We start from the raw sequence: 112,196 nt of genomic DNA, 5'->3' as shown, positions 1-112,196 counted from the left end.
TGAACGCCCGCGGCTTGCCGTGTGTCATTCGCCTGCGGCGCAGGCGTCACCACGACCGGAACCGCCTGACGCGAACCCGGCACGACGTTGACTCTGGCGACACCGTCCACGGCATTGCCACTGCCCGGCGCGGGAATCGTCACGACACCGCTGGCGTCGGGCTTGAAGCTGGTGCGAATCATTTGCGGCGCGGCCGGCGGTTCGCCCGCGCCCGGAATGACGATCGAGCCGCTCGCATTGGCGGCGCGCGTGAATGAATCGGCGTCGCGAGCCGTGGAATTCGGCGTCAGCGACTGCGCGGTGGCGGCGGCCAACGTTGCAGCGGAGCCAGTGCGCTTTGCAGGCGTGGCTTGCATGTGCTCGGCCAGATCCGCGAGCGCAGCCGGATTCTTTTCTCCCGGACCCGGAATCACGATCGGGCCGCCGGCTTCCTGAGCCTGCGCGTTGACCGGCAGCAGCACGATGCCACCGGCGACCCACACCGTCAGGCTCACCACAAGGCGAATCAGGAGACGCGAGGCCGTGCGCGCGGCACGCCGCGCGACGCCAGCGCCCGCACCCACGCGATGCGCCGCCGCGCAATTCGCGTGGTGCGTCGGATCGAAGGCGGGCTGGTCCATCTTGTTTCTCCATCGAATGCATCGGTACGCCTTGCATTCTAGTGAGCGCCCCCATTGCGCAAACGTTGAATAGAAGCCCCCTTTCCCGGTTATTCGTCCGATTGCCGCTTGCGTTCGGCCCATAAGATGCACCTCATGCAAAAAGGTCTTCCCGCCTGGTGCAGTCCTCACGCGAGGCATGCACGGGAAGCCTCGGGAACGTTCTCCGGAGATTCTTATGCTGGACAAACTCGATGCCGAATTCGCCTTTGGCCGTGAGGCGCTCGATGTACGCGCCTATCGGCAGGAGCTGCTGTCGTCGAATATCGCCAACGCCGATACCCCCGGGTACAAGGCGCGCGACGTCGACTTCGCCTCGTCGCTCGCCGGCGCGCTGAAGAAGAGCGGCGGCGCTACTGGAACCGCTGCGTCGAACAACGCGACGCTGGCGATGACTCAGCCCGCGGGTGTGACGAGCGGCATGTCGATGGTGTCGACCGCGCCGGGCCACATGGCCGGCAAGTCGACGCTGACGCCGACCGGCGGCACGTCCGACGACTACGGCAACCTGCAATACCGCGTGCCGACGCAACCCGCACTCGACGGCAACACGGTCGACATCGATACCGAGCGGGTGCAGTTCGCGGACAACACGTTGCACTTCGAATCGGGCATGACGGTGCTATCCGGCCAGATCAAATCGATGCTGTCGGCAATCCAGTCGGGCTCGTAAGAAGCCACGGCGACAGACTCAGCAGTACGCAAGAACAATCGCTACGGGATTAACACTTGAGCCGGTTCGAACCGGCAGGAGAAGTCAGGAAACATGCCATCCCTGATGAACATTTTTGGTGTTGCAGGCTCCGCGATGTCGGCGCAGTCGCAGCGACTCAACGTGACGGCGTCGAATCTCGCCAACGCGGACAGCACGACCGGCCCGGACGGCCAGCCGTACAAGGCCAAGCAGGTCGTGTTCGCGGTCAGCCCGCTCGGCGGCGCGCGCACGGCTTCCGGCCAGCAGGTCGGCGGCGTGCAGGTTACCGGCGTGGTCGACGACCCGACGCCGATGAAGACCGCCTACGACCCCGGCAATCCGGCCGCGAACTCGGACGGCTACGTCACGTTGCCGAACGTCGATCCGGTGCAGGAGATGGTCAACATGATCTCGGCCTCGCGCTCATACCAGGCCAACGTCGAGACCCTGAACACCGCCAAGACACTGATGCTGAAAACGCTCACGATCGGAACCTGAGGAGAGCTCCTTGACCACCAACACCACCATTGGCGGCAGCGGCACGACTGTGTCGCAAACGCTGCTCGATACGATGAACGGCACGAACAGTGCCTCGAGTTCGACGGGCAGCACGTCCGGCACCTCGGCGACCGATCTGCAGAACACCTTCCTGCAACTGCTCGTCGCGCAGTTGAAGAACCAGGACCCGACCAATCCGATGGACAGCTCGCAGATGACCTCGCAGCTGGCGCAGATCAACACGGTCTCGGGCATCAGCCAGTTGAACACCACGCTCAGCTCGCTCGCCACGCAGATGTCGGCGGGCCAGCAGTCGCAAGCCGCGTTGCTGATCGGCTCGACCGTGCTCGCCCCGGGCAGCTCGGTGGCGGTCGCGAGCGGCAAGGCCGCCGCGTTCGGCGTGCAGCTCGCCAACTCGGTGGGCGATCTGCAGGTCGTCGTGAAGAACTCGGCAGGTCAGATCGTCAACACGATCGACCTCGGCAAGCAGTCGGCCGGCACGATTCCGGTGGGCTGGACGCCGACCGACACGGCCGGCAATGCGCTGCCGGACGGCACCTACACGATCAGCGCGGTCGGCACGATCAACGGTCAACAGGCCACGGCCACCACGCTCACGGGCTCCACGGTGCAAAGCGTCGTCATGCAGCCCAACGGTACGCCGGGCCTCGTGCTGTCGAACGGCTCGACGGTCGGCTTGACCAGCGTCGCCGCCATCCTCTGATTCAGATTCTGTCAGTTACGACTTTCCAGATACGGAGACCGTCATGGGTTACCAACAAGGTTTGAGTGGTTTGTCAGCATCGTCGAGCGACCTCGACGTGATCGGCAACAACATTGCCAACGCGAATACGGTTGGCTTCAAGAGCGGCGCTGCGCAATTCGCCGACATGTACGCCAATTCCGTGGCGACCGCAGTGGGCAACCAGGTCGGCATCGGCACCAAGCTCGCCGAAGTGCAGCAGCAGTTCTCGCAAGGCACGATCACCAGCACCAACCAGGCGCTCGACGTCGCGATCAACGGCAACGGCTTCTTCCAGTTGTCGAATAACGGCTCGCTGGTGTACTCGCGCAACGGGGTGTTCCAGCTCGACAAGAACGGCTTCATCACCAACGCGCAAGGCCTGCAGCTGATGGGCTATGCCGCGAACAGCTCGGGCATCATCAACACCGCGCAGACCGTGCCGCTCACCGTGCCGACCGCGAACATCGCGCCGCAAGCGACCACCAAGATCACGGCCGGTCTGAACCTGAACGCGCAGGATCCTTTGATGCTCGGCACCCCGGCCGTCACGCCGACGCTCGTCGCGGGCAGCACGCTGACGACGCCGGGCGCGACCATCACGAACACCGCTTCGGGCACGAACAACGACAGCTACACCGTCAACTTCACGAGCCCGACGACCTACACGGTCACCGACACCACGCTCGGCACGACGTCCGCCGCCGCGACCTACACGGCGGGCACGGCGATCTCGCTCGGCAACGGCCAGACCATCACGTTCAACGGCGTGCCGGCGACCGGCGACAGCGTCGCGATCGCGCCGACCCCGGTGGCGTTCAACCAGAACAGCTCGTCGACGTACAACTACTCGACCAGCACGACGGTCTACGACTCGCTCGGCGGCTCGCAGACGGTCAACATGTACTTCGCCAAGACGTCGGCCGGTACGTGGAACGTGTACGCCGGCACCTCGACGGGCACGGCGCAACTGGTCGGCCACGCGAACTTCAACTCGTCGGGCACGCTGCTCGGCACGACGGACGCGTCGGGTGTCGCCACCACCACGCCGTTTGCCTACAACTTCTCGATCCCGACTACCGACGGTTCGTCGACGCCGCAGAAGCTGACGCTGAACATCGCCGGCACGACGCAGTTCGGCGGCAAGGACGGCGTGAACTCGCTGCAGCCCGACGGCTTCGCCGCGGGCACGCTGACGAGCTTCACGATCGGCGCCGACGGCACGCTGACCGGCAACTATTCGAACCAGCAAACCGCGGCTCTCGGCCAGATCGTGCTGGCGAACTTCTCGAACCAGAACGGTCTCGTGAACCTCGGCAACAACGAGTTCCAGCAAACCTCGGCTTCGGGCGTCGCGCAGATTTCGGCGCCGGGCTCGACCAACCACGGCGTGCTGCAAGGCGGCGCGGTGGAAAACTCCAACGTCGATCTGACGAGCGAACTGGTGAACCTGATCACCGCGCAACGCAACTATCAAGCGAACGCGCAGACGATCAAGACTCAGCAGACCGTCGACCAGACCCTGATCAACCTGTAAGCGACCGGGACTAACCCATCATGGATCGGCTGATCTACACCGCGATGTCGGGCAGTACGCAGGCGCTCGAACAGCAGGCAATCGTCGCGAACAACCTGGCCAACGCATCGACCACCGGTTTTCGCGCGCAACTGGCGACTTTCCGCGCCGTGCCGATGTCGTTCGGCGACGGCAGTTCGATCAACGACAACACCACGCGCACCTTCGTGCTGTCGTCGACGCCGGGCGCGGACTACACGCCCGGGCCGATCCAGCAGACGGGCAACCCGCTCGACGTGGCGATTCAGGGGCCGGGCTGGCTGGCGGTGCAAACCGCCGACGGCGGCGAAGCCTACACGCGCGCCGGCAATCTGCATGTCGACGAAAACGGCCAAATTGTGAACGCCACCAATCAGGTGGTGCTCGGCAACGGCGGCCCGGTGTCGGTGCCGCCGGGCGCGGAAATCACCATCGGCAAGGACGGCACGGTGTCCGCGCTGACGCCGGGCGATCCGCCGACGGCGGTGGTGACGGTCGATCAGTTGAAGCTGGTGAATCCGGATCCGCAAACCATGACGCGCGGCGACGACGGCCTCTTTCGCACCGCCGACGGCAATGCCGCCGACGCCGATCCGGCTGTCACGCTCGCGCCGGCCTCGCTTGAAGGCAGCAACGTGAATCCGGTCAGCGCGATGGTCTCGATGATCACCAACGCGCGCCAGTTCCAGATGCAGACGAAGCTGCTGGAAAGCGCCGACAAGAACGACCAGTCCGCCAACCAGCTGCTCAGCTTTAGCTAACGGGCGCGTAGGCGCAGCAAACAAGTTGCATGAGATCGGAGCAGGCGCTAAAGCGCCAACACCGATCGACACCGGAGAAGAACCATGAATCGCTCACTCTACATCGCCGCGACCGGCATGAATGCGCAACAGGCGCAGATGGACGTGATCTCGAACAACCTCGCGAACGTCAGCACCAACGGCTTCAAGGGCTCGCGCGCGGTGTTCGAGGACCTGCTGTATCAGACCGTCCGCCAACCGGGCGCGAACTCGACGCAGAACACCGAACTGCCGTCCGGCATCCAGCTCGGCACGGGCGTGCAGCAAGTTGCTACCGAACGTCTGTACACGCAGGGCAACCTGCAACAGACCGGCAACTCGAAAGACGTCGCCATCAACGGTCAGGGCTTTTTCCAGGTGCAGATGCCCGACGGCACGACCGCCTATACCCGCGACGGTTCGTTCCAGACCAACGCGCAAGGCCAGCTCGTGACCTCGAGCGGCTATCAGGTGATCCCGGCGATCACGATCCCGAACAACGCGACCTCGCTCACCATCGGCAGCGACGGCGTGGTGTCGATCACCGTGGCCGGCTCGACCAACAGCCAGCAGCTCGGCTCGATGCAGATCGCGACTTTCATCAACCCGGCCGGTCTGGATGCGAAGGGTGAAAACCTGTTTGCGGAAACTGCTTCGTCGGGCGCGCCGAACGTCGCGCAGCCGGGTCTGAACGGCGCCGGCACGCTGAATCAGGGCTACGTGGAAGCATCGAACGTGAACGTGGTGCAGGAACTGGTGAACATGATCCAGACGCAACGCGCTTACGAAATCAACAGCAAGGCCGTGACGACCTCCGACCAGATGCTGCAGACCCTGAGCCAGATGCAGGTTTAAGGCTCGAGGGACTGGGAATTAACAGGCGGTAATGATGATGTCGCACTTCACTCGCAATCCGGTTCATTCGCGCACCGCTCAGGCGCTCGTGCAGCTCACGCTGCTCGCGGCCCTGGGTGGCTGCGGCCTCGTGCCGAAGCAGCCGATCACGCAGCAACCGATGACTGCGCTGCCACCGATGCCGCCGTCGGCGCAGTCGCCGGGCTCGATCTACAACCCGGGTTACGCGGGCCGTCCGCTGTTCGAAGACCAGCGGCCGCGCAATGTCGGCGACATCCTGACGATCGTGATCCAGGAAAACGTCAACGCGACCAAGTCCTCGGGCGCGGGCGTCAACCGCAGCGGCAACACCAACTTCGACGTGCCCACCTCCGGCTTTCTCAGCGGCCTGTTCGGCAAGGTCAACCTGAGCGCGAACGGCGCCAACAAGTTCGCCGCGACGGGCGGCGCGAATGCGTCGAACACGTTCAGCGGCGTGATCACCGTCACGGTGACCGGCGTGCTGCCGAACGGCAACCTGATGGTCAGCGGCGAAAAGCAGATGCTGATCAACCAGGGCAATGAATTCGTGCGCTTTTCGGGCGTGGTGAATCCCAACACGATCTCCAACCTGAACGCCGTGTACTCGACCCAGGTGGCCGACGCGAAGATCGAATATTCCGCGAAGGGCTATATCGACGAATCCGAGAACATGGGCTTCCTGCAGCGCTTCTTCCTCAACGTGTCGCCGTGGTGATCATGCGTACCGTCCTCTTCCGTATACGCATCCGCACCCGCCTCGCGCGATTCGCCGGTTTCGGCCGCGCGCTGGCCTTCGTCGCGCTCGCCTGCGCGGCGCTGCCGGCCGCCACGCCTGCTCATGCCGAACGGCTGAAGGACCTCGTGCAGATCCAGGGCGTGCGCGACAATCCGCTGATCGGCTATGGCCTCGTCGTCGGCCTCGACGGTACGGGCGACCAGACCACGCAAACGCCGTTCACCACGCAGACGCTCGCCAACATGCTGGCGAACCTCGGCATCTCGATCAACAACCAGGCGGCGGGTTCGAGCAATTCGCAGTCGTCGCTGTCGAACATCCAGCTGAAGAACGTCGCCGCGGTGATGGTGACGGCGGTGCTGCCGCCGTTCGCGCGTCCCGGCGAAGCGATCGACGTGACCGTGTCGTCGCTCGGCAATGCGAAGAGCCTGCGCGGCGGCACGCTGCTGCTTACGCCGCTGAAGGGCGCCGACGGCCAGGTGTATGCGCTCGGCCAGGGCAATCTCGCGGTCGGCGGCGCCGGCGCGAGCGCCAACGGCAGCAAGGTGCAGGTGAACACGCTGGCCGCGGGCCGCATCGCCGGCGGCGCGATTGTCGAACGCGCGGTGCCGACTTCAGTGTCGCAAGCGGGCACGATGCAGCTCGACCTGAACGAAATGGACTACGACACCACGCAGCGCGTGGTGGCCGCGGTGAACAACGCGTTCGGCGGCGGCACGGCAACCGCGCTCGACGGCCGCACGATTCAACTGCGCGCGCCGAGCGATCCGGAGCAGCAGGTCGCCTTCATGGCGCAGTTGCAGAACCTCGACGTCAAGCCGGCGCAAGCCGCCGCGAAGGTGATCCTGAACGCGCGCACCGGCTCGATCGTGATGAATCAGATGGTCACGCTGCAGAACTGCGCGGTGGCGCATGGCAACCTCTCGGTCGTGATCAATACGCAGCCGGTGGTGAGCCAACCTGGCGCGTTCTCGAACGGCCAGACGGTGGTGGCCAAGCAGTCGCAGATTCAGATGAAGCAGGACAACGGCGCACTGAAGCTGGTGACCGCCGGCGCCAATCTCGCCGAAGTGGTGAAGGCGCTCAACGCATTGGGTGCGACGCCCGCGGATCTGATGTCGATCCTGCAGGCGATGAAAGCGGCGGGCGCTCTGCGCGCCGACCTGGAAATCATCTAAGGAAGACACGGGATGAATTCGGATACGACCAATTCCGCCGCTTCGGCGAACGACCTGACCCAGCGCTTCGCGCTTGACGTGCAGGGTTTCGCGAAGCTGAGCGCGCAAGCCAAGGCATCGCCGCAAGCCGGCATGAAGATGGCCGCGCAGCAGTTCGACGCGGTGTTCACGCAGATGATGTTGAAGAGCATGCGCGACGCGACCCCGCAAGACGGTCCGTTCGATTCGCACGACAGCGCCACCTTCACGTCGATGATGGATCAGCAGTTGTCGCAACAGATGTCGCAAAAGGGCATTGGCGTGGCTGACGCAATGCTCAAGCAACTGATGCGCAATCAGGGCATGCAGGTGGGCGGCGGTGCGGGTGGTTTGACCGGCATGGCTAACTCATTGGGCGGCGGCAGCGGCGGCGGCGACGAAGGCCAGACCGCGGCGCTGAACGCGCTCGCCAAGGCGTACGGCAATGCGCAGGCCAACGGCCAACTGGCGATGGGCAAGGGCTACTCGGCCAACAGCGCGCTCACTCCGCCGCTGAAAGGCGACGGCAGCTCGCCGAAGGTCGACGCTTTCGTCGACAAGCTCGCCCAACCTGCGCAAGCCGCCAGCGCTGCGACCGGCATTCCGGCGCGCTTCATCATCGGCCAGGCCGCGCTCGAATCGGGCTGGGGCAAGAGCGAGATCAAGAAGGCGGACGGCTCGACCAGCCACAACGTGTTCGGCATCAAGGCGAGCAAGGACTGGACCGGCAAGACCGTGTCGACGGTCACGACCGAATATGTGAACGGCAAGCCGCAGCGCGTTGTCGAAAAATTCCGCGCGTACGACTCGTATCAGGAAGCCATGACCGATTACGCGAGTCTGCTCAAGGGCAATCCGCGTTACGCGCAGGTGATCAATTCGGCGCATGACGTGAACGGCTTCGCCAATGGCATGCAGCGCGCCGGTTACGCAACCGATCCGCACTACGCGAAAAAACTGATGTCCATCATGCAGAAGATGGGCTGAGCTGCCGTGACCGCAGTTCGAATCAACCGATCACTTAACCGAATCAAAACCATGCACGCGACGGGGCCAGGTGCATAGCAAGACGGACGAGGCCGGCCGCCCACGGGCGGCCGGTCCACCCGCGAGTGGCATGGCGCGGTTTAACGTTTGCGGCAAATAATTCATTACAGGCCCCTAAATTTTGGCCGGATGCTGCCGCTAATCAGTTAGACCCAATACCGGAAAGCGTTGTAATGTCCGGTTGGGATGCGCGTGCTGCGGCTTCGATGAAGACCGCGCGAAAGCCCCGGCAGGAGCCCTGGCACGCGCCCGCAAGAACATGCATACCGGCAAGCCCATGGATACTACCCAGTCGAACGGCCAGACCGACACACACGGCCAGCTGCACGCTCCGACCGACGACGGCGGCAACGATTTTGGCCGTCGCAATCCGCTGGAGATCGGCGTCCAGTTACGCAATCTCGTCAATCGCGGCGATTTCCTCACCGTTCAATATGCAGGCGGACAGCTCGTCACGCGTCTACTCGACGTCGACGTGCGCGGCCGCAGCTTCACGTTCGACTGGGGCGCGTTGTCCGATCAGAACAAAGGCTTGCTGAGCGCACCGCGCTGCCAGTTCCACGCGCAGCCGGACGGCGTGCGTGTCGAATTCGCCACCGGCACGCCGCGCGAGACCCGTTTCGAAGGACTGCCCGCATTCGAGGCCGATTTCCCCGAGGTGCTGTTTTACGTGCAGCGCCGCGAGTACTTCCGCGTCGATGCGCCGATTCTCGATCCGTACGTATGCTCCGGCCGTTTGCCCGAAGGCGATTCGTTTCGCTTTGAAGTGCACGACCTGTCGCTCGGCGGCGTCGGCATGCGCACCACGGACGAACGCGTGGCCGAATTGCCGATGGGCACGCGCCTGCTCGATTGCGAACTGTCGCTTGGCGCGCTCGGCCGGCTCTCGCTCGATCTGCAACTCGTGTCGCATCGCTCCACCGCGTTGCCGAATGGCACGCAGCGTTTTCAGCTCGGCTTCCGCTTTCTGACGCTGCCGGGCAGCGCGGAAAACACGCTGCAACGTCTGATCACGCAGCTCGAGATGAAGCGCCGTTCGCTGGTGCGCTGATTGAAATGTCGGATCTGTGGTGCGTGAGAGGGGTTGCTTGCGCATCGTGTTCGCTTGCCGGCTCATCGTCACTTCCTTGTCACCTGTTTTCCGTACCGGCGCGCGTCTCTGCGCGATGGGTGACAAGCCCGGCAGGCAAGCCTCGCAAACGTTGAAACAAACGTCGAACACGCATCGGAATGACCTCAATTTTTCCTTGTTGAGGCCGTTAAACAAGATGTTCAAGTAACGCGGCGGCATGTGTACGGTGTCGCTCTTCAGGATGACGCATGTCCAATCTCATCAATATCGGCCTCAGTGGACTGAACGCAGCCCAGTGGGGACTCACGACGACCGGCCAGAACATCAGCAACGCGTCGACGCCTGGCTACACCATTGAAACGCCGGTGTATGCGGAAAGCGGCGGTCAGTACACGGGCTCGGGCTATCTGCCGCAAGGCGTCTCGACCACGACCGTGACGCGCCAGTACAGCCAGTATCTGACCACTGAGCTGAACAATGCGCAGAGCTCGGGCAGCGCGCTGTCGACGTACAACACGCTGATCTCGCAACTGAACAATCTGATCGGCAGCCCGACCGCCGGGATTGCGAGCGCGATCACCGGCTACTTCACCGGCTTGCAGAACGTCTCGAACAACGCGTCGAGCCTGGCTACACGCCAGACCGCGATGAGCGGCGCGCAGACGCTGGTGAACCAGATCAACGCCGCGGGTCAGCAATACGACGCGCTGCGCCAGAGCGTCAACACGCAGCTCACCAACACCGTTTCGCAGATCAACAGCTTCACGCAGCAGATCGCGCAGTTGAACGGTCAGATCGCCCAGGCCAGCACGCAAGGCCAGCCGCCGAACCAGTTGATGGATCAGCGCGATCTCGCCGTGTCCAACCTGTCGCAACTGATCGGCGTGAACGTCGTGAACAGCAACGGCAGCTACAGCGTCTTCATGAGCAACGGCCAGCCGCTGGTGTCCTCCAACAACAGCTACAACCTGGGTACAGCGCCTTCGACCGGCGACACCAGCGAGTTGTCCGTCCAGTATCTCGGCCAGGCGGGTGCGAACCCGGCAGCCGCGCCGCAGAACCTGCCCGACAGCAAGATCGACGGCGGCACGCTCGGCGGCCTGCTCGCGTTCCGCAGCCAGACGCTCGATCCGGGCGAGGCGCAACTCGGCGCGATCGCCGTGAGCTTCTCCGCGCAGGTCAACGCGCAAAACGGGCTGGGCATTACGCTCGCCGGCGCCAAGGGTGGCGCGCTGTTCTCAGTGGGCGGCCCGACGGTCTATGCGAATACGCAGAACACCGGCAATGCGTCGCTGAACGTGTCGTTCGCGAATCCCACGCAACCGACCACCGGTGACTACACGCTCGCCTACAACGGCACCACCTACACGTTGACCGACAATTCGACGGGCAGCGTGGTGGGTTCGGCGACCAACCTGAGCCAGCCGATCAACGGCCTGAATTTCTCGACCACCGGGACGATGAACCCTGGCGACTCGTTCACGGTCGAGCCGACCCGCGGCGCGCTGAACAGCTTCGCGACCGCCACCACCGACGCATCGGCGATCGCCGCCGCCGCGCCCGTGCTGGGCGCGGCCGCGTCGAGCAACACCGGCACCGGCACGATCACGCAGGGCACCGTCACGGCCGGCTACACCATGCCGAACTCGACCACCACGCTCTCGTACGACGGCACGGGCCTGTCCGGTTTCCCGGTCGGTTCGACGGTGACGGTGGCCGGTTCCCCCGCTACCACGTATTCGATCACCAGCGCGACGACCGTGGTGCCGTATTCGTCGGCCACCGGCGCCTCGCTGACGATCAATAACGCGACCGCCGGCCAGATGAACAACGTCTCGGTGACGATCAGCGGCGCACCGGCGGCCGGCGACAAGTTCACCATCGGCCCGAACACCGGCGCGAACAACGACGGCCGCAACGCACTGGCGCTGTCGAATCTGTCCACCGCGAAATCGCTGTCGGGCGGCACGGTCACGCTGACGGGCGCGTATGCGAACTACGTCAACAATATCGGCAACCAGACCAACCAGATTCAGACGTCGAGCACCGCGCAAAGCTCGCTGGTGACGCAGATCACCACCGCGCAGCAGTCGGTTTCCGGCGTGAACATCAACGAAGAAGCAGCCAACCTGCTTCAGTATCAGCAGCTGTATCAGGCGAACAGCAAGGTCATCCAGACCGCGCAGACCCTGTTCCAGACGATACTCGGCATCTTCCAGTGAGGCGTTGACAATGCGCATCTCCAGCACGCAGTACTTCAACATGAACGTCGCGACGATGAGCGATCAGCAAGCTCAGTTGTCGCAGTTGTATGCCGAAATTTCGAGCGGCGTGAGCCTCTCCACGCCATCGGACAATCCGCTCGGCGCGGCGCAGGCCGTGCAGTTGAGCTCGACGGCGACGACCCTGTCGCAATACACGACCAATCAGGGCACCGCGCTGGCTTCGCTGCAGCAGGAAGACACCACGCTCGGCAGCGTCAACACGGTGCTGCAGACCATTCATACGCTGGTGCTGCGCGCCGGCGACGGTTCGCTGAACGATGGCGACCGGGGTTCGATCGCGACGCAACTGCAAAGCTTGCGCAGCCAGTTGATGACGCTCGCCAATTCGACCGACCCGCAAGGCAACTACCTGTTCGCCGGTTATCAAAGCAGCGCGCAGCCGTACACCACGAATTCGGCCGGCGTCGTGACCTATTCCGGCGACACCGGCACGCCCGGCGTGCAGATCACCGATTCGCACGTGGTGCAGACCGGCGACAACGGCATTGCGATCTTCGGCAGCGTTGCGCCGATCGGCACCAGTTCCGTGCCGGCCGCCAAAACCGGCAACACCGGCACGGGCGTGATCAGTACGGTGAGCCTGAACAACCCGACCGATCCGACCAACGCGGACAAGTATTCGATCGACTTCTCGTCGGCGACCACCTATACCGTGAGCCAGACCGATCCGGCGACCGGCGCCGTGACCACGAGCGCGCCGCAAGCGTTCACGGCCGGTTCGGCGATCACGCTCGGCGGCCAGTCGGTGTCGATCACCGGCGCGCCGAACGCGGGCGACAGCTTCACGGTGACGCCGGCCACGCAAGGCAGCATGGACGTGTTCGCTAATCTGAGCCAGTTGATCACCACATTGCAAACGCCAGTGTCGGGCGGCGCTTCGACGGCCAGCTTCCAGAGCGCGCTGACCACCAGCATGACCCAGCTCGAGAACACGATGAACAACGTCGTGACGGCGCAAGCAGCAGTGGGTGGCCGCGAGCAGGAAGTGCAGGCATTGCAGACGGTCACGCAGACCAACACGCTGCAGACGTCGAGCAATCTCGCGGATCTGACGCAGACCGACATGGTCAAGACGATCGGCAAGTACACGATGACGCAGGCCGCACTGCAAGCTGCGCAGCAGGCGTTCGCGAAGATTCAGAATATCTCGCTGTTCCAGTACTTGAACTGATAGCACGAGCAGTCTGAAACGGGGAAGGGCGGAAGCCGGTGTGAACGGCTCCGCCCTTCTTTTTTTTCATTGCACTGCGCGGCGAGCGAAGCGTGCTATTTGAACCCCGCCGCTACGCGCCCCATCTGATCGAGGCCGACGTCGAAGAGCCGTATGAAGAACGGAATCATGTTCGGGGTCATCAACTGCAGAAGCAGCATGCCGATCAGCATGGTCAGCGGAAAGCCGATCTGGAACACGCCGATTTGCGGCGCGGCGCGGTTCAGTATGCCGAGCGAGAGATTGGTGATGAGGAGCGCGGCGACCACCGGCAGCGACAACAGCAGGCCCGCCGAAAACACCGTGCTGCCGAAGTTCGCCAGCGTGCGCCAGCCGGGCGCGCCGAGAATGTTCGCCGACACCGGCACCGACTGAAACGTGGCGAGCAGCGCGCTGATCATCTGCAAATGGCCGTCGATCACCAGAAACACCAGCATGGCGATCGTGTTCATGTAGCTCGACAGCACCTGGCTCGAACTGGCTGCCTGCGAGTCAAAGAAAGTCGCGAAGCCGAGCCCCATGCCGAGACCGACGAAATCGCCCGTCGCGCTGATCGCCTGAAACACGATCTGCATGGTCATGCCGAGCGCGATGCCGATCAGGAACTGGTTGACGATGATCCACACGCCTTCGGCGGAAAACACCGTGACTTGCGGCAGCGCGCCGAGCGTGGGCGCGACGATGATCGTGACGAATGCCGCGAGGCCGATCTTCACGCGGATTGGCAGCGAGCGGTTGCCGAGCACCGGTGCGGTGGCGACCAGCGCGAGGATGCGTACGAACGGCCACAGGAACGCGGTGAGCCAGGCGTTCAGTTGCGCGTAGGTGACGGAGAACATCGCGGGTCGGAAGGGAAGGTGAGAGCCGGCGCCGCGCTCAGTTGACGAGCGTCGGAATGTTGGTGAGCGTCTGGCGCAGATAGTCGAGCATGGTCGTGAGCATCCACGGGCCGGCGACCACCATCGTGACGGCGATCGCGAGCAGTTTCGGGATGAACGACAGCGTGCTTTCGTTGATCTGCGTGGCGGCCTGGAACAGGCTCACCACCAGACCGACCACCAGCGCGACCAGCAGCAGCGGCGCGGCGAGCAGCAGGCCGACATACATGGCCTGGTGCGCGAGCGTCATGACGGATTCTTGATTCATGGCGATGGGACCGGAAGCGTGAAGGGCGCGGGCGCGGTTAAAAAGCGCGGTTAAACGAAGCTCTGTGCAAGCGAGCCGAGCAGCAATTGCCAGCCATCGACCAGCACGAACAGCATCAGCTTGAACGGCAGCGAAATGGTCGCGGGTGACACCATCATCATACCCATCGACATCAGCACGCTCGCCACCACCATGTCGATGATGAGGAACGGGATGAAAATCGTGAAGCCGATCTGGAAGCCGGTTTTCAGTTCACTCGTCACGAACGAGGGCACCAGCAGCGACAGCGGCACGTCTTCCGGACCTTGCATCGGCGCGGCGTGCGAGATGCGGGCGAACAACGCGAGATCGCTTTCGCGGGTCTGGCGCAGCATGAACGTCTTGAACGGGGCGAGGCCGCGGTTCACCGCGGTCTCCATCGGAATCGTGCCGTCGGAGAACGGCTTGTAGCCATCAGTGTAGGCCTTGTCGAGCACCGGCGACATGACGAACAACGTGAGGAACAGCGCGAGTCCGACGAGCACCTGGTTAGGCGGCGTCGTGGTCGTGCCGAGCGCCTGGCGCAGCAGCGAGAGCACGATGATGATGCGCGTGAAGCTAGTCATCATCAGCACCATCGCCGGCAGGAACGACAGCATCGTGAGCAGCAGCATCGTCTGCACGCTCAGCGAGTAGGTCGTGCCGCCGTTCGGGCCGGGGCTCGTGTTGAAGGCCGGCAAGCCGGCGGTTTGCGCGAACGACAGTGTCGGCAGCACGAGCATCAGCGCCGGCAAGGCGACAGGTGCAACGCGGCGCACGCCTGAAATCACTTTCGAGGAGGTGCTGGACATGCGAGCGGATTGCGCGTGACGCGCCGAAGGAAGACTGAACTGCATTACCGAACCCCGCCGCCTTGCCCGTTGAAACGTTTGCCCACTTCGCCTTTCAAAGCGTCGCGAAAGCGTTGGCCGAAGGTGCCTGGGAGTGCCGTGCCCGTCGCCCGCGTGCTTGCCGGGCCGGGCTGCGTGGCGCCGAGCGGATCGATGGCGGCCGAACCGGCCGGCATCGTGTGAAGCAGACGGACATTGCCGGGCGCCGTGCCGAGCACGAGCCACGTATCGCCGATCTCGACCACCGCGACCCGTTCCTTGCCGCCGAGCGAGGCGCCGCCGACCGTCTTCACGAGACCGCCGCGGTTTGCCGGCTGCAAGCCGAAGCGGCGAGCGAGCCATGCGCAACCGAACACCAGACCGATCACGACCAGCAGGCCGACGATGGTTTGCAATACCGCGCCGACGCCGAGCGCCGGAACAGCCGTGCCCGCGCCGACGCCCGAGGCGATTTTCGCGGCGTTGTTGACCGCGTTCATGTCCGCCGCGTGAGCGGCCGACGGTGCGAGCAGCGCGAAGATCGACGCCGAGGCGCATAGCGCCGCCACGACGTTCGCAGCCTGTGCAGCGCGATTCAGAACAGTGCGCAACACGGCGCGACCGGCAACGCGTTTCATCGATTCAATTTCCGGATACGTTCGGACGGCGTGATGATGTCGGTCAGACGGATACCGAACTTGTCGTTCACCACCACCACTTCGCCCTGCGCGATCAGACAGCCGTTGACCAGCACGTCCATCGGTTCGCCGGCCATGCCGTCCAGTTCCACCACCGAACCCTGCGCGAGTTGCAGTAGATTGCGGATCGCGATCTTGGTGCGGCCGAGCTCGACGGTCATCTGAACAGGAATGTCCAGGATCATGTCGATGTCGTTGCGCGTCGAGGTCGGCTCGACTTTCGACAGCGGCTGGAACACGCCCGCCGTCGTTGCGCTGACTTCCGTATTGTCGTTCTGCTCGGCCAGCGCGCTGGCCCAGTCCGCCATGGCCGCGTCGTCTTCGGCTGCGGCTGCGTCGGCGGCAAATTGCGGCTCGCCAGCGGCCAGTTCGGCCTCAGTTTTTGCGTTCAGGTCACTCATATCCACCTTCCTTCATCGTTTCGGCTGCGCTGATCATCTTCTGGACCCGCAACGCATACTGACCATTGAAAATTCCGTAGCCGCATTCCATCACCGGCACGCCATCGACTTTCGCCGTGATGTGTTCGGGGATGTTGATCGGCAAAACATCGCCCTTGCGCATGTTCAGGATCTGTTCGAACGTGACCGGCACCTGAGCCAGGTCGGCGGTCAGTTCCACTTCCGCTGCCTGCACCTGCTGCGACAGCACGCGGACCCAGCGGCGGTCGACTTCGAGCGCCTCGCCCTGGATCGGCGACGAGAGGATGTCGCGGATCGGTTCGATCATCGAGTACGGCATGCAGATGTGCAGCGTGCCGCCGGTCGTGCCGAACTCGATCGAGAACTGCGTGACGATGACGATTTCGTTCGGCGTCGCCACGTTGGCGAATTGCGTGTGCATTTCCGAGCGCACATATTCGAACTGCAGCGGACGCACGCTCTTCCACGAGGCCGTGTAGTTGTCGAAGACCAGGTTCAGCAACTTGTTGATAATGCGCTGCTCCGTCTGCGTGAAATCGCGGCCTTCGACGCGGGTATGGAAACGCCCGTCGCCGCCGAACAGGTTGTCGACCACGAAGAACACCAGGTTCGGATCGAACACGAACAGCGACGTGCCGCGCAGCGGCTTCACGTGGACCAGGTTCAGGTTGGTCGGGATCGGCAGATTGCGGGTGAATTCGCTGTACTTCTGCACCTTCACCGGACCGACGGAGATTTCCGCCGAGCGCCGCATGAAGTTGAAAATGCCGACGCGCAACAGACGCGCGAACCGGTCGTTGATGATTTCAAGGCCGGGCATCCGGCCGCGGACGATGCGTTCCTGCGTCGCGATGTTGTAAGGCCGTACGCCCGCACGGTCGCTTTGCTCGGCTTCCGAGTCGGTTTCACCGGTTACGCCCTTGAGGAGGGCATCGACCTCCTCCTGGGACATGAACTCTTCGTGGCCCATTCCTTATTCCTCGTGCGTCCCGTGGCGGTTGATGATGGCAGCGCTGATTAACGTCACGACCGGCGTCACTGCACGACGAATTCGGTGAACAGCACGTCCTGGACATGGATCGGCGCGGCGCCCTTGTCGGTCGGCTGCTCGATCAACGTGCGCAATTCCGTGGCGAGCGCGCGCTTGCCTTCGAGCGGCGCGAGTTCGTCAGGGTGCTTGTTCGAGAGTGCGAGCAGGATGTGGCTGCGCACTTCGGGCATGTGGTCGGTCAGCTCTTGCTGGGTCTTGGCGTCGGTGAGTTTTAGCGTCAGGCCGATGCGCAGGAAATGCTGCTGGCCGTCGTCTGATTGCAGATTCACGGTCATGGATTCGAGCGGGAAGAACAGCGGAGCGGCGAGTGGCGCTGGCGCGCTGGCGGTTTCAGCCGATGCGGCGGCGGGGGCGCGCTTCGACATGAAGAACCACACGCCTGCGCCGGCTGTGCCCGCGGCAATGATCGCTATGAGGACGATCAGGATGATGCGCTTCATCGGGCCCGGAGAGGCGGGCGCGGCTTGCTGGGGTGCGGTTGTGGTTGCCATGAGGTTTGCTTTGCTTGCCTTTAGTGCTGGTGATGGTGATTGTTGTTGATTTGCCTGCGGCGCGATGGGTCGAAAAGAAGGGGGATTGAGGGTTATCTCTGGTTTTTGCTTTTTTGTTGGGCTTTTCTTTTGGTCCGCTGTGGGGTGTTGACCTTTCCTTGAGGTCGCTGTGGTCTATTGGCGTTGCCCCTGTGCGGGGCGGCACCTACTTTCTTTGCCGCGGCAAAGAAAGTAGGCAAAGAAAGCCGCTTCACACAGCCAGCTCATAAGCGGGCCCCTCGCGCAGTCGCAGTAGTGGTGCATCTGGAATCAGTGTTCTCGCGCATTCCGCGTGAGTGACAAGGCGCTCATTCTTCCGGCGACGCTGCGCGCGCCGTGGCGGTACTTCACTTAACCACCCGACGCAAATCGGCGCCCTTTGGTGGGCGCCGCTGATCAACTGTCTGCAAAATCAATGTTCGGCAAATGCTTTGGCGCACGGCGAATGCCGGCGCTCAAGGCATCAACCTCAAGCGAATGTGTCGACCAGGCCTGCCGTGCGGCGCACGGGTACGTTGACCGCCGTGTCGATCGCGTCCGTGCCGCTATTGCCGCCAAACGATCCGCTCCCGCTCGAGCGGCCGCCGGAACGGCCGGAGTCGGCGCTTTGCTGTTGGCCGCTCTGGCGCGCAAAGCCGTCGCTGACGCTTGCGCTTCCCAAGCCGATGCCGTTGGATTCCATCGCCTCGCGCAGCTTCGGCAGCGCGGCTTCGACGGCTTCGCGCACGGACTGGTGCTGCGACACGAACAACGCATGTGCATGGTTATCGGCAACCTGCAAGACAACCTGTAGCGGCCCGAGATCCTTCGGGTTCAAGGTGAGCTCGGCGCTCTGCGAATGTGCGTTCGACAGGAACACCACCTTCTGGCTCAACGCATCCTCCCAGTCAGTCGTGCCGACCTGCGGTGACAGCGCGTTCGCCGCTTCCGCCGCGCCGGCGTTGCCAGTGGTCTGGACGGCTGCCGTCGTGCTCGCTGCGCTCGCCGCGGCTTGCGAAGCGGCTAGCGCCGCTGTTGCTGCATCCGTCGCGCTCTTGAAGGAGGCAAGATCGTCGGCTTGCGTGCCTCCGGCTGCCGTCGCCGTCATTGCGTCAGCCGCCGCTTTTACGGCTGCCGATGGGTCGGCCACGGTCGTCACCGCCGTCGTCATCGCGGCTTTCGATGCAGTCGATCCCTTGCCGTCGCCGAACAGGCCAGCCGCCAGGTTCTTGCCGCCGGTGGCGCCATTCAGCCCAGCGTTCGTACCAGCCAGGCCGTTTGCCGAGGTCGCGGCGCTCGCGGCTGCGCCGCTCGCCAGCGCTTGCGCGGGAACGCCCTGGCCGTTCGCCAATGCGGCCAACGCTGCCTGCAGCGCGTCTTGCAATGACTTCGGATCGGTGGCGGTGGCTTTCTTGCCCGGCGTGCCGCCGGTCGTAGCGTCCGATGCCGTGCCCGGTAGCGTGGTCGCGGCATCGGTCAAGGCTGCTGCGGGGTCGGCGGTTGTCGGCGTATTGGCGCTGTTCGCGTCGGCCTGAGCTTGTGCCTGGGCCTGAGCGGCAGCGGCTGCCGCCGCGGTGCCCGCGTCGGTCTGGTTCGCCGTGTTGCCGGTTTTCGCCGGCGTGGCGTTCGTCTTGTCGGTCGAAGCCTGTTGCGTATCGCCCGACGAAGCCGTGGACGAAGCCGAGCTCGTCGGCTTGCTGGTGTCCTTGCTGTTGCTCGCGTCGTCGGCGCTTTTCGGTGCGGGATCGGCCGGCGGCGGCGCGTCGTGCACGCTCGACGAAGACGGCGACGATCCTGACGACGCCGCGGCCGCAGCCGCAGCCTGCTGCTGGCTCGCGCTCAGCGCAGCCGCGCTGTTCTGCTGGTCGATGCTCTGCTGCAGGGTTTGCGAGAACGGTTTTGCGTTCGCCGCAGCGGCGATGGCCGCGCTGGTTGACGTGCTGCTGGCGGAGCCGAGCAGCGAGCCGATCTGTGAAAGAAGCGACATAGGGAATCCTGTCAATCGGTCAAACGGTGTTCAGTCAATCGAGGTGGCGCTCATGCGCGTCATGCGCCTTCTGCGCGCATCCTCAGAATCCGGGCGGCGTGTTCGTCGGCGTCGCGCTGATCGCGCCGCGCCGTGGTCTTGGCTTCGGCTGCCTCGCCGCGCGCCTGCAGCACTTCGTACGAACCGAGCTTCTGCTTCTGACGCTGCCAATCGGGCTTGGCTGCCTCGACGCGCGCGTTGGCCGTCACCAGCAGGTTGCGCTGCTGTTCAATGGCGGAGTCGAGCGTGTCGATGAATGCCTGGAAATTGCGCATGTTCCCTGCGGGCATGCCCGTCTGGGCCGTCGCGGTGAAGCGTGCGTGGTATTCGTCGCGGTACTGCACGAGGGCGTCGAGCTGCGACTGCACGTCGTTGCGCTCGCGCTGCGCGCGGCCCAGACGTTGCGCGGCGGCGTCCACATCGTCCTGGGCGAGGCCGATGAGGGTCTTGATCGGAAAGTGTTTCGCCATCGTCAGCCTCCTTGGGCAAACAGCGCGTCCAGCATCTCGAGACTCGGTTCAAAGTTCGCGCACTCGCGAAAACCTTGCTGCAAAAATGCTTCCATCCGCGGATACAGCGCAATCGCGCGGTCGAGCAGCGCGTCGCGCCCGCTCGAATACGCGCCGACGTTGATCAGATCGCGGTTGCGCTGATAGCGCGACAGCATCTGCTTGAACATACGCGTCTTGTCCAGATGGTTATCGTCGATCAGCGCGGTCATTGCCCGGCTAATCGACGCTTCGATGTCGATCGCGGGATAGTGGCCGGCTTCAGCCAGCGAGCGCGACAGCACGATGTGGCCGTCCAGAATCGCCCGCGCCGAGTCGGCGATCGGATCCTGCTGGTCGTCGCCCTCGGTCAGCACCGTGTAGAACGCGGTGATCGAGCCGCCGCCCGCCGGGCCGTTGCCGGTCCGCTCGACGAGCGCCGGCAGCTTGGCGAACACCGAAGGCGGATAGCCCTTGGTGGCGGGCGGCTCGCCCACGGCCAGCGCGATCTCGCGCTGCGCCATCGCGTAACGGGTCAGCGAGTCCATCAGCAGCAGCACGTGCTTGCCCTGGTCGCGGAAATACTCAGCGAGCGACGTCGAATACGATGCGGCCTGCATACGCAGAAGCGGCGAAACGTCGGCCGGCGCGGCGATCACCACTGAGCGCGCCAATCCTTCCTCGCCGAGAATCTGCTCGATGAATTCCTTCACTTCGCGGCCGCGCTCGCCGATCAGGCCGATCACGATCACTTCGGCGCTGGTGTAGCGCGCCATCGTACCGAGCAGCACCGATTTACCGACGCCCGAACCGGCGAACAATCCCATGCGCTGGCCACGGCCGACGGTCAAGAGCGCGTTGATCGCGCGCACGCCGACGTCGAGCACCTTGTGGATCGGCTCGCGGTTCAGCGGATTGATGACCGGCGAGGACAGCGGGGCGTCGGCATGCGCGCCGAGCGGACCGAGTCCGTCGAGCGGACGGCCGGAGGCGTCCAGCACGCGGCCAAGCAATTCCCAGCCGACCGGCAGACGCTTCGCGCCCGCCATCGGGTCGGCGATCGGCGCACTTTCGAGCGGGAAGACGCGTGCGCCGGGCAGGAGGCCGATCACTTCAGTGGTCGGCATCAGAAACAGTTTGTCGCCGGAGAAGCCGACCACTTCGGCTTCGGCCATCGGCAGCGAACTGCCTTGCGGCAGTTCGATCATCACTTCGGCGCCTACGGAGAGGCGCAGGCCCACGGCTTCGAGCACGAGACCAGCGGCGCGTGTGAGGCGTCCGCAGGCGCGCATCGGCTTGGCGATTGCGTTGCGCGCGCGCAGTGCGTCGAGGCGGCCGCGCCAGGCTTGCATGTGCGGATTGCTGTCGAGCGCGGGATCGTACGGGGCGTGGGCGACAGCGGCGGAAGCGGAGCTCGCAGGCGCGGCAACCCGGCTCGCGGCGGCGCCCGTCGCCGGATGGGCATGCGCCGGATCGCGCAAGGCGGCTTCGATCGCCGCGACCGCGGCCGCGGCGGGTGTCACCGCAGCCGGTACTTCCGCGAGCGCCTCGGCGCCGAACGACGCCAGCGCCAGTTCGCGTTCGAGCGGCGTCAGGTCGCTGGCGCGGATCTCTTCGAGCGTCGGCTTCACCATGTGCTCACCTTGCCGAGTGCGGCAGCCACACGCTCCCAGCGCGTGTCGATGCCGGCGTCCACTTCGCCGGTGCCGGCTTGCGCGCGGCAGCCGCCGCGTTCCACCGCCGGATCGGTGCGCACGGTCCAGCCGCGCGTCTGCAATTCTTCCATCAGATAGGCTTCGACGACCGGCAGATCGGCGGGACTCACGATCAAAGCCGGCGCGCCGACCAGCGTGGGCTCGGCGGCCAGCACCTCGCGCGCGGCGGCGATCAGCGCGGTCGGGTCATGCTGCACATGCTGGCGCACTACCTGCTGCGCGATGTCGAGCGCGAGTGCGACGAGCGTCTCGGAGATCGCGCCTTGCGCGCCATCGAGCGCGGCCTTGAAGGTTTCGGCCAGCGCGGCGAGCCGCGCGGCTTCTTCGCGCGCTTCGCTCTGGCCTTGCTCGAAACCCTGCGCATGGCCTTGGTCGTAACCGGCTTGATAACCGAGCGCCTGGCCGGCCACGTGGCCGGACGCGATGCCCTGTGCATGAGCGGCGTCGCGCAGACGTTCGAGTTCGGCTTCGAAAGCGCCGTCGTCGACTTCGGGCTCGGGCGGCGCCGGCGGCACCGGATCGAACGAGGCCATCTCCCAGCGCTGGTAGGCCGAGAGGCTTTCCTTCGCCGCGGAGTTCTGATCAGACATATGCATCTTCGGCCTTGCCGCCTAGAACGATCTGGCCGCCTTCGGCCAGGTTGCGCACGATCTGCAGGATGCGGCGCTGCTGCGTCTCGACTTCGGAGACGCGCACCGGACCGCGCGCGTCGAGGTCTTCGGCGAGCAGTTCGGCGGCACGCTGCGACATGTTCGACAGGAACTTCTGGCGCAGCGCGGGCGGCGCGCCCTTCAGCGAGATGATCAACGCCTCGGACTCGACTTCCTTCAGCAACAGCTGGATCGCGCGGTCTTCCAGATCGAGCAGGTTCTCGAACACAAACATCTGATCAATAATCTTCTGCGCGAGTTCCGCATCGTATTGGCGAACATTCTCGATGACGCCTTCTTCATGATTGCTCGACATGAAGTTGAGAATTTCGGCCGCCGTGCGGATGCCGCCCATCGGGCTGCGCTTGAGGTTGTCGCTGCCGGACAGGAGGCCTGTCAGCACGTCGTCGAGTTCGCGCAGCGCGGCCGGCTGGATGCCGTCGAGCGTCGCGATGCGCAGCAGCACGTCGTTGCGCAGCCGTTCCGTGAAGCAGGCGACGATTTCCGACGCCTGATCGCGGTCCAGGTGAACGAGGATGGTCGCGATGATCTGCGGATGCTCGTTCTTGATGAGTTCGGCGACCGCTGCGGAATCCATCCACTTCAGGCCTTCGATACCGCTCGTATCGCTGCCCTGCAGAATCCGGTCGATGATCGCGCCGGCCTTGTCGTCGCCGAGCGCCTTGGTCAGCACGGAACGGATGTATTCGTTCGAATCCAGCGACATGCCGGTGTGCTGCTCGGCCTCACGCACGAACTCCTGCAGGACTTCGTCGACCTGCTCGCGGGTCACGCTCTTCAGTGCGGCCATCGCGACGCCGATCTTCTGGACTTCGCGCGGCCCGAGGAACTTGAACACCTGCGCGGCTTCTTCCTCGCCGATCGACATCAGCAGGAGCGCGCTCTTCATTACGCCTTCAGCGCTCATCGGACACCCAATTTTTCACGACGGTTGCAACGATCTTCGGATCCTGGCGCGCGATGTTGCGCGCGAATTCCAGGTTCCGTTCGTATTTGTGCTTGGAGCTTTCGAGGGCGAGCAGTTCGCTGTCGGTTTCCAGTTCGGCGACCGTGTTCGCGCCCGCGCGCTCGGCGGCGGGAATGCCGTCCAGCAGGATCGGCTCGTCCGGCGAGGGCAGCGCCGCGGCGGCGGCCGACTCCGGCGGCGGGAAAGCGCGGCGCAGCGCCGGCTTCACCATCACGAAGTAGAGGAACAGGGCGACCGCGCCGATGCCGAGGTAAGTAGCGATCTGCTTGGCGAGCGCGATCATGTCCGGCGTGCGCCACCACGGCAGGTCGGCGTTCGGATCGACTTCGGTGGTGAACGGGCTGTTGACCACGTTGACCGAGTCGCCGCGCGCCTGGTCGAAGCCCATCGCGTCCTTCACCAGCTGGTTGACCTGCGCGAGCTTGTCGGCGGTGACCGGCTGCATCGTGGCGTGACCCTTGCCGTCGACCACGCGCAGGTAGTTCACCACCACCGCCACCGACAGGCGCTTGATGCCGCCCATCGGCTGTTCGAGATGGCGCACCGTCTTGTCGAGTTCGTAGTTGGTGGTCGAGTCCTTGCGGTCGCTGACCGGCGTGGTCGTCACGCCGCTCGCGCCATTCGGTGCATTGATCGGCGCCGAAGCCGGTTGCGGCGGCTGGTTCGACAGCGCGCCCGGCACGCCCGAGGCGCCGCCTTGCGACATTTCGGTGGCACTGCTCGATTGCTGGCTGCGGATCGCCGCCTGTTGCGGGGTGCCGTTCGGGCCGTAGTTTTCCGACGTCTGCTCGCTATGCGAGAAGTCGATATCGGCGCTGACCTGCGAGTGCGCGTTGCCCGAGCCGAACAGCGGCGCGAGGATCGCGTCGATGCGCTGCTGGGTGCTGCGCTCGATCTGCTGGCGGTACTTCAGTTGCGAGGCGTCGAGTCCGCTGCCGGTGGACGGCTGCGTCAGCAGATTGCCGTCCTGGTCGAGGATGGTCACGCCCTTCACCGGCATATCCGGCACCGCCGACGACACCATATGGGTGATCGCCAGCACCTGGCCTTCGTCGAGCGCGCGGCCCGGGTAGAGGTTGACCAGCACGGAGGCGGACGGCGCTTCCTTGTCGCGCACGAATACGGACGGCTTCGGAATCGCCAGATGCACGCGCGCCGACTTCACCGACGAAATCGACTCGACCGTGCGCTCCAGTTCGCCTTCCAGTGCACGCTGATAGTTGATCTGTTCGGCGAACTGGCTGATGCCGAACTTCTGGTTGTCCATCAGCTCGAAGCCGACCGAGCCGCTCTTGGGCAAGCCCTGCGACGCGAGGCGCAGACGCATTTCGTGCACCTGTTCGGCCGGCACGAGGATCGCGCCGCCGGCGTCGGAGAATTTATAGGGAATGTTGGCTGCCTGGAGCGCGGTGATGATGGCGCCGCCGTCGCGGTCCGACAGGTTGCTGTAGAGCACCTTGTAGTCCGGCGCCCGCGACCACAGGAACAGCCCCGCCACCACGGCGACCAGCAGCGCCACCGCGAAAATCAGCGGAGCGCGCGGGTTGCCGCGCATTTGCGCGAGGCCGGACAGGCGCTGACCGAAGTTGCCACCGAGGTTGCTCCCCAGGCCGCCGAGGTCTGCTGCTCCACCGGCCTGGCCGGCACCGGCCGCACCGACGCCTGGCTGCGCGCCGGCGAGGCCCATGCGGGCGTCGGGGTTGATCAAAGAGTTGGCTGACGAATCCATGCGTCGGGTTTCTCCGGGATGCCTTTTGCGTTCTGCCCGCTGCCGCACCGAGGGTCGGCGGGCGCACGGACAGAGACTTTCACCATCGAAATTATCCGCAGCGCGGCTCAACCCGATTGCTTGAATAGAGCCGGGTTTCCCCCCTAGTTTCGGGGCTTTCCCGTATGGCCCGCTGCTATGCTTTCGTCCAGATCGGTACGGTTTGGCATGCCGGTCGTCCTTTCCTGGAGAAAACATGACTTTCCCCGTGAACGCGCTTTCGTCGGCGCTGCAACAGATTCAGTCGATGGCGGCGCAAGCGGCCGGCGGCAGTAATGCCGCGGCCGACACGTCCGGCGCGGCTACGCCCACCGGTTTTGCCTCGGCGCTGAAAGCTTCGCTGGACAAGATCAGCGGCGATCAGACCAAGGCGGTCGGCGAATCGCAGGCGTTCGAACTCGGCTCGTCGAACGTGTCGCTGAACGACGTGATGGTCGATATGCAAAAGGCCAACGTGGGCTTCCAGTTCGGCCTGCAGGTGCGCAACAAGCTGGTGTCCGCCTATAACGACATCATGCAGATGTCGGTGTGAACGCGGCTCGGGTGGTAAGGCTGTTCCGCCCGCCCGAACGCGTGCGCGCCGTGTGGCCCACGAGGGCCGCGCCATCTGGCCCCTTAATCCTCCTTACACTGGCCTAAAGCTTTCCCGCTGCCTATCCGATAACCAGGTACAGGCAGAGATCGGGGCGCGGCAACGTGCCCGGATGGGGTGCCATGACCAACCGCAGTGCAAGAGAGGAGGAGCGCCGATGTTTTCCCCAGGACACTCTGGAGCCAATGCGTACGCACGCGTCGGCGTCGAGACAGGGGTGATGGGCGCGAGTCCGCATCGTCTGATCGTGATGTTGTATCAGGGCGCCCGGCAGGCGATCGCGCAAGCGCGCATGCACCTGCAGCAGGGCAATGTGCCGGCGCGCGGAGATGCGATCGGCAAGGCGATTCAGATCGTCGAAAGCGGGCTGCAGCAGTCGCTCAACCTCGAGGTGGGCGGTGAGATTGCGGAGCGGTTGAACGCGCTATATAGCTATATGTCGCGCCGGTTGCTCGAAGCCAACATAAAACAAAGCGAGGCGATGCTGGTCGAGGTGGATGGTCTTCTGGCCACACTCGAAGAGGCATGGATCGGGATTGCCCCGGAGATCGCGCGGATGGCAGCCCAGCCCGCCGCGGAAAGCATGAGATGACATCGAACGCAGAATACTTCGCCCGTTATGAGGCGATTGCAGCGATTTCCTGCCGCATGCTGATGGCTGCCCGGCGCGCACTGTGGAACGATCTGGTCCACTTGCAAGACGAATACCGCCATCTGGTGGACGGGTTGAAAGACGCCGAAACAGGGGTGAAGCTCGACGAATCGGAGCGTCTGCGCAAATACGCGCTGATCCGCCAGATTCTCGCCGACGACGCTGCGATCCGCGATCTGGCGAATCCGCGCATGGCCAATCTGTCCGCGCTGTTCGCCGGACGGCCGACACGCGTGCTCAAGGAGCTGTACGGGGCGCGCTGAGATTTGCCGCGCGCGCCGGCGGCGCCTCTATCCATCCGGCCGACTGACTTTATTTGAGCGCGACGCCGCCAATGTGACCAAGGAATCGGCATGAACGGAATCGACACGGCTGTCGCTTCGGTGCTCGCGAGCCGGATCGACAGTCTGCTCAACATCGCGCCAGGCAGTGCGGCCGCTTCGCAGGCCGGCACGGCGGGCGTCGAAACCGCGCCGACCATGCCGGCGCTCATTGAGACGCCCGCGCCGCAGCCTTCCGCCCAGACCGCGCTGTCCGCTGTCGCGCTGACGCTCAATGCGATCGTGCGCTCGGGCGGCGAGGCGACGCCCGCCGTGATCGGCCAGACGCCAATCTGGCCGGCCGCGCCGGCGCTCGACGTCGAAGTCGGTGCGTTGCCGTTGTTCGATACGTCCGCGGCTGCGACGGGTTCCGCTGCTCCCGCCACCAATCCCAATGCCGCTGGAACCGCGGCCACCGCCAATGTGGCGGCGGCCCAAGTGCCGGTCGCGGCGCTCGCGGCCGCGCTCGAACAGACCGTCGGCGACAGTGGTCTCTTCTACGAAGCGCATCTCGCGCAATGGCTGGCGGGCCAGCGTTCGCCCGCTTCGCTCGCGGGCGAAGCGCAAAACAAACTCGTGGCCGCTGCCGCCCAACTGCCGCTCGACTGGGCGAACGACGGCGGCGAGGCGGCCCCCGCCAATCCGTCCGGCCGCCAAGGCACGGGCGCGGCGCCGAATGGTTCATCGAACAGCGGCGCGCCGGACGCCGGCGCCGCCGCGCGCGGGGCGCCCTCGATTCCTAACGCGCAAGCCGCGCGTTTCGTGGCCGGCGAGGTGCTGGCCAGTTCCCTGTCCGACCTGAACGGCCAACCCACGCGTGCGAGCCTGCATAGCGCGGCGGCACAAACCGTCGACGGCGGCGCCTCGCAGAATTCGCAGTCGATGGCCGCCGCGGTTCATCCCGCGACCGTGCCGTTGGTGCGTCAGCAGCTCGATCTGCTCGCGACCGGGCAGTTTCGCTGGACCGGCGAAGCGTGGCCGGGCGCCAAACTCGACTGGACCATCGAACAGGACGGCGATGAATGGGACCGCAGCGGCGGCGGTACGGCGAGCGAAGACGACCAGCCGTGGCGCACCCGCCTGACGCTGTCGCTGCCGACGCTCGGCACCGTCGACGCGGAACTGACACTGACCGGCACGCGGCTCGTCGCGCGCGTGCAGGCGAGTCCCAACGGCGCCGCGCGCCTTGCGATGCAGGGCGAAAGTTTCCGTCAGCGGCTCGCGGCGGCGGGCATCCAATTGAATGGGTTGACGATTCGCGAGATCGGCGGCGGCGCACCCGCCAGCGCCGCGAATGCAGCGGGTGCGGCGGCCGCTCAGGCGGCAGCGTCGGCGTATGCGCGGTCGGCTTCGGCGGGCAGTTCGGCAGAGGCGGGCGGTGCGGCCGGTTCGGCAACGAACCGAACCACGGGCGTGCGCCGCACGGCGCGAACCAGCCGCACGGAACCCGCGCCGCTCGACGATTTTGATTGGGACATGTGAGATGAGTCGCAAACATCGCCGCAGCGCGGCCGCGCTCGTCTACGACGCCCAAGGCGGCGATCCCGCGCCGCGCGTGATCGCCAAAGGCTACGGCATGTTGGCCGAGATGATCGTGCAACGGGCCAAGGAAGCCGGCCTATACGTGCACGAGGCGCCCGAAATGGTTTCCCTGCTGATGCAGGTGGATCTCGACGCGCGGATTCCGCCCCAGCTCTATCAGGCGGTGGCGGAAATGCTCGCGTGGCTGCATCGGCTGGAGAGCGGCGCGGAGAACGAGCCGCCGCAAGCCGCGAGTGTCGACGCGCAAGACGTCATCGACGTGGAGGCCACCGAAATCGAAGGCGGCCCGGCGGCGCGCTGAACGTTAGAACCGCATCATCAGTTTCAGCAGCGCGTTCACCCGTTTGCCGTACGGTGGCGAAATCCAGCCGCGGGCGTTCAGGCGCGCTTGCGTCAGCACCGGCTTCATCTTCGAGAAAGTCACGAAGCCTTCGTAGCCGTGATACGCGCCCATTCCACTCGCGCCGACGCCGCCGAACGGCAGGCTCTCGCACGCCAGATGCATCAGCGTTTCGTTGATCGCCATGCCGCCGGCGATGGTTTCGTGCGTCACGCGGTCGATCGTGGCGGCGTCGTCGGCGTAAAGATACAGCGCGAGCGGGCGCGGCCGGGCGTTGATCCAGGCGATCGCGTCATCGAGCGTGTCGTAGGGCACGACCGGCAGCAGCGGCCCGAAGATTTCCTCCTGCATCAGCGCGCATTCGTCGGGCGCGTGGGTGACGGCGATGAGCGGGAAGCGGCGGCTTGTTGCATCGGGTGAACTGTCGGTGAGCGCGTGCAGTTGCGCCCCGGCGGCGTGGGCTTCGTCGGCAAGACGTTCGAGGCGTGCAAAGTGGCGCTCTGAAATGATCGAGGTGTAGTCCGGATTGTTGCCGAAGTTCGGGTACATCTTCGTCATCCGCGCACGCGCCCGTTCGATGAACGCCTGCTCCTTGCCGCGCGGTACCAGTACGTAATCCGGCGCGACGCAGGTTTGTCCCGCGTTGAGTGTCTTGCCGGCGATGAGGTTGTCCACCGCGTTGTCGAAGCGCGCGTGCGCGCCGATGATGGCCGGCGACTTGCCGCCCAGTTCGAGCGTGACCGGCGTCAGATGCTCGGCGGCGGCGCGCATCACTTCGTGGCCGACCTTGGTCGAGCCGGTGAACAGCAAGTGGTCGAAGGGCTGCGCGCTGAACGCGGCGGCGAGCGCGGCGTCGCCGTTCACGACCGCGACGTGATCGCGCGCGAAGGTTTGTCCGATGAACTGCTCGAACAGCGCCGAGGTGCGTGGCGTCAGCTCGGACATTTTGATGATCGCGCGATTGCCGGCGGTCAACGCGCTGATGAGCGGCCCGACGGCGAGCAACACCGGATAATTCCACGGCACGATGACGCCGACCACACCGAGCGGCTGCGGCACGACCTTCGCGCGCGCCGGCAGCAGCCATTTGTTGGTGCTGCGGCGCTGCGGTTTCATCCAGCGCTTGCCGTGTCTCAGCGCGCCGTTGATCTCTTCTTTCACCAGCAGGAATTCGGCGAGCAGCACTTCCTGTTTCGCGCGATTGCCGAAGTCGAGGTTCATCGCGTCGGCGAGCGCGTCGCGATTGTCGAGCATGACTTTGCGCAGCGCTTTCAGATGCGCGGCGCGTGTCTCCCACGACGGATACGGCGTACGCAGATAAGCGTGGCGCTGATCGCGCAGCAGCGCTTCGAGCGCGACGACCTCTGGTAGATCGTTCTTCATGTGTCCACTCCCTGACGGATATCGTTGCGCGTCGAGCCGCGCTTTTATTGGATGTGCTCGTGCTGCTTCGCGGCGTGCCGAACGTCAGGCGGGAAAAGCCCGTTCGATGATCGCCGCGTGATCGAACGTGGCCGGCAGCGTGCCGTACACACGGCCGCTCTCACCGCAGCCGTCGGCAAGACGCGTGGCGATGAATGCTTCTGCGACTTCGCCAGGCGCATGTTTGAGAAGCAAGGTCGCCTGCGCGATCAGCACGACCTGCTGCGCGATCCGCCGCGCCGAGGCTTCGCGATGTTCGGCCGGTCCGTTGAGCGTAGCGGCGAGTTTGCCGAGCGCGGCGCTCAATGCCGGATGCGCTTGCGCGTCCGCTTGCCATGCGGCGAACAACGCCTGAGCCGCTTCCGGTTCGCGCTCCATCGCGCGCAGTACATCGAGGCACATCACGTTGCCGGAGCCTTCCCAGATCGAATTCACCGGCGCTTCACGATAGAAGCGCGCCATCGGACCGGTTTCGACATAGCCGTTGCCGCCCCAGACTTCCATCGCCTCGCCAGTGAATTCCAGTGCGCGTTTGCAGACCCAGTACTTCGCCGCGGGCGTGACGATGCGGCGCCACGCGCGCTCGGCAAGCGAGGTGGAGGCGGCGTCGGTGGACTCTTCGAAAGCGCGCGCGAGCCGCATGAACAGCACCGTCGCCGCTTCCGATTCCAAAGCCAGGTCGGCGAGCACGTTGCGCATCAGCGGCTGATCGGCGAGATGCCGGCCGAACGCGCTGCGATGGCGCGCGTGGTGGATGGCCTGCACGAGCGCCGCCCGCATCAAGGCCGCGCTGCCGATCACGCAATCGAGCCGCGTGTAATTCGCCATTTCGATGATGGTCGGCACGCCGCGTCCTTCGTCGCCGATCATGATGCCGAACGCGTCGAGGAATTCGACTTCGCTGCTCGCATTCGAGCGGTTGCCGAGCTTGTCTTTCAGGCGCTGGATCTGCACGTTGTTCTTGCGGCCGTCCGGCGCGAAGCGCGGCGCGTAGAAGCACGAGAGGCCTTCGTGTTCGTCGGTGCGGCCGAGCACGAGATGCGCGTCGCACTGCGGCGCGGAGAAAAACCACTTGTGGCCGACGAGCCGGTAGGCGGCGCCGCGGCCGCTGCCGGCGGTGGAATAGGCGCGGGTCTGATTGCTGCGCACGTCCGAGCCGCCCTGTTTTTCGGTCATACCCATGCCGATCATCGCGGAGGTTTTCAGCTTGAGCGGCACGTCGCGCGGATCGTGCTCGCGCGCGTAGAGCTTGTCGCGCAACGTGGCGAATAGCGCGGGTTCGCGTTGCAACACGGGGATGCTCGCGAAGGTCATCGTCAGCGGGCAGAGCGAACCGGATTCGATTTGCGCATGCAGGAAGTAGCCGGCGCAGCGTGCAACCATTGCGCCGCGTTGCGGATCGGAAAACGGCAGCGCGTGCAGACCTTCGCGGCGCAGGAGCGAAAGCAGCGTGTGCCACGAAGGATGAAACTCCAGCGCGTCGATGCGCTCGCCACGTGGACTGTGCGTGAATAATTCAGGCGAATGGCGGTTGGCGAGTTCGGCGAGCGCCAGCGTGTCCGGCGCGGTGAGCGCCGCGCCGTGCTGCAGCAACGCGCCGCGATGCCACCCGGCGCCGTCGCGTTCGAGGGCGGCCGACAACGCGGCGTCGCTGGAAAACAGGTTGTAGTCCGCCAGCGGTGGAACCTGATTGGTCACCTCGTGAGTCTGGCCGAAGCTGTGCCGTTCCATCTGCTGTCTCCGTTCAACGCATGCTCGCCGGCGTCGGTCGGCAGTGCGCTGTTTGATCGCCGCGTGTCGTGCCGCGGGCCGAGAGGACGGCGCGTACGGCGCCGTGTTTGAATGCCGTGCGCGGCCGCGCGGCGGGCGCAGCGCGTCTTTTATCATAGAGTCGCGGCGCCGCTTCCGTTTAGAGGAATCGCTCTGACGCGAACCCGCCGCGCTATCCGAACGCTCCCTACAATGCCGGTAAAGCGCACGTAGACAAGTGTGCACGTGACAGGGTTCGCGAGCAATGCGCGCCCATCAGGAGGAGCGGATGCAATACGACTACATCATCGTCGGTGCAGGTTCGGGCGGTTGCGCGCTGGCGAGCCGTCTCGCGGATAACTGCCCGGACGCGACGATCGCCCTGATCGAAGCCGGCCCGCACACGGACCGCAATCTGTTCGTCAACATGCCGGTCGGCGTGGCGGCCGTGGTGCCGCACAAACTCAAGACCAACTACGGTTATCTGACCACGCCCCAGCCGGGGCTCGGCGGACGGCAGGGGTATCAGCCGCGCGGGCGCGGCTTCGGCGGATCGAGCGCGATCAACGCGATGATCTATACGCGCGGCCATCCGCTCGATTACGACGAATGGGCGAAACTGGGTTGCGAAGGCTGGTCATGGGCGGAAGTGCTGCCGTATTTCCGCCGCGCCGAAGGCAACCAGCGCGGCGCCGACGCATGGCATGGCGACAGCGGCCCGCTCACCGTCTCCGATCTGCGTTATCAGAATCCGTTTTCGCGCCGTTTCGTGCAGGCGGCAATGGAAGCCGGATACAAACCGAATAGCGACTTCAACGGCGAGGATCAGGAAGGGATCGGCTTCTACCAGGTGACGCAGCGCGACGGACGCCGTTGTAGCGTGGCGCGCGCCTATATCTACGACCGCGAGCGTCCCAACCTGCACACGATTGCCGACGCGACGGTGCTGCGCGTGGCCTTCAACGGCAAGCGCGCGAGCGGCGTGGAGATCGTGCGCGGCGGCCGCACGCAAACGCTCGAAGCACGCGCGGAGGTGGTGCTCGCCGCGGGCGCGTTCAATTCGCCGCAACTGCTGATGTGTTCGGGCATCGGACCGGCGGCGCATCTGCAATCGCTCGGCATTGCCGTGCTGCACGACGCGCCGGAGGTGGGCCAGAACCTGACCGACCACATAGATTTCACCATCAACAAACAGGTTTCGTCGATCGAACCGACCGGGTTTTCGATTCGCGGCATCGCGCGGATGCTGCCGCAGTTCGTCACTTTCATGCGCCACGGGCGCGGCATGCTGTCGAGCAATGTCGCCGAGGCGGGCGGCTTTCTGAAGAGCAATCCGACGCTCGACCGGCCGGATGTGCAACTGCATTTCTGTGCGGCCATCGTCGACGATCACAACCGTCACATGCATTGGGGCCACGGTTATTCGCTGCACGTGTGCGTATTGCGGCCGCATAGCCGCGGTACGGTGACGCTGGCAAGCGCCGATGCGCGCACCGCGCCGGTGATCGACCCACGCTTTTTCAGCGATCCGCGCGATCTCGATTTGCTGATGGACGGCGCGCGGATGGCGCGGCGCATTCTCGATGCGCCGTCGCTCGCGCTGCATGGCGGCAGCGAGTTGTACACGCATCCCGGCCAGTCGGACGCCGAGTTGCGCCGCACGATCGCCGAGCATGCCGACACGATCTATCACCCGGTGGCGACGTGCCGGATGGGCGGCGACGCGCGCTCGGTGGTGGATCCGCAATTGCGGGTGCGAGGCGTCACGGGGCTGCGGATCGTCGATGCCTCGGTGATGCCCACACTGATCGGCGGCAATACCAATTCGCCGACGGTGATGATCGGTGAACGCGCGGCCGATCTGATCGCGGCGGCGCGTCGCGAGTCGCAAGCGGACCTGAAGATGGCGTCGCTCGGCAGAGCTGGCGTGGCGACGAATACCGCCTGAGCTTTCGGCGACGTTTCATTTCATGCTGCTAAATATGAGACAAATTGGGTGAACGTCTGCCAATTCGTCATAAATTGTGCCGTTTCGTTTATGAGATTTCCCGAAACCTATAATCGCGCCGCAAAAAGCAGCGCGTCAGGTGGCGCGTTCGGGAACTCCAGGAAGCGAAGCGATGAGCATCAACGCAATTCAATTGATTCAGTCCGCCATGACGGACGGTGTCGTACGGCAGCTAGCGGGGCGCTTCGGGCTGCCGCCGGACGCGACTCAAAAGGTGCTGGCCACCACGGCGCCGTCGCTCATCGCGGGCCTGATGCAAAAGGGCGCGACGCTTGACGGCGCGCGTTCGCTTTTCGCTACGATTCTCTCGCCGGAGGTGAACGGCCATATCGCCGAACAGTTGCCGCATCTGGTTGGCAGCACGAACGGCGTGAGCCAACTGGAAATGGCCGGGCGGCAATTGCTCGAACGGGCGCTGGACCGCCCCGTCGACGCGCTGAGCGATGAGGTCGCCTCGCAAACCGGGGTGCCGGCGCACGCCACGCATGCCATGACGGGCATCGTCGGTGCAACCCTGCTTGGCTTGCTGAAGCGGCATTGTCTTGAAGGTCAGGGCAATGCCGGGCAATTGCCCACGCTGCTCGGTCATCAACTGCCGGTCATTGCGCCTTATCTGAACGACCGGTTGATGGCCACGCTCGGCCTGAGCGGCCTTGGCGCGTTTGTCGGCAACATTCTGGCGCAGTTGAAGGCCGTTTCGTCGCATATCGATCATCCGACGCCCGCGGCCAAGCCGGTGGCCGACGCGTTGTCGAACGTCCACGTGCCTGTGGACGCTGTGGTGCGCGAAGAACGCCATTCGCACACGTGGCTGTGGTGGCTGCTCGCGGTCGTCGCGGCGGTGCTGGCCTTTCTGTTTCTGCGCGGCTGCCAAAGCCAGCAGAGCGTCGGCCGCGCCGACGGGCGCGGCGGTTCCGAAGCGGCGATCACCATACCGGCGGCATCGGCGCCGGTTCAGGCTTCAGGTGCCGTGCTAGCCGCCAGCGATGCGGCGGTGCTGGCGTCGGCAGCCAGCGCATTGATGCCCGCGAGTTCAGCGAGCGGCGCAAGCGACGCGCACCAACCAGCCGCCGCACCCGCGCCGACCCAGGACAGCCAGCTCAGTTTCACCGTCGACGTCGCCGGCAAACCGACGCTCACGGCCACCGTCGGCAGCGAAGCCGAAAAGACCCAATTCATGGATGAGTTGACCAAGCGCCTCGGTCAATACAATTTCGTCCCGAACATCACGGTCGATCCGGCCACTAAGCCGGCCGACTGGCTGGTCCATTTCGACGGCCTGTTGCCGCTGCTGTCGCTGCCCGGCGCGGAAGTGAAAGTGATTGGCACGCAGATCGAACTGAGCGGCACCGCAGCGGACAAGAAGCTCGGCTTGCTCGACGAACTGAAGTCGCTGCTCGGCACGTCGTATCAGATCGGTTCGTTCGACCTCGCGCACGCCGTCGCCGATGCCAACGAGAACTTCCGCGGCGCGATCAAGAGCCTGCTCACGCCGGATAGTCCGTGCGTCACAGCAGACGTGGTCAAGGTGCTGAACCTGCAGGTGATCAACTTCGCGAGCGCCAGCGCGCATGTGCCTGCTTCGGCGGTGGAAGATCTGAACCAGTCGGCGCGCGTGCTGAACGCCTGCGCGCGCAACGGCAAGACAGCACGGCTGGAAGTGGCGGGCTACTCGGACAACGTCGGCGGCGAACAGGCGAATCTGCAATTGTCGAAGCAACGTGCGGAAGCGGTGCGCGCCTATCTCGTCAAGACGGGCGTGCCGGCTAAATCGCTGATGGCGCAAGGCTACGGTCAAGCGCGTCCGGTCGCGAGCAACGACACGGCGAGCGGCCGCTTCGCCAACCGCCGCATCGAGTTCGTTGCGCAATAGTAAGCACGGCCAGGACCAAGCATGCGAGACATGCCGCCCGGTTCACGTCGGGCGGCATCGTCGTGTCATTTGGCGGGCGGTGTCGGAAACGGCGTCGTGATGCCGGTCACGCCGATGCCCGGCCCAAGCATGAAATCGTCGCCGGCCTGACCGGGCAACGCCTCACGGGCGACCTCGAGCCACGCGCGCGCGGCGTGCGACAGATAACCATTGCGGCGCCAGCCGATTGCCATTTCCCACGGAATTTCCGGTTCCACCACCGGCCGGCAAGTGAACTGCGCGGGGTCGAGACGCCGGCAATACGGCGCCGGCAACAGCGCGATGCCGACACCGGCAAGCACCAGCGCCGCCATAAAATCCCAATGCCCACTGCGTCCGACGATGGTCGGCGCAAAGCCGGCGGTACGGCACGCGTTCAGCACGACATCATTGAGAGCGAGACTTTCGCCGTAAAACACGAACGGCTCGTTGGCGAGTTGCGCGAGCGGCACCTCGTGCAGATCGTCCCAGCTAGAGCCGGTGCGCGCGACCAGCCATAGCAGTTGGCGCGTCATGGGCAGCACGTCGATATTTTCCGGGTCGACCGGTTGCAACACGCCGCCTAAGTCCAGTTCACCGTTGATCAGCGCGGTCTCGATGGCGCGTGAACCCTGCTCGAACAGCTTCAGTTCGATTTTCGGATAACGCTGGCGAAACGCGGCGATGGCCGGCGTGAAGAGCGAGCCGCCCATCGGCGGAATGCCGATGGTGAGTTGACCGCGGCCGAGCGTGTCGAGATCGTTCAGTTCAGCCTGCAACTGCGCGTGCGCCGCCAGCACGTCCTGACCGCGCTGGTAGACGATCCGGCCGGCATCGGTCAGCACCATCTGGCGCCCGTCGCGCAGCAAAAGCGGGGAGCCGATTTCATCCTCCAGCGACTTGACCATCTTGCTGATGGTCGGCTGCGTGACGAACATCTGCTCGGCGGCGACGGTGAAACTTTGCTGACGCACCACTTCGACGAAATACCGCAGCGCACGTAGTTCCACGATCTCAGGCTCCAGAATTCCAAATTGGAATGATCTCAGTGATTGTAAGTCAATATGTTTATATTGCAGAAAGGTCGTGCGGAGCGGTCGGGATGGTTGCGCGCCGGCGTCGCGGTCGACAATCGCGGTCGTTGTGTTCGGTCGAAGTCAGGCTCTGCGCCGAGGAGAAGAGGTCGCACCCATTTCAAGATGGAACGGCGCGCGAACGGCATAACATCTGTGGATCTCCACCGCCGCCCCGCCCATCGCGCCCGTTCATCATGACGCCCGTTTCGATCATCATTCCCTGCTATAACGGCGCGGCGACACTCGCGCGTGCTTTGCAAAGTTGCCGGATTCAGCCTGAAGCCGCACAGATCATCGTGGTGGACGACGGCTCGGCCGATGCCTCCGCAGACATCGTGGCCCAAATCGGCCGCGTCGACGCGCGCGTGGGTCTGCTACGAATGCCTTACAACGGCGGCGCGGCGCGAGCGCGCAACTGGGGCGCGATGCATGCGTCGCACGACCTGATCGCCTTCCTCGACGCCGACGACGAATACCTTCCCGGCGCACTCTCCGCCGCGAGTGCATTCCTCGCGCAAAACCCAAAGGACGTGTCCGTGCGGCTCGACGTCGAGTACGCGGATTTTCCGCGCGACCTCACGGCTCATCCGGACTTCGCCGCGCACGCGGCGACGCTCAGCAATACGGTGCCGAGCGGCCTGTCCATTCGCCGCGCCGTGTACCTCGCACTCGGCGGCTTTCCAATGGACGATGCGTTTCGCCGTATAGGCGGCGAAGACGGCGCGTTGTCGTGGGCGCTGCGCGATATATTCGGCAACCCGCGGCTGAATGACGTGAAGCGCGTGCGCATGCATTATCACGCGGGGATTCACGCCGAACGCTATTTCCGCATCGCACTCGGACTGCAGATTCCGGATCCAGCCGATGTCGCTGAAGCGTTCCGCGTTTCCAGGCAGTTCGTCGACACCGCGCGCGCAGGCATCGCGCAATTGCGCGCGGCTAACGTGATGGCAGAGACTGCCGCGTCGTAAGTCACGCGGCAACCATCGCGTCGGCTTTGCGCACACACGAAACCCAAGAAAACGCGCGCGCCCCGAAGCCATCTCGATTTGCTACAATCGCCGTTCGTCGCCGAGGAGCGTTGCGACGGGTACCGCGAATCAGGCTATTCGCCGGCTGCCCGCCAGGCTCGGAGACTTCAATCGGAGGGCTCGGATGCGCATAGCGCTTTCCCATCCACCGCATCGAACCGCGCTCACGTCAAATTTCTAGTCAATTTCTTAGAAAGGAGGGCGTGATGAACGCCGCAGTTATCGATTCCAAAAATTCCCAGGATTTCGTTGTTGCCGACATGTCGCTTGCCGACTGGGGCCGCAAGGAACTCAACATCGCCGAGACGGAAATGCCCGGTCTCGTGCAGACGCGCGAAGAGTACAAGGCGCAGCAGCCGCTGAAGGGCGCGCGCATCGCAGGTTCGCTGCACATGACGATTCAAACCGGCGTGCTGATCGAGACGCTGACCGCGCTCGGCGCGGACGTGCGCTGGGCATCGTGCAATATCTTCTCGACTCAGGATCATGCCGCCGCGGCAATCGCCAAGGCCGGCACACCGGTGTTCGCGTTCAAGGGCGAATCGCTCGACGAGTACTGGGAATTCTCGCACCGCATTTTCGAATGGCCGAACGGCGAATTCGCCAACATGATCCTCGACGACGGCGGCGACGCCACGTTGCTGCTGATCCTCGGCTCGAAGGCTGAAAAAGACCGTTCGGTGATCTCGAAGCCGACCAACGAGGAAGAAGTCGCGCTGTACAAGTCGATCGAGCGTCATCTGGACGCCGACCCGACGTGGTACTCCACGCGCCTCGCACACATCCAGGGCGTGACGGAAGAAACCACGACCGGCGTGCACCGCCTGTATCAGATGGAAAAAGAAGGCCGCCTGCCGTTCCCGGCCATCAACGTCAACGACTCGGTCACCAAGTCGAAGTTCGACAACCTGTACGGCTGCCGTGAGTCGCTGGTCGACGGTATCAAGCGCGCGACCGACGTGATGATCGCGGGCAAGATCGCCGTGGTTGCCGGTTACGGCGACGTGGGCAAGGGCTGCGCGCAATCGTTGCGCGGTCTGGGCGCGACGGTGTGGGTTACCGAAATCGATCCGATCTGCGCGCTGCAGGCGGCGATGGAAGGCTACCGTGTCGTGACGATGGAATACGCGGCGGACAAGGCCGACATCTTCGTGACGGCAACCGGCAACTACCACGTGATCGGCCACGACCACATGAAGGCGATGCGTCACAACGCGATCGTCTGCAACATCGGTCACTTCGACTCGGAAATCGACGTGGCATCGACCCGTCAGTACGAGTGGGACAACATCAAGCCGCAAGTCGACCACATCATTTTCCCGGACGGCAAGCGCGTGATCCTGCTGGCTGAAGGCCGCCTCGTGAACCTGGGTTGCGCGACGGGCCACCCGTCGTTCGTGATGTCGAATTCGTTCACGAATCAGACGCTCGCGCAGATCGAACTGTTCACGCAAGGCAAGAAGTACGAGAACAAGGTGTACGTGTTGCCGAAGCATCTGGACGAGAAGGTCGCACGCCTGCATCTCGCGCGCATCGGCGCGAACCTGACCGTGCTGTCGGACGATCAGGCCGGCTACATCGGCGTCGACAAGAACGGTCCGTTCAAGCCGAACCACTACCGCTATTAAGCGCGCCGCAGGCGGTTTGACAGCATGACAGTTTGACGACAGGGCGGCGCATCATGCGCCGCTTTGTTCGCCATGCCCGCCTGCCGCTCTCTGTTGCGCGCTTTTTCCCGTTATCGGACATCCTGCCAAAGGAGCTCTACATGACCGTGCTGCTGACCTGGCTGATCAACGCGCTTGCGCTCCTGATCATCACCTACCTCGTCCCGTCGATTCATATCCGCAGTTTCGGCACCGCATTGATCGTCGCGGTGGTGCTCGGGTTGATCAACACGATCCTGCGGCCGTTGCTGATTCTGCTGACGCTGCCCGTCACGATTCTCACGCTCGGACTCTTCATTCTGGTGGTCAATGCGCTGTGCTTCTGGCTGTGCGCGTCGCTGCTGAAGGGCTTTGAAGTGTCGGGTTTCTGGTCGGCGTTCTTCGGCTCGATCCTGTACAGCATCGTTTCGTGGCTGCTGTCCGCGCTTATTTTTGGCAACCGCAGTCTCGGTTGACCCACTGAATCATGAACCCGATCGAACTTTCATTCGAATTCTTCCCGCCGAAAACGCAGGAAGGCGTCGACAAGCTGCGCGCCACACGCGCCCAGCTCGCCACGCTCAAGCCCAAGTTCGTGTCCGTCACGTTCGGCGCCGGCGGCTCGACGCAACAGGGCACGCTCGATACCGTCGTCGATATGGCGAAGGAAGGGCTCGAAGCGGCGCCGCACGTGTCGTGCATCGGCTCATCGAAAGAGAGCCTGCGCGCTATTCTCAACGAATACCGCGCGCATGGCATTCGCCATATCGTCGCGCTGCGCGGCGATCTGCCGTCCGGCATGGGCGAAGTCGGCGAGCTGCGCTATGCGTCGGAACTGGTGAGCTTCATCCGCGCCGAGTTCGGCGACTGGTTCTGGATCGAGGTGGCCGGCTACCCGGAATACCACCCGCAGTCGCGCTCGCCGCGTCACGATCTGGAAAACTTCGCCCGCAAGGTGAAGTCCGGCGCCAATTCGGCGATCACGCAGTACTTCTTCAACGCGGACGCGTACTTCCGTTTCGTCGACGACGCGAAAAAACTCGGCGTGGATGTGCCGATCGTGCCGGGCATCATGCCGATCACGAACTTCTCGCAACTGATGCGTTTCTCGGAGATGTGCGGCGCTGAAGTGCCACGCTGGATCGCGCGCCGGCTGGAAAGCTTCGGCGACGATCGCGAATCGATTCGCGCGTTCGGGCTGGATGTGGTGACCGACCTGTGCGGGCGTCTGATTGACGCCAAAGTGCCGGGTCTGCACTTCTACACGCTGAACGGCGCCGCAGCGACCAAAGCGATCTGCGAACGGTTGGGCGTTTAAGCTCCTATCACGTTGTCGAGACGAAACCGCGCGGCTGACGCAGCCGTGCGGTTTTTTTTCGCGCTGCAAATGCCATGCGACTGTCAGGCGAATGAAGCCGGAATGACCAATCCGACGCTGGCACAATCGTCGCAACGGCTGCTGCGTCGCAACAAACACGCCAGCCCGACCCAAGCTTGCGGCGCGTAAGCCCGCATTGAACCCGATTTTTGTGCTGTCTATGATCAAAGCGCAGCTGACGTGGCTGCTGTGCGGAGAACGTGATGACGGTATCCAAGTTGCTGTTTGCAGTTCGCCAAACCTGCCTTCCGGCGTTGAGCGTCTGTGCGGTTCTGAGCGCCGGGTTTTCGCCCGCCGTCGCCGACGCGGCCAAGCTGCCTGACAAGACCCTCGTGTTCTGCTCCGAGGGCAGTCCGGCGGGCTTCGACAGTGCGCAATACACCACCAGCGTGGAGTTCAGCGCGGGGTCGTACACGGTCTACAACCGCCTGATCGAGTTCGCGCACGGCAGCACGGATATCGAGCCGGGTCTCGCCGAGAAATGGGACGTGTCGCCGGACGGGCTGACCTATACGTTTCATTTGCGCCACGGCGTGAAGTTCCAGACCACGGCGTTCTTCAAGCCGACGCGCGAATTCAATGCGGACGACGTCGTCTTCACCTATCAGCGCATGCTCGATCCGGAACAACCGTTCCGCAAGGCGTACTCGGTGCCGTTCCCGTATTTCACCGATCTGGGCCTCGCCAAGAACATCACGAAGGTCGAAGCGGTCGATCCGTACACGGTGCGTTTCACGCTGAAGGAAGTCGACGCACCGTTTTTACAACAGATCGCGATGCCGTTCGCCTCGATTCTCTCGGCGGAATACGGCGATCAGTTATTGAAAGCGGGTAAAGCGTCGGATATCAATCAATATCCGGTCGGCACCGGTCCATTTATTTTCCGCAGCTATACGAAAGACGACACGATTCGCTTCGACGGTAATCCCGACTACTGGAAGCCGGGCGTCGTCAAAGTCGGCAAGCTGATATTCGCGATTACCGTCGATCCGGCCGTGCGTCTGCAGAAACTGAAACGCGGCGAATGCCAGGTGATGTCGTATCCGCGTCCCGCCGATATTCCGACGGTGAAAACCGATGCGTCGCTCGTCATGCCGAACGAGGTGGGTTTCAACCTCGGCTATATCGCCTACAACACCACCAAAAAGCCGCTCGACAACGTGCTGGTGCGCCGCGCGCTCGATATGTCGATCAATAAGAAAGCGATTATCGAGTCGGTGTATCAAGGCGCGGGCCAGGCGGCGACCAACCCCATGCCGCCGACCCAGTGGGGCTACGACAAGAATCTGAAGGACGCCCCGTACGACACCGAAAAAGCCAAAGCGCTGCTGAAACAGGCGGGTTATCCGGACGGCTTCGATTTGACGCTGTGGGCCATGCCGGTTCAACGGCCTTATAACCCGAATGCGCGGCTGATGGCGGAAATGCTGCAATCCGATTGGGCGAAGATCGGCGTCAAGGTGAAGATCGCCACCTTTGAATGGGGCGAATATATTCGCCGCGGCCATGCCGGCGAGCATGAAGCCATGCTGATCGGCTGGACCGGCGATTATGGCGATCCGGATAACTGGCTCGGCGTATTGCTGGGCTGCGACGCGGTCAACGGCAGTAACTTTTCCAAATGGTGCTACAAACCTTATGACGATTTGATCAGAAAGGGCCGTGGCACGACCGCTCTGCCTGAGCGCACCAAGGCTTATACGGAAGCCCAGGAAATTTTCAAGGATCAGGTTCCGTTCACGCCGATCGCCCACTCCACGGTCTATCAGCCGATCAGCAAGAACGTCACGGGCTTCAAGATCGACCCGTTCGGCCCGACGCAATTCATGAATGTGGGTCTGAAATAAGGCCCGCGGGCCGTTTTTTGCTGAGACGACCCTCTAAAGCCGCATGCTCCGGCCAGCGCCGGCGTGCGGCGGCCCTTATGCCCGAATGGTTTCCGATCGTCCACGCTGCGGGGGATCGGAGTAACCGGCAAAGCGGTAACTCCGATCGACACACCTGGAATTTCCTCCGCTTGGTGCTGTGAGCCAAGCTCAAGTAATATCGCGCTACGCCGGCGGGAGCCGGCCACGAACCTGGAGGAAACATGAAGCAAAACAATCTGTTGCGCGCCGCGCGTGTTACGACGCTCGTCGCAGCTGCAGCGGCATCGATGGTGGGCGCAAGTGTCGCCCGCGCTGAGATTCCGAACAAAACCCTGGTCTACTGCTCAGAAGGCAGCCCTGCGGGTTTCGATCCTGCCCAATACACCACGGGCACCGATTTCACGGCTAATACGTTCACGGTCTACAACCGTCTCGTCGAATTCGAACGCGGCGGCACCAAGGTCGAACCGGGCCTCGCCGAAAAGTGGGACGTGTCCGCGGACGGCAAGACGTACACGTTCCATCTGCGTCATGGCGTGAAGTTCCAGACCACGTCGTTCTTCAAGCCGACGCGCGAATTCAATGCGGACGACGTCGTGTTCACGTTCCAGCGCATGCTGGACCCGAACTCGGCCTTTCATAAGGCTTACCCGGTCCAGTTCCCGTACTTCACGGACATGGGCCTCGACAAGCTGATCACCAGTGTCGAAAAGGTCGATCCGTACACGGTCAAGTTCACGCTGAAGGAAGTCAACGCGCCGTTCATCCAGAATCTGGCAATGGAATACGCGTCGATTCTCTCGGGTGAATACGGCGACCAGTTGATGAAAGCCGGCAAGGCCGCCGACATCAACCAGTTCCCGGTCGGCACGGGCCCGTTCATCTTCCGCAGCTACACGAAGGACGCGACGATCCGCTTCGACGGCAATCCGGATTACTGGAAGCCGAACACGGTGAAGATCTCCAAGCTGATCTTCTCGATCACGCCGGACGCCGGCGTGCGCGTGCAGAAGATCAAGCGCGACGAATGCCAGGTGATGAGCTATCCGCGTCCCGCCGACATCGCGCCGCTGAAGGCTGAAGCGAACATCGCGATGCCGTCGCAACCGGGCTTCAACCTCGGCTACCTCGCGTACAACGTGACGCACAAGCCGGTCGACAAGGTCGAAGTGCGTCAGGCGCTCGACATGGCGATCAACAAGAAGGCGATCATCGACTCGGTGTACCAGGGCGCGGGCCAGGCTGCCACGAATCCGATGCCGCCGACCCAATGGTCGTACGACAAGAACCTGAAGAGCGCGTCTTACGATACCGACAAGGCCAAGGCCCTGCTGGCGAAGGCTGGCTACCCGAACGGCTTCGACATCACGCTGTGGGCGATGCCGGTGCAACGCGCGTACAACCCGAACGCCCGCCTGATGGCGGAAATGATCCAGGCCGACTGGGCCAAGATCGGCGTGAAGGCGAAGATCGTCACGTATGAGTGGGGCGAGTACATCAAGCGCGCTCACGCAGGTGAGGACGACACGATGCTGATTGGCTGGACCGGCGACAACGGCGATCCGGACAACTGGCTCGGCACGCTGCTCGGCTGCGAAGCGGTGAACGGCAACAACTTCTCGAAGTGGTGCTATAAGCCGTTCGACGACCTGATCCAGAAGGGTCGCGTCACGTCTGATCAGGGCGCGCGCACGACGGCTTACATGCAGGCGCAGCAGATTTTCGCGCAGCAACTGCCGTTCTCGCCGATCGCTCACTCCACGGTGTACCAGCCTGTCAGCAAGAAGGTGGTGGACATGCGCATCGAACCGCTCGGCTACGCGCGTTTCGATGGCGTCAGCATCAAGTAATTCGTCAAGCTAGTCGTAAAATTCGCGCAGTACGCTTTTCGCACGGTTAGAAAACTGGTCGAAATGGTCCGGCGACCGGGGTCACGAGCCCTCGTCGCCGGTTGCGTTTTTTCTTCACCAAGACCATAGGGACGAACCATGTTCCGCTTTGTTTTGCGCCGCATCGGCATGGTGATTCCGACCTTCATCGGCATCACGATCCTCGCGTTTGCGCTGATTCACCTGATACCGGGCGACCCCATCGAAGTGATGATGGGCGAGCGCGGCGTCGATCCCGCCATGCACGCCGCCGCGATGCACCGGCTCGGGCTCGACGAATCCCTGCCGATGCAGTACGTCCACTACATCGGGCGCGCGCTGCACGGCGACCTCGGCACCTCGATCATCACCAACACCAGCGTGATGGGCGAATTCCTCGCACGCTTTCCCGCTACCGTCGAACTGTCGATCTGCGCGATGCTGTTCGCGCTGATCGTCGGCTTGCCGGCGGGCGTGTTCGCGGCGTTGCGGCGCGGCACGGTGGTCGATCACGGCGTGATGGGCACGGCCCTGACCGGCTACTCGATGCCGATCTTCTGGTGGGGCTTGATCCTCATCATGGTGTTCTCCGTGAAGCTCGGCTGGACTCCGGTGTCCGGCCGCATCGCGGTCGAATACGACATTCCGCACGTGACCGGCTTCATGCTGATCGACGCGATGATGTCCACCGACGAAGGCGCGTTCAAGTCCGCGCTGAGCCATCTGATCCTGCCGGCCATCGTGCTCGGCACGATTCCGCTGGCGGTCGTCGCGCGCATGACGCGCTCGTCGATGCTCGAAGTGCTGCGTGAGGACTACATCCGCACCGCGCGCGCGAAGGGCTTGTCGCCGGGGCGCGTGATCGTCGTGCATGCATTGCGCAATGCGCTGATTCCGGTGGTGACGGTGATCGGTCTGCAGGTCGGCACGCTGCTCGCGGGCGCGGTGCTGACCGAGACGCTGTTTTCGTGGCCGGGTATCGGCAAGTGGCTGATCGACGCGATCGGCCGGCGCGACTATCCGGTGGTGCAGGGCGGTATCCTGATGATCGCCACGCTGGTGATCGTCGTGAACCTCGTCGTCGATTTGTTGTACGGCGTGCTGAATCCGCGCATCCGCCATACGAGGTGAACCGAAATGGCAGACATTCAAAATACAGTCCCCCAGTCGGTCACTCCTCCGAGTGGCCGCGCTATCGCCGCCCGGGAATTCTGGGCGAATTTCTCGCGTAACCGTGGCGCGGTCAGCGCCGGCGTCATCGTGCTCGTGCTGATCTTCATCGCGATCTTCGCGCCGTTGATCGCGCCGCACAGTCCGATCGAGCAATACCGCGACTTCGTCAAGATTCCGCCCGCATGGCTCGAGGGCGGCAGCTGGAAGTTCATTCTCGGCACCGACGAAGCGGGCCGCGACATCCTCTCGCGTCTGATGTACGGCGCGCGGCTGTCGTTCTGGATCGGCTTCGTCTCGGTGGTGCTCGCGTTGATTCCGGGCGTCGTGCTCGGTCTGATCGCGGCATTCTTCGAGAAGTGGGCCGACACGCCGATCATGCGCATCATGGACGTGCTGCTCGCGTTGCCGTCGCTGCTGCTCGCCGTCGCGGTGGTGGCGATCATCGGTCCGGGTCTCGTCAATACGATGCTGGCAATCGCGATCGTCGCGCTGCCGGGCTATGTGCGTTTGACGCGCGCATCGGCGCAAGGAGAGTTGCAGAAGGAGTACGTGACGGCCTCGCGCGTGGCGGGCGCCGGCACCTTGCGTCTGATGTTCTCGCAAGTGCTGCCGAACTGCACCGCGCCGCTGATCGTGCAGGCCACGTTGGGTTTTTCGTCGGCGATTCTCGACGCCGCGGCACTCGGCTTTCTCGGCCTCGGCGTGCAACCGCCGTCGGCGGAGTGGGGCGCAATGCTGGCCTCGGCGCGCGATTACATCGACAGCGCCTGGTGGATCGTCACCATGCCGGGTCTGTCCATCCTGATCTCGGTGCTCGCGATCAATCTGCTCGGCGACGGGCTGCGCGACGCACTCGATCCCAAACTGAAAAGGATGGCCTGACATGATTACCTTATTGACCATCCGCAATCTGGCGGTGAACTTCAACGGACTGCCCGCTGTCGACCGGATCAACCTCGATGTCGCGCCGGGCGAAGTGGTCGGCGTAGTCGGTGAATCGGGCTCGGGCAAGAGTGTGACGATGATGGCGCTGATGGGCCTGATCGACGCACCGGGCATCGTGACCGCCGACGAAATCACCTTCAACGGCAAGAACCTGCTGAAGGCGTCGGCGAAGGAACGCCGCAAGATCATCGGCAAAGACATCGCGATGGTGTTCCAGGACGCGCTCACCAGTCTGAATCCGAGCTACACCGTCGGCTATCAGATCAAGGAAGTGCTGAAGCTGCATGAAGGCTTGCGCGGTAGTGCGTTGGACAAGCGCGCGCTGGAACTGCTCGATCAGGTCGGCATTCCCGACCCGAAAGGCCGCATTGGTTCGTTTCCGCATCAGATGTCGGGCGGCATGAACCAGCGCGTGATGATCGCGATGGCGATTGCCTGCAACCCGAAGCTGCTGATCGCCGACGAGCCGACCACCGCGCTCGACGTGACGATCCAGGCGCAGATCATGGAGCTGCTGATCAAGCTGCAGAAGGAACGCGGCATGGCGCTCGTGCTGATCTCGCACGATCTGGCCGTAGTGTCCGAGGTCGCGCAACGCGTCGCGGTCATGTACGCTGGCGAAGTGATCGAGACCAACCGCGTGCCCGACATCTTCGCCGCGCCGCATCATCCGTACACGGAAGCGTTGCTGGCGGCGATTCCCGAGCACAATGTCGGCGCCGTGCGGCTCGCTGCATTGCCGGGCATGGTGCCGGGTCGCGACGATCGTCCTAAAGGATGTCTGTTCGCGCCGCGCTGCAAGTATGTGGTCGACGACTGCATGAAAGCGCGGCCCGCGCTCGCGCCGATGCAAGGTCACGCTGAAGTGGCGCGCGTGCGCTGCATCAAACCCCTGAACCTGAGCGGCGACGCCAACGTTCACACCCATGGAGGCGCACGATGAACGCAGTACTCGAAACGCGGCGCCAGTCGGACCATGCGGGCGATCACGTGTTGGTCGCGGAGCAATTGGCGCGCTACTACACGGTCAAGCGCGGCATGTTCGCGTCGGGCACGGTGAAGGCGCTCAACGGCGTCTCGTTCGCGCTCGACCGCGGCAAGACCTTGGCGGTGGTCGGCGAATCCGGCTGCGGCAAATCGACGCTCGCGCGTCAATTGACCATGATCGAAGCGCCCACCGCGGGCCGTCTGTTGATCGACGGTGAAGACGTGGCCGGCGCCGATCACGCGAAAATCGCGGCGCTGCGTCGGCGCGTGCAGATGGTGTTCCAGAACCCGTTTGCCTCGCTGAATCCACGCAAGACCGTCGAGCAGACGCTCGGCGAGCCGCTTGCGATCAACACGCAACTAAGCGTGACCGAACGCGCCGAACGGATCGCGCAGATGATGCGCACCGTCGGTCTGCGTCCGGAACATGCGAAGCGTTATCCGCATATGTTCTCCGGTGGTCAGCGCCAGCGCGTGGCGATTGCGCGCGCGATGATTCTCGACCCGCAGATCGTGGTCGCCGACGAACCCGTGTCGGCGCTCGACGTGTCGATCCAGGCGCAGATTCTGAATCTGTTCATGGATCTGCAGGAGCAGTTCAAGACCAGCTACGTGTTCATCTCGCACAACCTCTCGGTGGTGGAGCATATCGCCGACGACGTGATGGTGATGTACTTCGGCGGCGTGGCGGAGCTCGGCGACAAGAAGCGGATTTTCTCGAACCCGCGTCATCCGTACACGCGCGCGCTGATGTCGGCCACGCCGTCGATCTTCGAGGCGGATCGCACGATCAAGATCAAGCTGCAAGGTGAAATGCCCTCGCCGCTGAATCCGCCGTCGGGCTGCACGTTTCATCAGCGCTGCCCGTACGTGATCGACCGCTGCCGCAGCGAAGAACCGAAGCTGCGCGAAGTGGATGGCCGCCAGGTGTCGTGTCACCGCGCCGAGGAGGTGGGGGACGTGGATGCCTGATGGGTTGGCGGCGCGTCGTCTTACGCGCCGCTTGCGTGATGGCGGCCTGAATGCTGCTTTCACGCGGCGCTGGAGGGCGCGTGCACTGACCGGTGCCGCGCTCTTCGGCGTTTGTTCCGTATTTCATCCCGGCGTCGGGCCGATCGGCGTCGCGCATGCCGCCGGGGCGGCCGCCAATGCACCCGCGCAGGCGGGGCGTCCGGCGCTCCCGGTGCCCAACATGCCGGCGCCGCCACGCACCAGTTTGCCGGGCCTCAATCCGCCGCCCGTTGCGCCGCCTGCCTTGCCGGGCACCACGGCGAGCGGCCCGGTGCGCGCGCAGCCTGCGCGCATGCCGTTCTATGTCGCGACACGCGGCACGACCACCATCTACGTGCTGGGCACGCTGCATGTCGGCGATCCCGCCGACTACCCCGCCAATCAGCCTTTCCGCGCGCCGATCCTTGGCGCACTCGCCGCCTCGCCGACGCTGGCGCTCGAACTGTCACCCGACGAACTGCTGGTTTCGCAAGACGACGTCTCGAAGTACGGCGTCTGCCGGCGCGACTGTCTGCCGGGATTGCTGCCCGAGCCTTTGTGGCACAAGCTGGCCCTCCGGCTGCACGGCAACCCGGCGGCGCTCGAGGCCATCAAGAAGATGCGGCCGTGGCTCGCTTCGCTGCTCGTCGAAACCTACGATTCGCTGAGTGCCGGCCTGCAGACTGAGTACGGGTCGGAAGCGCAACTGCAAAATGTCTATCTCCGCACGCGCGGCAAGATCGTCGGTCTGGAGACGTTGTCGCAGCAGATGCGCGCGTTCACGGGACTGTCGCTCGCGCAGCAGCGCGAGATGCTGGCGCAGGATCTGGTGCAGACGCCGGCGGAAAACGTCGCGGATGTGCGGACCTTGCACCGTCTGTGGCGCGTGGGCGATGCGGATGCGATCGCCGCCTGGCAGGCCGCGAAATCCGAAAAACTGGCTCGCGACAAACGCATCTCCGATTCGATCGACAACAAGATCGTCTATGACCGCAACCGCCGCTTCGTTTCGCGGATGCTGCTGATCGCCGCGCCCAACAAGCCGGTTTTCGTGGCGATCGGCGCGTTGCATCTGGGTGGCCGCAAAGGCGTGCTGCAGATTTTGCGGCAGCACGGGTTTGTGGTGGAGGCGGGTTGAGCTTCATCGCAGCCCGGCACGAGATCTACGCAGCGACTCAAATGTTCTAAACCGGATCGGCCGTTCGGCCATCACCGGAAGCGGTATCTGAAGCGCCCAGTCCGACGCTCACGTGTGCCGCAAACTGCTCGCGGCGCACGCAGCCATAGCGGCCTTTAGCGTTTCGGTCACTTCCTTGACCACCGGCGCCCAATCCCCCAGCACCGCCTGCCGGAACAACCTCATCCCCGGATACCACGGCGAGTCGCGGCGCGATTCCAGCCAGCGCCAGTCCGAATTGGCGGGCAACATCAACCACACCGGCTTGCCCAATGCGCCCGCCAGATGCGCGACGCCGGTGTCCACGGCGATCACCAGGTCGAGATTCATGATCAACGCGGCCGTGTCTTCGAAACTGTTCAATTCGGCGGTGAAATCGTGGGCACGCAAAGCGGGCGGCGCGTCGGCCAGTTGCGCATGCGCCGGGCCTTTCTGCAGCGCGTACCAGGCGACGTAGTCCGACTCGCCGAGCGCGCTCAGGTCGGTTAGCGTCATCGAACGATAGCGGTCGTTGCCGAATGTAGGACTGCCGGCCCAGACGAGGCCCACCTTGCGCTTCGATTTGTCGGCCGCGCCGAGCCGTTTGCGCCATGCCTTCATCTTCGCTTTATCCGCGAACAGGTAGGGCACGTCTGCGGGAATGTCGGAGAGATCCATGCCGATGCACGACGGCACGCTCATCATCGGTACCCAGAAATCGTATTCGCCGTCGGGCTTGCCGCTGACTGCGCGATGCACGCCCGCGATCCGTTCGACCAAAGGTAGCAGCGGTTCGCGCACGCACAGGTCGACCGTCGCGCCGCGTTGGGCGAGCGCGCTTGCAAAGCGCAGGAACTGGAAGTGGTCGCCGAAACCCTGCTCGCCGACCAGCAGCAGACGACGTCCTTCGAGCGGCCCGCCATGCCATTCGGCCACGCCCGGCACCGCGATTGCGTCATAGTCGCTCTTGCGCCAGCGCAGCGCGAATTCAGCCCAGCCTTGCCGATAGTCGCCGCGCTTGAGCAACAGCCACGCGAGATTCTGATGCGCGTCCGCGTAGTGCGGATCGAGCGCGAGCGCCCGGCGATAGAAACCTTCCTCTTCGTCCAGCCGGCCTTGCGCACCGAGCGATCCGCCCAGACACACGAGGTGAGTCGGAATCGGCTTGATTGCGACTGCATGCCGGTAATGCGCTTCGGCGCCCGCGTAGTCGCCGAGCTTACCGATCAGGCTGCCCAGATTGACGTGCGCCTCCGCATAGTTAGCGCGCAGCGCCAGCGCCCGCTCGAAGCTGGCGATCGCCGCGCCCTGGTCGCCACGCGCTTTATGTGCATTGCCCGCGTTGAAGTGCGCTTCCGCCGATGTCGGATCGAGCGACAAGACCCCGCGATAGCACGCCAGGGCTTCGTCGAAACGCGCGAGTTTGCTGAGCGCCGTGCCGAGATTCAAATGCGCGTCGAGCAGCGCGGGGTTCGAGGCCAGCGCCAACCGGTACTGTTCGATCGCTTCGTCCAGGTCACCGTGCGCTTGCAGTGCGACGCCGAAGTTGTTGTGCGCGTCGGCGAAATCAGGTTGGAGTTGCAGCGCCTGGTCGTAGCAGATCATCGCTTCGTCGAGATGGCCGAGCGCGGCGGCCACGAGTCCTCGGTTGCTCCAGCAGGCGGCATCGTGACGGTCGAGTTTGAGCGCGCGGCTCATCAGGCTGGCGGCGGCGTCGTGATCACCGCGCTGGTATTGCAGCACGCCGAAGTAGTGCAGCGCTCCCGTATGGACGGGATCGAGCACGAGGGCTTCGCGATAGAGGGATTCGGCGGCGTCGAGCCGGTTGGCCTGATGCGCTTCGAGCGCGGCGTCGACCAATGAGGCGAGGTAAGCGGCGTGCGGCGGTTCGTTGCGCGCGCGATCAGACTGGGATTGATGTTCCATGGAATCTGCGGGAGAGCGTCGGCGGCGCGCGCTGCGCGTACCGGCGCGTGTGGATGGGAGAGCGTCCAGCATCGTATGGTCGCCCCCCATTTCCCGACGATCGGACGCATCCTAATTCGGTTGCATCCGTGCCGTGCAGTGAGTCCATTTCATCGACGTATCGCGGAGATATCCTGCGATACGTCGGTGTTTCTTCACATCAACGGTAAGAGTCCTACAGAAACATCAGGAAATTCAACAGCAAGATATTCACGATGAGCAAGGTCAGCGCGGTCGGTATCTGCACCTTGATCACCGCGTTCTTGTCCGGCAATTCCAGCAGCGCGGCCGGCACCATGTTGAAGTTCGCGGCCATCGGCGTCATCAGCGTGCCGCAGTAGCCGGAGAACATGCCGATCGCGACCATCACCGCCGGGTTGCCGTGAAACACGCCCACCAGAATCGGCACGCCGACACCGCCGGTCATCACCGGGAACGCCGCGAAGCCGTTGCCCATCACCATGGTGAAGAGCGCCATGCCGATGCAGTACACGGCCACCGCGATGAAGCGATAGTCGAGGCTGATGTAAGCCGTCGTCACGTGTGCGACGGCCTTGCCGACGCCTGCGTCCGAGAACACGAGGCCGAGCATGCCGAGCATCTGCGGCAGCACGGCGGCCCATGACAGCGCGTCGACCAACCGGCGCGTTTCCTTCATCGACTGGCCGACGGTGTCGCGCGTCATCACGCAGGCAATCGCGAGCGCGATCACGCAGCCGATGCCGAAACCGATCAGTGTGACGTTGGCCTTCTCGATCAGCGGCATGCCGCCGAACACCAGATGGCTCGCCGACAGCGTGATGATCACGGTGACGACCGGAATCGTCAGCGCGGGCACGAACAGCTTGTTACGCAGACGCGCGGCGCTTGCCTTACGCGCTTCGAGCGACAGCACTTTCGGCTTGCCCGCGGTCACGCCGCCGAAGCCGGCAATCAGCGCCATCACGATCACGAGCACACCGACCACGGCGGGCGGCAGCTTGTCGCCGATCAGGAAGATCAGCGCGTAAAGAATCCAGAAACCGCCGGCGGTAAAACGGCGCGGGTGATCCTTGTCCGTGACGATCATGCCGCCGACAACCAGCAGCACCACGCCCAGCAGCCAGAACAGATAGGTAATCGTGAGCGTCATGCTTTGTCTCCTGCGGCGGATTGCGTTGACGAACCAGCGACGTTGCTCGCCGGGGCATTGCCGCGCAGTTCGCGCTCGAGCTTGCGGTCGAGCAGATACAGACGGAAACCGTGAATGATGAACGCGCAGATGGCGGTCGGAATGCCCCACACGGCCACGTGAATCGGCTCGACGATGATCCCCGCTTCCTTCAGGAAGGTGGTCATCAGCACGATCGCGCCGAACGCGACGAAGATGTCCTCGCCGAAGAAGAGGCCCACGTTGTCGGTCGCCGCGGAGAACGCGCGCAGTTTGAAACGCACCGCGTCGCTGATCTTGCCGAAGCGGGTTTCGGTCGCGCCTTCGGCCATCGGCGCGATCAGCGGACGCACCATCTGCGGATGGCCGCCGAGTCCGGTCAAACCGACCGCCGCGGTCAGTTCGCGCACCAGCAGATAGACGATCAGGAGACGCCCGGCGGTGGCGGCCTTGATGCCGCCGATCCATGTTTGCGCGCGCTCACGCAGGCCATGCCGTTCGAGCAAACCGATCACGGCGAGCGGCAGGAGAATGATCAACGGGATATTGCGGGTCTTGATGAAACCGGTGCCGATCTCGGCAAGAATCTTTTCAGGCGGGAAGTGCGCGGCCAGGCCGGTGATAATCGCGGCGACCGCCACGATCAGCATCGGATTGAACCGTAATAAAAAGCCGACGATGATGACGGCCACGCCAATGAGCGGCCATAGACTAACTGTTGTCTGCATCTGGATCTCCAAACAGGGTTTCAACCTCGCCGCTTGTGACGGCTAACGTGGGCCGGCGCCGGGTGGTCCAGACGCCGTCTTGCTGCCGCGGCTCTTGATGGCCGCGTTTGCTTCGAACTACACCTGCACCCGCTGATCGACTGCGGGTACTGCAATGCGTCGTGTACCTGGCAAACGCCCCGCGTGGAGCGGGGCGTTGCAAGGAGCACCAGGTTTGAATCGCGCTGTCCGTCCCGCGGTTCGGCCGGCGCTTCAGGCGCGGGCGGCGCCGGCCGCGTGGACTTCGATGCCCGCTTCCTGCAGCGCGCCGCGAATGCGTCGCGCGAACGCCAGCGCATGCGGACCGTCGCCATGCAGGCAGATGGTCTGCGCGTTCAGCGACACCCATTGACCGTCCACAGCCTGCACGCGTTGCTCGCGAACCATTGCGAGCGTGCGCGTCAGCACTTCGTCTTCGTCGTCGAGCAGCGCGCCGGGTTCTTTGCGCGGCACCAGCGAGCCGTCCGCGCGATAGCCGCGATCGGCGAAGACTTCTTCGACGGCAACCAGACCCGCGTTGCGCGCGGCCGTCACGAGACCGCTGTTGGCGAGCGCGAACACCGCCACCGACGGATCGAAGTCGTGCACCGCCGAGACGATCGCGTCGGCGATCTTGTTGTCGCGCGCGGCCTGGTTGTACAACGCGCCGTGCGGCTTGACGTGCGCGATTCGCCCGCCTTCGGCCTGGGCAATCGCCGACAGCGCGCCGAGTTGATACAGGACGCCCGCATAGATGTCGTTGGCCGGCAGATCCATTTCCTTGCGACCGAAATTCTCCGGATCATTGAAGCTCGGATGCGCGCCGATCGACACGCCTTTCTGCACCGCCCAGCGCACACAATCGCGCATCGCGTTGGCGCCGCCCGCGTGCCAGCCGCACGCGATGTTCGCCGAGCTGACCAGGTCGAGCAGTGCCTCGTCGGACCCGCAACCTTCGCCGAGATCGGCGTTCAAATCGATTTCCATGGTGTTCCTCTGCTCTTCAAGAAAACGCCGGGCCGCCCCAAGTTTTCTTGGGGCCCCCTTGCGGGGCTGGCGCGAAGCGCCAGGTTGGGGGCGCTCGTCGTTACAGTGTTGCGACGGCCGCTTGCCGCGCGCAGCGTTCTTCGTGCATCGCGATCGCGGCGTCGATCTGCCGCAAATACGTACGTTCTTCCAATAAGGCCTGACGCGCCTCGTAAGGCGTCGTCGGGATGAAGCGGACGGCGGCGTTCAGGCGCACCTGCGCGAGCTTCCACAGATCGGCCTGAATCACCGCGCCGATCTTCGGATAGCCACCGGTGGTTTGCGCGTCGCTCATCAGCACGATCGGCTGGCCGTTCGGCGGCACCTGAATCGTGCCGGGCAGCACCGCGTGCGAAAGCAGATCCGTTTTCCGGGTCCGCTTGAGCTCGTTGCCCGCGAGGCGGTAGCCCATGCGGTTGCTGTTCGGCGTGACGAGCCATTCATCGGACCAGAACGACTCGTGGGCTTCATCGGTGAAGCTTTCGTATTCCGGTCCGCGCAGCACGCGGATCGGCACGGCCCACGGCACGCCCGACGGATGACGGCCGCGCCGCAGCGGCTCGTGAACCAGCACGAACTTGCACCAGGCGGGCGCCTTCACGCCGAACTCCGGCGCCTCCGGCGTAAAGCCGAGATGGCCGTGCTGCGGCGGCGCGCCGACCGGCAGGCGGTCGCCGTCGCGTAGCGCGCGCCCGCCGAGTCCGCCGAAATGACCGGCGAGATCGGTGCTGCGCGAGCCGAGCATCGGTAAGACGTCGACGCCGCCCGCCACGCACACGTAGCCGCGCATGCCGCGCTTGGCCGCATTGAGCACCAGTTCCTGGCCGGCCTGCACCGGCAGGCTCCACCACGAGTAGACCGGCTTGCCGTCGAGCGTCGCGCCGAATTCGGTGCCCGTAATAGCGACCCGCGTGGCGCGCAGAAAGCGCAGCACGGTCGGGCCGAAGGTGATTTCCAGACCCGCCGCGTCGGGCCGGTTGCCGACCAGCCGGTTGCCGACTTCGAGCGACAGACGATCGAGCGCGCCACCCATCGCGACGCCGAGATGCCGGTAGCCGTGACGGCCGAGATCCTGAATCGTGGTCAAGAGACCCGCGCGAATCACATCGATCATGCGTGTATCCCCGCGATGGTGAAGCGCACCCGGTCGCCCGGCTGCAGCAGCGTGGGCGGGCGGCGCGCCGGGTCGAACAGCGGCAGCTCGGTGCGGCCGATCAACTGCCAGCCGCCGGGCGAAGTGGCCGGATAAATGCCGGTCTGTTCGCCGCCGATGCCGACGGACCCCGCCGGCACTTCCAGCCGCGGCGATGAACGGCGCGGCGTGTGCAGCGCGGCTTCGAGCCCGCCCATATAGGCGAAGCCCGGCTGGAAGCCGAGAAAGAACACGACATACTCGCCCTGCGAATGACGTTCGACGACCTCGCGCACGCTCAAGCCCGTGTGATTGGCGACCGCTTGCAGATCGGGGCCGAACTCGCCGCCGTACTGCACCGGAATCTCGACTTCACGGCCGGGCGCGGGCGCATCGCTCACCGCATTCCAAGCCGTCTGCAGGTGGCTCACCAGCGCGTCGCGGTCGGCCTCGAGCGGATCGAAGACGAGCGTGAGGTTGTTCATGCCCGGCACCACCTCCAGCACGTGCGGCCAGTCGCGCGCGGCCTCGGCGGCCGCCCACACGCGCTGCTGGCATTCCAGCGTGGCCGGCGGCGGCGCTTCGCAGACTAGCGCGCTATCGCCGAGCGGAAAAATTCTTGGTTGGCTCATGGATTAACAGCCCAGGTCGAGTCGATGGATTCGGGCACAGCACACCCTTTGAACGGTTAACGGCATCGGGCGGGCGACGGTTGAAGCGTACATTATCAATAAAATATCAACAATTTCTCAATAAGCGTTTGTGCCAGGCTCCCTGGGATCGAACGCGCGTCGTACACTCCCGACACCTTCCCAACCTGTCTGTCGAGAATCGTCACCATGTCGCGCCATCCCACCAAGATCGTCTCCTCGGAACATCTCGTGTCCGAGACCAGCGCGGAACTGTCCGAACTCGAGTACGCGCTCATCATGGCGGGCAATGCATTCAACCGATGGATGGTGCGCTGCATGTCGGCGGCAGGCGAAAAGGACATGACCGCCATCGAAGTCTCGCTGCTGCATCACGTCAGCCATCGCGAGCGACGCAAGAAGCTGGCGGACATCTGCTTCGTGTTGAACATCGAAGACACGCACGTCGCCACCTACGCGTTGAAGAAGCTCGTAGCTAGAGGGTATGTAAAAAGCGAAAAGACCGGCAAGGAAGTGTTCTTCTCGGCGACCGATGCGGGCCGCGAACTCTGTCTGAAGTATCGCGAGGTGCGCGAGAGCTGTCTGATTTCGACGTTGAAGGAAAGCGGCCTGACCAACGAGCAGATCGGCGAAGCGGCGCAGTTGATGCGCAACGCGTCAGGTCTTTACGACACGGCTGCGCGGGCGGCAGCGTCTTTATAACGCAGGACTGTTTGTTTTGCGGCGGCGCGGCGCGCCGAGGCTAAAAGCGCGGCGCGCGCCAAACGCTCAATCCGCCGGGCGCGGGTAGAGCGCCGCCTCGGTGACGATCAGGTCGAGCGGAATGTCGTGGGCTTCGCGTATCAATGCCGGTGCGCGGCACGCTTCATAGGCGATGCCGACGGTGATCGGCTTGGCCGCACTCGGCCACGCAGCCAGCGTGCGATCGTAATAGCCGCCGCCGTAACCGAGCCGGTACCCGTGAGCGTCGAAACCCACGCACGGCACGAACAGCAGTTGGGGAATCACAACGCGCCCGGACGTCGGCTCGGCGATCTCATGATGGCCGATCTTCATTGGCATTGCGGGCGTCCATGCATGAAATTCGAGGGGCACGCCGCGCTCCTTGACCACCGGCAGACTCGCCTCGCGTTGCGCGCTTGCCGCTAGCCAGACCGAGATGGCGGCGCGCGCGTCGAATTCACCGGCGAGCGGCCAGTAGAATCCCACGCTATTCACACCGTACTGCTTTAACGCATCCAGCAGGTGCCGTGCGAGCGCGGTATTGTGCGCGGGCTCAGAAGCGGCTTGTAGCCTTGCTTCCAATAGCATTTTACGCAGCGCCTTTTTCGATTCCGCTGCAGGGTTGCATGCTATGCTTGGGTTCAATTCGCGCTCCAGAAACAACGATGTCAAAACGCCTTTACCGAGTATATCGCGCGGCCGGTCTGGCGCTTGCCGCTGCGGCACTCGTCGCGTGCAGCACGGCCTCCGCCGTCAAGCCCCTTCCCCTTTCGCAACTCACGAACGACGACCAGATCTTCGTCCAATTGCGCGAGGCCGCCCGCAATAACGACGCGGCGCGCGCAGCGCAGCTGGCCAGCATGATCCCGAGCTATCCGGCGCCTTCGTATCTGGAGTACTTCCAGATCAAGCCGCAGTTGTTCGATTCGAGCGGCCACGCGCGGATCGACGCGCCGGACGCGCCGGTGCTGTCGTTTCTGCAAAAGTACGACGGCCAGGCGATCGCCGACCGCATGCGCAACGACTACCTCACGGTGCTCGGCGCGCGTCACGACTGGCGCAACTTCGATCAGCAATACGCCCGTTTCGTGCTGAACGACGACACGCAGGTGAAGTGCTACGCGCTCGAATCGCGCGCCTCGCGCGGCGAAAACGTCGCGGATGCGGCGCGCGCGCTGCTCGTCGATCCGAAGTGGTACGGTGACGGCTGCGTCGATCTGATCAACTCGCTGGCTATCAACCAGCAGTTCAATTCGGCCGACGTATGGCAACAGATCCGCCTCGCCTACGAACAGAACTACACCAACACGGGCGCGAAGCTCGTCGATGCGCTCAGCAACGAGCCGCCCGATCCGGTGCTGTTCAATCAGGCCACCACTACGCCGCCGCTGCTGCTGGCGCGCGGCGTCGGTCCGGATACGCAGTCGCATCAACTGGCGTTGCTGGCCATCACGCGCATGGCGCGCAACGATCCGGCCATGGCCGCGGCCACGTTTGCCTCGGTGGCGCCGTCGCTGAGCTCGCCCGAGCGCGCCATCGGCTGGGGCACGATTGCCTATCAGGCCGCCGCCAAGCAGATGCCGAGCGCGGTGGACTGGTATCGCCTGTCGGTGAATGCGCCGCTGTCGAACCCCGCGTATGAATGGCGCACCCGCACCGCCTTGCTCGCGGGCGACTGGACGATGGTGCGCTGGTCGATCGAACAGATGCCCGCTGCGCTGCGCAATCAGCCGTCGTGGGTGTATTGGCATGCCCGTGCGCTCAAGCAGGCCGGCGACACGACCACGGCCAATCAGGAATTCGAGTCGATTTCGCAGGGCTTCAACTTCTACGGCCAGTTAGCCGCGGAAGAACTGGGCCAGAAGATCACGGTTCCGCCGAAAACCACGGTGAGCGACGCCGAGGTGCAACAGGCCGGCAACACGCCCGGCTTCGATCTGGCGCAGCGCTTCTACGCGCTGAATCTGCGGCTCGAAGGCAATCGCGAATGGAACTGGCCGCTGCGTACCATGAGCGACCGCCAACTGATCGCGGCCGCCGAATACGCGCGCCGTATCGAGCTGTATGACCGCACCGTCAACACGGCGGATCGCACGAAGAGCGAGCATGATTTCTCGCTGCGTTATCTGTCGCCGTTCAAGGATATCGTCGAGCGCGATTCGCAGTCGAATGGACTGGACGTGGAGTGGGCCTATGGCCTGATTCGCCAGGAGTCGCGCTTCATCATGAACGCGCGCTCGGAAGTTGGCGCGAGCGGTTTGATGCAGTTGATGCCGGGCACCGCCCAACTGGTCGCGAAGAAGATCGGCCTGGGGCCGATCTCGCGCGAGCAGATGAACGACATCAACACCAACATCCTGCTCGGCACGAACTATCTGTCGATGATCTACAATCAGTTCGATGGGTCGGCCGTGCTGGCCACCGCGGGCTATAACGCCGGTCCAGGCCGTCCGCGCAACTGGCGGCAGTCCTTGCAGCATCCGGTGGAAGGCGCGATCTTCGCCGAGGCGATTCCGTTCCAGGAAACGCGCGACTACGTTAAGAATGTGTTGTCCAACACGGTCTACTACGCGGCATTGTTCGAAGGCCGTCCGCAATCGCTGAAGGCGCGGCTGGGTTATATCGCGCCGTAAGCGCCGTGCCGCCGCCACCTCGTTCCGAGGCGGCGGCGCGCCACGCCAGCCGTTGCCGCGGCTTCCACCAGGGAGTCGAAAATGCGACATAAAGCCATTGCGATCATCGGCGGCTCAGGTTTTATCGGCAGCCATCTCGTCAACGCCCTCGTCGAAATGGGCAAGGACGTGCGCATCGCCACCCGGCGGCGCTACAACGCCCGTCATCTCACCCTGTTGCCCATCGACGTGATCGAAGCGGACGTGTTCGATCCGGTCCAGCTCGCGCGCTTCGTCGAAGGCGCCGATTGCGTGATCAACCTCGTGGCCACGCTGCACGGCAAACGCGGCACGCCGTATGGCCCGGAGTTCGCGCGGATGCATGTGGAATTGCCGACTAAAGTCGTCGCCGCGTGCGAAGGCAAGGGCGTGCACCGGCTGCTTCATATCAGCGCGCTCGGCGCCGACTCGAACGGCCCGAGCATGTACACGCGCTCGAAGGGCGACGGCGAGAAGGCCGTGCACGCGGCGAATCTGGCGTGGACGATTTTCCGGCCCTCCGTGGTGTTCGGCCCGGAAGATCAATTCCTCAACAAATTCGCCTTCCTGCAACGGATGTTTCCGGTGATTCCGCTCGCCATGCCGGATGCGAAATTCCAGCCGGTGTACGTCGGCGACGTCGCGAAGGCGATCGTCAACGTGCTCGACCTCGATGCCGCCGGCGGCCGCACCTATGAACTGGGCGGCCCGACTGTTTACTCGCTCGAAGATCTCGTCAAGTATTGCGGCGATGTGATTGGCAAGCATGCACGCATCATCCGCTTGCCGGAAGCGTTCGCGCGGCTGCAGGCGCTGACCTTCGAAATGGCACCCGGCGAACCGGTGATCTCGCGCGACAATCTCGATTCGATGAAAGTCGACAACGTGTTGAGCGGACCGCTTGCGCCTGAACTCGGCATCGAGCCGGCCAGTATCGAAACGATCGCGCCGATTTATCTGACCGGCACGTCCACGCGTTCGCGCTTCGACACATTCCGCGCCAGCGCGGGACGTTAAATTTTCTCTCATTCCTTATACAAAGCATGAAGCTGCTTATTGGTGACAAGAATTACTCATCATGGTCGATGCGGCCGTGGCTGCTATTCAAACACTTCGGCATTCCGTTCGAAGAAGTGCTGATCCACCTGAATCAGCCGGACACCAATGCGAGAGTGCTGGCACTTGCGCCGTCGGGTCCGGGCAAGATCCCATGTCTGGTCAACGACGACGGTTCGGCCACGTGGGATTCGCTGGCGATCGCCGAAACGCTGGCTGAGCGATTTCCTCAACATGCGCTCTGGCCGCGCAACGCGGCCGCGCGCAGCCGCGCGCGCAGCGTGAGCGCGGAAATGCATTCGGGCTTCGGCGAACTGCGTTCGAACATGTGGATGAACATTCGCGCGTCGTTCCCGGGCAAGAACGCGACACCGGGCGCGTTGGCTGATATCGCGCGTATCGAGGCAATCTGGCGCGACTGTCTCGACACCTACGGCGGCCCGTTTTTATTCGGCGAGTTCAGCATTGCCGACGCGATGTACGCGCCGGTCGTGATGCGCTTTAACACGTGGCAGCCGGCGCTGTCGGAAGTATCCCAAGCTTATGTACGGCGCGTAACGGAACTGCCGGCGGTGAAAGCGTGGATCGACGACTCGCTGAGCGAAACGCACACGGTTCCGTATCAAGACGACTGCCCATGAACATCTACGCAGTAGGCGGCGCGATCCGCGACGAGTTGCTGGGCGTCCCGGTGCAGGACCGTGATTACGTGGTGGTCGGCGCGACGCCGGAGCAGATGGTGGCGCAAGGCTACCGTCCGGTGGGCAAAGATTTTCCGGTGTTCCTGCATCCGCAGACGCACGAGGAATACGCGCTCGCGCGCACGGAGCGCAAGACGGCGGCCGGCTATCACGGCTTCCAGTTCTTCTATGCGCCGGACGTCACGCTCGAAGAAGACCTGGCGCGCCGCGATCTGACCATTAACGCCATGGCGCGCGAGGTGCGTCCGGACGGCGAGTTGACCGGCCCGGTGATCGACCCGTTCAACGGCCAGGGTGATTTGCAGGCGCGTCTGTTTCGCCACGTCAGCGATGCGTTTCTCGAAGACCCCGTGCGGATTTTGCGGATCGCGCGGTTTGCGGCGCGCTTTGTGGATTTCACGGTCGCGCCGGAGACGCTGACGCTCATGCGCAAGATGGTGGCCGACGGCGAAGTGGACGCGCTGGTGGCCGAACGCGTGTGGCAGGAAGTGTCGCGCGGCTTGATGGAGAAGAAGCCGTCGCGCATGTTCGAGGTGCTGCGGGACTGCGGCGCGTTGGCGCGGATTCTGCCGGAAATCGACGCGCTGTTCGGCGTGCCGCAACGCGCCGACTATCACCCGGAAGTGGACACGGGCGTGCACGTGATGATGGTGGTCGATCATGCCGCGCAGCAGGGCTATGCGTTGCCGGTTCGGTTCGCCGCGCTGGCCCATGACCTCGGCAAGGCGACTACCCCCGAAGACGTGCTGCCGCGGCATATCGGCCACGAGGGCCGCAGCGTGGATCTGCTGAAGCCGTTATGCGAGCGGCTGCGGGTGCCTAACGATTGCCGCGATCTTGCGGTGCTGGTTGCACGTGAGCACGGCAATATTCATCGTGTGATGGAGATGGGGGCCGCGGCGCTGGTGAGGCTGCTTGAACGCAGCGATGCGATCCGCAAACCCGCGCGTTTCGCCGAAGCCTTGCAGGCGTGCGAGGCGGATGCTCGCGGGCGGCTTGGGTTTGAGATGCGGGATTATCCGCAGGCTGAGCGGTTGAGAGTCGCGCTGGTCGCTGCGCGTGGCGTCGATGCCGGTGCTGTGGCTAAGCGGCTTGTCGATGCACCCGCTGGGATCAAGGATGCCGTGCATCAGGAGCGGGTCAGGGCTGTGGAAGCGGCGATCGGCTAAGTCCGTTTTTTGACGTCTTGGGCGGCGGCTTCGAGCCTGCTTCTTTGCCGCTGCCGTCAATGGCAAACTAGAGCAATCTGGCCAGAAGCGAAAGCACCATCGACAACACCAACGTCGACATAAACGGAAACGGGTACTCCCGCCCAAAGATCCGCAAAGTCACATCGCCCGGCAGGCGCCCAATGCCGATCTTCCTAAGCCACGGCCAGCAAGACGACAACACCGCCACCGCGATAAACGTAGTCAACAGCCAGCGGATCATGGCCAATTCCTGAAGCAAAACTTCATAGCGTATGCGACCGGTCGCCACTGGAAAACGCTTGCAGCGTGTCATCCAGTCCGCGCGAAAACGCGATCACCTTGAATAGCTCGCCCATCTCCGCCTCCGACAACAACTTCTGCACCGCATTCGCCGCAGGCAGATATCTCGCCGTGTCCGTAGGATCGATTCGAGATAACGCCTCGGTAATCCCGGCATTCAGCAGAAACCGCGCTTGCGACGTAAAGCCCAGCAAGTCCGCGCCCGTCTCGACGCCGGCTTCGGCGATGCCAGTGAATTCCACGTGCGCCGTGATGTCCTGCAAGCCCGGATAGAGGAAAGGATCGCCATGCGCCCGGTGCCGGTAGTGGCACATCAACGTGCCTTGCGCACGCTGCGTATGGTAGTACTCGTGACGCGGAAAGCCATAGTCGATGAAGAAAGCCGCGCCGCGTGCGAGCATCGTGCAGATCGTGCGTGTGAATGCGCTCGCGGCTTCGTGCGTTTCGGTCACGTAGTCTTCGCCGGCGGTTTCGATTTCCGACAGCAGCGCGAGGTCCGAAGCGGCGGACACAGGCCGATCGTCGAAGGCGAACGCGTCGTCGCGCCATACCACGCCGCGCTCGAGCCACGCGCCGCCGGTGAAGGCGAACAAGCGCACCGGCATCGCGTCCAGCACCTCGTTGCCGATTACCACGCCTTCAAAGCGCTCCGGCAAAGCATCCAGCCAGCGCACTTTGGCCGCGAGCGCGGGCGCAGCGGCCTCGATCGTCTCGCGTTGGCGCTCGCGGAGCTCGCCCGACAGATCCACGATCGAATAGCTGTCGAATTCCGCATCCAAAGCGTCGAGCGCGTTGAGCAAGCCGGCGGCGAGTTTGCCCGTGCCGGCGCCGAATTCCATCACGTCGCGCGTGCCGCTCGCCTGCAAGGCTTCCGCAACCGGGCGGGCCAGCGTCGCGGCAAACAGCGGCGACAGTTCCGGAGCGGTGACGAAGTCGCTGCCGTCGTCGCCGCGCAGCCCGAATTTGCGGGCGCCGCCGCTGTAATAGCCGAGCCCCGGCGCATACAGCGCACGTTCCATGTAGCGGTCGAACGGCAGCCAGCCGCCGGCGGCGTCGAGCTCCGTTCGGATCTGCGCGACCAGCGCTTCGGACTGCGCAAGCGCGCTCGGGCCGGGAGCAGGTAAACTATCGGGTTGGTGAGCTTTCGGATTCATCCCCGCATTGTAAATGACCGCCTCTCTGGACACCGCCGCCCCCCGCGCGCCCGAAACGCCGCGCGTCGTGCTGATTACCGGCGCCGCCCGCCGTATCGGGCGGGCGCTCGCGCTCGGCTTTGCCGCGCGTGGCTGGGACGTGGCCGTCCACTACGGCGCCTCGCGGGAAGAGGCCGACGAACTGGTCGCTGAAATCACCGCCTTGGGCCGCCGGGCAGTCGCTTTGCAGGCAGAACTGGGCGACGAGGCCCAGGTCGAGCGGCTTTTGCCGGCTTGTATCGACGCCTTGGGCCGGCCGTCGTGTATCGTCAACAATGCGTCGCGCTTCGAAGAGGACACGGCGCAGACCGTCGGTTACGACTTGCTGCTGAAGCTGACCGCGATGAACGTCGGCGCGCCGCTGGTGCTGGCGCGCAGGCTGTTCGAGGCCACGCCGGAAGCCGCGCGCACGGACGAAAGCCTGCGCAGCGTCGTCATCAACGTGCTGGATCAGAAGCTGTACAACATGAACCCGGACTATCTGTCGTACACGCTGACCAAGGCGGCGTTGCAGACAGCCACGGTCGCGCTGGCGCAGGCATTGGCGCCGAAAGTGCGCGTGGTCGGGCTCGCACCCGGTCTGACGATGCAGTCCGGCGATCAAACGACGGACGGTTTCGCGGCCGCTCACCGTACTACGCCTTTGGGCCGCGCGTCGCGGGCCGAGGATATTGTCGCCGCCGCGCTGTATCTCGCGGATGCAGCGGGCGTCACCGGAACGACGCTGGTGGTCGACGGCGGGCAGCACCTCGTGCCGCTGCCGCGCGACGTTATGTTTTTGACGGGCGCCTGAAGCGCGCGCGGCCAGCCGTTGTAGCGGCGGCCGCCGCGCTGTGAAGCGCCCCTTTGCGTGCTCCGCACGCTTTTTTCGACTGGAACGAACATGTTTGCCGCTCTTTCGCATCCCCGGCTCGCCGATTGCCGCCGGCTTTTTCTGCGCAATTACGAAGTGCACATCAACATCGGCGTGCACGACTTCGAAAAGCGCGGCGAACAGCGCGTCGTGATCAACGTCGAACTGTTCGTGCCGCTCGCGCTGTCCACGCCGGTTCAGGACAAGCTGAACGAAGTCGTCGACTATGACTTCATGCGCTCGACCATTTCGCGACGCGTCGAGCAAGGCCACATCCACTTGCAGGAAACGCTCTGTGACGACCTCGTCAAGACCATGCTCGAGCATCCGCAAGTGCGGGCCGCGCGTGTGTCGACGGAAAAGCCGGACGTTTATCCTGACTGCGACGCGGTGGGCGTCGAAGTCTTCCGCATCAAAGAGGATTGAGCCATGAATGCTCCGGAGATCCTGAACGGCGCCGCAACCGCCGAAGCCGCTGCCGCAACCGAGGCCACGCAAGCCGCCTCGCGCGCCAAGTCGCCGCTCACGCGCCGCGAACAGAAGGAAGCGTACGAGAACAACAAGCTGTTCAAGCGGCTCGCGCGCCAGGTCGGCCAGGCGATCGGCGACTTCAACATGATCGAGGACGGCGACAAGGTCATGGTGTGTCTGTCGGGCGGCAAGGACAGCTACGCGATGCTCGAAATTCTGATGCGGCTGCGCGAGCGCGCGCCGATCAACTTCGATATCGTCGCGGTGAATCTGGACCAGAAGCAGCCCGGTTTTCCCGAGCACGTGCTGCCCGAGTATCTGAAGCAGCTCGACATTCCGTTTCACATCGAGAATCAGGATACGTACAGCATCGTCAAGCGGCTGGTACCGGAAGGCAAGACTACCTGTTCGCTGTGCTCGCGGCTGCGGCGCGGCATTCTTTACCGCGTCGCCGGCGAGCTCGGCGCGACCAAGATCGCGCTCGGCCATCATCGCGACGACATTCTGCAAACGCTGCTGCTGAACATGTTCTACGGCGGCAAGCTGAAGGGCATGCCACCCAAGCTGCAATCCGACGACGGCAAGAATATCGTGATCCGCCCGCTCGCCTACGTGAAGGAAACCGATCTGGAGAAGTACGCCGAGCTGCGCGAATTTCCGATCATTCCGTGCAACTTGTGCGGCAGCCAGCCGAATCTGAAGCGCGCGGAAATGAAGGCGCTGGTTCGCGATTGGGAGAAGCGCTTCCCGGGTCGCATCGAAAACATGTTCAATGCATTGTCGAACGTCGTGCCCTCGCATTTGATGGATCACAAGCTGTTCCCGTTCGCGGGCCTGCGTGCGACCGGCGAGGCCGATCCGCAAGGCGATATCGCCTTCGACGAGGAGCCGTGTTCGACCGATGCCGGCGACGGCGCAATGCCCAGCGCAACAAAATCGATCTCCATCGTCCAGTTCGACGAGCTTTGACGAAAAACGCCCGTGGTATGGGCGTTTCCGCACACTGCAGTACGCATCAAGGCCGCCACAGCGGCCTTTTTCGCTAGAGGGTGCGTGTTAGAATCGACGCCTCCAAACTCGTCTATTTGCCGTGCCATGAACATTGTGATTTTGGCGGCAGGCACCGGCAAGCGCATGCGGTCCGCGCTTCCCAAGGTGCTTCATCCCCTGGCTGGCCGGCCGCTCCTCGCTCACGTCATCGACACGGCTCGCACGCTCAAACCCACGCATCTCGTGGTGGTGATCGGCCACGGCGCCGAAGCCGTGCGCAAGGCCGTCGCCGCGCCGGACGTGCAGTTCGCCGTGCAGGAACAGCAGCTCGGCACGGGCCACGCGGTGCAGCAGGCGTTGCCGCTGCTCGATCCGTCCGCGCCTACGCTGGTGCTATACGGCGACGTGCCGCTCACGCGCGCCAGCACACTGCAGGCGCTGACCGAGCGTGCGGGGCAGGGCGGCTACGGCGTGCTCACTGTCACGCTCGCGGACCCGAGCGGCTATGGCCGCATCGTGCGTGATGCGCAAGGCAAAGTGGCGCGCATCGTCGAGCAGAAAGACGCGACGCCCGAGCAACTCGAGATCGCCGAGATCAACACCGGCATCATCGTCGCGCCGACCGAGCGTCTGGGCGGCTGGCTTGCCGCGCTGAAGAACGACAATGCACAAGACGAGTTCTATCTGACCGACGCGGTCGAGATGGCGATCGAAGCAGGCCTTGAAGTCGTCACCACGCAGCCGGACGACGAGTGGGAAACGCTCGGCGTGAACAGCAAGCAGCAGCTTGCCGAACTCGAGCGGATTCATCAGCACAACGTGGCGGATGCGCTGCTGGTCGCGGGCGTAACGCTCGCCGATCCGGCGCGGCTGGATGTGCGTGGCACGCTCGAATGCGGCCGCGATGTCTCGATCGACGTGAATTGCGTGTTCGAAGGCCGCGTGACGCTGGCTGAGAACGTCACCATCGGGCCGAACTGCGTCATCCGCGATGCGAACATCGGCGCCGGTACGCGCGTCGACGCGTTCACGCACATCGAAGGCGCCGAAGTCGGCGCGAATGTCGTGCTCGGACCGTATGCGCGGTTGCGCCCCGGAGCGTCGTTGCACGACGAGTCGCATGTCGGCAACTTCGTCGAGGTGAAGAACGCAGTGCTCGGCCACGGTTCGAAAGCGAATCACCTCACGTATATCGGCGACGCGGATATCGGCGCGCGCGTGAACATCGGCGCGGGCACCATCACCTGCAACTACGACGGCGCGAACAAATTCCGCACGATCATCGAAGACGACGTTTTCGTCGGTTCCGATACGCAACTGGTTGCGCCGGTGCGTGTGAAGCGCGGCGTGACGATCGCGGCGGGCACCACGGTCTGGAAGGACGTTGAGGCCGACGCGCTGGTCCTGAACGACAAGACGCAAACGAGCAAAACGGGCTACGTGCGCCCGACCAAGAAAAAGAGCTGATGGTCATGACGCGCGCTCAACGCGCGCTCCCTGAAACGCAGCACTAGCACTGAAAAGGAATGAGCCATGTGTGGCATTGTCGGCGCGGTAGCGCAACGTAATATCGTTCCCGTCCTGATCGAAGGACTGCGTCGCCTCGAGTATCGCGGCTACGATTCGTGCGGCGTGGCCGTGCTTGGCGCAGACGGTCCGCGCCGCGCGCGCAGCGTGGCGCGGGTGGCCGATCTCGACGAACAGGTGCGCGGGAGTCATCTCGAAGGCATCACGGGTATTGCCCATACGCGTTGGGCGACGCACGGCGCGCCGGTCACGGACAACGCGCACCCGATCTTCTCGAAAGATGCGCTTGCGTTGGTACACAACGGCATCATCGAGAACTACGAAACGCTGCGCGAAATGTTGCGTGGCAAGGGTTATACGTTCGTCTCGCAGACCGACACAGAGGTTATCGCGCATCTGATTCACAGCCTGTACCGCGGCGATCTGTTCGCGGCGGTGCGTGAAGCCGTCGGGCAATTGCACGGCGCGTATGCGATCGCCGTGTTGCATAAGGATCAGCCGCATACGGTGGTCGGCGCGCGGCAGGGTTCGCCGCTGGTGGTCGGGCTCGGCAACGGCGAGAACTTCCTCGCTTCGGACGCGTTGGCGCTCGCGGGCAGCACTGAACGGTTCATCTTCCTCGAAGAAGGCGATGTCTGCGAACTGTCGCTCGAAGGTGCACGCATCGCCGATCGCGACGGCAATGAAGCGCAGCGCGAAGTGCGCCAAGTGGCGGCATATGGCGGCGCGGTCGAACTCGGCCCGTATCGCCACTTCATGCAGAAGGAAATCTTCGAGCAGCCGCGCGCGATCACCGACACGATCCCGCAAGCCGATTCGTTCGATGCCTCGCTGTTCGGCGAGGGCGCGGAGAAGGTGTTCGCGGAGATCGACAGCCTGCTGATCCTTGCGTGCGGCACCAGCTACTACTCGGGGCTGACCGCGAAGTACTGGCTCGAATCGATCGCCAAGATTCCGACTCAGGTGGAAATCGCCAGCGAGTATCGCTACCGTGAGTCGGTGCCGAACCCGAAGTCGCTGGTAGTGGTGATCTCGCAGTCGGGCGAAACGGCGGACACGCTCGCGGCGCTCAAGCACGCGCAGGAACTCGGCCACAAACATACGCTGGCGGTCTGCAACGTCGGTACGAGCGCGATGGTGCGTCAGACGGAGTTCTCGTTCCTGACGCACGCGGGCCGCGAGATCGGCGTGGCGTCGACCAAGGCGTTCACGACGCAACTGGTTGCGCTATTCGTGCTGGCGGCGACGCTGGGCAAGATGCGCGGCCGTGTGAGTGAACAGCAGGAAGCGGTGTACCTGAAGCAACTGCGCCACTTGCCGGCGGCATTGAATAGCGTGCTGGCGCTGGAGCCGCAGATCATCGCGTGGTCGGAAGAGTTTTCGCGCAAGGAACATGCCCTGTTCCTCGGGCGTGGCTTGCACTACCCGATCGCACTCGAAGGCGCGCTGAAGCTCAAGGAGATTTCGTATATTCACGCCGAGGCTTATCCGGCTGGCGAGTTGAAGCATGGGCCGCTCGCGCTCGTGACGGAGGCGATGCCGGTGGTGACGGTGGCGCCGAACGACGCGCTGCTGGAAAAGCTGAAGTCGAATATTCAGGAAGTGCGCGCGCGCGGCGGTGAGCTGTATGTGTTCGCCGATGCGGATACGAAGATCGTTAACGACGAAGGTTTGCATGTGATCCGGATGCCGGAGCACTACGGTTTGTTGTCGCCGATCTTGCATGTGGTGCCGCTGCAGTTGCTGGCGTATCACACGGCGTGTGCGCGGGGTACGGATGTGGACAAGCCGCGGAATCTGGCGAAATCGGTGACAGTGGAGTGAGGTAGCTGTTGCTTGCTCTATTGCTGGAAAAAAGCCACCTGTCGTTCACAGGTGGCTTTTTTTCGCGCCTACGGTCGGCGTCCCACGAACCTCATCCTCACTCCCTCACCAACTCCACCGCCGCCGCAGAAACAAACTCCGCGCGCACGCTATCGCCGACTTTCAACCGATCGAGCGAAATCCCCTTTGCGGCCCTGAGCACCTGCTGATGCTTGGGGCCACGCAGCGTGACCATGCGGGTCTTGCGGTCGATCTTCATCACCGTCGCGACCACTTTCACGCTATGCGCCGACGACGCGTAGCCCGCCGAAGCCGGTATCGCCGCGGTCGTCTCCACGCGTTCGCGCACACCCTTGGTCGCGAGCTTGTCGATGTTGACCAGCAGCGCCTGCTGATACGCAACGTTGAGCTTGTCGCCGATCTTGAGCCGGCTGACATCGGCGAGGGCAGGATTGACGTCCACGTCAGCGAGATTGCCGCGCGGACCACGCAGCGTGACGCTATTCGTGACGGTATTGATTGCGACCACGCGGACTTGCGCGTGAATCACTTCGGCGCGTCCGAGCGCCTGTTGTCCGGCGGGAGCGTCGGCATCCTGCGCGAAGCTCGATTGACAGAGCGTCGCAGCGAGCACGCTCACGAGAGAAGCCGCACGCCACATGACAGCGGCCGATGAACCGACTTTGCGCGCACAGGTCATTCGCAGCTCCCGAAGTGATCGCTACCAACGGTCAACGCAAGCGGCCAACGCAAAACCGGCCACGCACTCGCGCTTACAACTCCGGCCGCGCTAGATCGCTGATGACGATATGTTCGCCGTACACCTGCGCCGCAGCGACTGCTTCCAGCTTGGTCGCGTACGGCCCGAGTTCGGGCGCGCCGTCGAACGGAAACAGCACGCGTCCGTCGGTGGTTCGAACCACTTTCAACACGCCGAAGAAACGCCGATAGCCGGCCAGCTTCGACGTGGCTGAAATTTCAAAATCGTCCTCCGACGTCGCGGGGACGCTGGGAATGAATGCGGTCTTGCTCATACCTGAAAACATCTCTTGTTCGATGGGCCGGCACCGGCACGAATGCCAAGCCTACACCCGGTTGTCCGGGGAGGATATTCGCCGGCGGGCTTCATTGTCTCAAATCCGGGCGGATTCAACCGGCGAGCCAACCCGCGCGCCGAGCGGTGGCCGGCAACACGGCCGCTCGCCGCCATCTTCAAGCGTCTTTGACTGCCGCCGCGTGCTCGGCCGCCAGCGCGACGTCTCGCTCGTTCACGCCGACGAAGCTCGGCCGCGAGCAAATGCGTTCGACATACTCAAGCAAGGCCGGCGTTTCGGGCACCAGCTTGAACATCATTCCCCAATGCAAGGCGATGCCCCACAAAATATCCGCCGCCGACATCGTGTCCCCGAGCAAATAAGGCGCGGCCTGCAACTGACTCGTTACCGTTGCGAGCATCGAATCGAAATCGCCGTAGGGCGAAGTGGAGGGCGGAGCGGGTTCACGCTTCATTGCTTTGTCGACCAGCGCCGGTTCGTAGCAGGCTGCGTAGTACACCAGCCAGCGCAGATACGGCCCGCGCGACGGATCATCGAGCGCCGGCGCGAGACCGGCTTCAGGAAAGAGGTCCGCCAGATAGATGAAGATGGCGACCTGTTCGGTGACCAGCGCGTCGCCGTGGAGAATCGCCGGCACTTTACCGAGCGGATTGATGGCGAGATAGGGCGCTTTGCGCTGCTCGCCGGCTTTCATGTTCAGCACCTTCAACTGGTACGGCGCGCCGAGCTCTTCCAGCAGCGTGAGCGCGCTGACGGAGCGGCATTGCGGCGAGTGGAACAGGGTGATCGTGCGGTCTGTGGTCATGGCTTGAGCCTTCCCGAATGTGCGTGGTGGACGAAAAAACCGGCTTTGAGGCAGCAACGAAGCGCCGGGGGATGCGTTCATCCTAAGCGTCCATACCTGTCAGTTTGTGTCAGGTATCACTACACTTGTCCGCATGAGAGCGAGCCGCCTTCTTTCCATCCTGATGACGCTGCAGGCGCGTGGCCGCGTCACAGCGCAGTCGCTCGCCGACGAATGCGCGGTTTCTCTGCGCACGATCTATCGCGATATCGACGCGCTGAGCGCTGCAGGCGTCCCGGTTCATAGCGAGCGCGGGTCGGAAGGCGGCTATCGCCTGCTCGACGGCTACCGCACGCGGCTGAACGGCTTGTCCTCGCAGGAAGCAGAATCGCTGTTTCTCGGTGGCCTGCCGGGACCGATGCAGGCGCTCGGCCTGGGCGCGGTGATGGCCGGCGCGCAGACCAAGTTGCTGGCCGCGCTGCCGGTCGAATTGCGCTCGACCGCGGAGCGCATGCGCTCGCGTTTTCATCTCGATGCGCCAGCGTGGTTTTCGGACGCGGACGAGCCCGCTTATCTGCCGTCGATCGCGCGTGCGGTGTGGGAGCAGCATCCGCTGGAGATTCGCTATCAGAGTTGGAAAGCGGAGAAGTTTCGCCGGATCGAACCGCTCGGCATCGTGCTGAAAAGCGGCGCGTGGTATGTGGTCGGGCGCGTCGCGCCGGACGTACGCATCTACCGCATTTCACGCATTCTCGAATTGAGCTTGCTGGACGAGACGTTCGAGCGGCCGCCCGCATTCGATCTCGCCGCCTACTGGCAGGACAGCACGCAGCGTCTCTCCGAAGAAATGCATGCGAGCGAAGCGAGGCTGCGTCTGTCGCCTTGGGGCATGCGGATGCTCGAAATCTTCGTGTCGCCGTTCGCGCGCTCGGCGGCGATCATTGACGAGCCCGATCCCATCGATGGTTGGCGCACCGTGACGCTGCCGGTCGGCTCCGTGAGACAGGCGTGCGCGGAATTGCTGCGCTTCGGCACCGAGGCCGAGGTGCTGGCGCCGCCTGAGTTGCGCGCGCGCATGTCGGAGATCGCGGCGGCGTTGCATCGACGTTACGCGGAATGACGCCGTGAGAGTGCCCGTCGCACGCGTACGGGCCGCCCAACAGCATCGCGGCACAGTTGGGTAGGGTGTAATGCGTTCGCAAGGCAAGCGCGCCGTGCCGGGCCTGCGCTACGTGCTGAACCGCGCGCCGATGTGGAGTCACACGCAGGCGGCGAGCATGACCGAGCGTCTGAGCGAAACGGGAAACGCGCCCGGTGGGCGGTGTCGGTTGTGATGGCCGCTTTAGCCGTCCGCGCGATCAGGCGAGTTTCTCGCTGTTCAATCCGAACGGGCCGACAAGGATCCAGCGGCCGTGCTCGCGAAACTGGAGCGGACGCCGTACGCGGCGCGCTTCAAGGAAGTCTTCGGCGAGAACATCTTCGTCGAACGCGCCAAAGCCTCCATGCATGCCACGTATGCGATCGAACGGTTCGAGTTCGAAGATCCGAGATTTGATCCGCACAGAAGCAAGTCCGACTATTACTTGGACAATAAATTGCAACTAACGGCACAAGTGTTGAGGGGGAAAAAACTGGTCGACAATCCAGCGGGCGGCTATTCCGCCACCTGCCATATCGATCAAGTGGGCGTGGACGGCTCTCATCCGCTATTCACGGATTTCAAACTTCCAGGCGCTCGGCGTGCCACGCAATCCAGATTTGCGGGCGAGGCAAGGTCGACAAATTCAACGATTAACCGGCCGCGCGGCACGTCAACGTCGACCCGACCGACGAACCGCTCACACGCAATGCCGGTGAGCGTCGGGTCTGGTCGGAGCGCGATATCGACGACGTCGCCGTTTTCCTGGCGACGCTGAACGACGACTACGTGCTGAAGCCGAAGCCGTCACACTGACATGCGAAAGAAGCCCACCAGCCACGATACTTCAGACGAATTTCGGTTCGTTCTGGGTCTAATTTGGGGGCAGAGCTATAATGGCCGGATTCCCTTTTCTTTCCCGTCCTCCGCTATGAGCCGGTTACTTTGCCTGATGGTGCTTTCGCTCGGCCTGATGCAGACCGCGACGGCCGACGAAAACACCGACCGGATGTCCGCGTACCTGACGCAAAAATTCGGTCTGGCAAAGGAAAAGGCTCAAAAGATTTCCGACGCGGTGCAATCGGCCGCTTCGAAATATTCCCTCCCGCCGGCGCTCCTGCTGGCGATCATCTCGATCGAATCCCGCTTCAAGGAAAAGGCCAAGGGCGCTAACGGCGCGACCGGGCTGATGCAAGTCGTGCCCGGCGCCCATCGCGGACTGCTGAGGAACGTCAAGGACCTCACCGAGCCAACCGCGAATATCGAAGTGGGCTCGGCGATTCTGTACGGCTACATGCGTTCGGCCAACGGCGATATGAACGCCGCGCTCAAGAGCTACGGCGGATCGCAAGCGTACGCGCAGAAGGTGAGCTTGCGCGTCGGAGACTTCGCAGCGGTCGCGCCATCGCAAGACGCTGCGCAACAATCGGATGTGCAGGCCGGCATGTGCGCGGCACGGCCTGCGTCTGACCGTTGCGCGGCACCGGGCAACTGGGCCGATACGTTCACCGTCCCGGCCGTCAATGCCGCCGGATTGAACGGCGCGGCGACGTCGGCGACGGGACTTCCCGCGACGTCACACTAAGCGACATTCGTCTCTTTTCCTACCGCAGAGCCGCAGCCGCGGTCATGCATTGTCACGTCCCGTAAGACGCCACGTTGCGCCCTTTTTACGCAGAGAGGGCAACCGCTCTACAATGCATTCCCATTCGCGCTGACGCAGCGTCTCTTCCGATCGACCATGTTGACCTCGTTTTCCAGATCCACAGCCGCCGCGTTTGCCGGCCTGCTGACCCTTGCCGCCTGTAGCAGCACGCCGCAGCCGAAATTCCAGCAGGAATTGTTCGAAACCGGCGCGAGCCCGTACGCACGCAATTTCAATTCGAGCACCACGGATAGCTGCGAGGCCGCGCGCCGGGCGCTCTTGAGCCAGGGCTATCTGACGACGATGACCCGCAACGATACCGTCGACGGCACCAAGAACTTCCAGCCGACGGGCGACACGCATGTGGTCGTCGAATTTCACGTGGTCTGTACGCCGGGAGAAGAAGCGAGCGATACCAGCATCGTCTATGTCAATGCGGTGCAGAACGGCTTTGCGCTGAAGAAAAGCGACACGTCGGCAAGCGTCGGACTGAGCGTGCTGGGGTCGCTGTCATTGCCGATCCGTTCGAACAGCGATGCAATGGTCAAGATTTCGAGCGAGACCATTCCGTCGGGCAAGTTCTACGACCGCTTCTTCGGGCTCGTCGATCATTATCTGCAGACGGTGGTGCGCACGCAGCCGGTTGCCAATAACCGCATCGAGACGCGCCTGCTGCCGGTGCCAGTCGAAGTGACGGCTCCAGTGCCCGTTCCCGAGATGCCCGATGCCATCGGCAAGGCGGCGTCCGTGCAGCCGGCGAGCGGAGTCGGCGTAGCGCCCTGACCCGTCCGCGGGCGTTCGCGGTGTCGAGGCTGGTCAAGACCTGATCAGCCTCCCATCTCATCGCGAAGCATTACTTACCCTATGTCTTTTACTTCATACGTATACATATGTAGTAATAGTTAACAAGGGTTAACCCCTTCTGTGGATAACTCCCGAATCTTCCATCACATCAACGCCATGCAAACTCGATAACCCTGCGGAACACGTCTGTAGAAAAACTACCAAACCGGGATAACTTTGACGGGGCTTGCCTGACGCGCCGTCTTATCAAGATTCCGCACACAGGCTGTTCCATGCGCTATCCCGAAGTTATTCATAGGGAATTGTGGATAACTCGCGTTCGCAGTCGTTTCTCCAACCGTTGCCGGGCAAGTTTTTCAAGTTGCCCAAGCGCTCGCCACCGTACAGACCGCTGCCTGCCAGACGCGCACATTGAAGACGGACGGTACAAAGATTGCGTCTCTCTTTTTGCAAGCGCAACTGTTGCTATTTAGTCAAAACCATTTCGGCAACGCCCGATCCAGGCATAGAGTTAAAGTGTTTTCTGAGGTTATTGGTGCAGTGCGGGGGTGTGGAATGAAACGCAGAACAGCTCGACAGCTTGTCCGTCTTCTCTCGGATATCCGACATGCCACCCATTGCAGCACGCTGCGGGCGGCAGCCACCAATCGGGCCATCGCGCACGCATCCGCTGAACACGAGGCGGACCTCGCCGACAGCGACGAGAATAGCGACGCCACGCGCGACGCGCACCAGGACAAGCCGGCCCGGAGCGGATCATGAGAACGGCAAGCGAACAGTCGCTGCGGTTTCTGGTTGAGAAATGGCTCGCTCCGGAGCCTTCGGCGCCGGTTCACGTCACCGAATTCAGCCGTACTCGCCTGGGAGGGCGGCGTTATGTGCGCGTCGAGACTTCGCTCGAGAGGGGCTCGCGCGGGTTGTTCTTCTTTCGTCACGACGACGGCTGCTGGTGCGTGTTTCCGCCAACCGCCGATACGCCCGCTTTGTTTGCGCATCCGCGGGCGGCCTGAGGGCAGCAAGCAACCCAACGACGCCGAACGCCTGCGCAAATATCTCGCACGCTTTGGCGTCGAATGGGGTGGCTGGCTGCATCCTCAAGACGACGCGCGAGTCACGCGTTCACGTCCGCGTTGCCACGCCGGCATCACCTGACACACGATCAAACCCGCGAGCATCAGCGCGCATCCGAACAGCGCGCGCGCCGACAGTGTCTCGCCGAGCACGAGCCAGGCCGCAAGCGCGGCGACCACACCTTCCATGCTGAAGATCACCGCCGCGTGCGACGGCGCCGCGTGTTTTTGCGCGACCACCTGAATCGTGTAGGCGATACCGACTGACAGCGCCCCGCCGTACAGGATGGTCGGCGCGGCGCGCACAATCACCGCGAGGCTGAACGGTTCGACGGCGAGACCGACAACAAGGCACGCGAGCCCGCACGTCACGAACTGCACGAGCGCGAGCATCAGCGTGTCGTGGCGCAGCGCGAAACGTCCGACCAGCATCATCTGAATGGAGATCACGAGCGCGCCGGCGAGCTGATACCAGTCGCCATACAGCATCGAAAAGTGCTCGTTGACACTCAGGAAATACATGCCGACGGCCGCGAGCGCCGCACCGAGCCACGTGCCGATCCCCGTGCGATGTTTGAACAGCACGCCCAGCAGCGGCACGATCACTACGTACAGCGAACTGATGAAACCCGCGTTGGCGACCTTCGTGTATTGCAGGCCGATCTGCTGCAATGAAATCGAGGCGGCCAGCACCACGCCGAGCAGCGCGCCGGCGCCGAGCAGCTCGCGTGCGCCGCCGGGTTCGCGCTTCGACAGTTCAGCCAGCGCGGAGCGCCGCACGCAAACGATCAGCGTCAGCACGACCAGCGCGCCTAGCAGGAAGCGCAGGCCGGTGAACAGAAACGGTCCGATCGCGTTGAGACTCAAGCGTTGCGCGACGAACGCGGAGCCCCAGATCATCGCGGCGATCAGCATCAGGACATTGGCGCGCAGGTGTTGGCGGGTTTCGTTTTTCAAAGGTGGTCTATCTAATTCGGTTGTTGTGTGACAAGTTGCTCGTGGCCCGGCAGAGGCGCGGGGCTGGCTAGTTAGTGGTCGCGTTCGCCGGCAACGTCAACGCCGGCAGCGTCATCACGAAGCGTGCGCCGCCTGAGGCGGCCGACTCGAGCCGCACGTCTCCGCCATGGACCAGTGCCACACGCCGCACGATCGCAAGGCCAAGGCCGAAACCGCCGGTGTGCCGGTCACGGCTCGAATCAAGTCGATGAAACGGCTCGAACACACGGTCATGATCGGCGAGCGGAATGCCGGGACCGTCATCGTCGACGGTCAGCACCAGCGTGCCCGTCCCATCGACTTCCGCGCCCAGCGAAATCGCGCGCTTTGCATAGCGCGTTCTGTTGCGGATCAGATTCAGCAGCGCACGCGCGACCAGCTTGGGATCGCAGACATGATACGTGGGCGCCTGCGCAACCGCCTCCCCGCCCGTGGAAACTGAAAGCGTCAGCGAGCGGTCGACGACATCGTTGCACATGCTCGCGGCCATGCTATCGAGCTGTTCATCCACCGACACGCGCATCAGCACTAGATGTCCCGCACCTTGTTCCAGACGGCTCAAGGTCAGCAATTCGGTGACCAGTTCATCGAGTTCGCGCACGCCTTTGCGCAGCGCGAGTTGGCGGCATGACGCGGCTTCTCGGCGCTTCGGCGAACAGCCCGATCGTGCAGTCGAAGAATAACTACTTCGCGATACCGGCACTGACTTATCGTTATTGATCGCGCTATTGAGCGGTGCGTCGATCGGGAATCCGAAATGTCGGCATGCCGCTTCGACGTCTTCTCAAGGTACTCGGGATCGTCGCATGACAAACTGCGGTTCAAGGGCTGGCGGGAGAGCCTGATATCGGCAGTGCGCCGAGTCACACCGCGTCGCTGAGCAGATGCGCTGAGACCTCAAATGATTGAATCCGCTCATGGCGGTTCGTTCTCTAGCCGACTCGCGCGATAATCGCGCCAGTCGGCCACGGACCTCGGACACGACTGACCCAACGACCGGCCGATTTTCAGGCAAACGCAATGGACGAGAAAGACTGGATCGCCGGCGCCGCGAAAGCGCTGGCGATCATCGAAGCATTCGACGAAGAGCACGCGCGCATGACGCCCACCATGGTCGCCGGCCGCGCGGGTCTGTCGCGCACGGCGGCGCGCCGTTATCTGCTGACGCTGCGTGAACTCGGCTACGTGGATACCGACGGCAAGCTGTTCTGGCTGGCGCCGCGTGTCTTGCGGCTCGGCCAGTCGTATCTGGATTCGGCGCGCTTGCCGCGCACCGTGCAGCCGTTCCTCCAGCGCATTACCGCGACCGTGCAGGAAACCGCGTTGGTCGCGATCCTCGACGAACACGATGTGGTGTACGTGGCGCGCAACGGGGTGAACCGGGCGATGGCGGTCGGTTTCGTGCTCGGCTCGCGCGCACCCGCGCCGTTGTCGTCGGCGGGACTGGTCCTGCTGGCGTTCCAGGCGCCGGAGAACATCGAGCATTGGCTGGCGTCGTATCCGATCAAGGTGTTCACGCCCCACACCTACTCGACGATCGAACAGTTGCGCGAAGTGCTGGGCGAAATTCGCCGCAACGGCTACGTGGTCACAGATCAGCAACTGGAGTTGGGCGTGCGCGGCGTCGCGGTGCCGCTGCGTGACCGGCATGGTTCGGTCGTGGCGGCGATCAGCGTCAGCATGCCGATCGGGCAGGAGTCGGCCAATGCCGCGCTGCACCGGGTGTTGCCGACCCTTTTGGAGAACGCCAGCCTGCTGCGCAACCTCGTTTGACGCGGTCTAGGTGAATCCCCTGGTACGGGATGCTTAACGAGTGAAAGCGGGTCGAAAGCAAAGCTGTCTCCCGGAAAATACATATCGAGTTTTGGGCATGACAAACCGCCTACACTGGGTAATACTCTCCCGCGGGGAGCGGGAAGGCGCCTCAAGCCCTGTCTGCTTCACCGTGCAGCTTATTCATTCACATTGACTCAGTCGTCCAGGTTTGGGGAACAACACATGAAAAAAGTTATCGTCTCGCTCGCAGCCGCTTCGATCGCGCTGGTTTCTGTTCAAGCTTTCGCACAAGCGTCGGACGCAGCGCCGGCTGCTGCAGCAAGCGCGCCGAAGAAGCATCACGTCAAGAAGCTGACGACGCACGGTAAGCGCGCTCCGGTTTCGGCAGCTGCTTCGGCAGCTGGCACGAACGACAAGGGCACGCAAAACTAAGCTGTCGCCCGATTCTTCGGGCCAGCTTCGCCGGGTCGACTGCACGGCGCCGCTAGCCGGCTAATGCAGCGCGATTCGGATGAAGGCGTCGCAAGCAAAAAGGCCAGAGCATGAGCTCTGGCCTTTTTGCATTCTGGGCGGGTTTTTTGCGGCGATTAGCCGGCAAGGCCGCGCTTGATGACTTCGTTGAGCAAACCGCTCATCCCTTCGGGATGGGTCGCGGCGCGCTCTTTCAGTTCGGTCACCAGATCACCGTTCAGCTTGCAGGCAAACGCGACGAGGCCCTGCGCCTGGTCGAGCTTGCGCTGTTCGCGACGATCGAGCTTCGGCTCGGCTGCGGCGGCTTTGCCGAAACGGTCGGCGGTCGACAGCTTCATTGCGTTGTTCAGCTTGAGTGCCTTGTTCTTTTCAAGGTCGGTTTTTTTCATCGCCATACGGAAGGCCTCTGCCAGATAAGTAATCCCGCATTGTACGCATCGCGCCGAGCGTCGCGCGAACGCATGGCGTTCAGCTTCCGCGCGCGTGGTTTGCCACGTGCAATGCGAACCGGGATGACTCTGAATCGAAGCTCACTCGGACCGTCCCGGCGCGGCGGCCACGCTGTCCATCAGTGCGCGCATTCTTTGCCAATGCGTGCCTTCCCAGAACACGCGGCGACACACGTCGCAGGTGACGAACTGGGCATGCCGTTCCAGCACACCGTCGGGCGCGCGTGTGCCGACTTCCTCTTTGGGGATGCGCCGTAGCGGCACATTGCACATCAGACACAAGCGGAACGGTTGCGCGCTGCCCGCCAGATCGAGTCGTTCAAATACTTCGCGCAATTGTTCGCGCGGCCTGAGCGTGCGGACGTAGCAGCCATGCGTGATGCTGCGGCGTTTCAACAGCTCGCGGTCGCGTGTCAGGACGATGCGCTGCTGCTCGGCGGCGAGCGCTTCGATGTCGGCATCGGGAAAGTGGTTGTCGTACAGCGTATCGAAGCCGGCTAGCCGTAGAAGTGGCGCGAGGCCGCCCAGATGCGCGTCGGCGATGAAACGCACCACCCGCAGCGGCCGCTCGCGCACACGCAGGAGTGGCTGGATGTCGAGCGCTTCAAACTTCGGATAGACGGCGATGCGATCGCCGTCCGCGAGGGGATGATTGAAACCGACCGACTCGCCGTTGACCAGAATCAGCTCGACCTCGGTATGCGGCACGCCGAGCGCTTCGATCATGTGCTTCGCGGTGGCGCCCGGCGCGCAGGCGTAGCTGAACGCGCGCCGGCGCAGCGGCCGGGCGAGAAAATCGTTCAGCTCCTCGTAGAAGCGGAATGTCGCGGTCACCATCACCGCAGTATCGCACCGTGTTTCTTTGCGCGCTGTCCTGCACGTGTCGCATGGGTGTGTTTTACTTCCAGTTCTTTAGAAGACGGAGCGACAGATGGACATCGGTTTTATCGGTCTCGGCGAGATGGGTGCCGCGATGGTTGCAAACATTTTGAAAGCCGGGCATCAGGTGCGCGTGTGGAACCGCTCACCGGAGCGCGCGCAACCGCTCGCCGACGCAGGCGCGCGGGTCGTCGCGACGCCGGCCGAAGCGTTTGCGGGCGACGCCGTGTTCTCGATGCTCGCCGACGATAGCGCTTTGCGCGAGGTCATCACCGCTTCGCTGCTGGAACACGCTCCGCGCGGGCTGATCCACGTGAACATGGCGACGATCTCGGTGGCGCTGGCCGAGGAACTGGCGACGGCGCACGCGTCGCGCGGCGTCAACTACGTCGCCGCGCCGGTGATGGGCCGGCCCGATGTCGCGGCGGCGGGAAAGCTCACCATTGTCGCAGGCGGCCCAGCCGAATCGATCGACCGCGTCCAGCCGATTTTCGACGCAATCGGCCAGAAGACCTGGCGCATCGGTTCGCTCCCGCAGCAGGCGAACGTCATGAAGCTCGCCGCCAACTTCATGCTCGGCGCGGCAGTCGAGACGCTCGGCGAAGCGGCCACACTGGTGACCGGACACGGTCTCGCCATGCAGGATTTCCTCGACGTGATCACGAGCGGCTTGTTTCCGGGACCGGTCTACTCCGGCTACGGCAAGCTGATCGCGGAGCAGCGCTACGAGCCGGCGCTGTTCAAGGCGCGTCTCGGCCTGAAAGACATTCGGCTCGCGCTGGCCGCGGCCGACGCCGTCACGACGCCGCTGCCGATTGCTAGCGTGGTGCGCGACAGCCTGCTCGAGGCCATGGCTCACGGCGACGGCGAGAAGGATTTCGCGGTGCTGGGCCAGGTCGCCGCGCGGCGAGCCGGGCGCTAAGAGCAATTGACAGGCCCTGAAGAGCCACTGAAGAACGGCACTGACGGGCGCGGGCGGGCATAATAGCCGCCCGATCCTTTATCCGCCCTGATTCCCATGAGTCTGCATACCTGGTGGCTGTTCGTCGCCACTGTCTTCGTCGTTTCCGCGATTCCCGGTCCGAACATGCTGCTCGTGATGACGCACGGCGCCCAGCACGGCTTGCGCCGCTCCAGCGCGACCATGGCGGGTTGCCTGTCGGCGCTGGTGCTGATGCTGGCGGTGTCGGCGGCGGGCCTCGGCGTGTTTCTCGAGGCGTGGCCGGCCATGTTCAACGCGCTGCGGATGATCGGCGCGGCGTACCTCGTGTATCTCGGCATCAAGGCGTGGCGCGCGCCGGCTGACGAAGCGGCCGCCGGCGATGCCGACGAACTGGCCGTCAAGCCCGCGCGCTCGCGCTTCGCGCTGTTCCGCAACGGCTTTCTCGTCGCGGGCAGCAATCCGAAGGCGATTCTGTTCGCCGCGGCGCTGCTGCCGCAATTCATCGACGCCGCGCAGCCCAAGCTGCCGCAGTTCGGCGTGCTCGTCGCTACTTTCGCCGTGATCGAGGTGAGCTGGTATCTGGTGTACGCGGGTTTCGGCACGCGAATCGGCGCGAAGTTGAAGAGCCACAGCGTCGCCCGCATGTTCAATCGTCTGACGGGGGGCGTGTTCGTCGGCTTCGGCGCGATGATGGCGCTGGTGCGGCACTAGGCGCAAGGCGCAGCCGTTGGTCAACGGCGGCGGCAAGACATCTTGCGGGGTGTTGCGCATTTACAACGCCGAGGGTCTACCCTAATTTGCATGTTGCGCCGCACCAAGCCGTTTGCTATAGTTTGTCTTGTCTCCTCCATGTCTCCTCTGATATGGATTCAGCCCGCCCACATAGGCGGGCTTTTTTTTGCCCTGAATTTCCAGCGTCCCATACAAGACAAAGCCGGCTGCCCTGCGCAAGGGTCAGCCGGCTTTGTTGCGTCAGGACCGAACTCAGAACTTGTACGAGACGGCGAGGAACGAAATGATCGGGTCGGCCTTCAGGTCCGCCTTCGACACACCCAGCTCCGTGCCGTCCGCCGCCTTGATGATGACCGACGAGGTCGTCTTCAGCGGAATGTAGGTGACCGACGCCAGAAGGCCCCAGTGCTCGGTGATGTTGTACACGAGGCCCGCGTTAAACACCGGCGCCCACGACGAGGACGCTTTCGCCGACACCTGCGTCTGCCCCGGCTTGCCCGCGCCGGCGGCCAGCACGGCGCCGAGATTGTTTTGCGTCGATGTCACGAAATTCGGGCTCAACTGAATGTCGGAGAACCAGTTGTACGACACGCCGATGCCGACAAACGGCCGGAATTTCGCCGTCGGCGCATTGAAGTAGTACTGGAACAGCAGCGCCGGGCTCCACTGGCGCACGCTTTTCACGATCGGGTTGGCTTGCGGATCGCCCAGATCCTGCTGGCCGAGCGCGCCGGCCGGTCCCGGCGGCTTGATGGTGCCGTGCCCGTAGATCTTGAAGACCGGCGGCACGCCTGCCACCGTCGTCACGGCGATGTGATCGGTGAGGTAATGGCTGAACACCAGGCCGACGGTGTCGGCGTTACTGGTCGACAAGCTCGTGCCAGCCGAGGTGAATGAACTCGGTAGACGCAGCGGTGTGTTGATCGGCGTCGGCGCGACATGGGTGGTGAGCGGCGTGCTCGAATCCTGCGGCATCACGTGGAACCAGCCGAGCGCTGCGACGTTGTCGCCCGCTTGCTGGGCGTGCGCACCGGCTGACAGGCAGGCGGCCAGTAACGCGAGATAGATTTTTTTCATCTTGTTCCTCCTGAGGCGCGCTGAAACTCATCGCGCGCGGCAAGCGGCGGCGGGTTGGCGACCGCGCCGGCGCGCTGCATATTCGTTGGGCGCCGGCCGCCGCGCGGTTGCGCTGCGCGGCAGCCGGGACGCGAACGCCACGTTGCGGATTGGCGGCGCGTGCTGAGTCCGTTACTGGACGAAGGCGCCGATCGTGAAGTACGGCGAGGCCGCGTTGGTCAGATCGAGATAGCCGAACACACCACCCGTGAAGATCATCTTTCCGGTCGGCGTAGTGCCGGTGGAGGCACCGACTTGCGTCGTCCTCACCACGCCCGGAACCGCTTGCGTGAAGTCCAGATTCAGCGGCGTCGCCAGCGATGCCTGCGATGCATTGAACGGATCCAGCAGCGTGGCCTCAGCACCGTCGAGCGCGGTGGTGCGGTAGTCGAACTGGCTATCCACGCCGATGTACTCACCGTTCTGCGAGTTCACCGTGATCGCGCTCTGCGGCGCCAGAATCGAGATGCCGGATTCGTCGTCGGCGTAGGGTCCGAGCGCGCCGTTTTGCGGCACGGTCACCGACGAGTTCGCCGCGCCCGTTCGCACCAGGATCGGCACCAGCTGGTTACGCAGCTTGCCGACGATCATGTAGCCGCGCGCTTCCGGGGTCGTCGCGAGCGTCGGCTTGGCCTGGCCCAGGAAGTTGTTGGTCTGGAACGCGCCGCTGCCGTCCGCCGACTGCGCGAAGTTGCCGCCCGGCTGTTGACACTTGCCCGCGTTGACCCCGGAGTTGTCGCACTCGGTCCACGTGCCGTCCGCGTTGATCGTGATCTTCGAATCGACCGCGACCGGCGCGAAGTTTTGCGACGGCACCTGGTGATAGCCGAGCTGGTTGTAGGTGCCGGCCACGTTCGCGAGATTCGTTTCAATCGACGAAAAACCGATGAACGGGTAGTACGGGAATTTGGTATCCGGCACGGCGCCCACGCCGAGAATCCCGCCGAACGAAATTTCCGCGCCGGGGATCGTGCCGCCCGCCACCCCTTCGCCGACGAAAATCCGCGCCGGACGATTCGGATCGAGGCTCGCGCCATTCAGGCGGAACGCGCACTGGTTGAGTTTGTTGGTCGGCAGCTGGGTTTCCTGAGTCAGCGTGCCGCTGGCGGTCTGGCTCGCGCGCGTCGGGACGACGGTGCCGGTGGTCGCGGGGATCGGCGACTCGATGTAATTGACCTGCCAGGTCATCTTGGTCGTATCGAGTTGCAGCTTGACCAGTTCGCCGTCACCGCCGCCGCCCGTGAATACCGTGCTGTAGTCCAGCGACGCCGGACACAGACGCACTTCCGTCACGGGCCCGTCGCCTCCGCCGCCACCACCGCACGCCCCCAGCAACGGTGCAGCAAGAGTGAGCACCGAAAGGATTCTCCATTTCATACCGCCTCCAGAATTTTCTCGTTGTGTGTGGCCGGCTCCCAGTCCCGCCACCTTTTTGCTATTTGTCTCTCGTACTGCCCACTGCCGGTCCGCTGTGGCTTGGTTGTCTGGCTTACTTGCTGATTTGCGCTCCAATGCCGAAGTACGGCGCGCTCGAAGCCGTGCTGCTGAGTTGCGACGTCGGCGCGACGCCGCCGTTGACGGTGCCTTGAATCTCGATCGCGTACAGGCCACCCGAAGCGATCGCGAGGCCTTTCTGGCCGTTGGCCTGCTGGACACCGACCAGTCCTGGGCTCGGCAACGCGTAGCCCAGGCCGAAGCCGTCTTCCCCTGCGGAAGTCGACGGATTGATGAAGGTGCCGACGCCGCCCTGGATCAACGCCGCGGTGTACTTGAAGTTGGAGTCGGCGCCCACGTAGCCGCCGTCGAAGCCGCCGGAGGCAAGCGGTGTGGCAGCGGCGAGCATCGCGATACCGGACTCGTCGTCGACTTTGGCGTCGGAGTGGAGCAACACTGCCGTGCCCAGATTCACGGAGCCCGTGCGGATCACGAGCGGCACCGTCGCGCCGTTGACCTGGCCGAGAATCATGTGTGCCTGCGCGGACACGCCGCTCGGCTGATTCAGCGGCGGCAGTTTGAGCTGCGTGCCGATCTGCGGCGCATTCTGGCTGTCGAAGTAGCCGCCGCTGTTGGCGGTCCACGCCGTGCCTGTCGTCAGGCAGCCGCTTGAACTCGGCGTAAAGGCCGCGTTCGCTGGATTGGAGCCCGTGCAGTTGCCGGCCGCGTCGAAGGTTTCGACCGTGTTGGTAGCGGTCGCCGCGTACGAGCCGGACGGCACCAGGTGATACAGGAGACCGTTGTAGGTGCCGGCCAGCTTGGTGACGTCGTTCGTCGTGCTGGCAAAGCCCAGGAACGGATAGAAATCGAAATGCCGGTTCGGCACTGCGCCAACGTGATCGATGATGCCCGGAATGATGGTCAGCCCGTCGTACTCGACGGTCGCGCCCGGAATGCCACCGCCGGCCACGCCCTGGCCGACCAGGATCATCGGCGGGTTCGGGTTGTTGACGAAATCGGGTGTCGTGTAGGTCGTGCCGTTGGCAGGCGCGGTGCCGGTACCTTTGCCGAGAATGAACGCGCAACGTGTTTGCTCGGCGGTGGGCAGCGTACCGGTCGGCGGATGAATCACCGCACCGGTGATCTGCGTGCCTTCGCGCGTGATCGTGACGTCGGCGCTGGTCAGCGGGATCGGCGATTTGAGCCACTTCAGCGTGTAGGTCATCGCCGTCGCGTCGATGTTCAGCTGCACCACTTCGCCGCTCCCCGCGCCACCGAGGAAGGTGCTCTTGACGATGTCGGCAGTTGCCGGGCACAACGCCGCCGCGCCGGCGCCCGAGGCGGGCGGGCCTTGCACGCCGCAGCTCGCGCCGGAACATTGCGGTGCGTTGATCGCGCCTGGATTGTCGGCCTTGCCACCGCCGCAAGCGATCAGGAATGGGGCCGTGGCAATGGCCATCGCGAGGCCTCGAGTAATGGCGTGCGACATGCAGCTGTCTCCCTTCATGTAATTGTGCGAGCTAATTTCGCTGCGCGGATAATGGCTGTCAATTGAATGAGCCGTCTAAAAAGACCGATTCAAACAGCGCATTTTTTGCTGCGCGCGCGCCGCGTGGACATCTGCGGGTCTTTTAAACAAAAAACGATTTTTCGCCTGGAAGGCGGCATCGTTGCTTCGCCGCACTCCCTTGCCAGGTAAGCCTCTTAGCAAAATGGCTCTATCATCTGCGAACGACCGTTCGCGAAAAAATCAGGAATTTCCCTATGCGGAAAACTATGCGCTATGCGTCGATATCAGGAATGAATTACCGGCAGATTTTGAGTGGTCCGATTTTTATTTTTTAGGAAATACGGGCTACTACTGATTAAACGCGAATAGGGAATTTTGAATGGCGGACTTTTAAAACAAAAAGGCCGGTCTTTGCAGACCGGCCTTTCAATATATTGACGGTGAATTACCGTCCGTAATTTCGAACTTGATTAACGTTTCAAGCCGCTTTCTTCAGTGGCACCGATCGCGAGGTTCATGCACTGGATCGCCGCGCCCGACGCGCCCTTGCCCAGGTTGTCCAGACGCGCGACGGTCACGAAGCGCTCTTCGTTGCCGAACACGAACAGGTCGACGCGGTTCGTGTCGTTGTTTGCCTGCACGTCGAAGAAGCCGCTGTCGAGGTTCGCTTCCGCGTCGAACGGTGCGACATGCACGAACGCCTCGCCCGCGTAGTACTCGGCGAACAGCGCCTGCACGTCTTGCGGCGTGGCCTTCTTCGCCAACTGGTTCGGCGAGAAGAAGGTGGTGACCGCGAGACCCTTGTAGAAGTCGCCGACGATCGGCGTAAAGATCGGCGCTGACTTCAGGCCCGTATGCGCGGCCATTTCCGGCAGATGCTTGTGCGTGAGACCGAGCGCGTACGGACGCGGGCTCTTGAGCTTGTCGTTGCCGCCGGCTTCGTAGTCGGCAATCATTTTCTTGCCGCCGCCGCTATAGCCGGTGATCGAGTAAGCGTGCGCCGCGAACTCGGGCGCCACCACGCCTGCTTCGACCAGCGGACGCATGGCGAGCACGAAGGCCGATGCATGGCAGCCCGGCACGGCAATGCGTTTCGCCGAGCGCAGACGCTCGCGTTGCGAGCGGGCCAGTTCGGGCAGGCCGTAGGCCCAGTCGGCGGACGTGCGGAACGCGGTGCTGGCATCGATCAGTACGGTGTGATCGTTTTCGACCAGCGAAGCGGATTCGCGCGAGGCGACATCGGGCAGACACAGGAACGTGACGTCCGACGCGTTGATGAGACGGCGGCGTTCTTCGAGGTCTTTGCGCTTCGCTTCTTCGATACGCAGGATCTCAACGTCGGCGCGCTGCGACAGGTATTCAAAAATCTTCAGGCCGGTCGTGCCTTCCTGTCCGTCGACAAAAACTTTCGTGCTCATCTCGATCTCACTGGCTTGCTGGAAACGGGGCGCGACGCCGCGCCGGAACGTCATTTTAAGACCTGATGGCGCCGCACGTGCAAAAGGGGGTGAAAAAACGACGATGCGCGCCGAACATGACATCGGCGTGACCCGTTATGCGGCAGATGCACGCCGATGCCGGCCGGATCGCGGCAATCCGCGCGTCAGCGGGCCGCGGCGGTCCAGCGCGCCGTGACCGCGGCTACGCGTGCGCCGAACAGCCGCGCTGTTTCCAGATCGCCGGGGGGCGGTGCTTCTTCCGGCGAGGCATCGGCCGGCGACTGCGTGAGCACGCCGGTAGAGCCACCGACGTAGTTCAGGTCGTTGCGGGTCGCCGCCTTGGTGTTGGACGGCATCATGCCGGTGCCCGCCCAGATCATGCCGTGCTGCATGGCCAGCGTGACGAAGTACTGGATCGTCGAGAACTTGTCGCCGTTCATGGTCGCGGAGTTGGTGAAGCCGGCCGCGATCTTGTCCTTCCACGCCTGCTCGAGCCACGGCTTCGAGCTCGCATCGGCGAATTTTTTGAAGTCTGCGGAGGGGCCGCCCATGTAGGTCGGCGCACCGAAGATGATGGCGTCGGCGGCCGCCAGTTCGGCCCAGGCTGCATCGTCGACCTCACCGACCGGCATCAGTTTGGCGTCCGCGCCGGCTTCGAGGGCACCCGCCAGCACGGACTCGGCGGCTTTCTTCGTGTGGCCGTAGCCGCTGTGATAAACGATGACGATCTTCGACATGACAAACTCCAGCACAGTGAAAAGACGATGGGTCGGGCACGGCAATGGTGCGCACCTGCGGCGGCGCGGCAGCGGCAAGCATGGCGCACACCGCCAGGCTGCACATTAGCGTGCGCGGATGACAGAATTTCCGCGTGGGCGGCAATGCGACGCAATCTGTACGCCAGCCTCGGCTTGCGTCGGCGGCCTTGGCAGTGCCGCTTGCACGTGAGGCGCTTCGATACGCGCTAGCGCCCGTAATTGACCACCATCCGCGCAAAGCCGAGCGTGGCGGTGCCGATCTCGTGATCGAACATCAGCGCGGGACGGCCTTGCGCGAGGCGCAGGTCCGCGGTGCTGAGCGCATAAACGGTGACGATGTAGCGATGCGGTTTGCCTGGCGGCGGACAGGGGCCGCCATAGCCGTCGGTATCGAAGTCGTTGCGCGCTTCGACCGCACCGAGTTTGCTGAGGAAGCCGGAAGAGCTCGCATTCTCCGGCAAGCTGCTGACCGTGGCCGGAATGCCCGCCACCGACCAGTGCCACCAGCCGCGGCCCGGCGCATCCTGATCGAACATGGTGACCGCGAAGCTGCGCGTGCCGGGCGGCGCGTCGTGCCACGAAAGTTGCGGTGAGCGGTTGCCGCCTTTGCAGTCGTCCTGATTGAAAACCTGAGCGTCCGCCACGGTGCCGCCCGCACGGAAGCTGGCACTGGTCAGCGCGAACGCGCCTTCGGCGAGGGCGTGTGGTCCGTGAGCGGCCAAGAGGGCGAGGCCCAGCATGGCGCAGGGGAACGACGGCAGACGGCGGAACGGCGAAGCAATCGAAACAACCAGGCAACGCGAGCGCATGTGCCGGTTCTCCTGTGAGGGCGCGAGGCGGTTGTCCTCGCGATGGTTATTGTCCCTATTTTGTGCCTCAAGGTCGATTCAAGTCTAACATTAGCTCTACGACACATCATTGTTGTGGTCCGCTGGAATTTGCGCACCGGAATCGGCTATAGTCAGAGGAATTGCCCGCGGAGATAGGCCGCGTCCTCACCCGTTTCAGTAGCTAGAATACATAAGACATGTCGGAAGTTTTGCAGAGTGGTTTATCTGTCGAGGGGAGGGCAATGCAAGATCCAGTCAGGGTCGTGGTCGCTGATGACCATCCGGTTATTCTGTTCGGCGCCGAACAGGCTTTGCTCAAGTTTCCCGGTCTGCAGGTCGTCGCGCGTGCGCGACAGTCAACGGAATTGATCAAGGTGCTGCAAACCATTGCCTGCGACGTGCTCGTCACGGATCTGGCGATGCCAGGCGGTCAGTACGGCGATGGTTTGCCGCTGATCGGCTATCTGCGGCGAAATTTCCCCAACCTTCCCATCGTCGTCCTGACGATGCTCGAGAACGCTGCGTTGCTCAAGCGGCTGAGCGAACTCGGCGTGACGTCTGTCGTCAACAAGTCGGATGATCTCAGCCACATTGGGCTCGCGGTGCAGCACGTCAGCCGCCACCTCGAATACATGAGCCCGTCGGTCAAGGCATCGCTCGATACGCTGCGCATGAATGCCGGTGGCAAGAACGACGAAGTGATGCTGTCGAAACGCGAACTGGAAGTGGTGCGTCTGTTCGTGTCGGGCATGACGATCAAGGAAATCTCGGAGCATCTGAACCGCAGCATCAAGACCATCAGCACGCAGAAGAACACCGCTATGCGCAAGCTCGGCATCGAGCGCGATTCCGAGTTGTTCCAGTACGCGCAAAGCAATGGCTTGCTGAACCTGTCGTCGCATTCAACGGAAAACACAGGCGGAACGTCTTAAGGTCGCATACGAGGCTTAAGGCAAAAATAGAAAAGGGCGCCTGTCGATAAGACAGGCGCCCTTTTTATTCGATCCGCACGAGGCGGAGAGGCTTACTGCGGCGTCGAGGTTGCGCCGCCGTGCGCAGCCGACCATTCAGCCGGTGCGTGCAGGAATTTTTCCACTTCGTCGAGCGTCTTGGTGTCGAAGTATTTGTTTTCCTTCGCGACGCGCAACACGTCCCACCACGTGGCGAGCGCGTGCAAATCGACGTCGATGTCCTTCAGCACCGACACGCTTTCCTTGAAGATGTTGTAGTGGAACAGCACGAAGCAGTGGTTCACCGTGGCGCCGGCAGTGCGCAGCGCGTTGATGAAGTTGATCTTGCTGCGGCTGTCCGTGGTCAGGTCTTCGACCAGCAGTACGCGTTGACCTTCAGTCAGCAGGCCTTCGATCTGCGCGTTGCGGCCAAAACCCTTCGGCTTCTTGCGCACGTATTGCATCGGCACCATCAGGCGATCGGAGAGCCACGCCGCGAACGGGATGCCTGCGGTTTCGCCACCGGCGACCGCGTCGATCTGCTCATAGCCGACGTCGCGCAGAATCGTGGACTCTGCCATTTCCATCAGGCCGCGGCGCACGCGCGGATACGAGATCAGCTTGCGGCAGTCGATATAAACCGGACTCGCCCAGCCGGACGTGAAAATGTACGGTTTCTCCGCGTTGAAGTGCACTGCTTGCACTTCCAGCAGCATTTTGGCGGTCGTGTCGGAGATCGTCTGGCGATCGAAGCCTGTCATGGGCGGATCCTTGGGTGTGAGCGGGGAGAAGCGGGCGCGGGGCCCGGTGGCGCAGCAAGCGCGGTATTCCGCGCCATGCCGGGCGGAATACGCAGCCGGTCAGTGGAGTGCAGGCCGGTTTTTGCTGCGCGCGTAGGCCGACATTTTACCCGAAACGGACCCTTCCGAGGAACCCGTCGTGCGTGGCCGCGGCGAATGACGGTCATAACGGGCGCACCGGGCAGGCTTGGGCGGGCATCGAAGGGCGCATCGGGCGCCCGCATCCACGAGCGCTTTTTGGTTCGCTTGTGAGGCGTCAGAGGCGCCTTTACACTCACGCGAATTTCTCGGGCGCCTGCCGCCATTGCCGCCCATTCGACCTACGGAATGCTTTCAATGAATACCGCTTCCTCCACCACCGACCCCCGCGCATCCGCGAGAAATGGCTACGCCGGCCGGGCGCTGATCGCCTCGGTGCTCGGCTACGCGATGGACGGCTTCGATCTGCTGATCCTCGGTTTCATGCTGCCGGTGATTGCCGCCGATCTGCATCTGAGCTCCGCGCAGGCCGGCTCGCTCGTCACGTGGACGCTGATCGGCGCAGTGGCGGGCGGGTTGATTTTCGGCGTGCTGAGCGACTATTTCGGCCGCGTGCGCATGCTGACGTGGACGATCCTGATCTTCGCGGTGTTCACCGGCTTGTGCGCGCTGGCGCAAGGTTATGCCGATCTGCTGACATACCGGACCATCGCCGGAATCGGGCTTGGCGGCGAATTCGGCATCGGCATGACGCTCGTGGCCGAGGCATGGCCGGCGTCACAGCGCGCGCGCGTCTCGTCGTACGTCGGCTTGGGATGGCAGCTCGGCGTGTTGGCTGCGGCATTGCTGACGCCGCTGCTATTGCCGGTGATCGGTTGGCGAGGCATGTTCGCGCTCGGGCTGTTGCCGGCGGTGGTGTCGTTTTTCGTGCGGCGCCAGGTCGAGGAACCGGCGCTCTTCACCGAGCGCGTGGCGCGCGGCATGCGCAAGCTGCCGCTGAAATTGCTGGTGGCCGATGGCCGCACCACGCGCGCCAGCATCGGCGTGGCGATTCTCTGTTCAGTGCAGAACTTCGGCTACTACGGCCTGATGATCTGGCTGCCGAGCTATCTGTCGAAAACCTTCGGCTATTCGCTGACCAAATCCGGCCTGTGGACCTCCGCGACGATTCTGGGCATGGCGTGCGGCATCTGGCTGTTCGGCATCGCCGCCGACCGCTTCGGCCGCAAGCCGACCTTTCTGTTCTACCAGGCGGGCGCCGTGGTGATGGTGTTCGTCTACGCTCACCTGAGCACGCCGATGGCGCTCCTGATCGGCGGCGCGGCGATGGGCGTGTTCGTCAACGGCATGATCGGCGGATACGGTGCGCTGATCTCCGAGCTTTATCCAACCGATGCGCGCGCCACCGCGCAGAATGTGCTGTTCAACGTCGGCCGGGCGGTGGGCGGTTTCGGGCCGGTGGTGGTGGGCGCTCTGGCCGCGCGCTATTCGTTCGGCGCGGCGCTGGCTTTGCTTGCGTCGATCTACCTGCTCGACATCTTCGCGACACTCTTCCTGATTCCCGAACGACGCGGCGCCGAGCTCGAGTGAGCGCGAACAGCCTGTCCGTGACCTGCGCATGACAAAGCGCGAAAGGGCCGCCGCATGCGGCGCTGCAGCATTGCGCGAGCGCTGTTTCGCCGATGGCGAGCAGCGTTAACCAGTCAGTGCATCGACTCATTCGGGGTGTACACTAACCGACCCGCGAAGCACTCCGCATCGTCCTGTCCTCCGGCGAGGTTCGACGCCGCGCTCAACCGGCGCATGCGCAAACCGCCTCGGTCGATTATCCATTCGATAGATGCACGCGACGCTGACGTGCGGTGTGCCGGGCCCAATTTCTTACGTCTCGCAGGCCAAAAAATGGACGAACAACTTAAGCAAAGCGCTCTCGCATACCACCAGAATCCGAAACCCGGCAAGATTTCGGTCACGCCCACCAAGCCGCTATCGAATCAGCTCGATCTGTCGCTGGCGTACTCGCCGGGCGTCGCCGCGGCCTGTATGGCGATCTACGAGGAGCCGCTCGACGCGCAGAAGTACACCTCGCGTGGCAACCTGGTCGGCGTGATCACGAACGGCACGGCCGTGCTCGGTCTCGGCAACATCGGCCCGCTCGCCGCGAAGCCGGTGATGGAAGGCAAGGGCTGTCTCTTCAAGAAGTTCGCGGGCATCGACGTGTTCGACATCGAACTCTCCGAGTCCGATCCGGACAAGCTGGTCGAAGCGATCGCGATGCTCGAGCCAACGCTCGGCGGCATCAACCTTGAAGACATCAAAGCGCCCGAGTGCTTCTACATCGAGAAGAAGCTGCGCGAACGTATGAAGATTCCGGTCTTCCACGACGATCAGCACGGCACCGCGATCATCGCATCGGCGGCTATCCTGAACGGCCTGAAAGTGGTCGGCAAGAAGCTCGACGAAGTGAAACTGGTGTGTTCGGGCGCAGGTGCCGCGGCAATCGCGTGTCTGGATCTGCTGGTGAACCTGGGCCTGTCGAAGAAGAACATTCTCGTCACCGACTCCAAGGGCGTGATCTACGAAGGCCGCGGCAACCTCGATCCGTCGAAGGAACGCTACGCGGCGAACACCGAGGCACGCACGCTCGCTGACGCGATCCGCGGCTCCGACGTGTTCCTCGGCTGCTCGAGCGCAGGCGTGCTGAAGCCGGAGATGGTCGCCGAAATGGGCACCCAGCCGCTGATTCTCGCGCTGGCGAACCCGGAACCGGAAATCCGCCCGGAAGACGCGAAGAAAGTGCGTCCGGACTGCATCATCGCGACCGGCCGTTCGGACTATCCGAACCAGGTCAACAACGTGCTGTGTTTCCCGTTCATCTTCCGTGGCGCACTGGATGTCGGCGCCACCACCATCACGGAAGAAATGAAGCTCGCCTGCGTGCGCGCAATCGCCGAACTGGCCGAAGAAACCGATCAGGGCGATGAAGTTGCGAAGGCCTATGAAGGACACTCGCTGGAATTCGGCCCCGAGTATCTGATTCCGAAGCCGTTCGATCCGCGCCTGATCATCAAGATCGCGCCGGCCGTCGCGCAAGCGGCAATGGATTCGGGCGTCGCGACCCGTCCGATCAAGGACATGGACGCGTATCGCGAAGAACTCGGCACGACGGTGTATCGCACGGGCATGGTGATGCGTCCGGTGTTCGCCGCGGCCAAGTCGGAGCCGGCGCGTATCGTGTTCGCCGAAGGTGAAGACGAGCGCGTGCTGCGCGCCGCGCAATTCGTGCTGCTGGAAAAGATCGCCAAGCCGATCCTGGTCGGCCGTCCGTCGGTGATCGAGATGCGTCTGAAGAAGATGGGCTCGAAGCTCAAGTGCGGCGACGACTTCGAGATCGTCGATCCGGAAGACGATCCGCGCTATCAGAAATCCTGGCAGGCGTACCACGAACTCGGTGCGCGTGAAGGCGTGACGCCGGACGTGGCGAAGGCTGCAATGCGCAAGTTCAACACGCTGATTGGCGCGATCCTTGTGCGCCTCGGCGAAGCGGACGGCATGATCTGCGGCATGATCGGTCAGTACCACGCGCATCTGAAGTTCATCGAACAGGTGCTGGGCAAGGCGGACAACGTGCAGAACTTCGCCGCGATGAATCTGCTGATGCTGCCGGGCCGCAATCTGTTCATCTGCGATACCTACGTGAACGAAACGCCGACCGCCGAGCAGCTCGCCGATATGACGATGCTGGCTGCGGGTGAGATGGAGAAGTTCGGTATCACGCCGAAGGTGGCGTTGCTGTCGAACTCGAACTTCGGCAGCGCGCCGTCGTCGTCGTCGCAACGCATGGCTGCGGCTCGCAAGCTGATTACCGAGCGTGCGCCGTCGCTCGAGATCGACGGTGAAATGCATGGCGATGCGGCATTGTCAGAAGCTGTCCGCAAGGCGGCGTTCCCGGGCACGACGCTGACCGGCGAAGCCAACCTGCTGATCATGCCGAACGTGGAAGCGGCGAACATCACGTACAACCTGCTGAAGATGATCGGCGGCGAAGGCGTGACGGTCGGCCCGTTCCTGCTGGGCGCGGAAAAGCCGGTGCACATTCTGACGCCGGCTGCGACCGTGCGCCGGATCATCAACATGACGGCAGTGGCGTCGGCCAACGCACGCAAGGCAGTGAACGCGAAGTAATGCGGATGCTTTGAGACTCGGAGCGGCGCCTCGTCGAGGCGTTCGCGACGAGTTTGCAAAAAAGCCACGGGTGCCGAACCCGTGGCTTTTTTATTGGCGCAGTAGTTGCACCGGCGTTACGCGTCGCGTCTCATAGCACGTAAAAAAGGCGACTGTCCGCAAGGACAGTCGCCTTTTGTTTTCAGACCGGCGGAGCCGGTCAAGCCATTCCGATCACGCCGCGTGTTGCGTCTTGCCAGCCTCCGGCGAACGCCACCGCGCCAGCAACTCGTTCCATTTGACGCGCACGCCCTTCAGGTTGTTTTCCTTCACGTGACCATAGCCGCGGATGCCGTCGGGCAGATTCGCCAGTTCGATGGCCAGCTCACGCTTCTGCGCAGTCAGGCCGGCGATCAGTTCACGCACCAGCGCTTCATACTCGCCGATCAACGCGCGCTCGGTGCGACGCTCTTCCGTCTTGCCGAACAGATCGAGCGCGGTGCCGCGCAGGAACTTGAAACGGGCCAGCACGTGCATCGCGCTGAAAACCCAAGGGCCGTACTTCTTCTTCACCAGATGACCCTTGGCATCCTTCTTCGAGAACGTCGGCGGCGCGAGGTGAATGTGCAGCTTCCAATCGCCTTCGAAATTCGACTTCAGTTTTTCGATGAACGCCGGATCGCTGTATAGGCGCGCGACTTCGTACTCGTCCTTGTAGGCCATCAGCTTGTGCAGGTTCTTCGCGACCGCCTCGGTCAACGGCAACTGACCGTCGATCGAATCGAGCGCCGACTCCGCCGCACGCACTTGCGAGACCACCGCGCGATAACGCTCCGCATACGCGCCGTTTTGCCACGCAGTCAGGTACTCGGCGCGTTTGTCGATCAGCGTGTCGAGGGCCTTCGGCGTGTGCAGCGAGATGATCTTGCTGCTCGCCGTTTCCGCCGCGGCGCCGCGTCCTTGCGATTGCGCGAGCTTGCGAACCCCGGCCAGATCGTGCGCTGCACGGCGGCCCCACTCGAAAGCCGCGCGGTTCTTCTCGACCTGCACGTTGTTCAGCTCGATGGCGCGCATCAGCGACTCATACATGAGCGGCACCCAGCCGCGTTGCCATGCATACCCGAGCACGAACGGGTTCGTATAGATTGCATCGCCGAGCAGCGCGACCGCGAAGTGATTCGCGTCGACCGTGTCGACCCCGTCGTCGCCCGCTGCGGCGCGCACGTCGGCTTCCGTGCTGCTGCCAGGGAAGCGCCAGTTCGGGTTCTTGATGAGTTCAGCGGTCGGCGTATGCGCGCTGTTCAGCACGACGCGTGTGCGGCCTGCCTGCATGCGCGACACGCATTCGTCGCTGGCCGTGACGATCGCGTCGCAGCCGATCACGAGGCTCGCTTCGCCCATGGCGATTCGGGTCGCGTGGATGTCGGCCGGATTTTTCGCGATCTGCACGTGGCTCATCACGGCGCCGCCTTTTTGCGCGAGGCCGGTGACGTCGAGCACGGTGACGCCCTTGTTCTCCAGATGCGCGGCCATGCCGAGCAGCGCGCCGATCGTCACGACGCCCGTGCCGCCGACGCCCGTCACCAGCACGCCATACGGCCGCTCCATGGACGGCAATTCCGGTTCCGGCACCGGCGGCATCGCGTCGCCGGCGACGCCGGAGGCGGCCTTCGGCTTGCGCAACTGACCGCCTTCAACGGAGACGAAGCTCGGGCAAAAGCCGTTCACGCACGAGAAGTCCTTGTTGCAGGTCGATTGATTGATCTGGCGCTTCGTACCGTACTCGGTATCGAGCGGTTCGACCGACAGGCAGTTCGACTTCACCGAGCAATCGCCGCAGCCTTCGCACACCGCTTCGTTGATCACGACGCGGCGCGCCGGATCCGGATACGTGCCGCGTTTCCTGCGGCGGCGTTTTTCGGTCGCGCAAGTCTGGTCGTAGATCAGGATCGTCGTGCCGGACACTTCGCGCAGTTGGCGCTGCACCTCGTCGAGCTTGTCGCGATGGTGGATGTCGATACCGGGCGCAAGGCCGACGTTCGCCGAGTATTTCTCCGGCTCGTCGGTGACGATCACGATTTTCGTCGCGCCTTCCGCGGCGAGCTGGTGCGTGATCTGCGGCACGGTCAGCACGCCGTCGACCGGCTGGCCGCCGGTCATGGCGACCGCGTCGTTATAGAGAATCTTGTAGGTGATGTTGGCCTTCGACGCGATCGCCGCGCGAATCGCCAACAGCCCTGAATGGAAGTAGGTGCCGTCGCCGAGATTGGCGAACACGTGTTTGTCGTTGCTGAACGGCGCCTGGCCGATCCACGCGACGCCTTCGCCGCCCATCTGGCTGAACGTGCTGGTGCTGCGGTCCATCCAGACCGTCATGTAATGGCAGCCGATGCCGGCCATCGCACGCGAGCCTTCCGGCACATTGGTCGATGTGTTGTGCGGACAGCCCGAGCAGAACCACGGCTTGCGTTCGGCTTCGACGCGCGGCCGCGCCAGCGCCTTTTCCTTCGCTTCGATCACCGCGATGCGCATGGCGATGCGAGCGCGCACATCGGACGGCAGGTCGAATTTGTCGAGCCGCGTGGCGATAGCCTTGGCGATGATCGCCGGCGAGAGTTCATAGTGCGCCGGCAGCAGCCAGTTGCCCATCGGCACCGACCATTCGCCGCCCGCGCCGTCTTTCTCGTCGAACTTGCCGAACACGCGCGGACGCTGTGCGTCGGGCCAGTTGTACAGCTCTTCCTTGATCGCGTATTCGAGAATCTGGCGCTTTTCCTCGACCACCAGAATTTCGTCGAGGCCGCGCGCGAAAGCCTGCGCGCCTTGCGCTTCGAGCGGCCACACACAACCGACCTTATATAGACGGATGCCGATGCGCGAACACGTTTCGTCATCGAGACCGAGGTCGGTCAGCGCCTGACGCACGTCGAGATACGCCTTGCCGCCGGTCATGATGCCGAAGCGCGCATGCGGCGAATCGATTTCGACGCGGTCCAGTTTATTGGCGCGCACGTAGGCAAGCGCCGCGTACCACTTGTAGTCGAGCAGACGCGCTTCCTGCACCAGCGGCGGATCCGGCCAGCGGATATTCAGGCCGCCCTCGGGCATCGCGAAGTCTTCCGGCAGGATGATCTTCGTGCGGTGCGGATCGATATCGACCGATGCCGACGATTCGACCACGTCGGTTACGCACTTCATCGCGACCCACAGGCCGGAATAGCGGCTCATCGCCCAGCCGTGCAGACCGAAGTCGAGATATTCCTGCACATTCGACGGGAACAGAACCGGCAGGCCGCACGCCTTGAAAATGTGTTCGGACTGGTGCGCGAGCGTGGACGATTTCGCCGCGTGGTCATCGCCGGCGAGCACGAGAACGCCGCCGTTGCGCGCCGAGCCGGCCGAGTTGCCATGCTTGAAGACGTCGCCGGAACGGTCGACGCCTGGGCCTTTGCCGTACCACATCGAGAACACGCCGTCGTATTTGGCGCTCGGGTACAGATTGACCTGCTGCGAACCCCAAACGGCGGTTGCCGCGAGGTCTTCGTTGACGCCTGGCTGGAACACGACCTGATGCGCGGCGAGATGCTGTTTCGCCTTCCACAGGGATTGGTCGAGTCCGCCGAGTGGCGATCCGCGGTAACCGGAGATGAAGCCGGCGGTATTGAGCCCGGCGGCCTGGTCGCGTTCCTGTTGCAGCATCGGCAGACGCACCAGCGCCTGGATGCCGCTCATGTACGCGCGGCCGCGTTCGAGGGTGTATTTGTCGTCGAGCGTGACGGAAGACAACGCGGCTTCGAGCGAGGCTCGCTGACCTGCGTCTAGCGGGGCGTTCATTATGTGTACTCCTCCAACCAGTTTGGGATCACCAAAACTTTTTTGGGCCGCGGCATCTTGTGAATGCGTAGGGCCGGGGCCGTCATCTTGACGTGTTTTAAGTGATGGTAGCACTGGTGAAAACCCGCCGCAGGCCGCGAAAAAATGGGGACCGCAGCGATACGGTCGGTGTAGGCGTGCGCCCGCTCGGCGTGTGCGCGCCCGCTGTTCCTGCGACGGCCTGTAACAAGCTGTAAAAACTACAAATCTGCGGAACCGCAGTTGAAATGTCTGTCTAACCCCCAACCTGTGAGCAATGTCCGCGCAACGCTCCGCATTCGGCGGAGCTTCACGACAACAGGGCAGTCAGAAAAGGAGTACGCATGAACACGAGAAACATCCAGACGTTCCTGATGGTTTCGGCCGCATTTTTCGCCATGAGCGCACCGGTGCGCTCGAACTCGGGCAGTGCAGGCGCGCTGTCGAACGCTGTAACCCGTACGGCGCAGGTCGCGCCCGCACGCATTGCCATGGACCGCGTCACGCGATCCACCAAGTCCGACGAGGAAGACCAGAATTCGTGATGCGCCGCGCAGGCGGTGTGTCGATTGAGTAACCAGCCGTTCTCCGACCAAGGTTTCACCTGAGACAACGGCGCTAATGAAAAGGGCGAGGATCGTGAGATCTTCGCCCTTTTCATTTGGACCTATGTGTCCGCTCTCGTGAAGCGGCGCAAGCCGTCAGACTTTGTCCTGCACCACGCCACGGCGAATCTGATCCAGTTCGATCGATTCGAACAGCGCCTTGAAGTTGCCCTCACCGAAGCCCTGATTGCCCTTGCGCTGAATGATCTCGAAGAAAATCGGGCCGATCTGGTTTTCGGTGAAGATCTGCAGTAGCAAATCATCGGGCGCGCCGTCGATCAGGATCTTGCGCTTGCGCAATTCGTCCAGCGGCTCACCGTGATTCGGCACGCGGCGATCGACCAACTCGTAATAAGTGTCGATCGTGTCGAGCAGCGAGATGTTCGATTCGCGCAAGCCGTCCACCGTGCGGTAGATGTCGTTGCTGCCGAGGGCAATGTGCTGAATGCCTTCGCCGTGGTATGCGTCGAGATATTCCTGAATCTGGCCGGCGGTCTCCGAACCTTCTTCGTTGATCGGGATGCGGATCTTGCCGCACGGCGAGGTCATCGCCTTCGACTTCACGCCCGTCACCTTGCCTTCGATATCGAAGTAACGCACTTCGCGGAAGTTGAACAGACGCTCGTAGAACTCCGCCCATTCCTGCATCCGGCCGCGATGCACGTTGTGCGTCAGGTGGTCGATGTAGGTCAGGCCGTGGCCGACCGGATTCGGATTCGCGCCCGGAATGGGTTCGAAGTCGACATCGTAAATGTCGATGTTGCCGATGCTGTTCGGCTCGGCGCCGTTCTTGCCGCGCCAGCGGTCGACGAAATAGATCAGCGAGTCGCCAATGCCTTTGATCGCCGGAATGTTCAATTCCATCGGGCCGGTTTTGTTGTCGAAGCCCCAGGCGCCTTTTTCCAGAGCCTGTTTGTACGCCTTGGCGGCGTCCTGAACGCGGAAAGCGATCGCGCAGATCGACGGGCCGTGCAGACGCGTGAAGCGTTGCGCGAACGAATCCGGCTCCCCGTTGACGATGAAGTTGATTTCCCCCTGGCGATACAGCGTCACGTCTTTATGACGATGCCGCGCGACGGCGGTGAAGCCCATCTGCTCGAAGAGCTTGCCGAGCGCCTTCGGATCCGGTGCGGTGTATTCGATGAACTCGAAGCCGTCGGTGCCGAGCGGATTTTCCCAAGTTGAAACCTGCATGTCTGTCTCCGGGTGTGCGATTGAGCGCGACTGAATGACGCAAGTGTAAAGGCCTGCCTGCGGCGAAAACTTGCGAACTTAATCGCGCATCGATACGCTGACGCTAGTTTATAGCTCAATGTTTTGAATGGACGGCAGAAAATGGCCAATATAGAGATAGACGCCATCGACAGGCGGATTCTGGCGATCCTTCAGGAGAATGGCCGGCTGTCGAATCAGGAGATCGCCGAGCGCATCAATCTTTCGCCGAGTCCGTGTCTACGGCGTATCCGTCGGCTGGAAGAGAGCGGTGTGATCCGCGGCTATGTCGCGTTGCTCGATGCGCAGCGGCTTGGGCTCGACTTGCTCGCGTACGTGAATGTGCGGCTGGAAAAGCGCGGCGGTCCGGCGCTCAGTCCGCGCGGCGACGCCACGCACGCCGATCTGTTTCGCGCGGCCGTTCAGACGTGGCCGGAAGTGGTGGCGTGTCATGCGATGACCGGCGAGATGGACTACCTGTTGCGCGTCCAGGTGGAGGACATGGCGCACTTTTCGCGCTTCGTGCAGGACCAGTTGCTACACCATCCGTCGGTGATCGACGTGAAAACGAGCTTCTCACTGGAAAAGATCAAGGAGACGACGGCGCTGCCGATTTTGTGAGCACGACGGCGTGGCGTGCGACCGCCCAGCAAACAAAAAGGGCAGCCACGGGGCCGCCCTTTGTTGTTTGCCGAAGCGCAAGCGTTTTAGGCTGCGACTTCAGTCGGCATGAACGATTCGAACAGCTTCGACGCCTGACGCGCTTGCCGCTTGAGCGCGTAGTCGAACACTGCAGCCTGCTCCTGCAGCATTTCGGCGATGATGCTCGATTGATCCGCCGGCGGCAGCGTGAGGTAAGCGTCGGCCTCGCCGTAGGCGTATTCGATCTTCATGCCGGCCTTCTTCGCGATGTGCATCATGGTCGAATTGCGCGACAGGCAGTGCATGTACAGCATGGTGACGTGCGTATTGCGGCTGCGAATGGCGGCGCGCTCGAACAGCTTCGTGCCGATGCCCTGGCCGCGGACGCTTTCCAGCACGGACACGCCGAACTCCGCCGTGCGCTTGTCGCCTTCGGCAGGCAGATAGGCCAGGTGGCCGACGCCGGTCAACTGCAGTTGATTGTTGAACACGCCGAAGACGGTGTCGCGCTTGAAGTCGATCGCGCGAACATAGTTTTCGATGACGTGATCCGGCACGATCTGGCCGAAGCGCAGGAGTCGGTCGTCCTCGTCGAGCGCGAGGAAGTGGGTCAGCAGACGCTCGCGGTCGACAGCGGTGAGCTCGCGGACCAGAGCAGGCGCACGACCGGCTGGCTGCGTCAAACGATCGTGCGCGACGATCGGCTCAGCGGCGCGGGGTGTAATCAAGTTCATGGTCGGGTTCTCCTTTTAGTCGAGCGGCGTGGTGCACCGCAAAAGCAATTTTAGCGGAGATCCAGACCGATCACTAGGGAAAACCCGTATCAATATTTGAAGGAGATGCCTAAAAAGGTGGCGCCCTAATTTTAGGTTATTGATTTTAAATAATAAATAAATGGAACAGGCGTTCGTGACACGGTGTCGCCCATCGGGCACTTCGGTCCATTATTTCGTCTGAATATTGTTGCAGTGCGGGATCAGGCTGGGTTCGAACTCAATCCGTGGTCCACCATGCCGACCACCTGCTCGGCGAATTCACGGTAGCCCATCCGGCCATCCGGCTTCAGCCAGGTGAATGTCCAGTTGATCATGCCGAACACCATCATGGTGAGCGCAGTTTGGTTGTCGCGCGTGGCGCGCTCCGGATACGCGCGGGCCAACTGCCGCGCAAAAGCGGCGACCACGTCGCGCTGACGGTTCAGGATCACTTCGCGCTGGGTATCGACCAGATACTTCACGTCGTTCAACAGCGCGACGTGCCGGCTGTGCGACGTCTCGTACTCCGACAGAAACGCCCGGATCAGTTCGGCGAAGGTTTCCCGCTCCGACAAGCCGCGCCGCTGACTCGCCCCTTCCACCTCGGCGATGATCAGCATCAGCCGCTTGGTGTAACGGTCCAGCAGATCGAACAGGATCGCTTCCTTGCTCGCGTAGTAGTGGTAGAGGCGCGCTTTCGAGGTGCCGCTCGCGGCGGCGAGATCGGCCATCGAGGTGCTCGGATAGCTGGTCTGGGCGAATTTTGCCGCGGCGAGCTCGAGAATCTGCTCGCGCTGGGTTTCGTGGTCGGGGGCACGGGTGCGGGCCATAGTCGTCTGTTGTATTAGTGTGGACAGGGGGCGAACGCCGCGCACAATTCGAGCGTGCGCCATGCGCTCGCGTCGCCGCGCAGCTTGATGCGCCGGGTCGCGGCCAGTTCGCGGAAGCGCCACAGCACAATGCTGTCGCTGACCAGGAATCCGAGTTCAGCGGTCATCAATTTGGCGGCAACGCGCGCGGCGGGCTGCCAGTCTTCAGTGACGTGCTCGAAAATCAGCGCGTCCAGTTCCGTGAAGCTGCCGCTCGTGAACGTATTGTCGCGCCAGCGCCGCGTTTCGCCGTTTGCGTGTTTGACTTCCTGCCATTCGAGCGCGAGCCGGCTGATGCGCAGGACGGAAATCGGCGCGGCGTCCGGCAGCCGGGATTGCAGCACGGCCGGCGCGAACATGCCGACCGACGTCGCGCGGTCTTTGCGGCTATGCGCCCACGCGCCCGGATCGGTGAGATCGCGAATCGACAGACGCACTTCGTTCAGGCGCTGCGGGCTGTTGCGCAGGTGATAGCAGACGCGGCGCAGCATCAATTGATCCGATGCGCTTTCGCCGTGCCACACCGCCAGATTCGCTTCGCCGCGCGCGATACTCTCCAGCGCCGCGGCCTGTTCGCGGAATTCCCGAAGGAAATCACGCCGGATGTCCGCACTCACGCGATCCCAGAAGTCCGCGCGCACGTCCGGTGCGTCGTCGACGCCACGTAGCGGGCCGACCGCGAGATCGTCGCGCAATGCGTGCACGCGATCGTCGCGGCCGCCATCTCGCAATGCGGCGCGCAGTGACTCGGCGGCGACATCGCCGTTGGTGAGGTGGATCGTGCTCATCGGCAGTGGCGTAGGGCGGTTAACAACACTAGGGGCCGCTCATCGACCGGAACAGGTGTCCGATCGCGAGCGGCCCCTAGTGTAAGCGGATCGCGGAACTGCTGAAAGCGCGGCGGACGTCTAGCAGGCTCGCCCGCCGCACGCGGCTCAACGTTCGTCGTAGCTCACCACCACCCGGTCGCTGATCGGATGGCATTGGCACGTCAGCACGAAACCGTCGCGGATCTCGTGTTCTTCGAGCGTGTAGTTCTTTTCCATCTTCACTTCGCCTTCCAGCACCTTCGCGCGGCAGGTGCAGCAGACGCCGCCCTTGCACGCATAAGGCAGCGCGAGGCCGGCGCGCAGGCCGACGTCGAGCACGCTCACGCCCTGATAAGGCAGGCGCAGCTTGCGGCGTTTGCCGTCGAGCACGATTTCGAGATCGGCAGCCGGCGTGTCTTCGGTGATTTCGACCGGCGGCACGCCCGCTTGCGGTAGCGGCGAACCGAAGCGCTCCACGTGCACCTTTTCCGACGGCACGCCGGCGGCTTTCAGCGCGGCTTCGGCGGCGTCCATCATCGGACCGGGGCCGCAGATGAAGGCTTCGTCGATCGCATCTGCGGGCAACAGATTCTCGATGAAGGCCGCGCACTTCTCCTGATCGAGCACGCCGTTGAACAGCTCGACGTCCTGCAGATCGTCGGACAGCACGTGATAGAGCACGAAGCGGTTCATGAAGCGGTTCTTCAGATCCTCGAGCTCTTCCGCGAACATGATCTGATCGACGCTGCGGTTGCCGTACACCAACGTGAAGGTGCTGCGCGGTTCGACTTCGAGCGTGGTCTTGATGATGGCCAGCACCGGCGTGATGCCCGAGCCGCCCGAGAACGCCAGGTATTGCTGGCCTTGATCGGCGTTCAGATGGGTGAAGAAGCGCCCGTCCGGCGTCATCACCTCGATCGTGTGGCCGGGCTGCAGCGTGTCGAAGGCGAAGTTCGAGAAACGCCCGCCGCGTACGCGCTTGATGCCGATGCGCAGTTCGCCGTCGCGGTCGTAATCGGTGACGCCGACGCAGATCGAATACGACCGGCGCGTTTCCTCACCGTCGATATGCGTCTTCAGCGTGACGAACTGGCCTTGCGTGAAGCGATAGTGGTCGCGCAGTTCAGCGGGGACTTCGAAGGCGACCGAAACCGAATCGGCGGTTTCGGGTCGTACTTCGCGGATACGCAGCGGGTGAAATTGCGGGGTGGCCATATCAGTATGGTTTGAAGTAGTCGAAGGGTTCGCGGCAGTCGAGGCAGCGGTACAAGGCTTTGCAGGCGGTCGAGCCAAATTGCGCGAGACGCTCGGTGTGCGCCGAGCCGCAGCGCGGGCACGACGGCGCGGGCAGCGCGCGGGGCACGAAGCGCATCACCTTTTCCTGCAGGGGCGCAGGCGAACCGCAATTGCCCGTGGGCGGCGCGATGCCGTAGGCGCGCAGTTTTTCGCGTGCGTCGGCGGTCATCCAGTCCGTGGTCCAGGCAGGCGCGAGCACCGTGGCGATCCGATAAGGCTTGAGCTCCGCCGCGTCGAGCGCATGCGCGACGTCCTCGGCAATCTGCGACATGGCCGGGCAACCGGAGTAGGTCGGCGTGATTACGACTTCGAGCGTGCCGTCGGCGGCGCGCCGCACGTCGCGCAGGATGCCGAGCTCGCGAATCGACACCACCGGAATCTCCGGATCAGGCACCGCTTCGAGCACGGCCCATGCGCGTGCGAGCGCGGCGTCGGTCGTGTCGGTCATGTCGTTTGTGCAAAGGGCAGTCGAAGTCGTCATCGTCGGATTACCAGGTGGCGCCGGGATGCTGGCGTGCAAGGCTCTGCATTTCGGCCAGCACGAAACCCATGTGCTCGGAATGCTCGCCGTGTTTGCCGGTCGTGATGTGCTTGACCGGCTCGGGCAGCGTCAAGGTGGCTTCGTCGAGCGTGGCGCGCACGTCGTCGAGCCACGCCGCTTCGAGGTCCGACGTCAACGGGCCGATGCCGGCTGCCGCAACGACTTCCTCAACGGCGTCCGTGCTGAAGAATTCGCGCGTGTACGGCACCAGATAGTCCAGTGCGGCTTGCGCTCGGCGATGCGATTCCTCGGTGCCATCGCCGAAACGGATCAGCCACTCGCGCGCGTGATGCGCGTGATAGCTGGTTTCCTTGATCGACTTCGACGCGATCGCCGCCAGCTGCTCGTCGGTGCATGCCGTGAGCGCCGTCCAAAGATGCGCCATCAACGTCGAGTAGAGGAAATTGCGGACGATCGTGACCGCGTAATCCTTCTCGGCTTGCGCGGTGGCCGACAGCGGGCCGACATGCGGCAACTCGGCGAGCGTGTAGTTGGCGAATTCGCGCTCGGCGCGAAAGTACGCGTAGTCGTCTTCCGTGCGGCTTTTGCCGGTGAGCTGTTGCTCGAGCGACGCGGCATGCGTGTACAGCAGGCGCGCCTGGCCGATCAGGTCGAGGCTCATGTTCGACAGCGCGATGTCCTCTTCGAGGATCGGGCCGTGGCCGCACCATTCGGTATTGCGCTGACCGAGGATCAGCGCGGTGTCCGCGAGGCGCAGCACGTATTGGAGATGTTGGGGCGTGATGTTCATGGCCGCGCTTACATGTGGTTGACTTCGTCGGGGAGCGTATAGAACGTCGGGTGGCGGTAAATCTTGTCGCCAGCCGGTTCGAACAGCTCCGCCTTGTCTTCCGGCGCGGACGCCGTAATCGCCGCCGACGGCACCACCCAGATGCTCACACCTTCCTGGCGGCGCGTGTAGACGTCGCGCGCCATGCGCAGCGCCATCGGCGCGTCGGCTGCGTGCAGGCTACCGCAGTGTTTGTGGTCGAGTCCCTGCTTGCTGCGCACGAAGACTTCCCAAATCGGCCATTCCTTGTTCATTGCAGATCTCCTGAGATGCTTTGTCTGGCATGCCGCGCTGCTTAGGCGGCGTGCTGTTGTGCGCGCTGGCGCTGCTTGTCGGCGTGGGCGAGGGCGGCTTCGCGAACCCAGGCGCCGTCGTCGTGGGCTTTGACGCGGGTGGCGAGACGCTCGCGGTTGCACGGGCCGTCGCCGTTCACCACGCGCCAGAATTCTTCCCAGTCGATGTCGCCGTAGTCGTGATGACCGCGCGCTTCGTTCCATTTCAGGTCCGGATCGGGCAGCGTGACGCCGAGCACCTTGGCCTGGTCGACGGTCGCGTCGACGAATTTCTGACGCAGGTCGTCGTTCGAAATGCGCTTGATGCCCCATTTCGACGACTGGTTGCTGTGGATCGAATCCTTGTCGCTCGGGCCGAACATCATCAGCACCGGCCACCACCAGCGATTCACCGCCTGCTGGACCAGTTCACGTTGCGCTTCGGTGCCGGCCATCATCGACATGAGCGCGTCGAAACCCTGGCGTTGGTGGAACGACTCTTCCTTGCAGATGCGGATCATGGCGCGCGCGTACGGGCCGTACGTGCAACGGCACAGCGGAATCTGGTTCATGATCGCCGCGCCGTCCACCAGCCAGCCGATCACGCCAACGTCGGCCCATGTGGGCGTCGGGTAATTGAAGATGCTCGAATATTTGGCTTTGCCCGAGTGCAGCGCCGCGATCAACTGGTCGCGCGACACGCCGAGCGTTTCCGCCGCGCTATACAGATAGAGGCCGTGGCCGGCTTCGTCCTGCACTTTGGCTAGCAGAATCGCCTTGCGCTTCAGGCTGGGCGCGCGCGTGATCCAGTTACCCTCCGGCAGCATGCCGACGATTTCCGAATGCGCGTGTTGCGAGATTTGCCGGACCAGCGTCTTGCGGTAGGCCTCCGGCATCCAGTCCTGAGCTTCGATCTTGCCGTCGGCGGCCATGACCGCGTCGAACTGCGTCTGCTCTGACGAGTCTGCGCCCGCATCCAGCGGGGCGACATTGCCGGGAATATCCAGGGATTGCGTGTACATGGGGACGCTCTCTGCGGAAGTTGTCTGTGTGCGCACAGTATAAGCCAACCGACCGGTCGGTTAATAAATTTTTTGAGATGGGTCGATTGGGCCGATAGGGGCTTGGGCGGTTTCCTTGGCAAGCGTTTCGTCTGCGCCGGCGCCCCGCCCCCACACTAAACCTATAAAATTGCGAATTGGCCACGATTTGCGGCCTTCCTGCATCCCCCGGTACTCATGTTACGTTTAAGCGAAATCAAACTCCCGCTCGATCATCCCGAGAGCGCCCTCGAAGCCGCCGTGCGTGCGCGCCTCGCGGAACTCGGCGTGGCCGCGGACGGGCTCATCCGATACACCGTATTTCGCCGCGCGCACGATGCGCGCAAGCGCGCCGACATCAAACTCACCTACATCGTCGATGTCGAGGTCACGGATGAAGCGGCCGCGCTCAAGCGACTCGCCGATGTGCCGCACTGCGGCGTCACGCCTGACATGGCCTACCGGTTCGTTGCCAAAGCGCCGGCGCAGATGACCGCGCTGCGCCCGGTCGTGATCGGCATGGGGCCGTGCGGCCTGTTCGCCGGCCTGATCTTGGCGCAAATGGGCTTCCGGCCGATCATCCTCGAGCGCGGCAAGGCCGTGCGTGAGCGCACCAAGGACACCTTCGGCCTGTGGCGCAAGTCGGTGCTCAATCCCGAGTCGAATGTGCAGTTCGGCGAAGGCGGCGCGGGCACTTTCTCGGACGGCAAGCTGTACAGCCAGATCAAGGATCCAAAGCACTACGGCCGCAAGGTGCTCGAGGAATTCGTGCGAGCCGGTGCGCCGGAAGACATTCTGTTTCTGAGCCGGCCGCATATCGGCACGTTCCGGCTGGTGAGCATGGTCGAAAAAATGCGCGCGACCATCCACGAGCTGGGCGGCGAGGTGCGTTTCGAAAGCCGCGTCGACGATATCGAGATCGGCCAGGGCAAGGTGCGCGGGCTGAAGCTGTCGACCGGCGAAACGCTGCGCTGTGATCATGTGGTGCTGGCGGTCGGTCATAGTGCGCGCGACACTTTCCAGATGCTCAACGACCGCGGCGTCTATATTGAAGCGAAGCCGTTTTCACTCGGGTTCCGCATCGAACATCCGCAGGGTTTGATCGACCGTAGCCGTTTCGGCAAATTTGCCGGTCACAAACAGTTGGGCGCCGCCGACTATAAGGTGGTGCATCACTGCAGCAATGGCCGCGCTGTCTACAGTTTTTGCATGTGCCCTGGCGGCACCGTTGTGGCGGCGACGTCCGAGCCGGGTCGCGTGGTGACCAACGGCATGAGCCAGTACTCGCGGGCGGAGCGGAACGCCAACGCGGGGATCGTCGTCGGCATCACGCCGGACGACTATCCGGGCGGCCCGCTCGCCGGCATCGCTTTTCAGCGCAAGTGGGAAGAGCGGGCTTTCGAGCTCGGCGGCGGCAACTATATGGCGCCGGGCCAGTTGGTCGGCGACTTTATCGCCGGCCGGCCGTCCACGTCGCTGGGTTCGGTGGTGCCGTCGTACAAACCCGGCGTGCATCCAACCGATCTCAGCACCGCGCTTCCCGACTATGTGATCGAGGCCATTCGCGAAGCTCTTCCGCAGATGGACAAGAAGATCGCCGGCTTTGCAATGCACGACGCGGTGCTGACGGGCGTCGAGACGAGAACGTCGTCGCCGATTCGCGTGCGTCGGCGGGACGACTATCAAAGCATGAACGTCGAAGGTTTGTATCCGGCTGGCGAAGGCGCAGGGTATGCCGGCGGGATCTATTCGGCGGCCATCGACGGAATCGAAGTCGCTGAAGCGCTCGCGCTGAAGATGGTCGGGGCACAGACGGCCTGAGTCGGCGGAGCGCGGGAACGCCGTCGCGCGGACCCGCGACGGCTGGTGCGATCGGGCACAATGCACGTTTCGCCTCGAACCGACCACCCGAATGACCATTCGCACCCTGGCTGCCGCATGCGGCGCGGCGTTGCTTGTCCAATTTGCCGTTTCCCCAACCGTTTTCGCCGCCGACGCCCCGGCACATTGGGTCACCGCCTGGGCGACAGCGCTGCAACCCATCCCACAGCGGGCGGACTTGCCGCCACTCTATCGCGCGCCGGAAGTAGCCGGGCGCACGGTTCGTCAGATTGTGTATCCGACACTGTCCGGAAAGTCGGCGCGAGTCCACCTCAGCAACCGGTACGGCAAGACTCCGCTCGTCATCGAAGATCTGCGTATCGCCCGCTCGGCGGGTGGCGCGGCGGCGGCTGGTAACGGCGAGGCGCGCGTGACGTTCGGTGGCAAGAGTGCGGTTTCGATTCCGCCGGGTGGCGAGTTGGACAGTGACCCCGTCGCTGTCGATATTGCCGAAGGTGCGCCTTATGCGGTCAGCGCGTTTATGGGTCCCGAGCAACGTATCGTGGCTTGGCACCGCGTGTCGAACCAGGTGAACTACGTTTCGGCGCCGGGTAATCACGCGGCGGACGCTTCCGCGGAAGCGTTTCGCGCCCGGTTCACGCAATATGTATGGGTGACAGGATTGTCGGTGGACGCGGCGCCTGCATCCGCCGCCGTTGCCGCGATCGGCGACTCGATCACGGACGGCATGCGCTCCAGCCTGAACCAGAATCGCCGCTGGCCGGACGCGTTGGCGCGCCGGTTCGCCGCTAGCGGCGACCGGTCGACCGCGATCGTCAATCTGGGGATCAGCGGCAACCGCTTGCTGAGCGACTCCCCTTGCTACGGCGACGCGCTCGCGACGCGCTTCGAGCACGACGTGCTCGCGCGCCCGGGCGTCAAGACGGCGATTCTTTTGATCGGTATCAATGACATCAATTTCGCGGCGATGCCGCCGCGTAACGGCCTCGACTGCGACTTCCCGCACACGTCCGTGACGGCTGCCGATCTGATCGCCGGGTACCAGCGGTTGATCGCCGCGGCACGGCATGCCGGCGTGAAGGTGTTCGGCGCGACGCTGACGCCGGCGTCGCTTCCGTCGCAGCGAGAAAGCATTCGGCTCGCCGTCAATCAGTGGATTCGGACCAGCCATGCTTTCGACGGCGTCGTAGATTTCGACGCTGCGCTGCGCGATCCGGCGCAGCCGGACCGCCTGCAGCGTGGCTTTGACAGCGGCGATCACATCCATCCGAGCGACGCCGGCTACACAGCTATGGCCGAGGCGGTTCCGATGGACGCAGTGGTGAAATCGACCCGCAGGTGACTCGCCAAAAAAGATTTCGGTCAAACCCTTGTCATATGGCTGATGTTCGCCTAAGATTCGCCTCCTCGTTTGCGAACGAGGGCCGCGGCAGAAACCAGCGGCCGTAGCGTCAACAAGGTTTTAAGCGAAAGCGAAAAAATGTTGTTGACAAAACGAAAAAGAGCCTT

General features: G+C 63.6%; 107 protein-coding genes, 1 pseudogene and 1 riboswitch (1 of these 109 running past the window's edge). Of the genes and pseudogenes, 58 read left to right on the top strand and 50 right to left on the bottom strand.

Going from position 1 to position 112,196, the window contains the following annotated elements; translation table 11 throughout:
- Nucleotides 1-620 carry the beginning of a flagellar basal body P-ring formation chaperone FlgA gene (flgA, locus tag P0D96_RS06020; RefSeq protein ID WP_408285602.1) on the bottom strand. The gene continues 889 nt to the left of window position 1, outside the view, so the window shows 620 of its 1,509 coding nt (coding positions 1-620); the start codon lies at nt 618-620; its stop codon lies off the left edge, out of view.
- A 217-nt stretch (nt 621-837) separates the two neighbouring features.
- On the opposite strand from flgA, the gene flgB reads away from it, so the two are divergent.
- The 12 genes from flgB to flgL all read left to right on the top strand — a co-directional run bounded on the left by flgB (nt 838) and on the right by flgL (nt 13,310).
- A complete protein-coding gene (flgB, locus tag P0D96_RS06015) occupies nt 838-1,332 on the top strand; it encodes a flagellar basal body rod protein FlgB (RefSeq protein WP_408176425.1) in 495 nt (164 codons plus the stop codon).
- A gap of 93 nt (nt 1,333-1,425) precedes the next feature.
- Nucleotides 1,426-1,851 (top strand): flagellar basal body rod protein FlgC, encoded by a 426-nt coding sequence (flgC, locus tag P0D96_RS06010; protein ID WP_012434707.1) that lies wholly within the window; start codon nt 1,426-1,428, stop codon nt 1,849-1,851.
- 10 nt (nt 1,852-1,861) lie between these two features.
- A complete protein-coding gene (locus tag P0D96_RS06005; protein ID WP_132376600.1) occupies nt 1,862-2,575 on the top strand; it encodes a flagellar hook assembly protein FlgD in 714 nt (237 codons plus the stop codon).
- Between the two features lie 43 nt (nt 2,576-2,618).
- Nucleotides 2,619-4,130 carry a flagellar hook protein FlgE gene (locus P0D96_RS06000; RefSeq protein WP_408285605.1) on the top strand — a complete coding sequence of 504 codons (1,512 nt, stop codon included), beginning with the start codon at nt 2,619-2,621 and terminating at the stop codon, nt 4,128-4,130.
- A gap of 20 nt (nt 4,131-4,150) precedes the next feature.
- Entirely contained in the window at nt 4,151-4,909 is a 759-nt protein-coding gene (gene flgF, locus P0D96_RS05995) for a flagellar basal-body rod protein FlgF (RefSeq protein ID WP_132376602.1), read from the top strand.
- A gap of 84 nt (nt 4,910-4,993) precedes the next feature.
- Nucleotides 4,994-5,782 (top strand): flagellar basal-body rod protein FlgG, encoded by a 789-nt coding sequence (gene flgG, locus P0D96_RS05990; protein ID WP_012434703.1) that lies wholly within the window; start codon nt 4,994-4,996, stop codon nt 5,780-5,782.
- Nucleotides 5,783-5,819: 37 nt separating this feature from the next.
- The gene (flgH, locus tag P0D96_RS05985; protein WP_132376603.1) at nt 5,820-6,518 is read left to right on the top strand and encodes a flagellar basal body L-ring protein FlgH; all 699 of its coding nucleotides are present in this window, start codon (nt 5,820-5,822) and stop codon (nt 6,516-6,518) included.
- A gap of 2 nt (nt 6,519-6,520) precedes the next feature.
- The gene (locus P0D96_RS05980) at nt 6,521-7,717 is read left to right on the top strand and encodes a flagellar basal body P-ring protein FlgI (protein ID WP_408176428.1); all 1,197 of its coding nucleotides are present in this window, start codon (nt 6,521-6,523) and stop codon (nt 7,715-7,717) included.
- 12 nt (nt 7,718-7,729) lie between these two features.
- Nucleotides 7,730-8,722, top strand: a complete 993-nt coding sequence (gene flgJ, locus P0D96_RS05975; RefSeq protein WP_132376605.1) for a flagellar assembly peptidoglycan hydrolase FlgJ — start codon at nt 7,730-7,732, stop codon at nt 8,720-8,722.
- Nucleotides 8,723-9,059: 337 nt separating this feature from the next.
- Nucleotides 9,060-9,833 (top strand): flagellar brake protein, encoded by a 774-nt coding sequence (locus tag P0D96_RS05970; RefSeq protein WP_408176429.1) that lies wholly within the window; start codon nt 9,060-9,062, stop codon nt 9,831-9,833.
- Between the two features lie 269 nt (nt 9,834-10,102).
- Nucleotides 10,103-12,076 (top strand): flagellar hook-associated protein FlgK, encoded by a 1,974-nt coding sequence (gene flgK, locus P0D96_RS05965; protein ID WP_408285611.1) that lies wholly within the window; start codon nt 10,103-10,105, stop codon nt 12,074-12,076.
- A gap of 10 nt (nt 12,077-12,086) precedes the next feature.
- Nucleotides 12,087-13,310, top strand: coding sequence for a flagellar hook-associated protein FlgL (gene flgL / locus P0D96_RS05960; protein ID WP_132376608.1), 1,224 nt, complete (start codon nt 12,087-12,089; stop codon nt 13,308-13,310).
- Between the two features lie 95 nt (nt 13,311-13,405).
- Here the strand turns inward: flgL and fliR are convergent, their stop codons facing one another.
- From fliR to fliF, 13 genes are all read right to left on the bottom strand, one after another.
- Nucleotides 13,406-14,188 (bottom strand): flagellar biosynthetic protein FliR, encoded by a 783-nt coding sequence (gene fliR, locus P0D96_RS05955; protein ID WP_132376609.1) that lies wholly within the window; start codon nt 14,186-14,188, stop codon nt 13,406-13,408.
- Nucleotides 14,189-14,225: 37 nt separating this feature from the next.
- Nucleotides 14,226-14,495 (bottom strand): flagellar biosynthesis protein FliQ, encoded by a 270-nt coding sequence (fliQ, locus tag P0D96_RS05950; RefSeq protein WP_106284814.1) that lies wholly within the window; start codon nt 14,493-14,495, stop codon nt 14,226-14,228.
- A gap of 50 nt (nt 14,496-14,545) precedes the next feature.
- The gene (fliP, locus tag P0D96_RS05945) at nt 14,546-15,370 is read right to left on the bottom strand and encodes a flagellar type III secretion system pore protein FliP (RefSeq protein WP_408312444.1); all 825 of its coding nucleotides are present in this window, start codon (nt 15,368-15,370) and stop codon (nt 14,546-14,548) included.
- Nucleotides 15,370-15,981: a flagellar biosynthetic protein FliO gene (gene fliO / locus P0D96_RS05940; RefSeq protein ID WP_408285615.1), complete on the bottom strand. Its 612-nt coding sequence runs from the start codon at nt 15,979-15,981 to the stop codon at nt 15,370-15,372. Before fliO ends, fliP begins: the two co-directional genes overlap by 1 nt.
- Nucleotides 15,978-16,442, bottom strand: coding sequence for a flagellar motor switch protein FliN (gene fliN, locus P0D96_RS05935; protein WP_132376611.1), 465 nt, complete (start codon nt 16,440-16,442; stop codon nt 15,978-15,980). The genes fliO and fliN overlap by 4 nt, the downstream gene beginning before the upstream one ends.
- Nucleotides 16,435-17,433, bottom strand: coding sequence for a flagellar motor switch protein FliM (fliM, locus tag P0D96_RS05930; RefSeq protein ID WP_132376612.1), 999 nt, complete (start codon nt 17,431-17,433; stop codon nt 16,435-16,437). The genes fliN and fliM overlap by 8 nt, the downstream gene beginning before the upstream one ends.
- Nucleotides 17,434-17,498: 65 nt before the next feature.
- Nucleotides 17,499-18,005, bottom strand: a complete 507-nt coding sequence (gene fliL, locus P0D96_RS05925) for a flagellar basal body-associated protein FliL (protein WP_408312441.1) — start codon at nt 18,003-18,005, stop codon at nt 17,499-17,501.
- A 508-nt stretch (nt 18,006-18,513) separates the two neighbouring features.
- Nucleotides 18,514-20,010 (bottom strand): flagellar hook-length control protein FliK, encoded by a 1,497-nt coding sequence (locus P0D96_RS05920; protein ID WP_408312438.1) that lies wholly within the window; start codon nt 20,008-20,010, stop codon nt 18,514-18,516.
- A 59-nt stretch (nt 20,011-20,069) separates the two neighbouring features.
- Nucleotides 20,070-20,519 (bottom strand): flagellar export protein FliJ, encoded by a 450-nt coding sequence (gene fliJ / locus P0D96_RS05915; protein ID WP_132376615.1) that lies wholly within the window; start codon nt 20,517-20,519, stop codon nt 20,070-20,072.
- 2 nt (nt 20,520-20,521) lie between these two features.
- Nucleotides 20,522-22,171 carry a flagellar protein export ATPase FliI gene (gene fliI / locus P0D96_RS05910; protein ID WP_408285627.1) on the bottom strand — a complete coding sequence of 550 codons (1,650 nt, stop codon included), beginning with the start codon at nt 22,169-22,171 and terminating at the stop codon, nt 20,522-20,524.
- Complete coding sequence (gene fliH, locus P0D96_RS05905) at nt 22,165-22,848, bottom strand: flagellar assembly protein FliH (RefSeq protein WP_207915670.1); 684 nt, start codon at nt 22,846-22,848, stop codon at nt 22,165-22,167. The genes fliI and fliH overlap by 7 nt, the downstream gene beginning before the upstream one ends.
- Entirely contained in the window at nt 22,835-23,830 is a 996-nt protein-coding gene (gene fliG, locus P0D96_RS05900) for a flagellar motor switch protein FliG (RefSeq protein WP_007179928.1), read from the bottom strand. The genes fliH and fliG overlap by 14 nt, the downstream gene beginning before the upstream one ends.
- Complete coding sequence (fliF, locus tag P0D96_RS05895; protein ID WP_132376618.1) at nt 23,820-25,619, bottom strand: flagellar basal-body MS-ring/collar protein FliF; 1,800 nt, start codon at nt 25,617-25,619, stop codon at nt 23,820-23,822. The genes fliG and fliF overlap by 11 nt, the downstream gene beginning before the upstream one ends.
- Nucleotides 25,620-25,854: 235 nt before the next feature.
- On the opposite strand from fliF, the gene fliE reads away from it, so the two are divergent.
- The 5 genes from fliE to P0D96_RS05870 all read left to right on the top strand — a co-directional run bounded on the left by fliE (nt 25,855) and on the right by P0D96_RS05870 (nt 29,065).
- Complete coding sequence (gene fliE, locus P0D96_RS05890) at nt 25,855-26,190, top strand: flagellar hook-basal body complex protein FliE (protein ID WP_132376619.1); 336 nt, start codon at nt 25,855-25,857, stop codon at nt 26,188-26,190.
- 217 nt (nt 26,191-26,407) lie between these two features.
- A complete protein-coding gene (gene fliS, locus P0D96_RS05885; protein ID WP_408312435.1) occupies nt 26,408-26,842 on the top strand; it encodes a flagellar export chaperone FliS in 435 nt (144 codons plus the stop codon).
- On the top strand, nt 26,839-27,165 hold the full coding sequence (locus P0D96_RS05880) for a flagellar protein FliT (RefSeq protein ID WP_132376621.1): 327 nt from the start codon (nt 26,839-26,841) through the stop codon (nt 27,163-27,165). The genes fliS and P0D96_RS05880 overlap by 4 nt, the downstream gene beginning before the upstream one ends.
- Before the next feature lie 90 nt (nt 27,166-27,255).
- Nucleotides 27,256-28,704, top strand: a complete 1,449-nt coding sequence (gene fliK / locus P0D96_RS05875; RefSeq protein WP_408312432.1) for a flagellar hook-length control protein FliK — start codon at nt 27,256-27,258, stop codon at nt 28,702-28,704.
- 1 nt (nt 28,705) lies between these two features.
- Nucleotides 28,706-29,065: an EscU/YscU/HrcU family type III secretion system export apparatus switch protein gene (locus tag P0D96_RS05870; protein ID WP_132376623.1), complete on the top strand. Its 360-nt coding sequence runs from the start codon at nt 28,706-28,708 to the stop codon at nt 29,063-29,065.
- Nucleotides 29,066-29,068: 3 nt separating this feature from the next.
- On the opposite strand, the gene P0D96_RS05865 is transcribed toward P0D96_RS05870, so the two are convergent.
- Together P0D96_RS05865 and P0D96_RS05860 are read right to left on the bottom strand one after the other, a co-directional pair.
- Nucleotides 29,069-30,487, bottom strand: a complete 1,419-nt coding sequence (locus P0D96_RS05865; RefSeq protein ID WP_408312429.1) for a coniferyl aldehyde dehydrogenase — start codon at nt 30,485-30,487, stop codon at nt 29,069-29,071.
- A gap of 84 nt (nt 30,488-30,571) precedes the next feature.
- Nucleotides 30,572-32,257 (bottom strand): isovaleryl-CoA dehydrogenase, encoded by a 1,686-nt coding sequence (locus P0D96_RS05860; protein ID WP_408176445.1) that lies wholly within the window; start codon nt 32,255-32,257, stop codon nt 30,572-30,574.
- A gap of 307 nt (nt 32,258-32,564) precedes the next feature.
- Here P0D96_RS05860 and P0D96_RS05855 point away from each other — a divergent pair, with 307 nt between their 5' ends.
- Entirely contained in the window at nt 32,565-34,223 is a 1,659-nt protein-coding gene (locus P0D96_RS05855) for a GMC family oxidoreductase (protein ID WP_408176446.1), read from the top strand.
- Nucleotides 34,224-34,395: 172 nt separating this feature from the next.
- Nucleotides 34,396-36,156 (top strand): OmpA family protein, encoded by a 1,761-nt coding sequence (locus P0D96_RS05850; protein ID WP_408312425.1) that lies wholly within the window; start codon nt 34,396-34,398, stop codon nt 36,154-36,156.
- Nucleotides 36,157-36,221: 65 nt separating this feature from the next.
- Here P0D96_RS05850 and P0D96_RS05845 read toward each other — a convergent pair whose 3' ends face one another.
- On the bottom strand, nt 36,222-37,184 hold the full coding sequence (locus P0D96_RS05845) for a LysR family transcriptional regulator (RefSeq protein WP_408312422.1): 963 nt from the start codon (nt 37,182-37,184) through the stop codon (nt 36,222-36,224).
- A gap of 260 nt (nt 37,185-37,444) precedes the next feature.
- Between P0D96_RS05845 and P0D96_RS05840 the strand changes: the two genes are divergently transcribed.
- The 11 genes from P0D96_RS05840 to P0D96_RS05790 all read left to right on the top strand — a co-directional run bounded on the left by P0D96_RS05840 (nt 37,445) and on the right by P0D96_RS05790 (nt 50,274).
- A complete protein-coding gene (locus P0D96_RS05840) occupies nt 37,445-38,221 on the top strand; it encodes a glycosyltransferase family 2 protein (RefSeq protein WP_408312419.1) in 777 nt (258 codons plus the stop codon).
- A 96-nt stretch (nt 38,222-38,317) separates the two neighbouring features.
- Nucleotides 38,318-38,454, top strand: a riboswitch (S-adenosyl-L-homocysteine riboswitch).
- Between the two features lie 33 nt (nt 38,455-38,487).
- Nucleotides 38,488-39,909: an adenosylhomocysteinase gene (gene ahcY, locus P0D96_RS05835; RefSeq protein ID WP_132376629.1), complete on the top strand. Its 1,422-nt coding sequence runs from the start codon at nt 38,488-38,490 to the stop codon at nt 39,907-39,909.
- A 140-nt stretch (nt 39,910-40,049) separates the two neighbouring features.
- Nucleotides 40,050-40,403, top strand: coding sequence for a phage holin family protein (locus P0D96_RS05830; RefSeq protein WP_132376630.1), 354 nt, complete (start codon nt 40,050-40,052; stop codon nt 40,401-40,403).
- Nucleotides 40,404-40,414: 11 nt separating this feature from the next.
- The gene (metF, locus tag P0D96_RS05825; RefSeq protein ID WP_132376631.1) at nt 40,415-41,245 is read left to right on the top strand and encodes a methylenetetrahydrofolate reductase [NAD(P)H]; all 831 of its coding nucleotides are present in this window, start codon (nt 40,415-40,417) and stop codon (nt 41,243-41,245) included.
- Nucleotides 41,246-41,508: 263 nt separating this feature from the next.
- Nucleotides 41,509-43,152, top strand: coding sequence for an ABC transporter substrate-binding protein (locus P0D96_RS05820; protein WP_408312416.1), 1,644 nt, complete (start codon nt 41,509-41,511; stop codon nt 43,150-43,152).
- Nucleotides 43,153-43,394: 242 nt separating this feature from the next.
- The gene (locus tag P0D96_RS05815) at nt 43,395-45,023 is read left to right on the top strand and encodes an ABC transporter substrate-binding protein (protein ID WP_116118485.1); all 1,629 of its coding nucleotides are present in this window, start codon (nt 43,395-43,397) and stop codon (nt 45,021-45,023) included.
- 138 nt (nt 45,024-45,161) lie between these two features.
- Nucleotides 45,162-46,172 carry an ABC transporter permease subunit gene (locus P0D96_RS05810; protein WP_091798153.1) on the top strand — a complete coding sequence of 337 codons (1,011 nt, stop codon included), beginning with the start codon at nt 45,162-45,164 and terminating at the stop codon, nt 46,170-46,172.
- A 6-nt stretch (nt 46,173-46,178) separates the two neighbouring features.
- Nucleotides 46,179-47,096 carry an ABC transporter permease subunit gene (locus tag P0D96_RS05805; RefSeq protein WP_408312414.1) on the top strand — a complete coding sequence of 306 codons (918 nt, stop codon included), beginning with the start codon at nt 46,179-46,181 and terminating at the stop codon, nt 47,094-47,096.
- 1 nt (nt 47,097) lies between these two features.
- Nucleotides 47,098-48,102, top strand: a complete 1,005-nt coding sequence (locus tag P0D96_RS05800) for an ABC transporter ATP-binding protein (RefSeq protein ID WP_408312411.1) — start codon at nt 47,098-47,100, stop codon at nt 48,100-48,102.
- Nucleotides 48,099-49,118 carry a peptide ABC transporter ATP-binding protein gene (locus P0D96_RS05795; protein WP_132376635.1) on the top strand — a complete coding sequence of 340 codons (1,020 nt, stop codon included), beginning with the start codon at nt 48,099-48,101 and terminating at the stop codon, nt 49,116-49,118. The genes P0D96_RS05800 and P0D96_RS05795 overlap by 4 nt, the downstream gene beginning before the upstream one ends.
- The gene (locus tag P0D96_RS05790) at nt 49,111-50,274 is read left to right on the top strand and encodes a TraB/GumN family protein (RefSeq protein ID WP_408312408.1); all 1,164 of its coding nucleotides are present in this window, start codon (nt 49,111-49,113) and stop codon (nt 50,272-50,274) included. The genes P0D96_RS05795 and P0D96_RS05790 overlap by 8 nt, the downstream gene beginning before the upstream one ends.
- 108 nt (nt 50,275-50,382) lie before the next feature.
- On the opposite strand, the gene P0D96_RS05785 is transcribed toward P0D96_RS05790, so the two are convergent.
- The 6 genes from P0D96_RS05785 to pxpB all read right to left on the bottom strand — a co-directional run bounded on the left by P0D96_RS05785 (nt 50,383) and on the right by pxpB (nt 56,943).
- Nucleotides 50,383-52,218: a tetratricopeptide repeat protein gene (locus tag P0D96_RS05785; RefSeq protein ID WP_408312405.1), complete on the bottom strand. Its 1,836-nt coding sequence runs from the start codon at nt 52,216-52,218 to the stop codon at nt 50,383-50,385.
- A 214-nt stretch (nt 52,219-52,432) separates the two neighbouring features.
- Complete coding sequence (locus P0D96_RS05780) at nt 52,433-53,389, bottom strand: DUF979 domain-containing protein (protein ID WP_408234765.1); 957 nt, start codon at nt 53,387-53,389, stop codon at nt 52,433-52,435.
- Entirely contained in the window at nt 53,386-54,135 is a 750-nt protein-coding gene (locus tag P0D96_RS05775; RefSeq protein ID WP_132376639.1) for a DUF969 domain-containing protein, read from the bottom strand. The genes P0D96_RS05780 and P0D96_RS05775 overlap by 4 nt, the downstream gene beginning before the upstream one ends.
- A 252-nt stretch (nt 54,136-54,387) precedes the next feature.
- Complete coding sequence (gene pxpA / locus P0D96_RS05770) at nt 54,388-55,140, bottom strand: 5-oxoprolinase subunit PxpA (protein WP_408176456.1); 753 nt, start codon at nt 55,138-55,140, stop codon at nt 54,388-54,390.
- 100 nt (nt 55,141-55,240) lie between these two features.
- Nucleotides 55,241-56,293 carry a 5-oxoprolinase subunit C family protein gene (locus P0D96_RS05765; RefSeq protein WP_408312401.1) on the bottom strand — a complete coding sequence of 351 codons (1,053 nt, stop codon included), beginning with the start codon at nt 56,291-56,293 and terminating at the stop codon, nt 55,241-55,243.
- Nucleotides 56,290-56,943 carry a 5-oxoprolinase subunit PxpB gene (gene pxpB / locus P0D96_RS05760; protein ID WP_408312398.1) on the bottom strand — a complete coding sequence of 218 codons (654 nt, stop codon included), beginning with the start codon at nt 56,941-56,943 and terminating at the stop codon, nt 56,290-56,292. Before pxpB ends, P0D96_RS05765 begins: the two co-directional genes overlap by 4 nt.
- A gap of 207 nt (nt 56,944-57,150) precedes the next feature.
- On the opposite strand from pxpB, the gene P0D96_RS05755 reads away from it, so the two are divergent.
- A complete protein-coding gene (locus P0D96_RS05755; RefSeq protein ID WP_106284849.1) occupies nt 57,151-57,663 on the top strand; it encodes a winged helix DNA-binding protein in 513 nt (170 codons plus the stop codon).
- Between the two features lie 66 nt (nt 57,664-57,729).
- Here the strand turns inward: P0D96_RS05755 and P0D96_RS05750 are convergent, their stop codons facing one another.
- On the bottom strand, nt 57,730-58,272 hold the full coding sequence (locus P0D96_RS05750; protein ID WP_243658237.1) for a 5-formyltetrahydrofolate cyclo-ligase: 543 nt from the start codon (nt 58,270-58,272) through the stop codon (nt 57,730-57,732).
- 77 nt (nt 58,273-58,349) lie between these two features.
- Between P0D96_RS05750 and P0D96_RS05745 the strand changes: the two genes are divergently transcribed.
- From P0D96_RS05745 to P0D96_RS05730, 4 genes are all read left to right on the top strand, one after another.
- Nucleotides 58,350-60,317 (top strand): lytic transglycosylase domain-containing protein, encoded by a 1,968-nt coding sequence (locus P0D96_RS05745; RefSeq protein ID WP_408176461.1) that lies wholly within the window; start codon nt 58,350-58,352, stop codon nt 60,315-60,317.
- Nucleotides 60,318-60,398: 81 nt separating this feature from the next.
- A complete protein-coding gene (locus P0D96_RS05740) occupies nt 60,399-61,352 on the top strand; it encodes a complex I NDUFA9 subunit family protein (RefSeq protein ID WP_408176462.1) in 954 nt (317 codons plus the stop codon).
- Nucleotides 61,353-61,378: 26 nt separating this feature from the next.
- Nucleotides 61,379-62,032: a glutathione S-transferase family protein gene (locus P0D96_RS05735; protein ID WP_408176463.1), complete on the top strand. Its 654-nt coding sequence runs from the start codon at nt 61,379-61,381 to the stop codon at nt 62,030-62,032.
- Nucleotides 62,029-63,261, top strand: coding sequence for a multifunctional CCA addition/repair protein (locus tag P0D96_RS05730; RefSeq protein ID WP_408312395.1), 1,233 nt, complete (start codon nt 62,029-62,031; stop codon nt 63,259-63,261). Before P0D96_RS05735 ends, P0D96_RS05730 begins: the two co-directional genes overlap by 4 nt.
- A 67-nt stretch (nt 63,262-63,328) precedes the next feature.
- On the opposite strand, the gene P0D96_RS05725 is transcribed toward P0D96_RS05730, so the two are convergent.
- Together P0D96_RS05725 and P0D96_RS05720 are read right to left on the bottom strand one after the other, a co-directional pair.
- Nucleotides 63,329-63,523, bottom strand: a complete 195-nt coding sequence (locus P0D96_RS05725) for a DUF2905 domain-containing protein (RefSeq protein ID WP_132376648.1) — start codon at nt 63,521-63,523, stop codon at nt 63,329-63,331.
- A gap of 22 nt (nt 63,524-63,545) precedes the next feature.
- Complete coding sequence (locus tag P0D96_RS05720) at nt 63,546-64,736, bottom strand: class I SAM-dependent methyltransferase (RefSeq protein WP_408312392.1); 1,191 nt, start codon at nt 64,734-64,736, stop codon at nt 63,546-63,548.
- 13 nt (nt 64,737-64,749) lie between these two features.
- On the opposite strand from P0D96_RS05720, the gene P0D96_RS05715 reads away from it, so the two are divergent.
- The 5 genes from P0D96_RS05715 (at nt 64,750) to glmS (ending at nt 70,440) form a co-directional block, all read left to right on the top strand.
- Entirely contained in the window at nt 64,750-65,568 is an 819-nt protein-coding gene (locus P0D96_RS05715; RefSeq protein ID WP_408176467.1) for an SDR family oxidoreductase, read from the top strand.
- Between the two features lie 90 nt (nt 65,569-65,658).
- The gene (locus P0D96_RS05710) at nt 65,659-66,054 is read left to right on the top strand and encodes a dihydroneopterin aldolase (protein ID WP_012434647.1); all 396 of its coding nucleotides are present in this window, start codon (nt 65,659-65,661) and stop codon (nt 66,052-66,054) included.
- Nucleotides 66,055-66,057: 3 nt separating this feature from the next.
- On the top strand, nt 66,058-67,068 hold the full coding sequence (gene ttcA / locus P0D96_RS05705; RefSeq protein ID WP_132376651.1) for a tRNA 2-thiocytidine(32) synthetase TtcA: 1,011 nt from the start codon (nt 66,058-66,060) through the stop codon (nt 67,066-67,068).
- A 126-nt stretch (nt 67,069-67,194) separates the two neighbouring features.
- Nucleotides 67,195-68,556, top strand: coding sequence for a bifunctional UDP-N-acetylglucosamine diphosphorylase/glucosamine-1-phosphate N-acetyltransferase GlmU (gene glmU / locus P0D96_RS05700; protein WP_408312388.1), 1,362 nt, complete (start codon nt 67,195-67,197; stop codon nt 68,554-68,556).
- 66 nt (nt 68,557-68,622) lie between these two features.
- Complete coding sequence (gene glmS / locus P0D96_RS05695) at nt 68,623-70,440, top strand: glutamine--fructose-6-phosphate transaminase (isomerizing) (RefSeq protein ID WP_408312385.1); 1,818 nt, start codon at nt 68,623-68,625, stop codon at nt 70,438-70,440.
- Nucleotides 70,441-70,537: 97 nt separating this feature from the next.
- On the opposite strand, the gene P0D96_RS05690 is transcribed toward glmS, so the two are convergent.
- From P0D96_RS05690 to P0D96_RS05680, 3 genes are all read right to left on the bottom strand, one after another.
- Nucleotides 70,538-71,140, bottom strand: a complete 603-nt coding sequence (locus tag P0D96_RS05690) for a hypothetical protein (RefSeq protein ID WP_408176472.1) — start codon at nt 71,138-71,140, stop codon at nt 70,538-70,540.
- Nucleotides 71,141-71,213: 73 nt separating this feature from the next.
- Nucleotides 71,214-71,474, bottom strand: coding sequence for a DUF6723 family protein (locus P0D96_RS05685; RefSeq protein ID WP_132376655.1), 261 nt, complete (start codon nt 71,472-71,474; stop codon nt 71,214-71,216).
- A 178-nt stretch (nt 71,475-71,652) separates the two neighbouring features.
- Nucleotides 71,653-72,300, bottom strand: a complete 648-nt coding sequence (locus P0D96_RS05680) for a glutathione S-transferase family protein (RefSeq protein WP_408312382.1) — start codon at nt 72,298-72,300, stop codon at nt 71,653-71,655.
- 133 nt (nt 72,301-72,433) lie between these two features.
- On the opposite strand from P0D96_RS05680, the gene P0D96_RS05675 reads away from it, so the two are divergent.
- The 6 genes from P0D96_RS05675 to P0D96_RS48800 all read left to right on the top strand — a co-directional run bounded on the left by P0D96_RS05675 (nt 72,434) and on the right by P0D96_RS48800 (nt 77,018).
- Nucleotides 72,434-73,399: a helix-turn-helix transcriptional regulator gene (locus tag P0D96_RS05675; protein WP_408312379.1), complete on the top strand. Its 966-nt coding sequence runs from the start codon at nt 72,434-72,436 to the stop codon at nt 73,397-73,399.
- A gap of 292 nt (nt 73,400-73,691) precedes the next feature.
- Nucleotides 73,692-74,195, top strand: coding sequence for a hypothetical protein (locus tag P0D96_RS05670; RefSeq protein ID WP_408312377.1), 504 nt, complete (start codon nt 73,692-73,694; stop codon nt 74,193-74,195).
- A 153-nt stretch (nt 74,196-74,348) separates the two neighbouring features.
- The gene (locus P0D96_RS05665) at nt 74,349-75,002 is read left to right on the top strand and encodes a lytic transglycosylase domain-containing protein (RefSeq protein ID WP_408285686.1); all 654 of its coding nucleotides are present in this window, start codon (nt 74,349-74,351) and stop codon (nt 75,000-75,002) included.
- 156 nt (nt 75,003-75,158) lie between these two features.
- Nucleotides 75,159-75,845 carry a DUF2242 domain-containing protein gene (locus P0D96_RS05660; RefSeq protein WP_408176476.1) on the top strand — a complete coding sequence of 229 codons (687 nt, stop codon included), beginning with the start codon at nt 75,159-75,161 and terminating at the stop codon, nt 75,843-75,845.
- 779 nt (nt 75,846-76,624) lie between these two features.
- Complete coding sequence (locus P0D96_RS05655) at nt 76,625-76,876, top strand: hypothetical protein (protein WP_132376661.1); 252 nt, start codon at nt 76,625-76,627, stop codon at nt 76,874-76,876.
- Nucleotides 76,854-77,018 (top strand): hypothetical protein, encoded by a 165-nt coding sequence (locus tag P0D96_RS48800; protein ID WP_494471452.1) that lies wholly within the window; start codon nt 76,854-76,856, stop codon nt 77,016-77,018. Before P0D96_RS05655 ends, P0D96_RS48800 begins: the two co-directional genes overlap by 23 nt.
- Here P0D96_RS48800 and P0D96_RS05650 read toward each other — a convergent pair.
- Both P0D96_RS05650 and P0D96_RS05645 read right to left on the bottom strand, forming a co-directional pair.
- The gene (locus P0D96_RS05650; RefSeq protein ID WP_408312375.1) at nt 76,961-77,893 is read right to left on the bottom strand and encodes a DMT family transporter; all 933 of its coding nucleotides are present in this window, start codon (nt 77,891-77,893) and stop codon (nt 76,961-76,963) included. The two genes, P0D96_RS48800 and P0D96_RS05650, sit on opposite strands and share 58 nt — an antisense overlap.
- Nucleotides 77,894-77,960: 67 nt before the next feature.
- A pseudogene (locus tag P0D96_RS05645) lies at nt 77,961-78,557 on the bottom strand (ATP-binding protein); the annotation flags it as partial.
- A gap of 395 nt (nt 78,558-78,952) precedes the next feature.
- Between P0D96_RS05645 and P0D96_RS05640 the strand changes: the two are divergent.
- Complete coding sequence (locus P0D96_RS05640; protein ID WP_408312372.1) at nt 78,953-79,705, top strand: IclR family transcriptional regulator domain-containing protein; 753 nt, start codon at nt 78,953-78,955, stop codon at nt 79,703-79,705.
- 225 nt (nt 79,706-79,930) lie between these two features.
- Nucleotides 79,931-80,140: a hypothetical protein gene (locus P0D96_RS05635; protein ID WP_132376664.1), complete on the top strand. Its 210-nt coding sequence runs from the start codon at nt 79,931-79,933 to the stop codon at nt 80,138-80,140.
- Between the two features lie 155 nt (nt 80,141-80,295).
- Here the strand turns inward: P0D96_RS05635 and P0D96_RS05630 are convergent, their stop codons facing one another.
- Nucleotides 80,296-80,574 (bottom strand): hypothetical protein, encoded by a 279-nt coding sequence (locus P0D96_RS05630; protein ID WP_091798267.1) that lies wholly within the window; start codon nt 80,572-80,574, stop codon nt 80,296-80,298.
- Nucleotides 80,575-80,709: 135 nt separating this feature from the next.
- Nucleotides 80,710-81,465, bottom strand: a complete 756-nt coding sequence (locus P0D96_RS05625) for a Mut7-C RNAse domain-containing protein (protein WP_408285694.1) — start codon at nt 81,463-81,465, stop codon at nt 80,710-80,712.
- A 94-nt stretch (nt 81,466-81,559) separates the two neighbouring features.
- Here P0D96_RS05625 and P0D96_RS05620 point away from each other — a divergent pair, with 94 nt between their 5' ends.
- Both P0D96_RS05620 and P0D96_RS05615 read left to right on the top strand, forming a co-directional pair.
- The gene (locus tag P0D96_RS05620) at nt 81,560-82,429 is read left to right on the top strand and encodes an NAD(P)-dependent oxidoreductase (RefSeq protein ID WP_408176481.1); all 870 of its coding nucleotides are present in this window, start codon (nt 81,560-81,562) and stop codon (nt 82,427-82,429) included.
- A 96-nt stretch (nt 82,430-82,525) separates the two neighbouring features.
- Nucleotides 82,526-83,161, top strand: coding sequence for a LysE family translocator (locus P0D96_RS05615; RefSeq protein ID WP_408176482.1), 636 nt, complete (start codon nt 82,526-82,528; stop codon nt 83,159-83,161).
- A 273-nt stretch (nt 83,162-83,434) separates the two neighbouring features.
- Here the strand turns inward: P0D96_RS05615 and P0D96_RS05610 are convergent, their stop codons facing one another.
- The 3 genes from P0D96_RS05610 to P0D96_RS05600 form a co-directional block, all read right to left on the bottom strand.
- The gene (locus tag P0D96_RS05610) at nt 83,435-84,259 is read right to left on the bottom strand and encodes an OmpW/AlkL family protein (protein ID WP_408285697.1); all 825 of its coding nucleotides are present in this window, start codon (nt 84,257-84,259) and stop codon (nt 83,435-83,437) included.
- Between the two features lie 171 nt (nt 84,260-84,430).
- Nucleotides 84,431-85,675, bottom strand: coding sequence for a DUF2957 domain-containing protein (locus P0D96_RS05605; RefSeq protein ID WP_408285699.1), 1,245 nt, complete (start codon nt 85,673-85,675; stop codon nt 84,431-84,433).
- 112 nt (nt 85,676-85,787) lie between these two features.
- Entirely contained in the window at nt 85,788-87,221 is a 1,434-nt protein-coding gene (locus P0D96_RS05600) for a DUF2957 domain-containing protein (protein ID WP_408312368.1), read from the bottom strand.
- Nucleotides 87,222-87,287: 66 nt separating this feature from the next.
- Between P0D96_RS05600 and P0D96_RS05595 the strand changes: the two genes are divergently transcribed.
- A complete protein-coding gene (locus P0D96_RS05595; protein ID WP_408312365.1) occupies nt 87,288-87,431 on the top strand; it encodes a hypothetical protein in 144 nt (47 codons plus the stop codon).
- 281 nt (nt 87,432-87,712) lie between these two features.
- Here P0D96_RS05595 and argC read toward each other — a convergent pair whose 3' ends face one another.
- The 3 genes from argC to P0D96_RS05580 form a co-directional block, all read right to left on the bottom strand.
- Nucleotides 87,713-88,660 (bottom strand): N-acetyl-gamma-glutamyl-phosphate reductase, encoded by a 948-nt coding sequence (argC, locus tag P0D96_RS05590; protein WP_408252688.1) that lies wholly within the window; start codon nt 88,658-88,660, stop codon nt 87,713-87,715.
- Between the two features lie 185 nt (nt 88,661-88,845).
- Nucleotides 88,846-89,418 carry a flavodoxin family protein gene (locus P0D96_RS05585; RefSeq protein ID WP_132376672.1) on the bottom strand — a complete coding sequence of 191 codons (573 nt, stop codon included), beginning with the start codon at nt 89,416-89,418 and terminating at the stop codon, nt 88,846-88,848.
- 227 nt (nt 89,419-89,645) lie between these two features.
- Nucleotides 89,646-90,248: a YbhB/YbcL family Raf kinase inhibitor-like protein gene (locus P0D96_RS05580; protein ID WP_132376673.1), complete on the bottom strand. Its 603-nt coding sequence runs from the start codon at nt 90,246-90,248 to the stop codon at nt 89,646-89,648.
- Nucleotides 90,249-90,511: 263 nt separating this feature from the next.
- Between P0D96_RS05580 and P0D96_RS05575 the strand changes: the two genes are divergently transcribed.
- Nucleotides 90,512-91,201 carry a response regulator gene (locus P0D96_RS05575; RefSeq protein ID WP_132376674.1) on the top strand — a complete coding sequence of 230 codons (690 nt, stop codon included), beginning with the start codon at nt 90,512-90,514 and terminating at the stop codon, nt 91,199-91,201.
- Nucleotides 91,202-91,293: 92 nt separating this feature from the next.
- Here P0D96_RS05575 and P0D96_RS05570 read toward each other — a convergent pair whose 3' ends face one another.
- A complete protein-coding gene (locus P0D96_RS05570) occupies nt 91,294-91,980 on the bottom strand; it encodes an orotate phosphoribosyltransferase (RefSeq protein WP_128585320.1) in 687 nt (228 codons plus the stop codon).
- A gap of 375 nt (nt 91,981-92,355) precedes the next feature.
- On the opposite strand from P0D96_RS05570, the gene P0D96_RS05565 reads away from it, so the two are divergent.
- Together P0D96_RS05565 and P0D96_RS05560 are read left to right on the top strand one after the other, a co-directional pair.
- Nucleotides 92,356-93,588, top strand: a complete 1,233-nt coding sequence (locus P0D96_RS05565) for an MFS transporter (protein WP_408312361.1) — start codon at nt 92,356-92,358, stop codon at nt 93,586-93,588.
- Nucleotides 93,589-93,900: 312 nt separating this feature from the next.
- A complete protein-coding gene (locus P0D96_RS05560) occupies nt 93,901-96,183 on the top strand; it encodes an NADP-dependent malic enzyme (protein WP_408176491.1) in 2,283 nt (760 codons plus the stop codon).
- A 213-nt stretch (nt 96,184-96,396) separates the two neighbouring features.
- On the opposite strand, the gene P0D96_RS05555 is transcribed toward P0D96_RS05560, so the two are convergent.
- Nucleotides 96,397-99,996, bottom strand: coding sequence for an indolepyruvate ferredoxin oxidoreductase family protein (locus tag P0D96_RS05555; RefSeq protein WP_408176493.1), 3,600 nt, complete (start codon nt 99,994-99,996; stop codon nt 96,397-96,399).
- Between the two features lie 362 nt (nt 99,997-100,358).
- On the opposite strand from P0D96_RS05555, the gene P0D96_RS05550 reads away from it, so the two are divergent.
- Nucleotides 100,359-100,559, top strand: coding sequence for a hypothetical protein (locus P0D96_RS05550; protein WP_132376678.1), 201 nt, complete (start codon nt 100,359-100,361; stop codon nt 100,557-100,559).
- Nucleotides 100,560-100,715: 156 nt separating this feature from the next.
- Here P0D96_RS05550 and hppD read toward each other — a convergent pair whose 3' ends face one another.
- Nucleotides 100,716-101,813 carry a 4-hydroxyphenylpyruvate dioxygenase gene (gene hppD / locus P0D96_RS05545; RefSeq protein WP_408176494.1) on the bottom strand — a complete coding sequence of 366 codons (1,098 nt, stop codon included), beginning with the start codon at nt 101,811-101,813 and terminating at the stop codon, nt 100,716-100,718.
- A 141-nt stretch (nt 101,814-101,954) separates the two neighbouring features.
- On the opposite strand from hppD, the gene P0D96_RS05540 reads away from it, so the two are divergent.
- Nucleotides 101,955-102,452: an Lrp/AsnC family transcriptional regulator gene (locus tag P0D96_RS05540; protein WP_132376680.1), complete on the top strand. Its 498-nt coding sequence runs from the start codon at nt 101,955-101,957 to the stop codon at nt 102,450-102,452.
- An 86-nt stretch (nt 102,453-102,538) separates the two neighbouring features.
- Here P0D96_RS05540 and P0D96_RS05535 read toward each other — a convergent pair whose 3' ends face one another.
- The 8 genes from P0D96_RS05535 to paaA form a co-directional block, all read right to left on the bottom strand.
- Nucleotides 102,539-103,207, bottom strand: a complete 669-nt coding sequence (locus P0D96_RS05535) for a GNAT family N-acetyltransferase (RefSeq protein WP_132376681.1) — start codon at nt 103,205-103,207, stop codon at nt 102,539-102,541.
- Nucleotides 103,208-103,449: 242 nt separating this feature from the next.
- Complete coding sequence (locus P0D96_RS05530; protein ID WP_132376682.1) at nt 103,450-104,058, bottom strand: TetR/AcrR family transcriptional regulator; 609 nt, start codon at nt 104,056-104,058, stop codon at nt 103,450-103,452.
- A 14-nt stretch (nt 104,059-104,072) separates the two neighbouring features.
- Nucleotides 104,073-104,885, bottom strand: a complete 813-nt coding sequence (locus P0D96_RS05525; RefSeq protein WP_408312357.1) for a DUF1835 domain-containing protein — start codon at nt 104,883-104,885, stop codon at nt 104,073-104,075.
- A gap of 147 nt (nt 104,886-105,032) precedes the next feature.
- Nucleotides 105,033-106,121 carry a 1,2-phenylacetyl-CoA epoxidase subunit PaaE gene (gene paaE / locus P0D96_RS05520; protein ID WP_132376684.1) on the bottom strand — a complete coding sequence of 363 codons (1,089 nt, stop codon included), beginning with the start codon at nt 106,119-106,121 and terminating at the stop codon, nt 105,033-105,035.
- A 1-nt stretch (nt 106,122) separates the two neighbouring features.
- Entirely contained in the window at nt 106,123-106,683 is a 561-nt protein-coding gene (paaD, locus tag P0D96_RS05515; RefSeq protein WP_408312355.1) for a 1,2-phenylacetyl-CoA epoxidase subunit PaaD, read from the bottom strand.
- 7 nt (nt 106,684-106,690) lie between these two features.
- On the bottom strand, nt 106,691-107,494 hold the full coding sequence (gene paaC, locus P0D96_RS05510; protein WP_408312354.1) for a 1,2-phenylacetyl-CoA epoxidase subunit PaaC: 804 nt from the start codon (nt 107,492-107,494) through the stop codon (nt 106,691-106,693).
- Between the two features lie 8 nt (nt 107,495-107,502).
- On the bottom strand, nt 107,503-107,787 hold the full coding sequence (gene paaB / locus P0D96_RS05505; RefSeq protein ID WP_095418035.1) for a 1,2-phenylacetyl-CoA epoxidase subunit PaaB: 285 nt from the start codon (nt 107,785-107,787) through the stop codon (nt 107,503-107,505).
- A gap of 41 nt (nt 107,788-107,828) precedes the next feature.
- Nucleotides 107,829-108,827 (bottom strand): 1,2-phenylacetyl-CoA epoxidase subunit PaaA, encoded by a 999-nt coding sequence (paaA, locus tag P0D96_RS05500; RefSeq protein WP_132376687.1) that lies wholly within the window; start codon nt 108,825-108,827, stop codon nt 107,829-107,831.
- A gap of 216 nt (nt 108,828-109,043) precedes the next feature.
- Between paaA and P0D96_RS05495 the strand changes: the two genes are divergently transcribed.
- Together P0D96_RS05495 and P0D96_RS05490 are read left to right on the top strand one after the other, a co-directional pair.
- Nucleotides 109,044-110,666, top strand: a complete 1,623-nt coding sequence (locus P0D96_RS05495) for an NAD(P)/FAD-dependent oxidoreductase (RefSeq protein WP_408312350.1) — start codon at nt 109,044-109,046, stop codon at nt 110,664-110,666.
- Between the two features lie 91 nt (nt 110,667-110,757).
- The gene (locus P0D96_RS05490; RefSeq protein ID WP_408312348.1) at nt 110,758-112,029 is read left to right on the top strand and encodes an SGNH/GDSL hydrolase family protein; all 1,272 of its coding nucleotides are present in this window, start codon (nt 110,758-110,760) and stop codon (nt 112,027-112,029) included.
- Nucleotides 112,030-112,196 lie beyond the last annotated feature (167 nt).

The sequence above is a fragment of the Paraburkholderia sp. RL17-347-BIC-D genome (genome assembly GCF_046027915.1).
GTDB lineage: Bacteria > Pseudomonadota > Gammaproteobacteria > Burkholderiales > Burkholderiaceae > Paraburkholderia.
The sequence above is the reverse complement of the archived record's forward strand: the minus strand, read 5'-3'. Positions and strand labels throughout refer to the sequence as shown.

Excerpts from the sequence above, each read along its gene's own strand:
- P0D96_RS05625 (WP_408285694.1), bottom strand. The coding sequence starts at position 81,465 with ATGGTGACCGCGACATTCCGCTTCTACGAGGAGCTGAACGATTTTCTC.
- flgL (WP_132376608.1), top strand. The coding sequence starts at position 12,087 with ATGCGCATCTCCAGCACGCAGTACTTCAACATGAACGTCGCGACGATG.
- P0D96_RS05565 (WP_408312361.1), top strand. The coding sequence starts at position 92,356 with ATGAATACCGCTTCCTCCACCACCGACCCCCGCGCATCCGCGAGAAAT.
- P0D96_RS05800 (WP_408312411.1), top strand. The coding sequence starts at position 47,098 with ATGATTACCTTATTGACCATCCGCAATCTGGCGGTGAACTTCAACGGA.
- P0D96_RS05735 (WP_408176463.1), top strand. The coding sequence starts at position 61,379 with ATGAAGCTGCTTATTGGTGACAAGAATTACTCATCATGGTCGATGCGG.
- P0D96_RS05775 (WP_132376639.1), bottom strand. The coding sequence starts at position 54,135 with ATGCAGACAACAGTTAGTCTATGGCCGCTCATTGGCGTGGCCGTCATC.
- fliP (WP_408312444.1), bottom strand. The coding sequence starts at position 15,370 with ATGCAGTTCAGTCTTCCTTCGGCGCGTCACGCGCAATCCGCTCGCATG.
- P0D96_RS05525 (WP_408312357.1), bottom strand. The coding sequence starts at position 104,885 with ATGAGCACGATCCACCTCACCAACGGCGATGTCGCCGCCGAGTCACTG.
- P0D96_RS05790 (WP_408312408.1), top strand. The coding sequence starts at position 49,111 with ATGCCTGATGGGTTGGCGGCGCGTCGTCTTACGCGCCGCTTGCGTGAT.
- P0D96_RS05495 (WP_408312350.1), top strand. The coding sequence starts at position 109,044 with ATGTTACGTTTAAGCGAAATCAAACTCCCGCTCGATCATCCCGAGAGC.
- flgJ (WP_132376605.1), top strand. The coding sequence starts at position 7,730 with ATGAATTCGGATACGACCAATTCCGCCGCTTCGGCGAACGACCTGACC.
- P0D96_RS05855 (WP_408176446.1), top strand. The coding sequence starts at position 32,565 with ATGCAATACGACTACATCATCGTCGGTGCAGGTTCGGGCGGTTGCGCG.
- fliF (WP_132376618.1), bottom strand. The coding sequence starts at position 25,619 with ATGGATTCGTCAGCCAACTCTTTGATCAACCCCGACGCCCGCATGGGC.
- P0D96_RS05710 (WP_012434647.1), top strand. The coding sequence starts at position 65,659 with ATGTTTGCCGCTCTTTCGCATCCCCGGCTCGCCGATTGCCGCCGGCTT.
- P0D96_RS05550 (WP_132376678.1), top strand. The coding sequence starts at position 100,359 with ATGAACACGAGAAACATCCAGACGTTCCTGATGGTTTCGGCCGCATTT.
- P0D96_RS05805 (WP_408312414.1), top strand. The coding sequence starts at position 46,179 with ATGGCAGACATTCAAAATACAGTCCCCCAGTCGGTCACTCCTCCGAGT.
- flgB (WP_408176425.1), top strand. The coding sequence starts at position 838 with ATGCTGGACAAACTCGATGCCGAATTCGCCTTTGGCCGTGAGGCGCTC.
- P0D96_RS05630 (WP_091798267.1), bottom strand. The coding sequence starts at position 80,574 with ATGGCGATGAAAAAAACCGACCTTGAAAAGAACAAGGCACTCAAGCTG.
- paaE (WP_132376684.1), bottom strand. The coding sequence starts at position 106,121 with ATGGCCACCCCGCAATTTCACCCGCTGCGTATCCGCGAAGTACGACCC.
- fliJ (WP_132376615.1), bottom strand. The coding sequence starts at position 20,519 with ATGGCGAAACACTTTCCGATCAAGACCCTCATCGGCCTCGCCCAGGAC.
- fliG (WP_007179928.1), bottom strand. The coding sequence starts at position 23,830 with ATGAGCGCTGAAGGCGTAATGAAGAGCGCGCTCCTGCTGATGTCGATC.
- P0D96_RS05605 (WP_408285699.1), bottom strand. The coding sequence starts at position 85,675 with ATGAAATGGAGAATCCTTTCGGTGCTCACTCTTGCTGCACCGTTGCTG.
- P0D96_RS05610 (WP_408285697.1), bottom strand. The coding sequence starts at position 84,259 with ATGAAAAAAATCTATCTCGCGTTACTGGCCGCCTGCCTGTCAGCCGGT.
- P0D96_RS05740 (WP_408176462.1), top strand. The coding sequence starts at position 60,399 with ATGCGACATAAAGCCATTGCGATCATCGGCGGCTCAGGTTTTATCGGC.
- P0D96_RS05490 (WP_408312348.1), top strand. The coding sequence starts at position 110,758 with ATGACCATTCGCACCCTGGCTGCCGCATGCGGCGCGGCGTTGCTTGTC.
- flgF (WP_132376602.1), top strand. The coding sequence starts at position 4,151 with ATGGATCGGCTGATCTACACCGCGATGTCGGGCAGTACGCAGGCGCTC.
- P0D96_RS05840 (WP_408312419.1), top strand. The coding sequence starts at position 37,445 with ATGACGCCCGTTTCGATCATCATTCCCTGCTATAACGGCGCGGCGACA.
- P0D96_RS05745 (WP_408176461.1), top strand. The coding sequence starts at position 58,350 with ATGTCAAAACGCCTTTACCGAGTATATCGCGCGGCCGGTCTGGCGCTT.
- P0D96_RS05540 (WP_132376680.1), top strand. The coding sequence starts at position 101,955 with ATGGCCAATATAGAGATAGACGCCATCGACAGGCGGATTCTGGCGATC.
- P0D96_RS05640 (WP_408312372.1), top strand. The coding sequence starts at position 78,953 with ATGGACGAGAAAGACTGGATCGCCGGCGCCGCGAAAGCGCTGGCGATC.
- P0D96_RS05780 (WP_408234765.1), bottom strand. The coding sequence starts at position 53,389 with ATGACGCTCACGATTACCTATCTGTTCTGGCTGCTGGGCGTGGTGCTG.
- P0D96_RS05810 (WP_091798153.1), top strand. The coding sequence starts at position 45,162 with ATGTTCCGCTTTGTTTTGCGCCGCATCGGCATGGTGATTCCGACCTTC.
- fliH (WP_207915670.1), bottom strand. The coding sequence starts at position 22,848 with ATGCATATGTCTGATCAGAACTCCGCGGCGAAGGAAAGCCTCTCGGCC.
- P0D96_RS05580 (WP_132376673.1), bottom strand. The coding sequence starts at position 90,248 with ATGCGCTCGCGTTGCCTGGTTGTTTCGATTGCTTCGCCGTTCCGCCGT.
- fliM (WP_132376612.1), bottom strand. The coding sequence starts at position 17,433 with ATGGGCCACGAAGAGTTCATGTCCCAGGAGGAGGTCGATGCCCTCCTC.
- P0D96_RS05620 (WP_408176481.1), top strand. The coding sequence starts at position 81,560 with ATGGACATCGGTTTTATCGGTCTCGGCGAGATGGGTGCCGCGATGGTT.
- P0D96_RS05865 (WP_408312429.1), bottom strand. The coding sequence starts at position 30,487 with ATGAAGAACGATCTACCAGAGGTCGTCGCGCTCGAAGCGCTGCTGCGC.
- paaC (WP_408312354.1), bottom strand. The coding sequence starts at position 107,494 with ATGAACATCACGCCCCAACATCTCCAATACGTGCTGCGCCTCGCGGAC.
- pxpB (WP_408312398.1), bottom strand. The coding sequence starts at position 56,943 with ATGAGCCAACCAAGAATTTTTCCGCTCGGCGATAGCGCGCTAGTCTGC.
- pxpA (WP_408176456.1), bottom strand. The coding sequence starts at position 55,140 with ATGGAAATCGATTTGAACGCCGATCTCGGCGAAGGTTGCGGGTCCGAC.
- flgK (WP_408285611.1), top strand. The coding sequence starts at position 10,103 with ATGTCCAATCTCATCAATATCGGCCTCAGTGGACTGAACGCAGCCCAG.
- P0D96_RS05660 (WP_408176476.1), top strand. The coding sequence starts at position 75,159 with ATGTTGACCTCGTTTTCCAGATCCACAGCCGCCGCGTTTGCCGGCCTG.
- flgH (WP_132376603.1), top strand. The coding sequence starts at position 5,820 with ATGTCGCACTTCACTCGCAATCCGGTTCATTCGCGCACCGCTCAGGCG.
- P0D96_RS05680 (WP_408312382.1), bottom strand. The coding sequence starts at position 72,300 with ATGACCACAGACCGCACGATCACCCTGTTCCACTCGCCGCAATGCCGC.
- P0D96_RS05615 (WP_408176482.1), top strand. The coding sequence starts at position 82,526 with ATGAGTCTGCATACCTGGTGGCTGTTCGTCGCCACTGTCTTCGTCGTT.
- P0D96_RS05725 (WP_132376648.1), bottom strand. The coding sequence starts at position 63,523 with ATGATCCGCTGGCTGTTGACTACGTTTATCGCGGTGGCGGTGTTGTCG.
- metF (WP_132376631.1), top strand. The coding sequence starts at position 40,415 with ATGAACCCGATCGAACTTTCATTCGAATTCTTCCCGCCGAAAACGCAG.
- paaD (WP_408312355.1), bottom strand. The coding sequence starts at position 106,683 with ATGACGACTTCGACTGCCCTTTGCACAAACGACATGACCGACACGACC.
- flgC (WP_012434707.1), top strand. The coding sequence starts at position 1,426 with ATGCCATCCCTGATGAACATTTTTGGTGTTGCAGGCTCCGCGATGTCG.
- P0D96_RS05815 (WP_116118485.1), top strand. The coding sequence starts at position 43,395 with ATGAAGCAAAACAATCTGTTGCGCGCCGCGCGTGTTACGACGCTCGTC.
- hppD (WP_408176494.1), bottom strand. The coding sequence starts at position 101,813 with ATGCAGGTTTCAACTTGGGAAAATCCGCTCGGCACCGACGGCTTCGAG.
- P0D96_RS05575 (WP_132376674.1), top strand. The coding sequence starts at position 90,512 with ATGCAAGATCCAGTCAGGGTCGTGGTCGCTGATGACCATCCGGTTATT.
- P0D96_RS05870 (WP_132376623.1), top strand. The coding sequence starts at position 28,706 with ATGAGTCGCAAACATCGCCGCAGCGCGGCCGCGCTCGTCTACGACGCC.
- ttcA (WP_132376651.1), top strand. The coding sequence starts at position 66,058 with ATGAATGCTCCGGAGATCCTGAACGGCGCCGCAACCGCCGAAGCCGCT.
- P0D96_RS05530 (WP_132376682.1), bottom strand. The coding sequence starts at position 104,058 with ATGGCCCGCACCCGTGCCCCCGACCACGAAACCCAGCGCGAGCAGATT.
- fliL (WP_408312441.1), bottom strand. The coding sequence starts at position 18,005 with ATGGCAACCACAACCGCACCCCAGCAAGCCGCGCCCGCCTCTCCGGGC.
- paaB (WP_095418035.1), bottom strand. The coding sequence starts at position 107,787 with ATGAACAAGGAATGGCCGATTTGGGAAGTCTTCGTGCGCAGCAAGCAG.
- fliI (WP_408285627.1), bottom strand. The coding sequence starts at position 22,171 with ATGGTGAAGCCGACGCTCGAAGAGATCCGCGCCAGCGACCTGACGCCG.
- P0D96_RS05920 (WP_408312438.1), bottom strand. The coding sequence starts at position 20,010 with ATGTCGCTTCTTTCACAGATCGGCTCGCTGCTCGGCTCCGCCAGCAGC.
- fliE (WP_132376619.1), top strand. The coding sequence starts at position 25,855 with ATGACTTTCCCCGTGAACGCGCTTTCGTCGGCGCTGCAACAGATTCAG.
- fliS (WP_408312435.1), top strand. The coding sequence starts at position 26,408 with ATGTTTTCCCCAGGACACTCTGGAGCCAATGCGTACGCACGCGTCGGC.
- P0D96_RS05970 (WP_408176429.1), top strand. The coding sequence starts at position 9,060 with ATGGATACTACCCAGTCGAACGGCCAGACCGACACACACGGCCAGCTG.
- fliK (WP_408312432.1), top strand. The coding sequence starts at position 27,256 with ATGAACGGAATCGACACGGCTGTCGCTTCGGTGCTCGCGAGCCGGATC.
- P0D96_RS05675 (WP_408312379.1), top strand. The coding sequence starts at position 72,434 with ATGAGAGCGAGCCGCCTTCTTTCCATCCTGATGACGCTGCAGGCGCGT.
- P0D96_RS05730 (WP_408312395.1), top strand. The coding sequence starts at position 62,029 with ATGAACATCTACGCAGTAGGCGGCGCGATCCGCGACGAGTTGCTGGGC.
- P0D96_RS05750 (WP_243658237.1), bottom strand. The coding sequence starts at position 58,272 with ATGCTATTGGAAGCAAGGCTACAAGCCGCTTCTGAGCCCGCGCACAAT.
- P0D96_RS05665 (WP_408285686.1), top strand. The coding sequence starts at position 74,349 with ATGAGCCGGTTACTTTGCCTGATGGTGCTTTCGCTCGGCCTGATGCAG.
- P0D96_RS05585 (WP_132376672.1), bottom strand. The coding sequence starts at position 89,418 with ATGTCGAAGATCGTCATCGTTTATCACAGCGGCTACGGCCACACGAAG.
- fliO (WP_408285615.1), bottom strand. The coding sequence starts at position 15,981 with ATGAAACGCGTTGCCGGTCGCGCCGTGTTGCGCACTGTTCTGAATCGC.
- P0D96_RS05685 (WP_132376655.1), bottom strand. The coding sequence starts at position 71,474 with ATGAGCAAGACCGCATTCATTCCCAGCGTCCCCGCGACGTCGGAGGAC.
- fliQ (WP_106284814.1), bottom strand. The coding sequence starts at position 14,495 with ATGAATCAAGAATCCGTCATGACGCTCGCGCACCAGGCCATGTATGTC.
- flgG (WP_012434703.1), top strand. The coding sequence starts at position 4,994 with ATGAATCGCTCACTCTACATCGCCGCGACCGGCATGAATGCGCAACAG.
- P0D96_RS05560 (WP_408176491.1), top strand. The coding sequence starts at position 93,901 with ATGGACGAACAACTTAAGCAAAGCGCTCTCGCATACCACCAGAATCCG.
- P0D96_RS05690 (WP_408176472.1), bottom strand. The coding sequence starts at position 71,140 with ATGACCTGTGCGCGCAAAGTCGGTTCATCGGCCGCTGTCATGTGGCGT.
- P0D96_RS05595 (WP_408312365.1), top strand. The coding sequence starts at position 87,288 with ATGAGCCGTCTAAAAAGACCGATTCAAACAGCGCATTTTTTGCTGCGC.
- P0D96_RS05535 (WP_132376681.1), bottom strand. The coding sequence starts at position 103,207 with ATGAACTTGATTACACCCCGCGCCGCTGAGCCGATCGTCGCGCACGAT.
- P0D96_RS05765 (WP_408312401.1), bottom strand. The coding sequence starts at position 56,293 with ATGATCGATGTGATTCGCGCGGGTCTCTTGACCACGATTCAGGATCTC.
- paaA (WP_132376687.1), bottom strand. The coding sequence starts at position 108,827 with ATGTACACGCAATCCCTGGATATTCCCGGCAATGTCGCCCCGCTGGAT.
- P0D96_RS05850 (WP_408312425.1), top strand. The coding sequence starts at position 34,396 with ATGAGCATCAACGCAATTCAATTGATTCAGTCCGCCATGACGGACGGT.
- fliR (WP_132376609.1), bottom strand. The coding sequence starts at position 14,188 with ATGTTCTCCGTCACCTACGCGCAACTGAACGCCTGGCTCACCGCGTTC.
- P0D96_RS06000 (WP_408285605.1), top strand. The coding sequence starts at position 2,619 with ATGGGTTACCAACAAGGTTTGAGTGGTTTGTCAGCATCGTCGAGCGAC.
- glmS (WP_408312385.1), top strand. The coding sequence starts at position 68,623 with ATGTGTGGCATTGTCGGCGCGGTAGCGCAACGTAATATCGTTCCCGTC.
- P0D96_RS05880 (WP_132376621.1), top strand. The coding sequence starts at position 26,839 with ATGACATCGAACGCAGAATACTTCGCCCGTTATGAGGCGATTGCAGCG.
- glmU (WP_408312388.1), top strand. The coding sequence starts at position 67,195 with ATGAACATTGTGATTTTGGCGGCAGGCACCGGCAAGCGCATGCGGTCC.
- P0D96_RS05635 (WP_132376664.1), top strand. The coding sequence starts at position 79,931 with ATGAAAAAAGTTATCGTCTCGCTCGCAGCCGCTTCGATCGCGCTGGTT.
- ahcY (WP_132376629.1), top strand. The coding sequence starts at position 38,488 with ATGAACGCCGCAGTTATCGATTCCAAAAATTCCCAGGATTTCGTTGTT.
- P0D96_RS05860 (WP_408176445.1), bottom strand. The coding sequence starts at position 32,257 with ATGGAACGGCACAGCTTCGGCCAGACTCACGAGGTGACCAATCAGGTT.
- fliN (WP_132376611.1), bottom strand. The coding sequence starts at position 16,442 with ATGAGTGACCTGAACGCAAAAACTGAGGCCGAACTGGCCGCTGGCGAG.
- P0D96_RS05555 (WP_408176493.1), bottom strand. The coding sequence starts at position 99,996 with ATGAACGCCCCGCTAGACGCAGGTCAGCGAGCCTCGCTCGAAGCCGCG.
- P0D96_RS05795 (WP_132376635.1), top strand. The coding sequence starts at position 48,099 with ATGAACGCAGTACTCGAAACGCGGCGCCAGTCGGACCATGCGGGCGAT.
- P0D96_RS05980 (WP_408176428.1), top strand. The coding sequence starts at position 6,521 with ATGCGTACCGTCCTCTTCCGTATACGCATCCGCACCCGCCTCGCGCGA.
- P0D96_RS05785 (WP_408312405.1), bottom strand. The coding sequence starts at position 52,218 with ATGGAACATCAATCCCAGTCTGATCGCGCGCGCAACGAACCGCCGCAC.
- P0D96_RS05715 (WP_408176467.1), top strand. The coding sequence starts at position 64,750 with ATGACCGCCTCTCTGGACACCGCCGCCCCCCGCGCGCCCGAAACGCCG.
- P0D96_RS05830 (WP_132376630.1), top strand. The coding sequence starts at position 40,050 with ATGACCGTGCTGCTGACCTGGCTGATCAACGCGCTTGCGCTCCTGATC.
- P0D96_RS05570 (WP_128585320.1), bottom strand. The coding sequence starts at position 91,980 with ATGACAGGCTTCGATCGCCAGACGATCTCCGACACGACCGCCAAAATG.
- P0D96_RS05600 (WP_408312368.1), bottom strand. The coding sequence starts at position 87,221 with ATGTCGCACGCCATTACTCGAGGCCTCGCGATGGCCATTGCCACGGCC.
- P0D96_RS05720 (WP_408312392.1), bottom strand. The coding sequence starts at position 64,736 with ATGAATCCGAAAGCTCACCAACCCGATAGTTTACCTGCTCCCGGCCCG.
- P0D96_RS05755 (WP_106284849.1), top strand. The coding sequence starts at position 57,151 with ATGTCGCGCCATCCCACCAAGATCGTCTCCTCGGAACATCTCGTGTCC.
- argC (WP_408252688.1), bottom strand. The coding sequence starts at position 88,660 with ATGAGCACGAAAGTTTTTGTCGACGGACAGGAAGGCACGACCGGCCTG.
- P0D96_RS05655 (WP_132376661.1), top strand. The coding sequence starts at position 76,625 with ATGAGAACGGCAAGCGAACAGTCGCTGCGGTTTCTGGTTGAGAAATGG.
- P0D96_RS05820 (WP_408312416.1), top strand. The coding sequence starts at position 41,509 with ATGACGGTATCCAAGTTGCTGTTTGCAGTTCGCCAAACCTGCCTTCCG.